The organism is Sphingopyxis sp. BSN-002 (assembly GCF_022024275.1).
Taxonomy (GTDB): domain Bacteria; phylum Pseudomonadota; class Alphaproteobacteria; order Sphingomonadales; family Sphingomonadaceae; genus Sphingopyxis.
Genome location: NZ_CP091804.1, coordinates 3,595,091 through 3,710,433, shown reverse-complemented (window position 1 = coordinate 3,710,433; position 115,343 = coordinate 3,595,091). Strand labels below are relative to the sequence as shown.

Genomic DNA, 115,343 nt, shown 5'->3' with positions numbered 1-115,343 from the left:
GCGGGCGCGGGCGAGATGGTGATCGACCTGGCGCTGCATCGTCGCCGCCTCGCGCCGGACCGTCCCGGCAAGCTCGCTGTCCGAACCCGCCGCGCTGTTCACCAGCACCGTCAGCGGCGTCTTCAGTGCATGCGCGAGGTTGCCGGCGTGCAGCCGCGCCTCCTCCGCCTGCTTCTCGTTATGCGCGAGCAGCGCATTCAGCTCGTCGACCATCGGCTGGACCTCCAGCGGCAACGGCGCGGTGATGCGGCGATGCTGCCCCCCGCGCATCGCGGCGATCGCGCGGCGGATCTGGCGCAGCGGCAGCAGGCCGTAGAAGGTCTGGAGCGCCGCGAGGATGATGAGCCCCAGCCCGAGCAGCCCGAGGCTGGGGATCAGGGTCGCGCGCACCGCTCCGATCTGAAGGTCGAGCGCCTCGCGCGACTGCGCGATCTGGAAGCGCCAGCTCGTCTTGCTGCCCGGCAGGATGACGTTGCGCTCGAGAACGCGCAGTTCCTCGTCGGGAAACTGGTTGCTGTTATAGGTGTGAAGCACATTGTCGATATGGGCGCGCGGGGGCTTCAGCGTGCGTTCCCACAGCGAGCGCGAGCGATAGGGCTCCTGCCCCCCGCCGCTGATCTGCCAATAGAGCCCGCTATAGGGTTCGAGGAAACGCTGGTCGCCGAGCGGCTCGATCAGCCGCACCTCGCCGTCGGGGCCGATCTCCGACGAACGGATCATCGCGATCAGCACATATTCGAGGCTCGAATCGAAGTTGCGCGTGATCGCGCCGGTCAGCACCCGGTCGAGCGCGAAGCCGCCGCCGATCAGCAGCACCGAAATCCACAGCGCCGCGATCGCGATCATGCGCCGCGTCAGCGACCCCGTGATGCGGCTTGTCAGCGCGACCGGTTTTGCCGGATCGGCCTCGACCACCGGGGCGACGTCCCCCTCCGCCATCGCTTATGCCGGGTCGTCGAGCTGGTACCCGAGACCGCGGATGGTGGTGATGATGTCGGCGCCCAGCTTCTTGCGGATGCGCGTCACGAACACCTCGATCGTGTTCGAATCGCGATCGAAATCCTGGTCGTAGATATGTTCGATCAGCTCGGTGCGCGACACGACCTTGCCCTTGTGATGGAGCAGGTACGACAGCAGTTTATACTCCTGCGCAGTGAGCTTCACCGGCTCGCCGTCGAGCGTGACGCGGCCCGAACGCGTGTCGAGCCGCACCTTGCCGGCGATGAGCTCGCTCGACGCATTGCCCGCGGCGCGGCGGATCAGCGCGCGGAGGCGTGCGATCAGCTCTTCGGTCTGGAACGGCTTGGCCAGATAGTCGTCGGCGCCCGCGTCGAGCCCGGCGACCTTGTCCGACCAGCTGTCGCGCGCGGTCAGGACGAGCACGGGAAAATTGCGCTTTTCCTTGCGCCAGCGGTCGAGCACGGTCAGCCCGTCGACCTCGGGAAGGCCGAGATCGAGAATCGCCGCGTCGTAATTTTCGCTCGACCCCAGAAAATGGCCGTCCTCGCCATCGGTCGCGAGATCGACGGCATAGCCGGCGCCTTCGAGCGTCGCCTTGAGCTGCGGGCCCAGCGTGGGTTCGTCCTCGACAATCAAAATCCGCATTCAGGCGCCTTTCCTCTGCGCGCCGGCACATCGGGCCGGTCGATGGGGCTGTGTATCAAGTCCGGACGTTCATCGCAAAATCTCGTTGCGACAAACGATCCGGAAGCTCGCGAATGTCAGGGTTTGCGACCGACGATGCGGCCGGTGCGGGCGTCGACATAGACGATGACGACCTGCGCCCCGTCCATGAATTTCAGCGCATAGAGCATGCGGTCGGAATCGAACTGCGGACCGCCAAGATAGGTCATGCCGCTGTACGGCGGCCGGGACTTCACTTCGGCGATCAACCGGTTGAGCGGGATCACCTGTCCCTGCGAAGCGGCCTCGCGCAGATTGTCCTGATCGCGATCGCCACGCGCGGCGGCGGGTGCGCCGGCGGCGAGAAGCGATGCGGAAGCCAATGTTATGGTCAGAATGCGAAACATGCCCACGGTCCTAGTGCGAACGCATTGAATAGGCGATGAATGACCCCGTCAGCCGATATTCGGCTGCCAGCGTCCGCTTTCGAAGGTGCTGCCGGGGGGAATGGTGGGCGCGACAGGGATTGAACCTGTGACCCCACCCGTGTGAAGGGTGTGCTCTACCGCTGAGCTACGCGCCCATTCCAAGGTCGACCGATGGCCGATGCGCCGAAAGCCGGACGGCCATAGCCGCTCGCGCCGGTAATGCAACGCCCATTTGCCGAATTTTCGCCCGCAGATGCAAATCGGGCCGCAGCTTGCGCCACGGCCCGAAATGTTTTCACCAGAAGGTGCCGGCCAACTTAGTTGACGGCGTCCTTGAGGGCCTTGCCGGCCTTGAACTTCGGCTGGTTCGACGCCGCGATGGTCATCGTTTCGCCGGTGCGCGGGTTGCGACCGGTCGAGGCCTTGCGCTTGCTGACAGCAAAGGTGCCGAAGCCGACGAGACGAACTTCGCCGCCCTTCTTCAGCGAGCCCGTGATCGCGTCGAAGACGGCTTCGACGGCCTTGCTCGCGTCACCCTTCGTCAGGCCGCTCGAGTCAGCGACGGCGGCGATCAGGTCTTGTTTGTTCATGCCTAAGGAACCCCTGCATTATGGTTGGATAAATGATTCATGGCCCGAAGCCATGGCGCGCCACTAACGATGTTTAGCCCTGCCTTGTCAAAGCAAAAAAGGGCGAAAACCGACCCAAAACGTCGATTTTGCGACGAATATAGGACGAAATGGCGTCCGGCACCGAAGACTCAGTGCCGAATCGCCGTTTCGGGGTCGCCGCCGGGCGCGATCGGGGGGGACGCGGCGAGTTCGTCGGCCTCGGTCCACTCGATCGGTTCGACCGGGCTGACAAGGGCAACGGCGAGCACTTCGTCGACGTGGCTGACCGGAATGATCTTCAGCGCCTTGGTGATGTTCGCCGGAATCTCGGCCAGATCCTTTTCATTTTCCTCGGGGATCAGCACCGTCGTGATGCCGCCGCGCAGCGCCGCGAGCAGCTTTTCCTTGAGCCCGCCGATCGCCAGCACGCGGCCGCGAAGGGTGACCTCGCCGGTCATCGCGACATCCTTGCGAACCGCAATACCGGTGAGGGTCGAAACCATCGCGGTGACCATGCCGACGCCCGCGGACGGACCGTCCTTCGGCACCGCGCCTTCGGGCAAGTGGATGTGGATGTCCTTGCGCGCGAACAGGCTGGGCTTGATGCCATAGGCCGGCGCACGCGCCTTTACGAACGACAGCGCGGCCTGCACCGACTCGGTCATGACTTCGCCAAGCTTGCCGGTCGTGCGGACCTGGCCCTTGCCCGACACGGTAACCGCTTCGATCGTCAGCAATTCGCCGCCGACTTCGGTCCAGGCGAGCCCCGTGACCGCGCCGACCTGATCCTCGCGGTCCGACACGCCGTGACGGAACTTCCGCACGCCCGCGAATTCCGAAAGATTGTCGGGGGTCACGACGACATTGGTCGCCTTGCCTTCGAGGATCTTGCGCAGCGCCTTGCGCGCCAGACGCGCGATCTCGCGCTCCAGCGTACGGACGCCCGCCTCGCGGGTGTAATAGCGGATCAGGTCGCGAAGCCCCTCTTCGGTCAACTCGAACTCGCCGGCTTTCAGCCCGTGCGCCTCGATCTGCTTTTCGATCAGATGGCGTTTCGCGATCTCGACCTTCTCGTCCTCGGTGTAACCTTCGAGCCGGATGATCTCCATGCGGTCGAGCAGCGGCTGCGGCAGATTGAGCGAGTTCGCCGTCGTCACGAACATGATGTCGCTAAGGTCGACGTCGACCTCCAGATAATGGTCCTGGAACTTCGCATTCTGTTCGGGATCGAGCACCTCGAGCAGTGCCGAGGCCGGATCGCCGCGGAAATCCTGACCCAGCTTGTCGATCTCGTCGAGCAGGAACAGCGGGTTCATCGTGCCGGCCTTCTTGAGGTTGGTCACGATCTTGCCCGGCAGCGAGCCGATATAGGTGCGGCGGTGGCCGCGGATTTCGGCCTCGTCGCGCACGCCGCCCAGCGACTGGCGCACGAATTCGCGGCCCGTGGCTTTCGCGATCGAACGGCCGAGCGAGGTCTTGCCGACGCCCGGAGGGCCGACGAGGCACAGGATCGGCCCCTTCAGCTTGTTGGTGCGCGCCTGCACGGCCAGATATTCGACGATCCGGTCCTTGACCTTCTCGAGCGCATAATGGTCGTCGTCGAGGACGGCCTGCGCCTTCGCGATATCCTTCTTCAGCTTCGACTTCTTGCCCCACGGCAGGCCGATCAGCGTGTCGAGATAGTTGCGGACGACGGTCGCCTCGGCCGACATCGGCGCCATCGCGCGGAGCTTCTTCAGCTCGGCGTTCGCCTTGGCCTTCGCCTCCTTCGACATTTTGAGGCCGTCGATCCTGAGCTGCAGCTCGGCAAGGTCGTCGCCGCCCTCGCCATTGTCGTTGCCCAGCTCGCGCTGGATCGCCTTCAGCTGCTCGTTCAGATAATATTCGCGCTGGCTCTTTTCCATCTGGCGCTTCACGCGGCCGCGGATCTTCTTCTCGACCTGCAGCACGCCGAGCTCGCCCTCCATGAAGGCGAACACCATTTCGAGCCGCTTGGCGGGCGCATCCTCGACGAGCAGCGTCTGCTTGTCCGAGACCTTGATGTTGAGATTGCCCGCAACCGAGTCGGCGAGGCGCGAGGCATCGTCGATCTGCGACAGCTGCACCGCGGTTTCGGCCGGCATCTTCTTGTTGAGCTTGGCATAGCTTTCGAACTGGTCGACGACCGAGCGCATCAGCGCCGCGGTGTCGACGCTGTCGTCGAGCGTGTCGGCGATCGGCTTCACCGTCGCCATCACCGCCTTGCCCTCGTCGACAAGGTTCGTCAGCTTCGCGCGTTCCTTGCCCTCGACCAGCACGCGAACGGTGCCGTCGGGCAGCTTCAGCAGTTGCAGGACGGTGGCGATCACGCCGACGTCATACAGGTCGTCGCGCTGCGGATCGTCCTCGCCCGGATCGAGCTGGGCGACGAGAAAGATTTCCTTGTCCGATTCCATCGCGGTTTCGAGCGCGGCGACGGAACGGTCGCGGCCGACGAACAGCGGCACGATCATATGCGGGAAAACAACGATGTCACGCAGCGGAAGCAGGGGATAAGATTGCGTCATTGGGACTCCTGAGCGGGCACCGACCGGCGCTCCGCCCTTCTTATAGGCATTTCATCGCTAATATGGCGTAACTTGCCGCGCATTCAATGACGCAGCGCTGAACGGGCAATCCGGCAAAGCGGGATCGCCGCGCTGTATCGTCATCGCGACGTTAGGGATCGGCGAACGGCCGGTCAGAACGGCAGCTTGAAACCCGGCGGCAGCGGCAGACCGCTGGTCATCTTGCCCATTTCCTCGTTGCTGGCGTGGTCGGCCTTTTCGCGGGCGTCGTTGAACGCCGCAGCGAGCAAATCTTCGAGCATCTGCTTGTCGGCCGGAACGATCAGGCTGTCGTCGATATGGATCGCCTTGATCCGGCCCTTGGCGGTCGCGGTGATCCTGACGAGCCCGCCGCCCGAAACGCCCTCGACCTCGACATTGTCGAGCTTCGCCTGCGCTTCCTGCATCTGGGCCTGCACCGTGGCAGCCGCTTCCTGCGCCGCCTTCATCATTTCTTCGATCGATTTCATGGATTTGGACCTATTTACTGTCGTCGGCAAATCTTGCCTCGGGGAAAGCCGCAAATGCTGCCTTTACGACCGGCAGTTCGCGAATGCGGGAATCATTGTCGGCGAGCTTCGCAGCGCGCATCTGGCCCAGACTCGGGCGACCTTCGCCCTCGCCCGCGCGAACCTGCCAGCGGCTGCCGGTCTGGTTGAGCAGCGCTTCGCCCAGCCGGCGCGCAAAATCGCCGTCAAGCGCTGGAACCGGCACATAGACGAGCAGGCCGGGTTCGAGCTCCAGAAGCTTGAGGTCATCATAAACTTGCCGCGCAAGCTGATGATTACCCGTGCTTTCGAGCAACTGATGGATCTGCGCGATCGTCAGCGCCGACGGCGCGACCTCGGCAACCGGTTCGGCCGCCGCGCTTTCCGATCCGCCCGGGGCCGGAGGCGCGGCGAGCGGCATCGTCGGCACGCCACCCGATTCGAGCAGTTTCGCGAGCTCGCCCGGATCGGGCAGCGATGCCGCATAAATCACGCGGAGCAGCAGCATTTCGAGATGCTCGAGCGGATTGTTCGCGCGGAGCACCTCGTCATGCCCCTTCAGGAGCAACTGCCATAACCGGTTGAGGGGCGCGAAACCCAGCTTCTGCGCCCACTCGCCGATCCGTTCGCGGTCGCTCGCGGCAAGCGCGGGGTCGTCGTGGCGCGACACCTTGGCGAGCGTCACCGCATGCGTCAGGTCCATCAGCCCGCGCACCATCGCGACGGGCTCGATCCCCAGGGCATATTGCGCGCGGGCCAAATCGATCGCGCCGCCGCTGTCGCCTTCGAGGATCGCCGCCATCAACTGGGTGATCGCGGTGCGATCCGACAAGCCGAGCATCGTGCGCACCTGATCGGCGCCGATCTTGCCGCCGCCATCGAGGTCGGCGTGCGCGATCGCCTGGTCGAGGATCGACAGCCCGTCGCGCACCGATCCCTCGGCGGCGTTGGCGATCAGCCAGATCGCCGGCGCCTCGGCCTCGACGCCTTCCTTCTGCAGTATCGCGCTGAAGTGCGCGAAGAGCATGTCGGGGGTGATACGGCGAAGGTCGAAGCGCTGGCAGCGCGACAGCACCGTCACCGGCACCTTGTTCACTTCGGTCGTCGCGAACAGGAATTTGACGTGCGGCGGCGGCTCTTCAAGCGTTTTCAGAAGCGCGTTGAAGGCATTACGCGACAACATGTGCACTTCGTCGATGATGTAGATCTTGTAGCGCGCCGAGACCGCGGCATAGCGCACCGCCTCGATAATCTCGCGCACATCGTCGACGCCGGTGTTCGATGCGGCGTCCATTTCGATCACGTCGATATGGCGCCCTTCGGTGATCGCGCGGCACGGCTCGCACACCCCGCACGGGTCGATCGTCGGCCCGCCCTGCCCGTCGGGACCGATGCAGTTGAGCGCCTTGGCGATCAGGCGCGCGGTCGACGTCTTGCCGACCCCGCGCACCCCGGTCATCAGAAAGGCGTGCGCCAGCCGGTCGCGGGCAATCGCATTGCCCAGCGTCTTCACCATCGCATCCTGCCCGATCAGTTCGGCAAAGGTTTGCGGGCGATATTTGCGGGCCAGGACGCGATAAGGCCCGCTCGACGGCTGCGGCGCCGTCTCGGGCAGGTCCATTCCCAGCATCGGGATATCGTCGTCGGCGGAATCGCTCATGGCCCCGTCTTAGGGGTGTGCCGCGGTCTTGTCGAAGGGGGAAATGGGTGGGAGCCGGAACGACCCGCAGCGAATTCGTTGCGGCTGCTTCCTTCCGGACCTGACCGGGTTGGCGAAGACTGCGTCCGCCCGACTCCCGCGGCGCATATGGCGGCGACGGCACCGAAATGCAAGCCGCGCGGTCAGTCGGGAAGATTCTCCGCAATCGCGCGCCCGACCTCGGCGAGCAGCGCATTGGCGGCATCGCCGGTCACGGTGGGCCGGTCGAGGAACGCCGCGAGCATATATTTGCTGCCGTCGGGCGCCTCGATGAACGCGACGTCGTTATAGGCGGTCCCGCAAGTCCCGGTCTTGTCGCCCGCGATCCACGCCGGCGGCAGCCCCGCCCGGATGCGCGCACGGCCGGTCTCGCTGTCGATCAGCCAGCCGCGCAGCTGGCGCCGATAGTCGGCGTTCAGATAGTCGCCATAGACCAGCATCGCGCCGCTCTTCGCCATCGCCGCGGGGCTGGTCGTGTCGCGCGGGTCGCCCGGAGCATTCTCGTTGAGGTCGGGCTCGTTGCGGTCGAGCCTTGTAACCACATCGCCCATCGCACGAACGCGCTGGGTGAAACTGGCCGGGCCACCGGTCGCCTTCAAAATCAGGTTGGCCGCGGCATTGTCGCTGACCTTGACGATCTGCTCGGCGGCGAAGCCGAGGCGCAGTTCGCCGGAGCCGACCTGCGTCTCGCTGTAAGGCGAATGCGGCAGCAGATCGGCTGCCGAGAGCGCAAGCGGCGTTCGCAGCGACGGCCCGCCATTCGCCGCGCCGCGCAAGACCTGCCCGGCGAGGAGCAGCTTGAAGGTCGAGCACATCGCGAAGCGCTGATCGCTGCGCTGCCCCAGCAACAGCCGCCCGGTCGTATCGGTCAGCGCGATGCCCATCCGCCCGCCCGACCGCCGCTCGATGTCGGCCAGCTGCTTGGCGAGAATGACCGAATCGCCCGTCGGCTCGCGGACGGGAGCGGACGAGGATGAGGCGCATGCTGCGAGCGCGAGCAGCGGCAGCATCGCGAGCATCCGCATCAGCGCGGCCCCTGCATGTTGCGGCTTTCGCTGGGGATATGGACAGTGAGTCCGTCGAGATCGTCGGTCAGCACGATCTGGCACGACAGGCGGCTCGTGCGACGCACGCCGGCCGCGAGATCGAGCATATCCTCCTCCATCTCGCTCGCGGGCGGCAGGCGGTCGAAATCCTCCTTCGCAACGATGACATGGCAGGTCGAACAGGCCATCTGCCCCTCGCACGTCCCCTCGAGCGGCATCAGATGCGCCTGCGCGATGTCGAGCAGGATGGAGCCCGACTCGGCTTCGGCCTCGGTGCGCCCCTTGCCGTCGGCGTGGATGAAGGTGACGCGCAATCAATTCACTCCCTGTAGCCGGGCCGCATCCTTGATCGCCTGCAGGCCCTCACGCAACGCCTCTTCGGTCGTATAGCGTCCCCAACCGAGACGGATCGAGGCGCGCGCGTCGGCTTCGCTGACACCCATCGCGCGCAGCACATGGCTGACCTTGCCCGACCCGCTGCCGCACGCGCTGCCCAGCGAGAAGGCGACATTGCGCGCGTCGGACATCAGGCGGAGCCCGTTCACGCCCTCGCGCCGGATATTGAGGTTGCCGTGATAACGTGGGTTCGCCGCGCCGTTGAGCGTCCATTCGGGGAGCGTATCCATTGCGAGCGACCAGAGCCGCTCGGCATGCTCCGCATCCTTGTCGAACCGCTCGGCCGCGAGCGCCGCCGCGGCGCCGAAACCCGCACAGAGCGCAGGCGAGACCGTGCCCGACCGCATCCCCTGCTCCTGCGCGCCGCCGTACATCAAAGGCTCGAGATCGACCCCGTCCCTCACCCACAGCGCGCCAATGCCCTTCGGCCCGTGAATCTTGTGCGCCGAAAGCGCGATCAAATCTGCCTCTTCGGGGATCGCGACGCGGCCATAGCCCTGCACCGCGTCGCAGAGCAGCAGGCTGTTCTTCGCGTGCGCGGTCGCCGCGAAATCGGCGACCGGCTGGATCGTCCCGACCTCGTTGTTCACCAGCATCGTCGCGACGATGCCGTTCTCGGGGATCGGCGCATCCCCGGGCGGCAGCGCCAGCCCCGCGCCGTCGACCGGCAGGATGGCCGCATTCAGCCGTTCGAGGCACTGCAGCGACGCCGCATGTTCGATGCTGAGCCCCGCGACACCGCCGGGCTTCGCCCTGGCGCCGCTGAACAACGCCCAGTTGAGCGCCTCCGTCGCGCCGGAGGTGAAGAACACCCTCCCGCCCCTTGGCAGCAGCGCCGCGACCCGATCGCGCGCGACTTCGACCGCCGCCGCAGCAGCGCGGCCCGCCTTGTGCGTGCTCGACGGGTTCGCAAACCCATCGCCTTCTCCCGGCCCTTCCAGCCAGCGCAGCATCGCCTCGCGCGCTTCGGGAGCGAGCGGCGTAGTGGCCTGATAGTCGAGGTAAATCATCCGCCGAGAGAGTCCTTGTTGCGAACGATTCGCAAAAGTTGCAAGTTGCTACCCGTTTTCTATATAGGCGCCATCTTCGCTCCGCCACCCCGCCAGCCGGCGATTCGGCCTTGAGCTCAAAAAGACAAGAGGTGCTCCCATGCCCGACGTGATTTTCCCCGGCCCCGAGGGCCGCATCGAAGGCCGTTTTTCGCCGCCGCCGCGCCCGCGCGCGCCGGTCGCGCTGATCCTGCACCCGCACCCGCAGGGTGGCGGCACGATGAACGACCGCATCACGCAGGCGATGTACAAGAGCTTCGTCGCGCGCGGCTTCGCCGTGCTGCGCTTCAACTTCCGCGGCGTCGGCCGCAGCCAGGGTACGTTCGACAACGGGATCGGCGAGCTGAGCGACGCCGCCTCGGCGCTCGACTGGGTCCAGTCGATCCATCCCGAGGCGCAGACCACGTGGGTCGCCGGCTTCAGCTTCGGTGCATGGATCGGCATGCAGCTGCTGATGCGCCGTCCGGAGATCCGCGGCTTCCTGTCGGTCGCGCCGCCGGCGAACATGTATGACTTCAGCTTCCTCGCGCCCTGCCCCTCGTCGGGCATCATCGTCGCGGGCGGTCAGGACGAGATCGTTCCGCCGGCCGCGATCCAGAAGCTGGTCGACAAGCTGCGGACGCAAAAGGGCATCACGATCCATCACGACGAGATCCCGCGCGCCAACCACTTCTTCGAGCATGAGCTCGACCAGTTGATGAAATCGCTCGATAACTATCTGGATATGCGGCTCGCGCCCGATTCGCCGATCCGCTGAGCCCGGCCTACTTCGTCGGGATCATCCAGATCGCCACATTGGCGAACAGCACCAGCGCCGCGACCAGCATCAGCAGCGCGCGGCGCCGGTCGCCGTGGCGGAAGACCATGAACGCGCCGCCGAGCAGCGCGAAGCCACCGAGCATGGCTATCGAAAGCAGAGTGTCGCCCATGGCGGCGCTCTACGGCGGCGCGTCCGGGCGGTCAAACCGCCATTGTTACAAATCGGGGTCGAAAAGCGCCGCCTCCCTGTGGCCAAGTGCAAACGCTTCGCCTAAAGGCCGCTCATCGATTCCCTTTCTCCAGCGGGAGCCGCACCGATGCGCATCGCGATAGCCTCTGACCACGCCGCATACGAGCTGAAGGCCGTGCTCGCCGACTGGCTGCGCGCCGAGGGGCACGAGGTCGCCGACCTCGGTACCAACGGCCCCGACAGCGTCGACTATCCTGACTATGGCTATCGTCTGGCCGAAGCGGTCGCGGACGGCAGCGCCGACAAGGGCGTCGCGCTCTGCGGGTCGGGCATCGGCATCTCGATCTCGGTCAACCGCAACCCGGCGTGCCGCTGCGCGCTCGTGTCCGAACCGCTGTCGGCGAAACTCTCGCGCGAGCATAATGACGCGAACGTCATCGCGCTCGGCGCGCGCCTGACCGGTATCGACATGGCGAAGGCGTGCATCGCCGCCTTCCTGACCACAGATTTCGCCGGCGACCGCCACGCGCGCCGCGTCGACAAACTATCCAACCCGCCGCAACTGGAGACCAGCCGATGACCACCGACACGCTCGACAAGCCCATCAAATCGGCCGGCTATTTCACCGATGGCGTAGGCACCACCGACCCCGCGGTCGCGGCGGCGATGAAGCATGAAATGGAGCGCGAACAGTATCAGATCGAGCTGATCGCCTCGGAAAACATCGTCTCGAAGGCGGTGCTGGAAGCACAGGGATCGGTCTTCACCAACAAATATGCCGAGGGCTATCCCGGCAAGCGCTATTATCAGGGCTGCGCCCCGTCGGACGAGGTCGAGCAGCTCGCGATCGACCGCGCCAAGAAGCTCTTCGACTGCGGCTTCGCCAACGTCCAGCCGCACTCGGGCGCACAGGCGAACGGCGCGGTGATGCTGGCGCTGACCAAGCCCGGCGCGACGATCCTCGGCATGAGCCTCGACGCCGGCGGCCACCTGACCCACGGCGCTCCGCCGGCGATGTCGGGCAAATGGTTCAACGCGGTGCAATATGGCGTCCGCGCCGACGATCATCTCGTCGATTTCGACCAGGTCGAGGCATTGGCGAAGGAGCATCGCCCCTCGCTGATCATCGCGGGTGGCTCGGCCTATCCGCGCACGCTCGACTTCGCGCGCTTCCGGGCGATCGCCGACGACGTCGGCGCGCTGCTGATGGTCGACATGGCGCATTTCGCGGGCCTCGTCGCCGGCGGCGCGCATCCCTCACCGATGGAGCATGCCCACGTCGTCACCACGACGACGCACAAGACGCTGCGCGGTCCGCGCGGCGGCATGATCCTGACCAATGACGAGGCGATCGCGAAGCGTATCAATTCGGCGGTCTTCCCCGGCCTGCAGGGCGGCCCGCTGATGCACGTCATCGCCGCGAAAGCGGTCGCCTTCGGCGAGGCGCTGCGTCCCGAATTCAAGGACTATGCCAAGGCGACGATCGCCAACGCGCAGGCGCTCGCCAACCGGCTGAAGGCACGCGGCGCCGACGTCGTCGCGGGCGGCACCGACACGCACCTCGCGCTGATCGACCTGCGTCCGCTCGGCATCACCGGCCGCGACGCCGACGAGGCGCTCGAACGCTCGGCGATCACCTGCAACAAGAATGGCGTGCCCTTCGACCCGCTGCCGCCGGTCAAGACCAGCGGCATCCGCGTCGGCTCGCCCGCCGGCACGACGCGCGGCTTCGGCATCGCCGAGTTCGAGGATATCGGCGATATGGTCGCCGACGTTCTGGAAGCGCTGCGCGACAAGGGCGAACATGGCGACGCCGATGTCGAGGCGAATGTCCGCGGCCGCGTGCGCGCGCTGTGCGAACGCTTCCCCATCTATCAGGGGTAAGGCGATGGCGCGGCAGCATCCCGAAGAGCCGACGCTGGTCGAGCTGACGATCGAAGAGATTAAGGCGATGGGCAAGCAGGGGGCAAAGCATCCCTCGACCAAGCCCGTCCTGATCGGCGGCGGACTCGGCGCCGCCGCGGGCCTGATCCTGCCCGTCGTGACATGGCCTGTCGGTCTGTTTGCGGGCGCCGCCATTGCGCTGATCAGCCGGGTGAAACGCTGACCGATGCGCTGCCCTTATTGCGGACATGAAGACAGCCAGGTGAAGGACAGTCGTCCGACCGAGGACGGCGCGGCGATTCGCCGCCGCCGCCAGTGCGAGGATTGCGGCGCGCGCTTCACCACGTTCGAGCGCATCCAGCTCCGCGAGGTCGCAGTATTGAAAGCCGGCGGCAATCGCGAACCCTTCGACCGCGAGAAGCTGATGCGCAGCGTCCAGATCGCGTGCCGCAAGCGCCCGATCGACGGCGCGCGGATCGAACGGCTCGTCTCGGGTATCCAGCGTCAGCTCGAAACCTCAGGCGACAATGAAGTGCAGGCGGCGCAGATCGGCGCGATGGTGATGGAGGCGCTGAAGGGCTTCGACAATGTCGCCTATATCCGCTTCGCCAGCGTCTATCGCGACTTTACCGAAGCCAAGGATTTCGAGGAATTCGCCTCTTCGATCACCGAGGCGGCGCGGCCCGGCAAATGACCGCGGCCGCCCCGCCCCCCGTTATCGTCCTCGTAAGGCCGCAACTTGCCGAGAATATCGGCAAGGCGGCGCGCGCGATGCTCAACTTCGGACTAACCGACCTTCGCCTTGTCGCGCCACGCGACGGCTGGCCGAACCCCGATGCGGGTCCGGCGGCGTCGGGCGCCGATATCGTGCTCGCGAAGGCCCAAGTCTTCGAGACACTCGCCGACGCGGTCGCCGACTGCCAGACCATCTATGCCACCACGGTGCGCAAGCGCGGCGTGACCAAGCCGGTGCTGACGCCCGAGGAAGCCGCAAGGGATGTGCATGCGACCGCCGGCCGCTCGGCCTATATCTTCGGGCCCGAGCGTTCGGGCCTTGAGACCGACGATGTGGCGCTGGCGCACAACATCGTCACCGTCCCGATCAATCCCGAATTCGGCTCGCTGAACCTCGCGCAGGCGGTCATCCTGCTCGCCTATGAATGGTCGAAGGGTCAGGCACTCGCCAGCCCGCCCGAGGTTCCGCTCGATCCGCCGGCCCCGCACGGCGAGCTTGAACAGCTGATCGAACATCTCAACCGCGACCTCGATACGGCGGGCTATTTCTTTCCGGTCGAGCGGACCGAGGCGACGCTGCGGACGATCCGCACCGCGCTCACCAAGACCGGCTGGTCGAGCAACGACATCCGCATGATGCACGGGATCATCACCATATTGGGGCGCACGCCGCGACCCCGCTAGCGGGGAATTGACAATCCGTTCGCGAAATGCTGCAACGCCGCATCTTAGCTCGGCAGCCCCCTCCCCTCCGGAAGGCGCCGATCTCCAGGAGTTTGATTTCGATGATGAGTTTGCTGCTTTCGCTCGCCCTCGCGGCGACCGGATCCGATACGGCTCAGCCTGCCAAGCCGGCGAAGCCCAAGAAGGTTTGCGAGAAGATCGAGATGTCGGGCAGCAATGTCCCGAAGCGCGTTTGCCGCACGGTCACCGAACAGCCGAAGCCGACGGACGAAGCCGCCCGCTCGGAATCGAAACCCGCCCCGACCGGCGCGACCAACTGACAACACCCTTCCCGGACCGCCGATCCCCGCCGCCCCGCAGCGGACGATCTGCCTCCGGCTTCCCCCAGGAGTGACCATGTTTAGCCTTGTCCTGACGCTCGCGCTCGCCGCAGCCGCGCCCGAGACTGCAACGCCCCCGGCCGCCGACAGCAATACGACCACCGCGGCTCCCGAGAAGGAAAAGCTGATCTGCCGGACGGTCCGTCCCTCGAACAGCCGCCTCGCCAAGCGCGAGTGCCGGACGCAAAAGGAATGGAACGAAGCCTCCGACAAGCTGGACGTGTATCGCGCCAAATAAGGCGCGTGCCCGCCTAGCGCGGATCGGCAAGACCGCGGATATCGTCCCATTGCCCATATTCATGGGCGATCGACTGCTCGACCAGGACGTCCCACACGGCACGCAGGCGCTGCGGGTCCAGACCCGCCGCTTCGGCTTCGCGCGCTACATTGTCGAGCACCTGCGCCTTGCGCGCCTCGTCGCGAACCGCGCCGCGGTCGGCCTTGATGCGCGCTGCGGCATCCATATAGCCAAAGCGGCGGACGAGCAGGGCGACGAGTTCGCGATCGACCTGATCGACCCCTGCACGGACGTCGATCATCGTTTCACAGGCTTCGGGTGATTTGGCGGAAGTCATGCGCGCCGCCTTTAGCGGCTTTTTCGCGGCTGTCGAGCCGCGCTCGGCCCTTGACTCGGCCGACGCACCCGTCTAACCGCGCGCCTTCGCAAATTGACCCCGCACCCCGGTGAAGCGGTGGTCGCGTACGGCCCAGCCCGTACGGTGCGACCCGGGAACCGCCGAAATCCTTCGGCACACAGCAAATTGGAGACGACATATGTCGAAGCGCCAGAGCGCCAAGTACAAACTCGACCGCCGGATGGGCGAAAACATCTGGGGTCGCCCGAAGAGCCCGGTCAACCGCCGCGAATACGGCCCCGGCCAGCACGGTCAGCGCCGCAAGGGCAAGATGTCGGACTTCGGCATCCAGCTCCGCGCGAAGCAGAAGCTGAAGGGCTATTACGGCGACATCACCGAGAAGCAGTTCAAGAAGAACTATTTCGAAGCGTCGCGCATGAAGGGCGACACCGGTCAGAACCTGATCGGCCTGCTCGAGCGTCGTCTCGACGCGGTCGTCTATCGCTCGAAGTTCACCCCGACCATCTTCTCGGCGCGCCAGCTCGTCAGCCACGGCCACGTCTATGTGAACGGCGTGAAGTGCAACGTCGCCAGCCGCCTCGTGAAGCCGGGCGACGAAATCACCCTCGGCAAGAAGGCGCAGGAAATGGCGCTGGTCGCCGAAGCGCAGAGCCTGCCCGAGCGTGACCTGCCCGAATATCTGGCCGTCGACGGCACCAAGACGACCTACGTCCGCGTTCCGACGCTCGACGAAGTGCCGTATCCGGTGAAGATGGAACCGAACCTCGTCGTCGAATTCTATTCGCGCTGATCGGGTTCCACCTGGAATTCAAAAGGGGCGGTCCGGCAACGGGCCGCCCCTTTTCGTTCCAGCTCAGTGCGGCAGGAAAGCGGAGATCTTGCGCAGCATGTCGGTGCGCGCCTCTCCGGTCTCCAGGCTGTGGGCCAGTTCGGGATATTCGACCAGGTCGGCGCGCTTGCCCTTGGCGTCGAGCGCGCGCTTCATCGTCCGCGACTGTTCGACGCGGACATTCTGGTCGAACGTACCGTGGAACATCAGGACGGGCGCGACGATGGCGGCGGCATTCTGTGCCGGCGATCCCTCCTTGATGTGCGGCCCGGTGCCGATGAAGCGCGCGTTGATCTCGCCCGCCCCGTCGTCGGTTTCCTCGCGCTTCAGCTGGTCGAGGTCGGTGACCGGGGCGATGGCAACGATCGCCTTGAACAGGTCGGGCGCCAGCACGCCCGACTGCAGCGCCGCATAGCCGCCGTACGACCAGCCGACGATCGACAGCTTCGCCGGGTCAGCACCCTGCGTCGACGTCAGCCACTTGCCCGCATCGGTGACGTCGCCGATCGCCGTCTTCCACGACTGGAAACCGTTCTTCTGGTACCAGGCGTCGCCATAACCCGACGAGCCGCGGAAGTTGGGCTGCAGCACGGCATAGCCGCTCTGCGCGAAATATTGCGCCATCCAGTCGAAGCCCCATTCGTCGCGCGCCGAGGGCCCGCCGTGCGGCATCACGATCGCCGGCAGGCCCTTTGCGTCGGCCCGTCCGGGCGGCAGCGTCAGATAGCCCGGAATCGTCGTGCCGTCGGCGGCGGGATAGGTGACGGGGCGTACCGGGGAGAGCGTCAGATCGGCCAGCGCATCGCGCTCGCCGAGCAGGGGCCGCAGTTCCTTCGCCGCCGGTGTGAACAGATAATATTGCCCCGGATCGGTATCCGAACTGGTCCGCACCAGATAGCGGCTCTCGTCCGCCGACGCGTCCGCGATCAGTATCTGCTTTCCGCCGAGCGCCTTTGACAGCGATGCGGTCATCTTGGCGACGGCGGGATCGGTCATCACCGAGACGCGCTTGTCGGTCGCATAGGAGACGCCGACGATGCGGCCGTTGCGGCCGATACGGATCACGTCGTCGACATCGACCTCGGGGTGCGCATAGATGGTGGTTACGGTCCCGCTGCCGTCGAGCGGCATCGCCACCACTGCCTTGCGCCCGTCGATCCGGTCGAGACCGAACACGCGGTCGGTCGCCGGGTCGATCGCGATCGGATCGAAACCCTTCTCGCTGGCGATGTCATAGTCGGACAGCGCCTTCCAGTTGCCGCCGCCCTTCGCCCGATAGGAATAGTGGATCGTCGGGCTCATCTGTCCGCTGTTCAGCCACGCGTGCGTCGCCATGACGCGGACCTGCCCGTGTCCGTCGGAAAGATAATAGATGGCATCGCGGTTCGGTGCCTCGACCCGCGAACTGGCGCCGCTGGTGGCATCGACGCGATCGACACCCAGCCCTTCGGCGCGCTGCGCGATAAAGGTGCCGGTGTTGTTCTCGGGCACATAGCTTCGCGTCATCAGCAACGAGCCATTGTCCGACGCCGACCAGTCGATCACGCTCCCGCCCCGGAAATCGGCATAGAGCGACCGTGCGCTGCGCCGGTTGCTCAGCAGCTTCATGTTGCCGCCCGCCGCATCGAGCGCGATGATGTTGGTCGCCCCCAATATTTCGCCCGCCTGCTTGTCGCGGTGATAGGTCTGGCACGCGAGGCGCGCATTCGTCACCCAGCCACACCAGCTCAGAAAGCCGTCGTCGCCGCTGCTCGACAGGATCTGCTTCGGCATCGCGCCTTCGGCCGTATCGACGACGAACAGGCGCCGCGTCAGCTTTTCGCCATTCTCGATATAGGCGATCCGCGTGCCGTCGGGCGACAGGCTGACATCGCGGATCGATTCCAGCGCGCCGAAACGCGCCGCATTGTCGACCGTGCCTTGCGCATGAGCGACAGGAACGGCCGACAAGGCCGTCGCCAGCGCCGCGATCGAAAGCGATCGGCGCACCCCCGTTTTGATAATCATCCTGACTCCCCCATTTCCGTTCCCATCGGCCCGGCCGCTTGATCCGGGCAGCATCCAACTCGTTCTGCCCGGCCGTCAGTGCGGCAGGAACTGGCTGATCCGCCCCAGCATCGCGATGCGCGTCTCGCTGTCCCACAGATTGTGCGCGAGACCCGGATATTCGATCAGCTCGACCTTCTTCCCCGCCGATGTCAGCGCGCCGCGCATGACACGGGCCTGGTCGATATCGACATTCTGGTCGAGCGTGCCGTGGAACATCAGCACCGGCGCCTTGATCGCGCCGGCGTTCTGCGCCGGCGACCCTTCGCGGACATGCGGCCCCGATCCGATGAAGTCGCGGGTGATCGCCCCGCTGATATAGCGGGCGCTCTCGTCCTTCAGCTTGCCGAGGTCGGTGACCGGCGCGATCGCGACGATCGACCGGAAAAGGTCGGGCGCGACGACGCCCGACTGCAGCGCCGCATAACCGCCGTACGACCAGCCGACGATCGACAGTTTCGCCGGATCGGCCCCTTCGGCAAGGATCCACCGCCCCGCATCGGTAACATCGCCGATCGCGGTCTTCCACGACTGGAAGCCGTTGTTCTGGTACCATTGATCGCCATAGCCCGACGATCCGCGATAATTGGGCTGCACGACGGCGAAGCCGGCCTGCGCGAAATATTGCGCCATCCAGTCAAAGCCCCATTCGTCGCGCGCCGACGGCCCGCCGTGCGGCATGACGATCGCCGGCAGGCCCTTCGCATCGCTGCGCCCGGGCGGCAGCGTCAGATAGCCCGGGATCATCGTGCCGTCGGACGCCGGATAGGTGATCGCCTTGACCGGCGAGAGCAACTGGTCCGCCAGCAAGGGGCGATCCTCGAGCAGCGGACGCAGCTGTTTCGCGGCGGGCGTATAGCGATAGTAACGTCCCGGATCGACGTCCGACCCGTTCCATACGAGCCAATGCGCCTCGTCCGCGGATGCGTCGATGAAATAGACCTCGCGCCCGCCCAGTGCACGCGACAGCGATTTCGCCATCGCCCCGACATTCGCATCGGTCGTCACCATCCTGCGGCGGTCGGTCGCATAGGTCGCGCCGACGACGCGCTGGTCGCGGCCGACCTGGACCAGCCCGTCAACGTCGACCTCGGGATGGCGATAAAGGGTTTCCCCCTTGCCGGTCCCGTCCAGATTCACGGCCATGACCGCCTGACGGCCGTCGATCTTGCCGAACCCGATCGCGCGATTGGTTGCGGCGTCGACAGCCCACGGATCGAATCCCTCGCGCGACAGGATGTCGAACGACGACAGCGACTGCCAGTCGCCGCCATTCGCGGGCCTGAACAGATAACGCACCGAACCGCTCAGATTGCCGGTCTGTCCTTCCATGGGCTGAACCCCCATGATGCGGACCTTGCCCTTGCCGTCGGTGATGAACTCTCGCGCGTCACGGCGCGGCTTTTCGACCGTCTTTGCCGATCCTTGCGTGACGTCCACCAGATCGACGCCCATGCCCTCGTCGTCCTTGGTGATCAGCGAGGCCGAATAGCGGTTGGCTTCGGGGACATAGCTGCGCATCACCAGCACGCTGTTGGCCGGCCCGGGCTGCCAGTCGATGATGCTGCCGCCGCGAAAATCGTAACTGAGCGCCTTGTCGCTGCGCCGCGTGCTCAATGTCTTCACATTGCCGCCCGTCGCATCCACCCCCAGCAGGGACGTGAATCCGAAAATGGTGTCGCCCAGCTTTTGCCGGCCGGCGATCTGGCAGACCAGACGCGCGTCGGTCGCCCACCGGCACCACCGCAGCGTTTCGGGGTCGCCGCTCGCGCGGAGGATGCGGCGCGGTGCGGCGCCATCGGCGATCTCGACGACGAACAGGTCGTTCGCCTGCCCCTTGTTCGGCGCGACAAAGGCGATGCGCTGCCCGTCCGGCGACAGGCTGACCTGCGTGATTCCATCGAGCGTCCCGAAACGCCGCGCCACCTCGTCGACTTGCGCCTGCGCTGACGTCGCGACCAGTCCGGCACCCAACAACCACAAAAAGCGACCCCGCATCCCCTATCCCCCTGTTATCCGGTCCCGTTCGTCCATTGCTAAATGGGTGCATCCCCATTTCCAAGGGTGAAGATGCACCGGAGTCGAGCGACGCTTGCACCCTCGGCGGCGGGCTGGCACAAGCCCGGTCGTCGCAAATGTAACTTTCCAAGGAAATTCCATGCTTCGCTTCCCCCGAACCGCCGCGGCTTTCGCGGTCCTCCTCACCGTTGCCGCGTGCAACGGCGCCGACAAGACGGCCGCGTCCGGCGCGACCCCGCTTCCCGACGTCCAGTTCCCCGAACTGTCGCTGAAAACGCTGCAGGACGTGACGAAGGAACTCTCGTCGGACGCCTATGAAGGCCGCGCGCCCGGCACCGCGGGCGAGGAAAAGACCGTCGCCTTTCTGATCAAGCAGTTTGAGGCGGCAGGGCTGAAGCCCGGCAACAACGGCAAGTGGACGCAGGACGTCCCGCTGGTCGAGATCACGCCGAAGAATGCCACGCCGCTGACCTTCACCGGCGGCAAGACGCCCGTGACGCTGCAATATGCGACCGACTATGTCGCGAACAGCTATCGCGTGGTACCCAGGACCGAGATCAAGGACAGCGACGTCGTCTTCGTCGGCTATGGCATCAACGCCCCCGAAAAGGGCTGGAACGACTATGCCGGGCTCGACGTGAAGGGGAAGACCGTGGTCGTCCTCGTCAACGATCCCGACTGGCAGACCAAGGAAAACAAGGGCGAATTCAACGGCCGCGCGATGACCTATTACGGCCGCTGGTCGTACAAATATGAAGAAGCGGCGCGTCAGGGCGCCGCCGCGGTGCTGATCGTCCACGACACCGAACCCGCCGCTTATGGCTGGAACGTCGTCGAAAGCAGCAACACCGGCGCCAACTACCTCGCCGAAAGCAAGGACGGCGGTGCCAAGGAAACCGCGGCGAACGGCTGGATCCAGCTCGGCAAGGCGAAGGAACTCTTCGCCAGCGCCGGACAGGATTTCGACAAGCTGCGCGCCGCGGCGGGCAAGAAGGGCTTCAAGCCCGTCGCGCTGACCGGCGTGAAGGCCTCGCTGAGCTTCGACAACGAGATTTCGAAGAAGATGTCGCACAACGTCATCGGCGTCCTGCCGGGCGCCAAGCGTCCCGACGAATATGTGCTCTACACCGGCCACTGGGATCACCTCGGCCGCTGCACGCCGGTGAACGGCGACGACATCTGCAACGGCGCCGTCGACAATGCGAGCGGCATCGCCGGTCTCGTCACCCTGGCGCAGGCGTATCAGAAGGCCGGAGCCCCCGATCGCAGCGTCGTCTTTCTCGCGGTCACCGCCGAGGAATCGGGTCTGCTCGGTTCGAAATTCTACGCCGAAAACCCGATCTTCCCGCTCGCGCAGACGGTCGGCGGCGTGAACATGGACTCGCTGAACCCGAACGGTCCGGCAAAGGACATCGTTGTCGTCGGCCGCGGCAAGTCGCAGCTTGACGCCTATCTGGAAAAGATCGCCAAGGCAGCGAACGTCACGATCGTCGACGAGCCGACCCCCGAAAAGGGCTTCTATTACCGGTCGGACCATTTCAGCTTCGCGAAGCTGGGCGTCCCCTTCTTCAACTTCGGCGCCGGCGAGGACCTCGTCGACGGCGGCAAGGAAGCCGGCAAGAAGGCGTCCGAGGATTATGAAAAGAACCGCTATCACGCGCCCGGCGACGAATATGACGCGATCAAGAACTGGGACGGCATGCTCGGCGACCTGAAGCTCTTCTATGCCGCCGGTCGCATGCTCGCATCGACCGACGCATGGCCGAACTGGAACGAAGGCGACGAGTTCCGCGCCGCGCGCGACAAGTCGCGCCCGGCAAAGTAAGCGGACCCGGCGCCCATGACGCTCAGAATGCCCGCAGAATGGGCGCCGCACGAAGCGGTGTGGATCGGCTTTCCGCACCTCGATGACGAATGGGCCGGGCAGATCGACGCTGCCCGGGCCGACGTTGCCGCGTTCGCGGGCGCCGTCCATGACGGCGGCCGCGGCGAAGAGGTGCGGCTGGTCGTCAACGACGAACGGCAGGCGGAGATCGCGGCGAAGCTGGTCGATCCCGGCGTCCGCATCCTCGTCCAGCCGCTCGGCGACATCTGGCTGCGCGACACCGGGCCGATCATCGCCGGCACCGCGTCGACCCGCCGCGCACGCAATTTCGAATTCAACTGGTGGGGCGAGAAGTTCGTCATGCCCGGCGATCAGGAAATCGGCGCGGCGCTGGCGGCCGGATCGGGCCTGCCCGTCGACGATCAGGACTGGGTGCTCGAAGGCGGCGCGATCGACGTCGACGGCACCGGGCTCTGCGTCACGACCGAGGAGTGCCTGCTCAATACCAACCGCAATCCGACGCTGACGCGCGAGGACATTGCGGTGCGGCTGCATCAGTCGCTCGGCATCGACCGGCTGCTGTGGCTCGGCGACGGGCTCGTCGGCGATCACACCGACGGCCATGTCGACAATCTCGCACGTTTCGTCGGCGAAGGGCGGCTCGCGCTGCCTTTCGCGGCGGGAGCGGACGACCCCAACGCGCATATCTATGCCGACGCCCGCGCGCGTACCGCGGCGTTCGGCGGGGTCGAGATCGTCGACCTCCCCTCACCCGGGTGCGTGGAAATCGACGGAGAGATCGCAGCCGCGAGCTATATGAATTTCTATATCGGCAACACGACCGTCGTCGTCCCGACCTATGGCGTCGCGAACGATCAGGCCGCCGTCGACACCCTCGCCTCACTCTTCCCCGGTCGCCGTGCGGTCGGCGTGCCCGCGCGCGGGATTCTCGCCGGCGGCGGCAGCTTCCATTGCTCGAGCCAGCAGATGCCGAAATGATGCGAAAGTTGAACCCCGCCGCCTGCATCGTCGCTGGCGTCGCCTTCTCGCTGATGCCGACATTTGCAATGGCCCAGAGATGGGAAACCAACGATGATTATCCTGACGCCGCCCGAAGAGTCGGAGCGCAGGGTGACGCCGAGTTCAGCGTTTTGGTGGGGACCGACGGCAAACCGAAGGAATGCCATGTCACCAAATCAGCGGGGCATCCGGCCCTTGATACGGCGACCTGCGACCTCATTATGAGGCGGGCTCGGTTCAATCCTGCAAAGGATGAATCCGGCAAGCCCAAGGAGTTCTACTACGCGAATCGCGTTCGTTGGCGTATGCCTGACTGAACCTGTTTGAGACCCACTGATATGACCCGCACCATCACCGTCGCCGCGCTGCAGCTTCGCCTGCCCGGTCCCGCTCAGCCCAATATCGAGGCCGTCTCCGCGCTCGTCGAGGAGGCCGCGGCGAAGGGTGCGCAAGTGATCCTGCCGCCCGAACTCTTCGAAGGCCCCTATTTCTGCCAAGTCGAGGATGAGGCGCTGTTCGCCTCCGCGCGCCCGACCGCCGAGCACCCCAGCGTCATCGCAATGCAGGCGCTTGCGGCCAAGCTGAAGGTCGCGATCCCGACGAGCTTTTTCGAGAAGGACGGGCCGCACTATTACAACACGCTGGCGATGATCGGTCCCGACGGGACGATCATGGGCACCTATCGCAAGAGCCACATCCCCGACGGCCCGGGCTATGAAGAGAAATATTATTTCCGCCCCGGCAACACCGGCTTCAAGGTCTGGGATATGTTCGGGACGCGGATCGGCGTCGGCGTCTGCTGGGACCAATGGTATCCCGAATGCGCGCGCGCAATGGCGCTGATGGGGGCCGAATTGCTCTTCTACCCGACCGCGATCGGCTCGGAGCCCTATGATGCGGATCTCGACACCAGCCGCATGTGGCGCCGCGCGATGCATGGTCACGCCGTGTCGAACTGCATGCCGGTGATCGCCGCGAACCGGATCGGGACCGAGGGCGACGCGAATTTCTATGGCCACAGCTTCATCACCGACGAGTGGGGCGACATGACGCAGGCTTTCGGCGCGACCGAAACCGGCGTGCTCGTCGAGACGATCGATCTCGACCGCGCCGCGAAACACCGCGCGGGCATGGGCTTCTTCCGCGACCGGCGGCCGCAGCTTTACGGGCGGCTCGTCGAGGACATCTGACGGCGCGTCAGGCGCCCGCAGCCTCGACGATCAACCGCGCGATCGCGTCGGGATGCGAAATCATCGACAAATGGCTCGCCTCGATCTCGATCGTCTTCGCTCCCATCCGCTTCGCCATGAAGCGCTCGAGATCGGGGTTGATCGTGCGGTCCTCACTCGACACCGCGTAGAAGCCGGGTTTCGACCGCCACGCCGCCTGCGTAACCTGCCCGCTCAACAACGCCCGCTGAAACGGCTGCTGCACGGCGTAAAGAAGCTGTGCCTTCGCCTCGGGCAGATCCCCCGCAAAGTCGCGCAGGAAGGCCGCTTCGGAAAGCCGCCCCTCGTCGCCGTCGTAGACTATCCCCGCTGTCGCCGGTGGCGTCGGATAGGTCGCTGCAAGCGCGGCATAATTCTCGTTCGCATCGGGTGCGCGCGCCGCAACATAGACGAGCGCCGAAACGCGGGGATGCACACCGGCCTGGGTCACGAGCATCCCGCCGAAGCTGTGTCCGACGAGGACCGTCGGCCCGTCCTGCCGGTCGAGCACGCGCACGGCGGCGGCGACGGACTCGTCGAGAGTCGTGAGCGGGTTCTGGACCGAAGTCGTATTGAAGCCCTGTGCCTGAAGCCGGCCGATCACTTCGCTCCAGCACGAGCCGTCGGCGAAAAGCCCGTGAACGAAGACGATGTTGCGTGCCCTGACCGCCGGCGGCGGGGCCGCGCGCGCCGCGCCGGCGAGAAGCGAAGCCGCAGCCCCCGCGGCGAGGGCAGCGGAAAAATCGCGGCGGTTCATCATGATCTCTCTCCCGGGCTGATGATGTCGGGAAAATAGGCCGCCCGGCGGGCGGTGCGAACCCACACCTTGGTTTGATTTGCTTTGGCGGCGAACGCGGGCAATAGCGGAGACATCAGCACCGCGGGGGAAGCGACATGGACATTCCGGACGACATCTTCACCGAGCCCGAGGACGTCGATCCCGAAACGCTCGCCAATCTCGGCCCGCTGCGCCGGCTCGCCGGAATCTGGGAGGGCGAGCGCGGGGTCGATATCAATCCCAAGGCCGACGGCCCCGAAACGCGCAAATATTACGAGCGCATCGAGATGCAGCCGATCGACCCGCAGGCAAACGGGCCGCAGCTTTTCTACGGCCTGCGCTATCACGTCCACATCAACACGCGCGAGGAAGACATCACCTTCCACGACCAGGTCGGTTACTGGCTCTATGAAGTCTCCACGGGTCTGATCCTGCAGACGCTCGCCATCCCGCGCGGCCAGATCGCCATCGCGGCGGGGCACGCCGAGCCCGATGCAAGGCGGCTGGTGGTAAAGGCCGAGCGCGGGCAGACCGAATATGGCATCTGCTCGACGACCTTCCTCGATCTCGCCTTTCGCACCGACAGCTACGAGCTGACGGTCGATTTCCACGACGACGGGTCGTGGAGCTATGTTTCGGATACGACCCTGATGGTGAAGGGCCGCGACGAGCCCTTCCTGCACCGCGACCGCAACAGGCTGGTGAAGATCGCCGAGCCCGACCTCAACCCGTGGGCGAAGATCGTCAAGGGCGCCGCCTGATCAGTTCTGGAAGCGGCGGATGCTCTCGAGGTCGGCGCGGTCGAGCGGCTGCGTCAGCCACAGCCCGCCGCGTCCCGCCTTCGACCAACGTACGATCGCCTTGCGGCGGATGCCGCTTGCAAGGATCAGGTCGACCTCCTTGCCGACTTCGAGATGCTCGGCATGGACGTAGCCGGCGCCGCTTTGCGACAGGTCGACGAGCTCGATCTTGCTCGTACCCTCTTCGGTCACGACCTGCGCCTCGGTATGCACGGGCAATCGCGGCTGGCGATAGCCGCTCGCGCGTTGTTCTGCGGCCAGCTGCTTCAGAACACCCGCAACGTCGACTTCCCGATCGAAAGCGACGCCGCAGCGACCACCCTCGGTCCAGACGACCTTTCCGCTGACCGAAACGGCATCCGAAAGCGCGATCTCCAACGCCTCGCCGATCGCGATCGGCACGTCGGCCGCCAGCATCATCCCGCGATCCGACATGTTGCGCACCCGCCACAAGCCGACGTCGCCGTCGCGCTTCACCTTTGCGATGCGCCATACGGTCCGATAGCGATCCGCGCCGCGGCGATCGCCGTCGGAACCCGCAACCGGCTCTGATACTGCACTGGATGCAAGTGGTTTCTTCATGCCATCCTCGCTCGGAATAGCGCCCGGGGTGCGTGAATAAGTCATCGCATATACTTCAAAACACGCGAATACTGCCAGTGGTTCATATATAAATTTCGCTTATTACTCAATACTGTTGCCGCTCTTGGTTAACACTTCTTCAACGCATTAACCCCGTCGCCGTAACCTGCATGCCTGTCGAATATGAATAAAATTCTCATTTTGCGTAATTTAACGGTGCCAAAACGGCAGGATTAAGTGCCGGCATGGTAAAGTGCCATAGTTGCGCGGTGCCCGGCCTGATGGACCAAAGCCCGCCCCTTGCGGCCCCGCCACGCATCTCCCATATCCGCGCCATGACCGACCCTCATGCGCATAGTGCCGCGCCCTGGCACGGAACCACCATCCTTTCCGCCCGCAGTGTCGACAAGGTCGTCGTGATCGGCGACGGCCAGGTCTCGATGGGCCAGACAGTAATGAAGCCCAACGCCAAGAAAGTCCGCCGCCTCCACGACGGCAGCGTCATCGGCGGGTTCGCCGGCGCGACCGCCGACGCCTTCACCCTCTTCGAACGCCTCGAAGCCAAGCTGGAGCGCCACAACGGCCAGCTGCTGCGCGCCGCAGTGGAGCTCGCCAAGGACTGGCGGACGGACAAATATCTCCGCAATCTGGAGGCGATGATGATCGTTGCCGACAAGGAGGTGACACTCGTGATCACCGGCAACGGGGATGTGCTCGAACCCAAGGGCGGCATCGCCGCGATCGGCTCGGGCGGCAACTTCGCCCTTTCGGCCGCGCGCGCGCTCGCCGACTATGAAAAGGATCCCGAGGTGCTGGCGCGCAAGGCGATGGAGGTCGCGGCCGACATCTGCGTCTATACGAACGACCAGTTCACGTCGGAGACCATCGACATCAAGGGCTAGACCATTATGGTTGCGGGGTGATTCAAACACTTCCCCGCCGCCATTTCGTTGCCGCTTCGGCGGCGCTGGCCCTGCCCGGCTGCGTCACCACGGCGGTGCGCACGCCCGCCGGCTGCCTCGCGCCGGTGAAGGTTTCGCCCGACCGCGTCATCCGCACGATCGCAGGTCTCCGCCCCTTCCGTCCCGGCGGCTTCGTCGTCCGCGCCGAAGCGCTCGGCACCAGGCGCCTCGTCCATAATTACGGCCACGGCGGATCGGGCGTCACGATGAGCTGGGGCACCTCGAAGCTGGCGGTCGACGTCGGCATCGCGGGCCATAGCGGCCCCGTCGCGGTAATCGGCGCCGGCATCGTCGGCCTTTCGACCGCGCGGCTCGTCCAGGAAGCCGGCTTTCCCGTCACCGTCTATGCCAAGGCCCTGCCGCCGGGCACCACGTCGAATATCGCGGGCGGCCAATTCCACCCTTTCCGCCTGTTCGACAAGGATGCAGTAACCCCCGAATGGCACCGGCAATATGCGGCGGCGCTCGATTATAGCTGGCGGCGCTTCCAGATCATGGTCGGCGAGGATTATGGCGTCCGCTGGCTCACCACCTATGCCGAGGGGACGCCGGACGAACCCGTCATCGGCACCTTCCCGCCCGCGGCGCGCGCGCTTCGCCCCGACGAGCATCCCTTTCCGGTCGACAGGCTCTGGCGCTACGACACGCTGTATGTCGAGACCGGACGCTACCTCCGCCAGATGATGCGCGACATCGAGGCGGCGGGCGGAAAAATCACGGTGCGCAGCTTCGCCGCCCCTGCCGAGATCGGGACGCTCCCCGAAACGCTGGTGTTCAATTGCACCGGCCTCGGCGCGCGCGAGCTGTTCGGCGACAACACGATGGTCCCGATCCGCGGCCAGCTCGCCATCCTGCTGCCGCAGCCCGAGGTGAATTACGCCTTCACCGGCAACGCCGGCTATATGTTCCCGCGCCCCGACGGCATCGTCATCGGGGGCACCGCCGAACGCAACCAGTGGGTGGCCGAACCCGACCCGGACCGCATCGCGCAGATCATCGAGTCCAACCGCACCGTCTATGCGGGTTTCCGTTGCCCGGCTTGACTTGCCCTGCGGCGCTCCCATCTAGTCGGCCAATGACAGTCTCTCTGCCGGAACTCTCCACCACATGAACAAAGACCTCACCCCGAAGGCGATCGTCGCCGCCCTCGACACGCATATCATCGGCCAGAATGCCGCGAAGCGGGCGGTCGCCGTCGCGCTCCGCAACCGCTGGCGCCGCCAGCAGCTCGCGCCCGACCTGCGCGATGAGGTCAGCCCCAAGAATATCCTGATGATCGGCCCCACCGGCTGCGGCAAGACCGAGATTTCGCGCCGCCTCGCCAAGCTCGCCGACGCCCCCTTCATCAAGGTCGAGGCGACGAAGTTCACCGAAGTCGGCTATGTCGGCCGCGACGTCGAACAGATCGCCCGCGACCTCGTCGAGGAAGCGGTGCGGCTTGAAAAGGAACGCCGCCGCGAGGCGGTGCGCGGCGCCGCCGAAGAGGCCGCGATGGAACGGCTGCTCGACGCGCTCACCGGTAAGGGCGCGAGCGAGGCGACCCGCGAAAGCTTCCGCCAGCGCTTCCGCGACGGCCATCTCGTCGACAGCGATGTCGAGATCGAGGTCAGCGACGCACCCTCGATGCCGTTCGAACTCCCCGGCCAGCCGGGTCAGGTCGGCATGATCAACCTGTCCGACATGCTCGGCAAGGCGCTCGGAAACGCACCGAAGAAGCGCCGCCGCATGAAGGCGATGGAGGCGTGGAAGCGCCTGCTCGAGGAGGAACAGGACAAGCGGCTCGACCAGGATGATGTCGCCCGCGTCGCGCTCGCCGATGCCGAGGCGAACGGCATCGTCTTCCTCGACGAGATCGACAAGATCGCGGTCAGCGACGTGCGCGGCGGCTCGGTAAGCCGCGAGGGCGTCCAGCGGGACCTGCTGCCGCTGATCGAGGGCACGACCGTCGCGACCAAATATGGACCGATGAAGACCGACCATATCCTCTTCATCGCCTCGGGCGCCTTTCACGTCGCAAAGCCCAGCGACCTGCTCCCCGAACTGCAGGGCCGCCTGCCGATCCGCGTCGAACTCGGCGCGCTGACCGAGGAGGATTTCGTCCGCATCCTCAGCGAGACGAAGGCGGGTCTTCCCGAACAATATGCCGCGCTGCTCGGCACCGAGGGCGTGACATTGAACTTCACCCCCGACGCGATCGCGCGCGTCGCGAAACTCGCGGCGGAAGTGAACGAGAAGGTCGAGAATATCGGCGCGCGCCGCCTCCAGACGATCATGGAGCGGCTGGTCGAGGAGATCAGCTTCACCGCAGAGGATGCGCCCGGAACGACGCTCGCCATCGACGCAGCCTATGTCGACAGACAGCTCGCCGACGTCGTGGGCGACACCGACCTCAGCAAATATGTGCTGTAGATCGTAAAGGCTGCCTTCGACCGATTGCTGACGATAGAGATGTGCACCCCGGCGAAAGCCGGGGCCCATGATTTCACCAGCGGACTGGGCCCCGGCTTTCGCCGGGGTTCACATGGAAAGCGTCCGCTCCCCAACCCGAAATCACCGCTCGGCGTTGGCCGGGGGCAATGTCAGAAAACGACCGATTGCGGACTTCTCTCGACAGCCTTTGCGGTCAACATTTCCATATTTTTGCCATCGCCGCAAAAAATGCCTTTTCGCCATCCTCGGGTAATGAGGTGGCGTAGCGATCATAGTATTCTACAAACGCCAGCGCCATCGTCTTCGTCCGATCTGTGCCTGCCTCCTTGCGAGGCATGCAGAATGGAGGGACATTGGCGTCCATTTCCGCCGATCGATTTGCACGCCAATAGTCAGCCTTTGAAGCGACCAAGCCGCAAAACAACGGATGGGAGGTACCGCCACTACCAAGCTTTGCGTTGTTACCGTAGGCAAGGCAAGATGCGCGCATATCGGACGCAGACAGCGAAGACGACACGTTAGGCTTGGCTTCGACATTCGCGGTCCAAAAGGCAGCGACCGTGAAAATCATCAATACTCTCATCTCGTCCTCCATTCGTCGCGCGGCCGACAAGATCAGCGCGTCAAAGCCTGATTCGCCTTTTTACAGTGCGAAACTCGCAGAAGTCGCTGCGACTAGGCGAACAAGCATGCCACGTCAGTCGTCGGCGGTGCACCACTGCGGCTCCCGCTCGATAGCCCAATGATACTCATGATCATCAACTTCGATTAGGCCGGACGGATCACGGTTTGCGCGCATTTATGAAAGCTAGCATGGCGGCGCCCTCTTTCCAGCCCATTTGCGCCGTTGGCGGCTGATCTGGATGCGATGGCAGCAAACGACCGATTGCGGACGTTATTCTCCCCTCCCGCTTGCGGGAGGGGTCGGGGGTGGGCAGCGACGTTGCGATCAACCCACCCCGCTGCGGCTAGCCAGCAAGCTGGCAAGCCTCACTGCCCCTCCCGCAAGCGGGAGGGGACACCAGCTCGCTCCTGCAACGTCCGCTCCCCACCCCGTTTCAGCCGCTCGACATCGACGCTTCCTATGTGGACAGGCAGCTCGCCGACGTCGTCGGTGATACCGACCTCAGCAAATATGTGCTGTAGATCGTAAAGCTGCCTTCGACCGGTTGCGGAGATCGGCTGGTTGCTGCAGCATAGTCGCTATGAAGCTCATCTGCGTGACCGCAAACCGTCACATCTTCGATGGTCAAACGAACGGAAAGCCGGTCAGGCTGAGGCTGACGTTCGAAGGCAATGTGGCGCTACGGCTTCAAGTCGCCGGGGATGGCGAACGGATGCTTGTAGACGATGGCCCGATCGATGAACCGTTCGACATGGATGAATACGGCGGAATGGATATCGCAGACGTAACGCGTTCCCTGTTTCCAACACTGGTCGGCCGCGAGATCGTCGATGCGGATTCGCTTGCAAGGAATGAACGCTGCGTTGGCTTGAGGCTCAACCAGACTGATGGCGAGCCGTTTTACTTCTGGGTCGATGGCGACGAGCTTGGTTGGGGCGACGAAGCTGCACTCGCCCGTCATAGTTGGGCACACGCCCCGGCTCCCATCGTGTCAGGACACATAACGCTCTAAAGTCTGCTCCCGATGCCAAAGCCTCTTCTACGCCCGAACCGGCTGGCAGGAATCACCGCTTTTCCAACGATCCCAAATCCGCATCTTTTCAGCCGGTCGTTTACCGAACTTCATTTGACTTTCGCGCATCGTCAATGCGATGAACGGGCGCGACACGGCCTGAGGGTTGCACAGGGCCGGCACGGAGAAAATAATGTCAGACGAGGAAGCCGCCCCGGAACAGGGTGAGTTGGCGATTACGCGTACCGGCGACAAGCTGCGGCTTGCGCGCGAAGCGGCGGGTCTGTCGCTCGCCGATGTCGCGACCCGCACACGCATCACCCAAAGGCACCTCGAAGCCATTGAAAAATCCGATTTTTCTGAACTCCCCGGCCGCACCTACGTGACCGGCTTCGCGCGCGCCTATGCGCGTGCCGTCGGCCTGCCCGAGACGGAAATCGGTGCCTCGGTGCGCCGCGAACTCGAAGAAGACGAATATGGCATGCGCCCCGCCTATGAGGCGTATGAGCCGACCGATCCGGCGCGCCTGCCGACCGCGCGGCTGACGTGGACGCTGGTGATCGTCGCGCTGATCCTCGTATCGGCCTATGGCGTATGGCGCTTCCTGTCGGTCGAGCCCGACGAGGCGCTCGTCGCTGCGCAGAACCAGGCCGCCGAGGCGTCCGAGGCGCCCGACGCCGCCGCACCGGCAGCGACCAAGGCGGGCACGGCGCCGGTCGCGACCAACGCCCCCGTCGTGCTGACCGGCCTGTCCGAGGTGTGGATCGGCTTCGACGATGCAAAGGGCAAGACCGAGAACTGGCGCACGCTCGACGCGGGCGAGACCTATCAGGTGCCCGCCGATTATATCGAGCAGTTCACGCTCCGCACCAGCATCCCGCAGGCGTTGAAAGTCACCGTCGGCGGACGCGACGTCGGCTCGATCGGCCCCGCCGATACGCTCGTGAAAGGCATTTCGCTGAAGCCCGCCGACCTCCTTGCGCGAGGCGGAACCAATGCCGGAGCCGTACCGGCCGCACCGGCGGCGACGCCCAAAACCGGGGGCTGAACACCCTCATCCCGACGGGCCGACGCGGCGGTGCGCCGAAATGGATTTGCGCACGCGCCGTTTGCAGCGTTATGAAGGCCCGTACAAAACTGGTTAATCTTCGGGGGCCTACCGGCAAATGATGAAGCAAGTGACTTTCATGGGCGCAGCCGCGATCGCCATCGCGGCCGCCGTACCCGCCCAGGCGCAGGACAATAATGTCACCAAGCGCGTCGACCGGCTCGAAAAGGAAATGCGCGCGGTCCAGCGACAGGTTTTCCCCGGCGGCGCACCCGCTTTCTTCGAAGGCGAGATCGCGCCCGACAACACGCCTGGCCAGCGTTCGACCGGTTCGACGCCGGTCGCCGATCTGACGGCGCGCGTCGATGCGCTCGAAAGCCAGCTCCAGACCCTGACCGGCCAGACCGAACAGAATGCCTTTCAGCTTCGCGAACTCGAAAAGCAGTTTGCCGCCTACAAGGTCGAGATGGAAAAACGCTTCGCCCCGGCAGCCGGAACCGAAGCGACCGTAACGCCAGCGAGCCTGCCTGTTGTACCGACGGTAAAGCCGGCGACGCCGACGCCGGCATCGACCGTGGCAGCCGCACCCGCCAAGAAGCCCGCGACGACGCCCGCGGCATCGACCAAACCCGATGCGGCCCGCCTTGCGCTGGTCAAGAAGATCGAAATTCCTTCGTCGGGAAACGAGACCAAGGACGCCTATGACTATGGCTATCGCCTGTGGGAAGCGAAGCTCTATCCCGAGGCGCAGGCGCAGTTGAAGACCGTCGTGTCGAAATGGCCGAACAGCAGCCAGGCGAGCTTTGCGCAGAACCTGCTCGGCCGCGCCTATCTCGACGAAGGCAAGCCCAGCCTTGCCGCGGTCGCCTTCTACAACAATTACAAGGATCGGCCGAGCGGCGCCCGCGCGCCGCACAGCCTGATGTATATGGGCGTCGCGCTCGACAAGCTCGGCCGCAAGGCCGACGCCTGCAAGGCGTTCCGCGAGCTCGAAGAAGTCTATGGGGACAAGGCCCCGCAGGATGTCCGGACCGATGCAGCCGCCGCAAAAGCAAAAGCAGGCTGTTGATACCGACGCCGTCGGGCGGCTCGGGCGCGACCTGGCCGCGCTTGCCGGGCCCGACTGGCATCGCCTCCATTATGGCGTCGCCGTGTCGGGCGGCCCGGACAGCATGGCGCTGCTCTGGCTGATGGCGACGTTGCTGCCCGGACAGGTCCGTGCGGCAACCGTCGATCACGGGCTTCGGCAAGGGTCGGACGATGAGGCCCGCATGGTTGCGGGCTTCTGCAGGCGCGAACTGATTCCGCATGCAACCCTCAATCCGCCCGCGCCGATCAGCGGGTCGCAACAGGCGGCCGCGCGCGCCGAGCGCTACCGGCTGCTCGAGGACTGGCGCAAGGGCAACGAACTCGCGCACGTCCTGACCGCGCATCACGCCGACGATCAGCTCGAAACGATCGTGATGCGGCTCAACCGGTCGAGCGGCGTCGGCGGGCTTGCTGCGATCCGCGCGCGGAACGGCGTGATCCTTCGCCCCCTGCTTCACTGGCGCCGCGACGCACTCGTCCGCATCGCGCTCGACGAGGATCTGCCGTTCGTCGACGATCCGTCGAACAGCGACAGCCGCTTCGACCGCGCGCGGCTGCGCCACGGGCTCCGGTCGCAGACCGTGCTCGATGTCGAGGCGGCGGCGCGGTCGGCAGACTGGCTGGCCGAGGCCGATGAAGCGATCGACTGGGCCGTCGAACGACTGATCGCGTCATGGCCCGACGCCTCCGATATCGCGGTCATCCGCGACGAAGGCTATCCGCCGGAAATTTTCCGCCGTGTGGTCACGCAGCGCCTGCGCGCCAACGACAGCCAGATTCGCGTGCGCGGAGCGTCGCTCGACGGCGTGATCGCGGCGATGAAGGGCGGACGCCGGGCAATGGTCGGCGCCTTGCTGATCGACGCCGTTCCCGGCCTTGAAGGCACGATCTGGCGCATTTCCGCCGCACCGCGCCGAAAAGCGGGAAAATAGGACAATCTGGCTCATTGTCATTTAACCCGATTGTCCTACATTATCGGGATTGAAGCGCGATATGCGCGAAGTTTGGAAAGTTTCCGATGCAGGACGACAAGGAACCGCAGGGCAACCCCTGGATGAAGAGCGTGATGATCTGGAGCGGCATCCTGCTTGCCATGCTCCTCGTCGCCTCGATGTTCGGCGGCGCTTCACAGCCCGCGGGCAATCCCCTCGCCTATTCCGAGTTCCGCCAGAAGGTGCAGGCCGGCGAGGTCAAGGATGTCGTGCTTTCCGAAGATCGTGTCACCGGGACGCTGGCGAACGGCGAGCGCTTCAGCGCGAACGTCGTCCGTGATCCCGAACTGCTGAAGCTGCTCAACGACAATGGCGTCAAATATGACGGCAAGGCGACCGAGACGGGCAATGTGTGGGTCTATCTGCTGATCCAGTCGCTGCCGTTCCTGCTGATACTCGGCATCGCCTTCTTCGTTTTCCGCCAGGTGCAGAAGAACAATGGCTCGGGCGCCATGGGCTTCGGCAAGTCGCGTGCGAAGATGCTCACCGAAAAGCAGGGCCGCGTCACCTTTGACGATGTCGCCGGCATCGACGAGGCCCGCGAGGAACTGCAGGAAATCGTGGAGTTCCTGAAGGATCCGAGCAAATTCTCGAAGCTCGGTGGCCAGATTCCGAAGGGCGCCCTGCTCATCGGCTCGCCCGGCACCGGCAAGACGCTGCTTGCCCGCGCGATCGCGGGTGAAGCCGGCGTTCCCTTCTTCACCATCTCGGGTTCGGATTTCGTCGAGATGTTCGTCGGCGTCGGCGCGAGCCGCGTCCGCGACATGTTCGAACAGGCAAAGCGCAACGCACCGTGCATCGTTTTCATCGACGAAATCGACGCGGTGGGTCGCCATCGCGGCGCCGGCCTCGGCAATGGCAACGACGAACGCGAACAGACGCTGAACCAGCTGCTGGTCGAGATGGACGGCTTCGAGGCCAATGAAGGCATCATCATCGTCGCCGCCACAAACCGCCCCGACGTGCTGGATCCGGCGCTCCTGCGCCCCGGCCGTTTCGACCGGCAGGTAACGGTGCCGCTGCCGGACATCGTCGGCCGTCAGAAAATCCTCGAAGTCCACACGCGCAAGAAGCCGCTGGCGCCCGATGTCGATATCCACACGCTGGCGCGCGGTACGCCGGGTTTCTCGGGCGCCGATCTTGCGAACCTGGCCAACGAGGCCGCCCTGCTCGCCGCGAGGCTCGGCAAGCGGCTGATCGCGATGTCGCAGTTCGAGGCGGCAAAGGACAAGGTGATGATGGGCACCGAGTGGAAATCGCTCGTCATGGACGACGATGAAAAGCGGATGACCGCCTATCACGAAGCGGGCCACGCGCTGGTAGCTTTCCACGAAAAGGCGTCCGATCCGATCCACAAGGCGACGATCATCCCGCGCGGCCGCGCGCTCGGCATGGTCGTGCGCCTTCCCGAGCGCGACAGCTATTCCTACCACCGCGACAAGATGTACGCGAACCTGTCGATTTCGGCCGGTGGCCGTGTGGCCGAAGAGATCATCTTCGGTTACGACAAGGTGTCGTCGGGCGCCTCGAGCGACATCCAGTATGCGACCAAGCTCGCCCGCTCGATGGTTACGCAGTGGGGCATGTCGGACGAACTCGGCCCCCTGCAGTACGAAGAGCAGCAGGGCGAAACGTTCCTCGGCTATTCGCAGACCCAGCGCCACAATATCTCGAACGAGACGGCCTTGATCATCGACAGCGAGATCAAGCGCCTGATCGCGCAGGCCAATGATCGCGCCCGGCAGATCCTGACCGATCACAACGACCAGCTGCACAGTCTGGCGGGAGCGTTGCTGGAGTATGAGACGCTGACCGGAGACGAGATCGTCAAGCTTCTCGAAGACGGCACGCCGCCCGAGCGCGATATGGATGACAAATCCCATATCCCTGCGGGTCAGGGTCATGCGGGAGGTCTTCCGCAGATCAAGCGCAAGCCGCGCCCGTTCGGCGATGCCAACCCGCAAGGCGTCTGATTCAGACCTTGTTCATTGATTTCACGCGATTTCGATCCGCATGACCTTTCGGGCAATGCGGATCGGATCGGCCTTGGCGGCGCTCAGCGCCGGCGCGATGCTGTGCGGAATGGCGCCCGGCGACATGAGCGTCGCGGCCTTCCTGCAGCGCGCAACGCTGCTTGAGCGGCTCGGGCCGCTCGCGATCGCGACCCCAGAGGCGCAATATCTGAAATCGGAAGTCGTCGCGGCAGGCAAACGCTACAAGGCACGCATCGATGCAGACCGCAAGGCCGGCCGGAAGACCACGAGTTGCCCGCCCGAGAGTGGCTCGCTGACTCCGGAACAGTGGCTGGCGCATCTGCGCACTTACCCCGCGGCATCGCGCAAATCGATCTCGGTCTATTCGGCATTCGACGGGCTGATGCGGAAGCGCTATCCCTGCCCGGCCTGAGTGCGGGCACGAAGGAGAAGGCAATGAAAAACGGGGTTCGCGGTATCGCATTGCTGGCATTCGCCCTGGCGCTCGGCGCCGCCCCGGCGCTTGCACAGGATGGCGGCAAGCTGACATCGAAAATCGAGCTTGAGAAGCTGACTCCGGCAGCCGGCGGCCAGCCGCCCGCGAAAACCTATGTCGCGCCCGATGTCGTCGTTCCGGGCGACCGGGTCCGTGTCACACTCGATTTTTCCAATGGCGGCACGGCGCCCGCAGTTGGCGTGGACATCGTCAATCCGGTCCCCGAAGCGCTGGTGTTCGATGGCACCGACGATAACCGGGACTTCTCCGTTTCGGTTGATGGCGGCAAGATGTTCGGTCCGCTCACCGGCCTGACGGTGCCGGTAGCCGGCGCAGCGCCGCGCGCGGCAACCGCTGCGGACGTCACGCATGTCCGCTGGAAATGGACCGACGCCGTTGCGCCCGGGCAGACCCGCACCGTCGCCTTCTTCGGCAGAGTGAAATGAACCGGGCGGGATTGCCGCGAGCATGACGATCTATTGCGATGAATCAGGCGGGCTCAACGCGGGAGCCATGACCTTCTCCGCCGTGATGATCACGCCCGACGGCGCCGCTGCCATCCACAAGCGCTTCCGCGCTGTCACCGGCCTGCGCGGCGAGCTCAAGGGTAGCCGGATCAGCCTCGTCGAGCGCGCCTATCTGCTCGAACTCTTCGACCGTGCCGGCGGCCGCGCCTGGGTCGCGGTGGCGAAGCGCGAGAGGCTGGCGCCCCCGGCCGACGGCAGCCCGCCCAGCGACCTCGCACTCTATGCGGCGCTGCTCGACCTTGCCGTCGGCAGCTGGCTTCCCGAAACAGGCGGTGTATGCACCGATGTCGTTATCGATGACGGTCGCTACGACCCCGTCGTTCTCGGCCACGTCCGCGAGACGATCCAGGCCGGGCTCGCCGGCTGGGGCCGCGCGTCGCTCGCCGACAGCCGCCGCTCCGACGGCGTCCAGATCGCTGACGTGATCGCAAACAGCCTGTTCAATATCGAGGTGGAGTCCCCGCGCGCGCATCGGATCGGCACGATCATCGAGCCCCTGCTGGCCTCTCGGGCGATCCGCATCGCCGAATTGACGCGCCTTCCCTGAATCAGAAAGGGCTGCGGTTTCCCGCAGCCCTGTAACCGATGCTAACAACCGATGCTGACGCGGCTTATTCGAAGTCGCTTCCGCCACCGGCCGGGCTGCGCGGCGGTGCAGCGGCAGTGAGGCGGAGCGCCTCGGCCGAGCGGGCAATCGAGCTGATTTCGTCGGGGGTGTCGTCATCGTCGACGACAACCTTCTGCAGCGAACCGACGAGCGCGTCCTTGAGATCGCCCGGACGGACCGTCTGTTCGGCGATCTCGCGCAGCGCGACGACGGGGTTCTTGTCGCGATCGCGGTCGATCGTCAGTTCCGAGCCGCCCGAGATTTCGCGGGCACGATGAGCCGAGACCAGAACCAGGTCGAAGCGGTTGGGAACTTTGTCGACGCAATCTTCGACGGTAACGCGGGCCATGTGAATTCCTTGATTTAGGAGAAGCCAGCCGGAGGCATGGCGGCAAGCGCTGCGCGCTAGCAACAGGCGCCGCCGATGTCAATCGAAACGCCTCTCCGCACTCGCCGGCCGGATCAGCCAGCCTCTGCCCTTGTGAGCGCCGTCACAGCGATGCGCGCCGGGGTGCCGCAAGCTGGCTACAGCGAGCACCGTCCCGTCACAAATCTGCAAAGAACGACTTTGCACCCCTGACGGGAAGTGTTAACGTTTTACGCATTGATAAAAATAAACAATTCAAGGTTAACTTAACTGTGGCGGGCAACTCTTCCATCGAAGTTACCAATGACGGTACTTCAGTCGCGACGTTCAACCTGAACGTCAACGGCAATTCGCTGCTTCTGAACACTTCGGATATCGTCGAAGCGATCCAGGCCATGCCGGTCTACCAGACCGAGGGCGCGGCCTATGCGACCTGGATCTGGATGATGGAAAACACCTATCACTGGGACCCCTACAGCGGCGACAACTGGCAGCATGCGCCCTATCTGTATCTCAACTCGATCGGCTTCGGCTATTGCGACGATGTCGCGCAAATCTATGCGTCGATCCTCACCGAAATGGGCTTCGACGCGCGCGTATGGTGGATCGAGGGCCATGTCGTCAGCGAGGTTTTCGACAACGGCAGCTGGAAGATATTCGATGTCGACCTGAGAACGGTCTATCTCGACGACCAGATGAACCCGCAGGGTTATGATTTCATTGTTAATTCCGGCGCGGATTTTGCCGGAAACTTTGCCGGTTCGCTATATTCGACAGTCACACCGGAATCCTGGTCTTTCGGTTCCGAAGTCATGGGCATGTACCAGACGACCGGGAACAATTTCAACACGCCACCCCCGCAGACGCCGGATTTCGGCGGTTCCGCGGCGCTCGTCCTGCCCGGCGGGGCATCGATCACGATCGAGGATGCCCCCGCGGGTTTCGTCGATTCAATATACGACACCGCCGTCCCGTCGCTCTCTCTGCTGACCGTCAGTTTCGGCGATCTCGACGGGTTCACCTTTGAGTATCCGCTGATCCCCGTTGCCATCACCGGATCGGGATCGGTCGTCATCGACGGCACATCCTACACCATCGGGTCGGCGGCACTGGATGCCCGCCTCGCCGACCGGAGCCGGCCGGTCTATGCCATCACGGTCGACAGCGACGGCGGCACCAACGAAATCGTCTACCTGCTGAACTCGAAGCGCTTCTCGCTTTCGTCGGATACCTCGGCAACGATCGAGGGAGGCAACGGAGACCTTGGCCTCGTCCTGCGTGGCGGCGACGGCGCGGATACGCTTCGCGATGCCCAGATCCTGCTGGGCGGCGACGGCAACGACTTTCTGAGCGCCGCCCCCGGCACCCCGGACCGCATGGCCGACGGCGTGATGGACGGCGGCAACGGCGACGACGTGATCGAGATTCGCGCCAGCACCAACGGCGTCGGCATCTGGGGAAATTCGGCCTTTCAGCTGTTGGGCGGCGCGGGAGACGACCGCTTCGTCCTCGCCGGCACGCAGATTTATGCCGGAAGCCAGAATGCCGCCCTGCTCGACGGTGGCGCGGGTTTCGACACGCTCGTCTGGAACGGCTCCTACAACCTGACCGATGGCGGTGCACAGAATGCTGCAGTTGGGCTTTTCGTCAACGAATTCACCCAAGGCATCAGGGTCAGCAACGTCGAGAAAATCGACCTCATATCGGCACGGGTAACGGGCCTGAACCTGAACTTCTCGGCAGCGGACGTCGCCGCGATTACCGCGGGAAGCGATTTTTCGCAGATGTCGCTGGGGCTTGGCCTCGCGGGCACCGGCAATGTCCTCTTGATCGACGCGGGCGACAATCAGGTCGATCTGACCGGATGGACGGTCGTGGGCCGGGCCACCGTCGGCGGTATCGAGTATGACATATCGCAGAATGGCTCGAGCTACATCGGCATCGCCGTGGTATCGGACCGGACTCTGGACGGAACGACCGGCGCCGAAACCCTCGCCGGCTTCGCGGGCGCCGACGTCATTACCGGGGGCGGCGGCGCAGACACCCTTACGGGGTTCTCCGGAAACGACACAATAACACAGGTCGCCGCGACCACCAACGCAGCCGCAGGAACGAAGATCGACGGCGGCGACGGCGACGACACGCTCCTTTTCGAGGGCAATCAGGCCTATACGCCGGACTATGTCACGATCGGCGGCGGCGACGGCGACGACATCATCCGCGCCGGAACAGGCGCCGGGCAATATGCCGGATCGATCCAGATCGATGGTGGAGCAGGCAACGACCGGATCACGGTCGGCCAGATAAAGGGCAGCTACGGCGGCAAAGGCTATATCGACGGCGGCGACGGAAACGACCTGATCGAGGTTCTCGATACGGGCAGCGGGGTCGGCATCTGGGCAGATTCGGTCTTCAAGCTGAACGGCGGCGCCGGCGACGACCGCTTCATCCTGGCGGGGACACAGGTTTCGACGCATCCGGCCTACACCCCCGAGGTGAACGGCGGTGCAGGCTTCGATACGCTCGTCTGGAACGGATCCTACAACCTGACCGCCGCGAAGCAGGGCCAGAATGCCGCGGTCGGGCTCTATGCCGGCCAGTATGCGCAGCAGGTGCAGGCCAGGAACATCGAAAAGATCGACCTCGCCAGCTCCGGTCTGTCGGGCCTGACCCTCCGCTTTACGGCCGGAGACGTCGCCTCGATCACTGCAGGCAGTGATTTTTCGCGATCGCAGCTGGGGCTCGGATTGTCTGGCTTCGGCAAGCTGCTGTTCGTCGACGCCGGCGACAATCTTGTCGACGTGACCGGCTGGGCGTTGCTCGGCGAAGTCCAGTTCGGCGGCACGAACTATCAGTTGCTGCAAAACGGCGCGAGCTATCTCGCGCTGGATACGGTCGCCAATCATATCATTGCCGAACGCACGGGAACGGCCGGATCAGAGGCGCTGGACACCGCATCGGCATCACTGAGCCTCGCCGACGGGGACCTTGCCTCGACGCTCGTCTCGTCGGTCTGGAGCAGCGGCTCCTCGATCCCTGCCGAAACCGCCGCCGCGCTCGCTGGTGCACTCGCGCTCGCGCGCTCCGGCGGAAGCGTCACCGCAAGTCTCGCGATTGCCGATCGCCTCGTCGACTTTCTCAGCGCGGGCGAAACGCTCGTCGTCACCTATAATGTGACCTCGACCGAGCCCGGCGGCGCGATCACGTCAAAGCCCGTTACCTTCACCTTTGTCGGCAGCAACGACGCGCCGCTCCTTGCGCCGGGCGTCCCGGACCTTGATGAAAGCGCAAATCGGCGACCGGGCGCGTTAGCGGGCGCGACGATCACCGCGCTTTACGCTGCAGGCAGCGACGTCAATCTTCTCGAAGGCCTCCCTTCACTCGCGACCCTCACAAACTATACCGCCAGTGGCTATAATTTTGTCGGGGGACGCGGGTGGTTCGCGGCGAACGGCATCGACATCGCGGCGCTTGCCGGCGGCACGATCGTCTTTGCCGACGGAACCACCGGCAAGATCGACCGGGCATCGAACGGCGCAATCCATTCGACCGAGTCCGCCTATATCTATTATCGGGCCTACGCGCCCGGAGAGGCCGCTCTCAGCGAACGTTTCGGCATCACGGGTTCCGACGAGCTGAACACGGCGTCGTTGTCGCTTACCCTCACCGACCATGACCTCGACGACACGCATACACTGGGGTCGAGTTTCGTCTCCGCGGTGTGGAGCGATGGAACGACCGTTCCTGCCGAGACGCTGGCCGCGCTCGCAAGCGCGCTTTCGCTTGTCCAGACCGGAGGATCGATCGACGCCGATTTCGCCCTCGAAGACCGCTTCGTCGATTTCCTCGGCGCCGGCGAGACGCTCACCATCACCTATAACGTCACGGTCACCGACCGCGCCGGAGCCAGAGCCTCGACGCCCGCGACCTTCACTTTTACCGGCAGCAACAACACGCCCGTGCTGACCGCCGACATGCCCGATCTGGGTGTCGGCACCAACGTCAAACCGGGGGGAGCGCCCAGCGGAGCGACGATCGTTGCACTTTACGCGCCCGGCAGCGGCGTCAACCTGCTCGAAGGGAAGCCGCCGCTGACCACAATCAGCGGCTATTACGCCGTTCAGCAACCAGGCTACACCGGCGCGTTCAATTTCCTGGGCGGCCAGAACTGGTTTACGGCAAACGGCATCGACATCGCAGCCCTTACGGGCGGTACGATCGTCTTTTCCGATGGCACCACAGGCAAGATCAACCAGGCATCGGACGGCGAGATTACACTCAACGAGCCCGCCTATATCTATTACCAATCCTTCGAAGCGGGCTCCGCGTGGCTGGAAGAGAGAGCCGGAACCAACGGATCTGCAGCGCTCGACACCGCCTCGGTTTCGCTGAGCTTCACGGATGGCGACGTACATGGCTCGCACACCGTCGGCTTCAGCCTTGCCTCTTCGGTCTGGAGTAGCGGTCTCGCGATTCCGGCAGAAACCGCTGCCGCGCTGGCCAACGCCCTCGCCCTGTCGCGCGATGGTGGATCGATCACCGCCAGTTTCGCGCTCGCCGATCGTATGGTCGATTTCCTTGGTGCAGGCGAAACCCTCACGATCACCTATGACGTGACCGTTACCGATCAGGGCGGCGCGAGCGCTTCGAAGCCTGTCACGTTCACCTTCACCGGGAGCAACGACGCTCCGGCCCTGACCACGGCCGTTCCCGATCTGAATGTCGCCGCCAATCTGAGGCCCGGGGTTGCGGCCGGGATGGCGGTTGCCGGGCTTTATGCCCCGGGCAGCAGCGTCAATCTGCTCGACGGCCTGCCGCCGCTGACCACGACCACCAACTATACTACCAGCGGGTATAATTTCGTTGGCGGGCGCGACTGGTTCGCCGCCAACGGGATCAGCATCGCCGCGCTGGCCGGCGGCACGATCGTTTTTGCCGACGGGACGACCGGAAAGATCGGCCGGGCGTCGAACGGTGCGGTCAACACGAGCGAGTCGGCCTATATCTACTATCAGGCCTATACGCCCGGTCAGGCCGCACTCGGCGAGCGCCCCGACACCGCGGACTCGAACGACCTCGACACTGCCTCCTTATCGCTGGCAATCACCGACAGGGATATCGGCGATACGCACAGCGTCGGCTCCAGCCTCGCCTCTTCCGTCTGGAGCGGCGGTTCGTCCGTTCCCGCCGAGACCGCCGCCGCACTGGCAACCGCCCTGTCGCTGGTGCGAAACGGCAATGCGATCACCGCAAACTTCGCGATCGCCGACCGCCTCGTCGACTTTCTCGGCGAAGGCGAGACGCTGACGATCACCTATAATGTCGCGGTCACCGACAGCGCCGGAGGCAGCACGTCGAAGCCGATCATCTTCACTGTCACCGGGCGCAACGATGCACCGATCCTTTCGGCCGATATGCCCGACCTGTCGGTCAGCACCAATGTGAAGCCCGGTGCAGCTGCAGGCGCGACGATCACCGCACTTTATGCCCCCGGCAGCAGCGTCAACCTGCTCGACGGGTTGCCCTCGCTGGTCACCCTCACCGGCTATAACCAGACGAGCGGCTATAATTTCGTCGGAGGACGCGACTGGTTCGCATCGAACGGTATCAGCATCGCCGCACTCGCCGGCGGCACGATCGTCTTCGCCGACGGCACGACCGGCCTGATCGGTCGCGCATCGAATGGCGCGGTCGGAAACCCGGCAGAGGCTGCCTATATCTATTATCAAGCCTATGAACCCGGTGCTGCCTGGCTCAAGGAACTTTCGAATACGACCGGTTCGCCGGAACTGGATACGGCATCGGTATCGCTGAGTTTTGCCGATCGCGATCTGGGCGGATCGCATACACTCGATTCCAGCCTGGCATCGATGGTGTGGAGCGGCGGATCGGCCATTCCCGCCGAGACGACCGCCGCACTGGCAAGCGCCCTGACGCTCGCCCGGAGCGGCGGGTCGATCAGCGCCAATTTTGCCCTCGCAGACCGTTTTGTCGATTTCCTCGGTGCCGGCGAAACTCTCGCCATCACATATAATGTTTCCGTCACCGACCAGAGCGGCGCCCGCTCCTCGAGGCCCGTAACCTTTACGTTTACGGGCGCAAGCGACGGAACCTCGTCATCGGCAATCGTCGTGCCGCAATCGGAAAAGGCCGCTCCCGCGTCCATGGCCGTGGCCGTGGCCGCGGAAAAGACCGCGCCAGCGTCTCCCGGCATCTCGCTTGCCCCGGATGCGGGGATCGCAGCGAGGGACAGCAGCGATGGCAATGCGGGGACGACGCAGGACATGCTGGCGCTGGTTTCGATCGACCAGCTCTACACCGCGATGGTCCATGACATGGCCTCGTTCGGAGTCGCGCCGGGCGTCGGCGACGTCGCGCTTTCCCGGCCTGATCCGGTAAAGCCGACCGACTTTTTCGCCTGACGGCCGGTCGTCGTGCTACCTCCCTTGCGGCCTTCGCAAAGACAGGCCTATGAGCAGGGGATGGCCGATGTCCCCGCTCCCGCCGGCAAGTCAGACGCGCTCAGGGCGGACGTGGCCGGTCATCGGTTCGAACTGATATTCGACGGGGCGCAGCGGCTTCAGCGGTTGCTGGCGCTGATCGGCGGCGCGATCCGCAGTGTCGACATGATCATGTATATTTTCGAGCACGACGCGGCAGGCAAAAGCGTGCTCGACGCAATGACCGCAGCCGCCCGTCGCGGTGTTCGCGTTCGTGCGGTGATCGACAGCTTCGGCTCGGGCGATGTTTCGGACAGCGTCTTCAAACCGCTGCGCGACGCTGGCGGCATCGTGATCTTCTTTTCGCGCCGCTGGCGGTCGAGTTATCTAGTTCGCAATCACCAGAAGCTGCTGCTGATCGACGACGAATATGCCGTGACCGGCGGCTTCAATATCGCCGATCCCTATCTCAGCGACCGGCGCACCCATTGCTGGTTCGATCTCGGGATCATCGTCCGCGGGCCGACCGTGGCGCGGATGGTCAGGTGGTTCGAGGAAATTTACGACTATACCGTCCATGACGACGGCAAGCTGCTGGTGCTTCGCCGGCTGATCCGCGAATGGCCCGTCGACGCCGGGCCGGTATCATGGCTGGTCGGGGGACCCACCCAGCGCCTTTCGCCCTGGGCTCGCGCGGTGCGAAGCGACCTCGAAGGGGCGCGGCAACTCGACATGGCGATGGCCTATTTCTCGCCGGGCCAGGGGATGCTCCGCCGCCTAGGCCGCGTCGCCCGCAGAGGCAGGGCGCGCTTCGTGATGGCGGCGAAATCCGACAATCCCGCGACGATCGGTGCGGCACGGCTGCTCTACGGCTATCTGTTGCGGCAAAAGGCGGCGATCTGGGAATATCAGCCGTGCCGGCTTCACATGAAGCTGATCATCATCGACGATGTCGTGTACGTGGGCACGGCCAATTTCGACATGCGCAGCCTGTTCGTGAACGTCGAGGTCATGCTGCGCGTCCATGACGCCGGTTTCGCACAACAGATGCGCGGCTTTCTCGATAGCCAGCGGCCCGATTGCGAAATCATTACGTCCGAAAGCCACAAGGCACGCGCCAACTGGTTGACGCGGTTGCGCTGGACGCTGTCGTGGTTCGTGGTGACGGTCGCGGACTATACGGTATCGCGCCGCCTGAACTTCGGTCTCGCCGAGATCGACCCCGAAACCGAAGTCTAGTCCTTCCAGCCCCAGAAAAGGAAGCAGGGCGGGACGTTCACCCATTCGAATGCATTGTCGATGCGACTGAAATGCGCGGCAAGGAAATCACGCGCGCGGGCGCGGAACTGATAGACGAGGAAGGCCCCGCCGGGGCGGAGAACGCGGTGCGTCGCCGCCGCGATTGCGGGGCCGACACCGGCGGGCAGCGTCGAGAAAGGCAGGCCCGAGAGCACATAATCGGCGTGCTCGAAACCGTGTGCCCGAACGATCTCCTCGACATCCGCGGCCGAACCGTGAACCGCGATGAAGCGGCTGTCGCGGATATCCTTGCGCAGATATTCGATGAAATCGGGATTGGTGTCGATCGCGATCAGCGTCGCATCGCCAGCCATATGCTCGAGCACGGGGCGACAGAAGGTACCGACTCCGGGACCATATTCGACAAACAGCTTCGTGTTCTTCCAGTCGACCGGGCGAAGCATGTGGCGGATCAGCGTCGGCGATGACGGCACGATCGACCCGACCATCACCGGATGCTTGATGAAGCCCTTCACGAACATGCCCCACGGGCCGAAAAAGCGCTTCAGCTTCTCGCGGGCCTTGCGGATCGGCGAGACGTTCGATTGGGCCTGTGCCCGCGGATTGGTCATGATGGCTTTCGCATTGTTGCGGTTGCACGAATGCGTGGCAAAATCGCGCCCTTCGCGCAAGAAAAGAGTCTGTCTTGACTCTGGACACAACCCCCTTCGCGTGTAGGGAGACGCGAAGCCTGCGGCAAACGGAAGCGAAAGGGAGACAGATGGCGACAACCTCGCGCTCGATTCCTGCCGATCGCATGGCCGTGCTGTTCGCTGTCATGCTCGTTGCTGCCGCCGGCAATACGGCTATGCAGTCGATCCTGCCCGCGATCGGTGCCAAACTCCATATTCCCGACGTCTGGGTCAGCCTCGCTTTCAGCTGGTCGGCGTTGCTCTGGGTGCTCACCGCGCCGCATTGGGCGCGTCAGTCGGACAAGCGCGGGCGCAAGGCGTTGATGGCGCTTGGCGTGATCGGCTTCCTGTCGTCAATGGCCCTTTGCGGGATCGTGCTGTGGGCGGGACTGACAGGCCTGATCGGAGCCGGCGTCACGTTTCTGGCCTTCGCTCTCTTCCGCAGCCTGTACGGCGGCCTCGGGTCCGCGGCCCCGCCTGCGGTGCAAGCCTATGTCGCGTCGCGCACCGACCCCGACGAACGGACACAGGCGCTGTCGCTCGTTTCATCCTCTTTTGGCATCGGAACCGTCCTCGGGCCAGCCGTCGCTCCCTATTTCATCCTCCCCGTCCTCGGCCTCGCAGGCCCGATGATCATATTCGCCGTCATCGGGTTGATCGTGCTGACGATGCTGCGCTGGCGCCTGCCGAACGACACCCCGCGCTTCGCCGCGCGCGGAGCCATCGCCTCCTATCCGCTGTCGGGCGGCCCGACCGAACCGACCGGCGAGGAAGAAAATGATCCCGACACGCCGCCGCAGGAGCCGCTCAGCTGGCGCGACGGCCGGGTCCGCCCTTGGCTGCTCGCCGGCTTCCTAGGTGGCCAGGCGCAAGCGATGATGCTGGGGGTTGTCGGCTTCCTGATCCTCGACCGGCTTCACCTGCGTCTCGATCCCGAAACAGGGGCCGATATCACCGGCACGGTGCTGATGTCGGGCGCGGTCGCAACGCTGCTGGCGCAGTGGGGCCTTATCCCGCTGTTCAAGATGAAGCCCGGCCCTACCGTGCTGTGGGGCGCGGCGCTGGGCGCCGCCGGAACGCTTATGACCGGCCTTGCGCAGGATCAGCATGCGATCACCATCGGCTTCGCCCTAGCCTCGCTCGGCTTCGGGCTGTTCCGTCCGGGTTTTACCGCGGGCGCCTCGCTGTCGGTCCCGCGCCGCGATCAGGGTGCGGTCGCCGGGATGACGGCGTCGATCAACGGATCGGCCTATATCATCTCGCCTGCGATCGGCGTGCTGCTCTATAACTGGCACCCGATGGTCGCCTACGGCCTGATGGCCGGCTTTTGCCTGTGGCTGGTGGCGTGGGGCTGGTCCGCGCTCAGGCAGGACCAGCCCGCAGCCTGATCATGCGGCCGGTTCGTCCGGATGCTTTTGTTCGCGGACGGGCTTCAGCGTCCCGGGAGCGAAAAAGCCGATCGGATTGACGCTCATCGCCTGCTGCTTGATCTCGCCCTGGATCTTTTCATAATCCTTTTCCATCGCCTCGGTCACCGAGGCGCGGGTATCCTTCAGCGCGGTTTCGAAATCCTCCATCGTCACCGTATCGCTGGCGATCGAGCGCTTGAGCGCCGCCAGACCGGCGCGCCGGGTCAAATCTTCCAGATCGGCGCCGGTGAAGCGATCGGTCTTGTCCGCCAGCGCCGCCAGATCGACATCCTTTGCCAGCGGCATCTTGCCGGTCTGGATTTCGAGAATGCGCTGACGCCCGCCCTTGTCGGGAACCGAAACATAAATCAGCTCGTCGAGCCGCCCCGGACGCAGCAGCGCCGGGTCGATCAGGTTCGGGCGGTTCGTTGCACCAATGACGACGACCGACTGCATCTCCTCGATCCCGTCCATCTCGGCGAGGATCGTGTTGACGACGCGTTCGGTCACCTGCGGCTCACCCGACGTCCCGCTGCCGCGAGCGGGCACCAGACTGTCGAGTTCGTCGATGAAGATGATCGTCGGCGCGACCGCCCTCGCCCGCGCGAACAGCCGCGCAATCTGCTGCTCGCTCTCACCGTACCATTTCGACAGCAGGTCGGACGATTTGATCGCGATGAAGTTCGCATCGGATTCACGCGCCGCCGCCTTCGCAAGTAAGGTCTTGCCGGTACCCGGCGGCCCATAGAGCAGGAAGCCCTTCGCTGCACGGATACCGAGCCGGCGGAACGCCTCGGGATGCTTCAGGGGCAGTTCGATGCCCTCGATCATCTTGTCGCGCGCCGCGTCGAGCCCGCCGATGTCGCTCCAGCGCGTTTTCGGCGCCTGCACCATTACCTCGCGCATTGCCGAAGGCTGGACGCGTTTCAGCGCATTGTTGAAGTCCTCGCGCGTGACGCGCAGTTCGTCGAGCACTTCGGGCGGAATCGTCCCTTCCTCAAGGTCGAGCTTCGGCATGATCCGCCGCACCGCCTCGATCGCCGCCTCTCGCGTCAATGCCGCCATGTCGGCGCCGACAAAGCCGAACGTCGTTCGCGCGAGCTCGTCGAGATCGACATCCTCGCCGAGCGGCATACCGCGCGTGTGGATGCCCAATATCTCACGGCGTCCCTTTTCGTCGGGAACACCGATCACGATCTCGCGGTCGAAGCGGCCGGGACGGCGCAGCGCCTCGTCGATCGCATCGGGACGATTGGTCGCAGCGATCACGACCAGATTGGTCCGCGGCTCCAGCCCGTCCATCAGCGTCAGGAGCTGCGCGACGATACGCTTCTCGGCTTCACCCTGCACCTGCCCGCGCTTCGGCGCGATCGAATCGATCTCGTCGATGAACAGGATCGAGGGCGCGGCCTTGGTCGCCTGTTCGAACACGTCGCGCAGCCGCTTTTCGGACTCACCATAGGCGCTGCCCATGATCTCGGGCCCGTTGATCAGGAAGAATTGCGCGTCGCTTTCGTTCGCCACAGCGCGTGCGAGGCGCGTCTTGCCCGTTCCCGGCGGGCCATGGAGCAGCACCCCGCGCGGCGGATCGACGCCGAGGCGCTGGAAGAGTTCGGGGTAGCGCAGCGGCAGCTCGACCATCTCACGCAACTGGTCGATGGTTTCGCCGAGCCCGCCGAGATCGTCATAGGTGACGTCGGTACGACGCGCGTCCTGCGGCTCCTGATATTCGGGGAGCAGCTCGACCTCTGTATTCTCGTCGATGAAGACGACGCCCTTGGGCGTGGCCGACACGACGAGCAGACGCAGTTCGGTAAGCGCATAAGCCGGCGCGTTCAGCATCTGGCGCAGTTGAGCGGGCATTTCGCCCGACGGCAATTGCTGCTGGCCCGTCGTAGCAACGGTGTCGCCCGCGACGAGCGGACGGCCGAAGAAATTGCGCTTCAACGCGTTCGCGGAACCTTGAAGCCGCAAATTCTGCTGCGCGGGGGCGAAAACGACGCGCGTTGCCGGGCGCGTCTCGACGCGGCTAAGGGACACCATGTCACCGGCGCCCGCGCCTGCATTGGCGCGTTGCAGGCCGTCGAGGCGGATGACCTCGAGCCCTTCGTCCTCGGCGTAGGGCGCGACGACGCGCGAGGCGGTCTCGCGCTTGCCGCTGATCTGGATCACATCGCCCTCGGTCACGCCGAGTTCGGCCATTGCCGAGCGCGGAATGCGGGCAATGCCGCCGCCGCTTTCCTCGGCGCGGGCGTTGGCCACCTGCAGTTTGACCTGTTTTTCTTTTACCGCTGCGTCGGCCAATGGGATTCTCCCGCAAAATCGTCAGAATGCGGAAGATAGGATGGTCGTTCCCGATTTTCGAGGCCTGTTAGCGACGCAATAAAGAAAGCAGCAAATACCGCACTGCACAAATTTTCTGGCATGTACCCAAGGGCCATGCCATCATAATTGCCGAGACGAACATGCCACGCCTTCCTCCCCTCAGCAGCATGGAGGCCTTTCTCGAGGTCGCCCGCCACGGCACCGTAAAGGCGGCCGCGAGCGAGCTCGGCCTGTCGATGCCGGCGCTGTCGCGGCGGATCCAGACGCTTGAACATGCCGTGGGAAGACCCCTGTTCAATCGCCACCATCACGGATTGAAGCTCACCGAAAGCGGGCGCGAATTGCAGGATCAGCTATCGCCGATCCTCGACGATCTGCGCAGTGTGCTCGGCCGCGTCGGCAGCCCCGACGCATCGCTCCGGCTTCATCTCAACGTCCTGCCGCTGTTCGCGCAGCAGCGCCTCTTTCCGCGCCTGCCCGAACTCAGGCAGGCGCACCCGGAGCTGCACATCGACATCGACACCATGTCGCATGCCGAGGCGCGCCTCGGCGAAGGAATCGACGTGGCGATCGCCCTCGCCCGCTCGATCGACCCGGCCCTCTATGCCGCGCGACTCGATCAGGATCAGGTGTTTCCCATCGCGGCGAAGACCCTGCGCGACGAAGGCCGGACGATCAGCGTCCCCGAGCAACTGCAGCGCCAGACCATCCTCGTTCACCGCGAGATGCCGGAGACCTTCTCCGAATGGAAAAAGGCGATCGGCATGCCCTATCTCGAGCCTGCGGGCGTCGACTATTTCGATTCGGGACCGCTGATGCTCGAAGCTGCGGCACAGGGAATCGGCGTCGCCTTCATGCATGGCCATCATTTCGACGACGCGCATGACCCGCGGCTGGTCCGGCTGTTCGATTTCGATGTCGACAGCCCGTACAGCTATTGGTTCGTATGCCGTCCGCGCGCGCTAAGACAGCCCGCGGTGAAGTTGTTCCACGACTGGTTGCTGGCGGCAAAGATATAAGGAAAATGGTGCTGCTGGACAGGATTGAACTGTCGACCTCGTCATTACCAATGACGCGCTCTACCACTGAGCTACAGCAGCAACCGTGATGCCCGCAAACGCATGTTCGCCGGGCAGGCGCGGCCTATGGCGGGACGTCCCTCGCCTGTCAAGGTGCGAGACTTGACGATACGCCGATTTCGCCGCATCGCGCCGCCGTGAGCAAGCAGCCCTCCCCCGCCGACCTCGAACGCGAACGCCGCCTCGCCGAAGCGCTGCGCGAGAATCTGCGCAAGCGCAAGGCGCAGGCGCGCGAGGCCAAGGCCGACGATCCGCCTAAAGGCTGACGGTCACGGTCACTGCGTCGCCCTCGACGATCCCTTCGGCCTTTCGCACGGCCGCCTTGACCGGGAGCAGCCAGCCGCCGCTTTCGCGGTGCGGAAAGACCGAGGTGCTCCAGCTCGTATCGCCGATCGTCGCGTGAACCTTTGCCGAACCGAACCCCTTGCGTCCGTCGAGCCATTGTCCGCCGATCGCCGCGAGGCGGATGCCATCAGCGGCCTCGCCCGCAATCGTCACGAAGAACCAGGCCGCAGGCGCGGTCGCCGACTGCCAGCGCCAGAGAGGGGTCGTAACGGTGAAATCTTCCAAACCTATCTGGCCCCGACTGCGCGAACAGGTACAGGAACATTGCAGATGTCGGCGCCGCCGGCGGGCTTGATAAAGAACGGATCGCGCCGGTTCTGCCGCGCGTCGGCATACCGCGCGAAGCTGTCGCTTTCGGTCGACAGAAATTCGAATCTCGGCTGCTCGGCAAAGGGCAGTTCCGCCGCCAGACGGATTTTCTCGATCCCGACGCGCTGTGCTTCCTCCTCGTAAAACCCGAGCGCGCCTGTACCGCGCGGCAGGCTCGACAAATATTCGATGCCGCTGATCACACGCCCGACAACGGCAATATTCCGGTCGAGGTGGCGCGGTGCATGGCCGATCACCGCATAGAGCTCGGCGCCCGTGCCCGTGTCCGGCGACATGTTGCGACCCACGCCGACCATCGCATAGCAATGAACCGGCCAGACCATGTCCTTTTTCCTCGCGACGGGCCATCCGTCCAGAAATCCGGCCTGGCTGCTATAGGCGTCCGTCGCGACCGGTGCCGAAAGCAACCTTCGCGTCGCGCCGCCCGAGCCGGGTTGACCATGATAGGCAATGCGGGACGTCTCGTACCCGCTCTCCGGAATCGTCGCCAATCCCTCGGGCAAGGCCTTCTTCTCCGTCGCATCACCCCATTGCGCGACATAATTGTCCTGTACGCGATTGACGCTCGTGCCGTCCCACCAATGCGCCGCGGCGAGCCTGCGGATGTTGCCGATCCAGCCCTGGCTGAACGGCGCCGGCATCAGCTGGATCACGACGCGGCGGGAGTTCCCCTTCGCATCGGGCGCCAAGTCCATGACGAGCAGGTCCGAGGGCGCGATGGACACCCAGTCGCCCGCGGGCGCCGCGGCGGCTATCTCACCTGGCGAGGGCACCGGCGCAGGTTCCTCGGCGTGGACGGGAAGGACGAGCGATGCCGCAGCCGCGGCCAGGAGCAGATGTTTCATGTCGCCTGTCTGCCACGCCCAATCGGCTTGCGAAAGCCCCGCCAAGCGATTAGGGCGCGCCTTCAATCCAGTGCATGCGGAGCGGTGGCCGAGTGGTCGAAGGCGCTCGCCTGGAAAGTGAGTATACGTCAAAAGCGTATCGAGGGTTCGAATCCCTCCCGCTCCGCCATAAACCCCGCGATCCGCGCTAGGGCCGGTACGGTATCGAATCCGGCGCGATTACCCCGACCTCGCGCGCATAGCGTTCCCACGCAGCGGCCAGTCTCTCACGCCGCCCGGGTTCGGTCAGCGACAGATCGCGGGTTTCGCCCGGATCGTGCGCAATATCGAACAGACGCCAGATGCCATCACCGATATCGGTCAGTTTCCAGTCGCCCTGCCGATAGGCGCGCGAGCCGAAGAGCTCGCTACCGACACCATCCTCCGCGCCGTAAACGCGCAATTCCGGGTCCCGAAGCCACGCCGCCCACGAACGACCCGTGATCGGGCGAACAGCGCGGCCGCCGACCCTGGTCGTTGCCGGGTCGACCTGCGCCAGGTCGAGCAGCGTCGGCGCGATATCGGCGACCGAAAGAAACTGGGACTCGGCACCGTCACGCCGCGGAATTCCCGCACCGCTGAGGAACGCAACCGTCCGCGTCCCGCCTTCGCTCTGATAGCCCTTGGTCAGCCATGACGGGGCCGTAGCGGCCTGCGCCCAGCCGGCGCCGTAGGTCACGTAGGAGGTTGCGGCCCCGCGGTTGGCGAAACTGTTGTCGGCGCCTTTCGTATAACGGCCGAGCATTTCGGCACCCGTCGTCCCGGCATCGAGCGCTTCGGCGCCGTTATCCGCCAGAAAGACGATCACCGTATTGTCGAGCTCGCCGGAGGCGCGAAGCGCGTCAATCACCCGGCCGACATTCTGGTCGAGGCGGTCGACCATGGCGGCATAGATTTCCATATTGCGTGCCGCGGTCCGCTGCTGGTCGGCGGTAAGCGAATCCCAGCTTCCGTCGCGATTGCGCGGCGTATGGGGAACAACATTGTCCGGCAGGATGCCAAGCGCTCGCTGACGGGCGAGCCGCTGCTCGCGCAGCGCGTCGAAGCCGGCGTCGTAGCGGCCCTTGTAGCGCGCGATGTCTCCGGCGGGTGCCTGAAGCGGCCAGTGCGGCGCTGTGAAGGCCAGATAGGCGAAGAAGGGCTTGCCGCCCCCTGCCCCTCTCTGTTCGCCGAGAAAGTCGATCAGGCGGCTGGCAAAATAGTCACTCGAATAGAAATCGGCGGGCAATCTCGCCAGCGGGCGCCCCTGTTCGGTATAGGTCGCCGTACTCCCGACGTCGGTGCCGAAATGATTGTGCCCGCCCTGCAACAGGGCGAAGCTGCGCTGGAAACCGCGGACATGCGGATCCTGCCCGGGCGTCAGGCCCAGATGCCACTTGCCCGAAAAGAGCGTGCGATACCCGCCTTCCGAGAGCCTTTCGGCAAGGGTCGCGACATCGCCGCGCAAATAGCCTTCATAGCCCGGCTGTCCCTGCTGGGTGGGCCGGATCATCTCTGCCATCGTACCGAGCCCGGCAAGGTGATTGTCGGTACCCGACAACAGCATCGAACGCGTCGGCGAACAGGTGGGCGCTGTATGGAAGCCTGCGAGGCGGATACCCGCCAGCGCGAGCCGGTCGAGATTCGGCGTACGTATCTCGCCCCCGAAAGCGCCGACATCCGAATATCCGAGGTCATCAGCCACGATGATCAGAAAGTTCGGCCGGCGCTCCTTCGCCTGTGCAGACGGAACCGCGATCAGCAGGGCAAGCAGCAGCGACACGAAACGCTTCATCGGGATATCCTTGTCATGGAAGGGCGGCGCGCCGCGGGCGAATGAAACCCGGGCGCGCCGCAGTCTGGACCGGCGCAGTCACAGGAAGGGAGGAGAGTCGGTAGCGCCGGCCTGTCTCGTCAGGCGGGCTCGTACTGAACCGCCCTTTCCTTGCGAACGGTGCGGCTCTGGCGGCCGTCGATCGCGACCGGGATTTCCCCGTGGATCGTCGCGCGACGCAGCGTACGACGCTGAAGTCCGAAGTCGGCGGTCGCACGGTGCTGGGTCGCCTGATTGTCCCAGATCGCGACGTCGCCTTCGCGCCAGCGCCAGCGCACGACGTTTTCGGGCTTGGTGATGTGGTCCTGCAGCGTCTGGAAGAGGCGCGCCGAATCCGTCGCGTTCAGGCCGACGAACTGCTTGACGAAATGACGGAGCAACAGGCTGCGCTGTCCGCTCACCGGATGGACGCGCACCACCGGATGCTCGGTCTCGTACACCGTCGAGGCAAAGACGTTGCGATGTTCCTTGATCCGCTTCGCGGCGCTTCCGGCATCGGGTGCCGACTGCAGGATCGACGCATAGTCATAGAGATTGGTGTGCGTTGCCCACAGATTGTTGACGAGCTGGCGCAGCACCTCCGGCAGCCCTTCGTATGCCGTTTCTCCATTGGCCCATTGCGTGTCGCCGCCCGCTTCGGGGATGGTGATCGCGCGCAGGATGGACGCCTTCGGATAGGCATCGACGAACGTCACGTCGGTATGCCAGCTCGACGCGGCATAGCCTTCCCTGCTGTCGAGCTCGAGCAGGTAGCGCGAGCCTTCGGCGACCGGCACCGTCGGATGCGCGACCGGATCGCCGAGCAGCGCGGCAAAACCCTCATGATCCTGATCAGTCAGATGCTGCTGGTCGCGGAAGAAGAGCACCTTGTGCCGTACCAGAGCCGCCTGGATCGCCTGCACCACCGGCGCGGGCAGGTCGCCGGACAGCTGGATGCCGCCCACGATGGCGCCGATCGTGCCGGTCACGGGCGTTATTTCGAGCGGGATATTCTTGTCGCGAGCATTGGCGTAGCTGTTGTGAAGGTCCGTCATGTCAGTCTCCTTTGGGGGTTGGGCGGCAGGCGTATCCGACGAGAACACGAACCGGCTTCCGGCCCGGGCTGTCGGCGAATTTCGGAAAGGCGGCGGCAAGCATCAGAGCTTCGTCCTGAGCGTCAGGCCGACGGTGCGCGGCTCGCCGATCAGCGCGGTGACGATGCCGGTCACCGCGGGCGAGAGGGTCTGGAAATAATCCTTGTCGAACAGGTTCCGCGCCCAGAGCGACAGGTCGAGCAGTCCGTCGTCGGTCCTGAAACCGATCCGCGCGTTGGCGATCCCATAGGCGGGGACGTCACCATATGCGCTGTTGCTGGACGAGGTGTTGAACGACGAGCGATGCGAATAGTCGGCGTGCAGATAGGCCGACAGATCGCGCCCGCCGAGATTGCCGAGCGGCGCCGACAGATCGCCGCCAAGGGTGTAGGTGAATTTCGGCACGCCGGGCAACTGCGCCCCGGTCAGATCCTGGATCGACCCGAGGTTGAGCCGCTCGGGTGCCTGCGGAGCATTGGGGTAATCGCTGTATGTCGTGTCGGCATAGGCGACGGAGGCATAGAAGCTCGCGCGCTCGGTTGGCGCGAAGCTGAGGTCGCCCTCGACGCCGCGTGAGCGCACGCCGGGGATATTCGCGATATACTGGCGAACATTGACGGTATTGGGGACCTGCTCGGTGATCGCGGTCTGATAGTCGCTGATCTCGGTCCAATAGCCGGCGAGGTTCAGTGTCACCTTGCGACCGAACCATTGCGACTTGATGCCGAGTTCATAGCTGTCGACCTTTTCGGGCGCGACATCCGGGTCGATGCCCGTCGGCAGGTTGGTGAGATTGAGCCCGCCCGACTTGTTGCCGCGCGAATAGGTCGCATAGGCCAGCGCATCGCCCGAGAACTGCCACGACAGCGTCGCGAGACCCGACAGGCTGTTATCGGTGAAACCCGTCGAATAGCTGGTGACCGGATTGAACTGCGTTCGCAGCAGCGCTGCGTTGGTGGCGATTGCGGCCGGCAAGGTCGAAAGGTCGACGCCTGCGACATGGAATTGATTGAAGGATCCGTCCTTCTTTTCATGCGTGAAACGAAGGCCGCCGGTCAGCGTCAGACGGTCGTTGATCTTCCAGTCCGCCTGACCGAAGAGTGCATAGCTGCGCGTGCGCGGATCGGATGTGGAATTCGCCTCGAACCCGTTGAGCGCGGCCTCCCACACGGCAAGCGGCAATGGCGATGCGGCCGGCCGATTCCACAGGCCCGCCGCCGACCCGAAAGCCGTGGCGCCCTTGCCGCGGATGATCTGCCAGAAATAATAGGCGCCGACGACATAGTCGATCGGACCATCCGTGTCCGACGCCAAGCGGATTTCCTGGCTGAACTGGCGCTGACGGTTCGCCTGCTGCGCCTTGACGATCACCGGCAACGATGTCGAATCGCCGTCGTTCGCAGGGTTCCAGTCCCACCAGCGATAGGCGGTGATCGATGTCAGCTTTGCCGCGCCGATATCCCAGTCGACCTGCCCCGAAACGCCATAACCGTCCATGTTCGACTGATAGTGGCTGTTCGCTTCGCCCCTCCGGGCAAAGGGATCGATCGCCGGAAAGACGTAGCCCGGAAAACGGGCCGCGCGCTCGGCAAAGCTGTTGGGAATGGCGGCCCCGTTATCGAAGGTGCCGAAATAGTTCGCGAAGACGTTGAGGACGTGATTCTGCTTCTGCCGCGAGAAGTCGCCGATGATCCTGACCTCGAGGTCCGCGCCCGGGGTGAAGAGCAATTGCCCGCGCACGCTCCAGTTCGAATAATCCTGCGCGCGCTCGTTCTGCGTCGTATTGTAGAGGAAACCCCGCCGTTCGGTTACCGAACCGCTGAGGCGGACGGCGAGCAGATCGTCGATCAGCCCGCCCGACGCCGAGGCGCGGAGCTGGTAATAGCCATAGTCGCCGACACTTGCCTCGCCGGAGAATTCGGGATCGAAGCCCGGTTTGCGCGACGTGATGTTGATAGCGCCCGACGTGGTGTTCTTGCCGAACAGCGTACCCTGCGGTCCGCGCAGCACCTCGATCTGCTGCAGGTCGACCAGGTCGAACTGCGTCTGCCCGACGCGGCCGTAATAGACATTGTCGATATAGAAGCCGACGCCGTTCTCGAGCCCGTCGTTGGTCAGCGCGACATTGCTGCCCAGACCGCGGATGTTGATATTGGTATTGCGCGGATTGAAGCTGAACACCTGCAGGCTGGGGACGATCTGCTGGATCTGGGTGAGCGTATAGTTTCCGGTCTTTTCGAGCGTCTCGGCCCCCACAACCGACAGGGCGATCGGTACGTCCTGCGCGCTTTCGTCACGCCGACGCGCCGATACGATGATTTCGGCGCCGTCATAGTCGCCGCCGGCGTCAGCCACCGCATCGGCGGTGTCGTCCCCGGCGGCCAGCGCGGGCGAGGCCGGAACCAGCAACGCGGCACCGAACAAGAGCTTCAGACGATGTTCGCGAGAGAATTTGATCATTATATCTTGTCCCCGGGCGGCAGCGCCGCCCCCTTCTTGATGTGATGAACGATGGCGCCGGGCGCCGGGCCGGATCGGGCAGCCGCCAGCTCCGCACCCCACAGCGCACGGGCGGCGCTGCGCAGGGACGCAGGGTAGCGAGCCAGATCCGACAGGTCGGATCGGGTCAGCAAAGGCATGAATCACCTGTCGCCGGCGCACCCACGCGCCGGACGCAAGGCCGCAAGCGTCTCGCGAGAGAAAGCAGGGCCGGAATGAATGAAGCGCCGGTGGAAGGCGCCCGTGTGCGGTCAGTCCGCTACACGGCGCGCGTCATCGGCCTCGATCAGGAACTGGTGCTACACATATGCATCGCAATACCCCTTCTGGGGGGAACGCAATGCCTGGCGCTGTCGCCCGAGCATCACGCGCTTTAGCCGTTGGTAACGCGGAGCAAGCTGCTTCCCGGTCAAAAGCCGCGGGTCGATGGAGGAGAGCCCGTCATCCGTTCCGACCAGTTCCGGATGACAATCTCAACTTAAAAGATTGATATTGGATTCGTCAATCCGCGAAGCCGGTATTTGCGACGAAGAAAATCTATCAGGCGACGAGCCGAGCGTTGAACCTCAGGGTGCCTCGATCAGCTTGAGACCCAGCGTCGCGGCGTTGGCGACCGCCTCTTCGCGGCTTCCCGCGCGGAGTTTGCGCATGATGTTCTTGAGATGCCACTTCACCGTCTCGGGCGCGAGTTGCAGCGACCGGGCGATCTCCTTGTTCGATTCCCCGGCATTGAGCGCGCTCAGTATCTCGATTTCCCGTTCGGTGAGGAAGGAGAACGCCTCGCCCGGCGCGGCGCCGGGTCCGCCCTCGAGCGCGGGGTTCCGCCGCGAGGGCTCGGCGAGCTTCAGCAAGGCGAGAAAGGAGCCCGACGAATAGGCCTCGCTGCAGAAATTCTGCACCGCGCGCACGCCGGTGACGTCAAGAACATCGACGATCGTCCGGAGGAAGCCGCTGCTCGCCGCGTGATTGAGGAAGCGAACGGTCTCGAGCTCGACCATCTTGTCGCAACGCCCGCTGAGCTGGGGCAGGATATTGAACAATGTCGCCGACGCGCGAAGCTCTGCATCGTCGGCGGCGGATGCCAGCAGCAGCAAATGATCTGCAACCATCGTCAGCCGCGGCCGGTCGCCGTTGGCAATCGCTTCATAGGCGCGCATTTCGGCCAGCAAGGCAAAGGTGCGTGCCTGCACCGACAGCGGATCGCGCACTGCCGCGACCTCTTCGCCGGTCGAGAGCACCGCCTCCGCATCGATTGTCGGCGGCAAGCGCAGCCGCGCACGCTCGACAATGCACATCGCCTTGAGCGGCATCCACCCGCGTTCGAAAGCGACAAGCTCGGCGCGATCAACCAGCGAAGCGGCCTTTCCGGGCAGCCCGGTCCCGGCTGCAACGCGAATGGCGACGAGATAGCAGGAGACGAGCGCGTCCTGGAACGGGCTCGCCTCGATCGGCGCCAGCGCCCGTTCCGCCAGTTCGGCAGCGGCGACCAGATCGTCGCGCTCGTAGCAGCAGCGCGCAAGCGCCGCGTCGATCAGAGCAGCCGCCAGCGTCCCGGTGCACACCGGACCCCCGTCGCGCAAAATGCGTTCGGCCTCGGCCAATTGCCCCTGCGCGCGCGCTAGCGCGGCACGGGTGCAGATCGCGAGCGCAAGCGGCAGGTCGAGCGGCCGTCGCCTGTCCTGCAGGCGCAACGGACGCACCACCTCGTGCACAAGTCCGAAGAGGCCGCGCTTGAGCGCACCCTGCGCGAGCATCGCACGAACCATTGCAACGGCCAGATCGGAAAGGCCGTCGGGTGCAGCGAGAATCTGGTCGCAGCTTTCGACCACACCGGTGAAATCGTCGCCGAAATAAGCGCGGTGGACCAGATCGATCGCCCGCGCCTCGGCGGCGCCGCCGCTCGCGGCGAGTGCGGCCAGCGCGTCCGCGCTATCCCGTCGCGCTGCGAGCACATCCAGCCAGGCGCGCGCCGCCGGAAGCCCCGGTGAGCGGGCGACGAGATCGGGCGGCAACGCGTCGAGCCAGGCCGCCAGCGGCGCCAGCTCGCCGCGTTCGATCATCGAAAGTGCGATCACCCCGACGAGCGTTGCCGCCGCATCGAAATCTCCGCCCGCGATCGCCTGGTCGATCGCCTCGGCGGGCATGTCCTGCGATGCCAGATATCGCGATGCTGCGCGGCTCAATTGCTTCGGCGCGTCCGGCTCGGCGTCGGCAAGGCCGCGCAGCAGCGCCATCCGGAAAGCGGGATGCAGCCGGAACCAGCCGGCCCGCCCTCCCGCCTGTCCCCCGGCGCGGTCCATGAACAGGCCCCGCGTCATCAGGGCTTCCACGGACTTGTCGGCGCCCTCGTCGCCGCTCAGCAGACGGGCAAGCTCGGCATTGAACGCCGGCGCAACCGCGACGCGCCGTACAAACGTCCGCTCGGCGGGCGAAAGCTCCGCAATCAGTGGCCCGAAATAATCGGCAACCCGCTCCGCCAGCGCGTCCGGCCCGTCGGCATGCTTCGCCAGACGAAGCCCGGCAGGCCAGCCCTCCATCAAGGCATCGATGGTCCCGCGCGGCCACCCCGAGATGCTCGCTGCCGCATCGCCTGCAATCGCCAGATCGCGCGCGCCGACCGCAAGCGCCATGCCTCGTCCCGCGGCATCGCCCGTCGCGACGGTAAAGCTCCCTCGTCCGGCCAGCACCAGCCGCAACCGTGACGGCGGCGGGGACAGCAACGCGTCGAGCGAAGCGATCACCTGCGCATCGGCCGGACGATCGGCATCGTCGACGATCAGCAGACACGGCCTGTCTTCGGGACCGGCTTCGCACGCCCGACGCACATCATCGCAAATCTCGCTGACCATGCCCTGACCGGCGCCGGCCCAGAAGGTCTGCCAGCCCGCGACGCGGGCTTCGGCGAAAAGCGCTGCGCACCAGGCCGATTTGCCATAGCCCGCCGGCGCGCGGACGAGTGCAATTTCGTGAGCGGACAGTTTTTCGAGCCAGAGGGCGGAATCGAGCCCGACAAGATCGGGCGGGAACCGCGGCGGCGTCGATTGCGAACGGACGGGCGCAACCACGCCATCCGGCGGTACCGCACGCAGATGCGGCTTCGCTTCGATCCTCGATCCCGGCTGGACGGTCATTCGCTGCCCCCCACTTTTTGATGCGCCAAGGCTATAGCCTTGCGGTTGCAGCGGCAAGCGGCCTTCCGTTCACCCCCCCATCGCTCCCCCCGCCACCTCGTCTGTCGCGCGAGGCCGGTGCGCCATAGCTTTCCTCTTACCGAAGGCCCCGCAAAGATATGGGCCGGCCGTGGGAGAGAAAGCATGACGAACCGAGCTTTTCTGGCAACCTGCCTGTCCACCACCATGCTGATGGGATGGAGCGGCGCCGCTTTCGCACAGGAGGCCGCGCCCACAGAGGAAACGGCCAGCGGCGGCATCGCCGAAATCGTCGTCACCGCGCAAAAGCGCGCACAGAATCTGCAGGACGTTCCGGTCGCAGTGTCCGCACTTGCCGGCGAGGAACTGGAATCGCGCGGGATCAGCGAAACGTCGGACCTGCAGGGCTTCGTCCCCAGTCTCCAGATCACCACGCCCTATGGCCGCACCCAGCCGAACTTCTCACTGCGCGGCGTATCGGTCGCGAACGAATTCTCGGCTTCGACGGCGTCTCCGGTCGGCGTCTACGTCGACGAAGTCTATCAGAGCTTCCGCGCCAGTCATGGCCAGCAGCTCTATGACCTCGAACGCGTCGAAGTGCTGCGTGGGCCGCAGGGCACGCTCTATGGCCGCAACACCACCGGCGGCGCGATCAGCTTCTTCAGCAACAAGCCCCAGCTCGGGGCGAGCACCGGCACGATTACGCTCGGCTATGGCAATTACGACACCAAGACCGCCGAGGGCGCACTTGAGGCGACGATCATCCCCGACAAGCTCGGCATCCGCTTTGCAGGTACCTTCGCGAAGGGTGACGGCTGGCAGTATAACCCGGTGCAGGATCGCCACGTCGGCACGACCAATTCCGTCGCGGGCCGCGTATCGCTACGCTGGAAGCCGTCGGATACGGTCGACATCAACCTGAAGGGCTATTTCGCACGCGACAATCCGCTGGCGCCGAACCCCTATGCGCTCGGCCAGCTGGCCGACGGGCGCGACGTTCTGGGGTATTCGCGCTTCGATCCGGCACAAAATGGGGGCCGCGCGCTGAACAAGAACGAGGTCGCCGCCGATACGGGCGGTCGCTATTTCACCTCGTCGAACGGTCTGGCGCTCAATATCGCCGTGGATCTCAGCGACACCCTCTCGCTGACGTCGATCACCGGCTATGACACCGGCAAGTATCGCAATTCGCCCTTCGACTGCGACGGCTCACCGAACAGCGTCTGCGCGCTGCGCTACAATTCGGTCAGTAAGAATTTCAACCAGGACCTGCGCCTGAACTACAAGGGCGACCGGCTCAATCTCGTCGCGGGCCTCTATTATGGTGTCGACAAGATCGACACGCGCAACGAGATCGACTTCTTCGGCGTGCTGAAACCGATCCTGCTGGGTGCGGGCGCTCCAAGCAGCTTCTTCAACGCACCGGTGTCGGCGCCGCAGGCGGCAGCGTTCGTTCCGGCTTTCGCGGTCAACCCGGCGCTCGATCCGACCAATCCGGCGAATTGCTCGGCGGTGCCCACGGGCAACCCTAACGGCTTCCTCGATGCCCGCTCGCTGATCGCGTTGCTGACCGACATTCAGGTCAACAATTCGGGCGGTGGCGGCTTCGGCGGCGCCATCTCGGCGGCTTGCCGTGCGGCCGGCGCCCCGCCCTTCGGTCCGATCAGCGGCGAACAGAAATACACGATCAAGCGTCCGTCAGCGGCGATCTATTTCGACGGCAGCTATGACATCACCGACGCGCTGACACTCAGCGTCGGCCTTCGCTATACGATGGACAAGGTCAAATATCTGAACGGCCGGACGGTGCTCTATGACCTCGGCGGAACGATCCGTGCCAGCACCATCCCCTACACCTTCCCCTATGACGCAAGCGCCCCGGCGCTCGAGCAGAAGGAAAAGGCGAACCGCCTGACCGGACGCGTCAACCTCAGCTACGACTTCGCCGACGATATGATGGCGTATCTGAACTACAGCCGCGGCTATCGCAGCGGCAGCTTCAACGGCCTTGCCTATCAGGGGACCAATCAGGTCTATTATATCCAACCCGAACAGATCAACGCGTATGAAGGCGGGCTGAAGATGCGCTTCTTCGACCGGCGCGTGCAGCTCAACCTCGCGACCTTCTATTACGACTACAAGAACCATCAGGTCACGCAGGTTATCGGCGCAACGACCTTCACCCGCAGCGCCAACGGCCGTCTCTATGGCGGCGAAGCCGAGCTGACGATCCAGGCGGCCGACAGCCTGCGCCTCGATGCCTCGATGAGCCTGCTGCGCAGCAAATATAAGGGCAATGTGATCGACCCGACCGATCCGTCGAGCCCGACGCGCAACGTCAATGGCAACCCCTTCCCGAACGCGCCGCGCACGACCTTCTCGGCCGGGTTCGACTGGGACGTCTTCAACAGCGGCGACAACAAGCTGACGCTGCGCGGCGACGCCGCCTACACGGGCAAATATTATTTCGACCCGTTCGGCGACTATGGCCAGACCCCGTGCGACCGCGCCGGCGCGCCCGGCAACGTCCGCCCCGCGGGGCCGGCAATCACCTGCGGAAATCCCGGATACTGGCTCGTCAACAGCCGCCTGACCTTCGAGCACGGCAACTACGCCGCAAGCCTGTGGGTCAAGAATCTGACCAACAAATATTACTACAGCTACGGGCTCAACATCGACATCTTCGGCCTCGATTATCTGAACCGCGGCACGCCGCGCACCTATGGCGTCGAGGTGACCGCCAAGTTCTGATCACCCCAAGGGGGCGGCGTCCCCTCCCTTGCCCGCCGCCCCCGACCCGCTCGAAAATATAGCCTTACAAGGAGCATCCCATGATGCGTTTCACCGGCAAGAGCGTGCTGATCACCGGCGCCGCGCGCGGTATCGGTCTCGCCGCCGCCCAGGAATTCGCCCGAGAGGGTGCGTCGGTCACGATCACCGACATCGATCTGGAAGAAGCCGAGGCAGCCGCCGCAGCGATCCGCGCCGAGGGCGGAAAAGCAGAAGCACGGCGGCAGGACGTTGCCGACGAGGCGGCATGGAAGGCGCTGATCGACGAGATCGTCGCCCGCGAAGGCAAGCTCGACATTCTCGTCAACAACGCCGGCATGGGCTTTCTGAAATCCGTCGTCGATACCGGTCTCGCCGAATGGCAGCGCCTGATGGCGGTCAATCTGGAAAGCGTCTTCCTCGGTGTCCGCGCCGGGATTGCGGCGATGCAGGACAAGGGCGGCGTGATCGTCAACGTCGCCTCGATCGCGGCGAACGTCGCCGAACCGCTCTTCCCCGCCTACAACGCCAGCAAGGCCGGCGTTGCGATGCTGACCAAGGCGGTCGCGGTCGATTGTGCTCGCAAGGGCTGGCCCGTGCGGATCAACTCGCTCCATCCCGGCTATTGCGAGACCAAGCTGGTCGCCGATGCTGTCGGCAGTCTGGGCGAGGCGGCTGCCGATTTTGCCACCGCTACCGTCGGCGCGATTCCGCTCGGCCGGATGGCGACGACGCGCGAGATTGCGCGTCCGCTCCTTTTCCTCGCCAGCGACGACGCCGCCTACATATGCGGCAGCGAGTTGATCGTCGACGGCGGCTACACCGCGGTCTGACCCGAAACCCTTCAGAACAGGACGACATTTCATGAGCAAGAAACCGGTCATCGTCTATGGCGCCTCAGGCTACACCGGCCGCCTCGTCTGCGAATATCTGCGCGAACTAGGCATTCCCTTCATCGCTGCGGGCCGCGACGCAAAGCGAGTGCAGGAGGTGATGGACAAGGTCCCCGGCATCGAGACCGCCGACTATGAGGTCGCCGAGGTCGAACATAGCGTCGAGGCGCTCACCAAGCTGTTCAAGGGCGCGAAAGTCGTCTGCAACATGGTCGGCCCGTTCATCAAATATGGCCCCGAGACCGTCGAGGCATGCCTTGCTGCGGGCGTGCATTATCTCGACACGACCGGCGAACAGGACTGGATGATGCTGGCGCAGGAGAAGTGGGGTGAAGGCTTCGCGAAGAAGGGCCTGCTGCTCTCGCCGTGTGTCGCGCATATGTACACGACCGGCGAGATTGCAGCGAACATCGCACTCGAAGCAGTGCCCGGGCTCGACACCCTCGACATGCTCGTGCTGTGGAAGGGTTTCCCGACCTATGCTTCGGTCCAGACGATCTTCACCATCCTGAAGGCCGACTGGTACTATCTTGAAAATAATAAATATGTTCAGTGGCCGACGCTGACGAAAACCGAATGCAATGTCCCCGGCCAACATGCGACCGCGCTGACCTTGCCGTGGGGCGGCACTTCGCACCCGCTCTGGTTCAAGGACGACCCGCGCGTGTCGACGGTCAAGGTCTATGGCGGCGTATTCGCACGCGAAGTCATGGACAATGTGGTCGAGATGACGAAGATGATCGATACCGACATCAAACCCCTGCCCTTCGCCGAACAGGAGGCCGCGCTGTCGAAAATGGCGGAGTCGGTTCAAGGCGACATGCCGCCGCGCGAAAATCCGCGGCTCAATACCAGCATCGATTCGGTTCACGCCTCCGGACCGCTCGGTCGCGCGCATGTGCTGATCCACGGCAATTGCAACTACAAGCAGACCGGCCTGATGCAGGCGTGGTGCGCCGCAAACCTGCTGCAACAGGCACCACGCCGGACCGGCTTCGCCTCGGCGTGCCAGGCGTTCGGGCATCGCGAGATCCTGGGTACGCTGCGCCAGTTCGGACTGGTGCTGAAGCCGATCGTCACGGTTCAAGACTGATGCGGCTCGTCGACTGGCTCGACAAGGGGGCGTCGCTGGGCGCCGATGCCCCCTGCCTGACGATGGCCGGCAAGAGTCTGTCGTATGGGGAGGTCCAGCGGCTCACGCATCGCGTCGCGCGGGGCTTGGGCGCCGCGGGGATCACGCCGGGCAAGCATGTCGCGATCCTTTCGGGCAATGACCCCGTCGCTTTTGCCATCGTCTTCGCCATATCGCGCGCCGGCGCGGTGTGGTGCCCGATCAACCCGCGCAACGAAGCCGCCGAGAATGCGTATATTCTCGACAACTTCGACTGCGCCGCGCTCTTCTTTCATTCGAAATTCGCGGAACTGGTCGACCAATTGCGCGAGCAGTTGCCCAAGCTCGAGCAGCTCGTCTGCCTCGATGCCGAGCAGCCGTTCGCGCCGTCGCTCGACCAGTGGCTGGCGGGTGCCGATGACGAAACCCCCTTCATCGCGGCACCCGTCAGCGACCTCGCGATGATCCCCGGGACCGGCGGCACGACGGGGCACCCCAAGGGCGTGATGCTGACAAATCGCAATCTCGAGGCGATGACCGCACTGACGCTGATGGGCTACCCGTTCGACGGGCGTCCGGTCTATCTGGCGATGGCGCCGCTGACGCATGCGGCGGGCGTGCTCGCCTTCCCTATCATGGCGCACGGCGGCGAGATCGTGATCATGCCCTATCCCGATATCGGCGAGTTTCTGGCGCTCGCCTCGCACCACCGCGCGACGCACACCTTCCTGCCGCCGACGCTCATCTACATGCTGCTCGATCATCCTGCGCTTCCCGCGACAGACCTCTCGGCGATGCAGTGCTTCTGGTACGGCGCCGCGCCGATCTCGCCCGCGCGGCTGGAGGAGGCGATCGACAAGCTCGGCCCGGTCATGGCGCAGCTTTTCGGCCAGACCGAAGCGCCGATGATGATCTCGATGATGGCGCCGAAGGATCACCTCAATCCCGACGGATCGGTCGCGCGGCATCGCCTGTCGTCGGCGGGCAAGCCGGGACCGCTCGTTCGCGTCGCGATCGTCGATACCGACGGCAACGAACTGCCGCAGGGCGAACGCGGCGAGATTGTCGTGCGCGGATCGCTGGTGATGGATGGCTATTACAAGAATCCCGCTGCGACCGCCGAAGCGACGCTGAATGGCTGGCACCGCACCGGCGACATCGGCTATCTCGACGCCGACAATTTCCTGTTCATCGTCGACCGCGCGAAGGACATGATCATCACCGGCGGCTTCAACGTCTATTCGGCCGAGGTCGAGGCGGCGCTGCTGTCGCATCCTGCGGTACAGGACGGCGCGGTGTTCGGACTTCCCGACGACAAATGGGGCGAGCGCGTCTGTGCCGTCGTCCAGCTTCGCGCCGGGCAGAGCGCCAACGCCGACGACATCATCGCGTACGTCAAGGCGGCGATCGGCAGTGTGAAGGCGCCGAAGGAACTCGAAATCTGGGACGATCTGCCGCGCTCGAAGGTCGGCAAGGTGCTGAAGAAGGATATCCGCGCGTCGAAGCTGGGCGCGGCCTAGACCGTCTCGGCGGCACGCGCCGCGGCGTATCCGGCCTTCATTCGCGCGAACATCATCACCTGGCTGGTCATGATGTCGAGCTGCATCGCGATGCCATCGTCGGTGAGCAGCCCGTCGGGATCGAAGAGCGGCTGGCTGCTGTTCGCGGTCACCGCCATCGGGGTCGGCCAGCCGCGCAGCGCGTGGGTGATCGAGCGCAGCGTCGCGAGCGTGCTTCCTGCCGCCTGCCAGCCCCCCGCAACCGCAACCAGCCCGACGGCGCGGCCGTCGAAATAGGGCTGCGTGTCGGACACAAGATCCTGCGCATAGTCGAGCGCATTCTTGACCACCCCCGACACGGTGCCGTGATAGGCGGGCGATGCAACGATGATCCCGTCGGCATCGCGCAGCGCTTCGGTCAGCGCCTGCGCCTTGTCGCAACGATCGGCGCGGTGCGGCGCATAAAGCGGCAGGTCGATCGCATCGCCCGCGAACAGCGACGTCTCCGCGCCTTCGGCCTCGCAGCGTGCGAGCGCGTGGCGAAGCAGGCGCTCGGCCGATCCGCCGGCGGTGGCGTTGCCGCCCAGCGCGACGATGCGCGGACGGTGCGCAGAAACGGGGCGATCGATCATCACATCCTCCTTAGTTGAAGGTGACCTGACTGCCGCCGCGCAGGAAGGCGATCGCGTTGCGGCGGAGATGGTTGGTGCCCGGATTGAGGATCGGTTCGGGCGAATATTGCGCCAGATAGACGCGGCGCATGTTCGGGGTCGAATTCGATCCGGTCGCGTGGAGCGCGAGGCTGGAGAAGGCAACGATGCTGCCCGCGGGAACCTCGAGCGTCACGCCCTCATTGTCGCCGGTATAGCCGACGAGGTCGTTGCTGCCCGGCTGGCGGATATGTGGAACGATGCCCTCGCGCGTTTCGGGCGCCTGCGAGAAGGGCATGATGCGGACGGTGCCGTTGGCGACCGTCGTGTCATCGAGCGTGCACCAGCAGGTGAGGTACGGCTTGTGATCGGCGGGGCCGCCATTGCCGACGACATAGCCCGAGTCCTGGTGCCAGCTGAACGGCATGCCTTCGCTGGCGCCCTTCACGACATATTGGTCGTAGAAGAAATAGGCGTCGTCGCCGAGCGTCGCACGGCAGACATCGGCCATCGTCTCGCTGAACAACATGTTGCGGAGGTCGGGCTGCTTGCGCTGGCATTCGCCGGCGAAGTAGCGCTTGCCCTTGTGGCTGATGCCGTCGACCTCGACGCCGAGGCCGTCGAGGCGGGCGTCCTCGCGCTCGATCACGCGGCCGCATTCCTCGCGCAGCAGATCAAGCAGCGGGCCTTCGAGGATGCGTTCGAACACGGCATAGCCCTCGGTCGCGAATTGTTCGCGCTGCGCCGAATAATCCATTTCGTCTCTCCCGGATTTATCCAATGCCGACTCGATACTCCCGAACCACCCATTGCATCCAATCGAATTGCATCCTTCGGTCATACGTCTATACTATGGCCTATGCGAATGAGACAGGTCGAGGCGTTTCGCGCCGTCATGATGAGCGGGGGCATCACCGCCGCCGCGTCGATGCTCAACATCAGCCAGCCGTCGGTGAGCCGGCTGATCGCCGACATGGAGCGTGCGGTGGGCTTTCGCCTGTTCGACCGGCGCGGCGCGCGCGTGCACCCGACCGCGCAGGCGCAGGCGCTGTATGAGGCGGTGCGGCGGAGCTATGCAGGTCTCGACCTGCTCGACCAGGCGGCGCGGCGTATCCGCGCGCATCCGGTCGGCACGGTGCGGATCGCGGCGCTGGCGGCGATCGCGATGGCGATCCTGCCCGCGGTGATCGCGCGCTTCCGCATCCTCTATCCCGACATCAAGATCACGGTGGAGTCGCTGGGTCAGCGCGCGATCGAGGAGCGCGTGTTCCTGGGGCAGGCCGATCTGGGGATCGGAGTCGATGCGCAGGGTCGCGAAGGCATCCGCTCGACCCTCCTCTCCCGCGCCGAATATGTCTGCATCCTGCCCGCCAACCACCCGCTCGCAGCGCGCGAGCATCTGGCGGTCGAAGATCTGGCGGGCGAGGAATTCATCGGACCGATGCACGAGGCTGACGCGCTGTGGAACGGCATTGACGCTGCCTTGGAGAAGTCGGGCATCCCGGTGTCACGGCGGCTGGAGACGCAGCACTCGCAAATCCTGTACGCGTTCGTCGAGGCGGGGCTCGGCGTGTCGATCGCCGAGCCGTTCAGCGCGCCGCTGTTCCACCGGCTGAACGTCGCGATTCGCCCGATCGCGCCGCCGGTCTACCTCGACTTCGCGCTGCTGGAGCCCGATATCGGCCCGACGCCGGAGATCGTCGCGTGGTTGAACGCCGATGTGGCGCGCGAGACCGAGGCGTGTCTGGCGCATGTGAAGCGGGTGGTTTCGTCGCGATAACCCAGAACGGACGGCCGATGCGTCAGCCCTTGCTGCGCATATGCTCCGAGACCCACCAGGCGACGAAGCTGGTGTAGGACGGCCAGAGGTTGAGGCCCGGCCGCGCGCTGGCGGTGGCGACGTCGGGATCACCCCACTCGTCGCGCTCGACCGCATAGATGCGGCCATCCTGCTTCCACCGGACATACCAGCTTCCCTGCGGGTCCAGATAGTCGGTCGGCTCCTCGCTGCCGGCGATGGCGATGAAATCGGGATGCATGCCGAAATCGTCGACGAAGAGCTGCGTCCAGTCGGCGAGTTTGACCGATGCGCCGTTCACAGGGTCACATAGGCAAATCGACGTGCGGTCGTTGAGGATGCGGTCGACGCGATAGCGCTGCATCAGATCGAGGCTTGCCGCGTCGTCCGTCCACCCGAGCGCCGTCAGCGCCCCGGCCACCTTGGTGCGTTCGCGGGCGGAGCGGTCCGCCGAAAAGGGCTCATCGTCATAGTCGGTCTGATCCGGAACATGGCGATCGATATAGCGCCGGGCCTCCTGCACATCGTCAATGATGCGGGTGGCGGCTTCGACCGCGGGCGCCGACGCGGTCATGACCCGAAGATAATTATCAGGCTGCTTCGTGGTCTGGGGCACGGAACCGACCACGTCGGTGTGGGGCCAGCTATGCCGGTAGCTCCCCTCCCAGCCGATCCGCTTGAGCACCGCCGCGAAGATATAGTCGATGATCAATTCATTGTCGTCATAGCCGTCGAGCAGCCCCGATGCGGGGCTCCGCCTCGCCCGCCCGGCGACCAGTTTTTCGTGCGCGGCAAACATCGCGTCGGTCGATTCGAAGCCGCCGGTCAGCGCCTTCACATAGAAGGAGAATTCGTCGAGCCTGTATTTGGGATGCCGCTTTCGGGTCCAGGCATCTGCTGCGGCCTGCCAGGCCACCGGATCGAAATCCCGCGTGCCGAGACAGTAGCTGAGCAACGCATCCTTGAACCATGGTTCGTAGCAATGCTCGAACGCCTCGTCGCGCACGAGGTCCGGGGCCTCGACACCGAGCAGGATGGCCGCACATTTGGCACATTCGATCCCCGGATAGGAAGGCCGCGGCAGGCCATATTCGGCGCAGGCGTCGACCAGCCGCTTATGCCGTTCCAACGTCTGGTGGAGATAGGGCCCGGCGCGCGCGACATCGCCCTGTCCCCAATAGAGATTGGCGATCTCGAAACATTCGCGCACCTGGCTCGATATATTCCATATCGCTCGGTCGGTGTGGCCTTCGCGCAATTGCTTTTCGACGAGCTGGAGGAAATTGCCGCCGTCATAGCCTTCGTTCGGCGCTTCCAGATGCGTGTGCCTCAGCTCGAGCAGATAGTCGATGCGGCTCATCTGCACGCGGTCGGCGCTGCGCGATTTGCCCTTCTTGCGGCGGAAGAGATTGAAAAGGCCCATGCGCGTTGGGTAATCCGCCGGTGAGACCGATGCAATCGGCCGTAAATGCCCCGACGACCGCCGACCCTTTGCGCTGCACCTGATCAAGCCATAGTATTTGGACATACTATGCCGACTTTTCTCGATTGGACTGATATGATTTTGGCGCGCATCCCTATGCGTGGCGGGTTGGCCCTTCAGCCGACCGGATGATTCTCGGCCGATTTCCGCGGCCGCGTCACAGTTCCAAAGCCCAGGCGGGCATATGATCCGCCGGGCGCGAGTGGGGAGGTTTCTCGATGACGACGACGAAGTTCAAGCTGGCTCTGGCGCTTTCGACGACGATGGCGATGGCCATGATCGCCGCCCCCGCCGCCGCGCAGGATACGCCGGCCGAAGCCGACGCGCCCTTCGCGACCACCGACATCATCGTCACCGCGCAGAAGCGCGAACAGAATCTGCAGGACGTACCGGTCGCGATCTCGGTCGTCTCGGGCGACCAGCTTGAGCGCGCGAACGTCAATTCAGCCGAGCAGCTGTTCCAGCGCGTCCCCACGCTGACCTTCCGCAAGGGCAACACCAACAAGGATTCGGCGCTGTCGATCCGCGGCGTCGGCACGATCAGCTTCTCGTCGGGCGTCGAGCCGTCGGTGTCGACCGTGATCGACGGCGTCGTCTATGCCCGCACCGGCCAGCAGACCTCGGATTTCCTCGATGTCGAGCGTATCGAGGTCCTGCGCGGTCCGCAGGGCAGCCTGTTCGGCAAGAATGCGAGCGCCGGCGTGATCAATATCGTATCGCGCGATCCCGGTAACCAGCTCGGCGGTTATATCGACGCCGCCTGGTACGAGGGGAATGAATATCGCATCCGGGGCAGCGTCGGCGGCCCGCTCAGCGACAGCGTCCGCGCTTCGGTCACCGGCTTCTGGTCGCAGTATGACGGCAACGCCCGCAACGTGTTCAACGGCCACAAGGTCAACGGCTATGAGCATTGGGGCGTTCGCGGCAAGCTGATCGCCGAACCGAGCGATGCGCTGAAGATCACGCTGATCGCCGATTATTCGAAGAACAGCGACAATGGCTATGCCGACAGCATCGGCACGGTCTTCTCGTCGGCATTCAACAATGCGGTGTTCATCCCCAGCCTTGCCCCGCTGACGCTCGACGGCAAGAACAAGGATATCGACAACGACCTCGATCCGTACACGAAGGACAAGAACAGCGGCGTGTCGGGGCAGTTCGACCTCGACCTCGGCGGCGCGACGCTCACATCGATCACCGCCTATCGCCACTGGTACAACTTCCAGGTCCGCGACGGCGATTTCCGTTCGGACGCCCCCAAATATGTGAACACCGGCACCGCTTCGGGCGACGTGCGTTCGCACGATCTTGGCGATCTGGCATTCGACCAGTTCACACAGGAGCTGCGCATCGCCTCGTCGAATCCGCAGTTCTTCGAATATGTTGCGGGCCTTTATTACTACCACACGAAAGAAGTCGACTATTTCAACCGCACCGTCACGGCCTGCACCGCATCGACGCTGCCGACCGTCGGCGGGCTGACCCCCTGCGCGGCGGGATCGTCGACCTATACGACGAACCAGGGCAACGCCGACTTCACGACGAAACTGACCAGCTATTCGGCCTTCGGCCAAGGCACGCTCAACTTCACCGACGCGTTCCGCGGGATCATCGGCCTGCGCTATACCGAGGACAAGGTCAGCTATGACTTCGCGCGCACCTCGACGCAGGCGACCGCCTTCACCGGGGTGAATCCGGCTTTCGCGTCGGCCGGCTCGATCAAGGACAATGGCTGGTCGGGCAACGCCGGCCTGCAGTATGACCTTAGCGACGACGTGGTCGGCTATGTCACCTACACCCGCGGCTACAAGGGTCCGGCGCTCAACATCTTCTTCAACATGCTGGCGCGCGATACCGGCCGCATCGACCCCGAAAAGTCGAACGCGTACGAAGCGGGCCTGAAGATGCGGCTGTTCGACCGCCGCCTGACGCTGAACCTCGCGACCTTCTATGCGAAGTACGACAATTATCAGGCGAACTTCCTCGACATCGTCGCAGGCCAGGTCGTCACGCGCCTGACCAACGCCGGTTCGGTGTCGACGCGCGGCATCGAAATGGACTTCAACGCTGCAATCACCGACGATTTCTCGCTGTCGGGCGGCTTCAACTACACCGACGCGCACATCAACAAGTTCATCTGCCCCGCGGGCGCCGCGGTGACCTGTGCCGATGCGATCAACGGCAAGCCGCTGCCCTTTGCGCCCAAATACAAGGGCACGGTGACGATGGACTGGCGCCTGCCGCTGGACGTCGGGTTCAACGTCGATCTGAACAGCTCGCTCGTTTACCAGAGCAAGACCAATTTCGACATCAACCAGAACCCGAACGCCTTCCAGAACGCCTATGCGATCTGGGACGCCGGGGTGCGGTTCAGCACGAAGGACGACAAGTACAGCCTGTCGCTGATCGTCAAGAACCTGACCGACAAGCAGTTCGTGATCCAGCGCATCCCGAACGGCACCAGCTTCATGCGCCAGATCACCCCCCGCGATGCCGAGCGCTATTTCGGAGTCACGGGCCGCGTGAACTTCTAACCCTCCTGCCCCCGCTGCGGTCGCTAACCAAGGCGGCGGGGGCTTTTCTTCCAAGAGGCCATCCGATGCTCGGGCTGATGCAGGACTGGCCGCTGACCGTCGACCGGATCATCGATCACGGCGCCGACTGGGACGGCGACCGGCCGGTCGTCGCGCGCGGCAACGACGGGACGATCGTCCGTAGCGACTATGCCGCAATCCGCGCGCGAGCCCGGAAATTGTCGGCCGCGCTGGCGAGCATCGACATCCGCCCCGGCGACCGCATCGCGACGATGGCGTGGAACAACATCCGCCACCTCGAAAGCTGGTTCGCGATCATGGGCATGGGTGCGGTGTGCCACACACTGAACCCGCGGCTGTTTGCCGACCAGCTTCGCTACATCATCGGCCATGCGGAAGACCGTGCGATCCTGGTCGATCCCTGTTTCCAGACTTTGCTCGCCGATATTCTCGCCGGGATGGCGTGGGACGGCATCGTCATTGTGCTGGGCGGCGAGCCGGAGGTCGACCGCGACGCCCTGCCCGGCGCGACATCGGTCGAAACGTTGATCGCGAGTGCGTCGGAAAGCGATGCCCGCTGGGGCGATTTCGACGAACGCGCGGCGTGCGCGCTTTGTTACACCAGCGGAACGACGGGCAATCCGAAGGGCGTGCTCTATTCGCACCGGTCGACCGTCATCCACATGCTGATGACGCTGCAGCCCGACGTGTTCGGGATCGGCATCGACGACGTCGCGATGCCGATCGTGCCGATGTACCACGCCAACGCGTGGGGGATGCCGCTGTCGACCGCCGCCATCGGGTGCAAGCTGGTGCTACCCGGCGCACAGCTCGACGGGGCGTCGCTGCACGAACTGATCGAGCGCGAGGGCGTGACCTTTTCGGCCGCGGTGCCGACGGTGTGGCAGGGACTGCTGCATCATCTCGACACGACCGGTGCAAAGCTGACGAGCCTGAAGCGCGTCATCATCGGCGGCGCGGCGCTGCCCGAAAGCCTGATCCGCCGGCTGCGCGAGCATGGCGTCGAGGCGGTGCAAGGCTGGGGCATGACCGAAACCTCGCCGATCGGCACGCATGGCAAGTTGACACCCGCGATCAAGGCTCTGCCCTTCGATACCCAGATACCGCAGCGATTGAAGCAGGGACGCCCGCCGTTCGGGATCGAACTCAAGATCGTCGACGATGCAGGCGCGCGGTTGCCGCACGACGGGGTGACGCCGGGACGCCTGCACGTGCGCGGGCCGACCGTCGCAGGCGCCTATATGGGCGGGACGGTCGGCGACATTCTCGACGCCGACGGCTTTTTCGATACCGGCGATGTCGCGACGATCGACGCGCACGGCTATATGGCGATCGTCGACCGCGCGAAGGATGTCATCAAGTCGGGCGGCGAATGGATCAGTTCGATCGAGATCGAGAATATCGCGAGCGGGCATCCGAAGGTCGCCCATTGCGCGGTGATCGGCGTGCCGCACCCGCGCTGGGACGAGCGGCCGTTGCTTATTGCCGAACTGCATCCCGGCGAGAGCGCGTGCGACGCGGATTTGCTGGGCACGCTGGAGGGCCGGATCGCCAAATGGTGGATGCCCGATGCGGTCGCCTTCATCGACGCGATGCCGCTCGGCGCGACGGGCAAGATCGACAAAAAGGCGTTGCGCGCGCGCTTCGCCGAACCCATCCATGACGATAGCGAAAGGATCCTCCCCCATGGCGCTTGACGCGCTCGACACCGGCTTTGCGTTCCGCCTCGGCGGGCAGGCGATCCTGATGCACAGCGACAGCGCGCCCTGCTTCTCGGTCGGGCGCGGCGTGCCGCATGTGCATTCGAAGCTGGGCCATTTCGATGTCGCGCAGGAGGTGATCGAGCGGATCGCGCTCCGGCATGTCGAGGCCGATGGCGATGTGCTGCGCTTTGCCGAGGCGGCGGGGAAGCCGTGGCTGCTCGAGGCGGTGGTTTCGGGTGACGGTGATGACGCGGCGATCGCATTGAAGGCGCTCGACGCGACGCTCAACCGGTTATGGCTGCGCGTGCCCGCCGATGCGGGCGAGCATGTGTGGGGCGGCGGCGAGCAATTCTCCTATTTCGATCTACGTGGGCGGCATTTCCCCTTGTGGTCGAGCGAGCCCGGGGTCGGACGCGACCCGTCGTCGGAGTTGTTCCGGCAGGTCGAGGTGCATCGCAAGGCCGGCGGCGGCAGCTATGCCCACACCAATTATCCGCAGCCGACGTTCGTCAGCTCGCGGCGCTATGCGCTGCATGTCGACAGCTTTGCCTATTCGGCGTTCGATTTCCGGAACGCCGACTATCACGAGGTCGAGGTGTGGGAGATTCCCGAGAAGATAGAGCTGTGGGCGCGGCCGCATTTCACCGAGCTGGTCACTGCGCTTTCGGACCGTTTCGGACGCCAGCCGCCGCTGCCAGAATGGTTGCTGAAGGGTGCGGTGATCGGCCTCAAAGATGGCGACAACAGCTTTGCGCGATTGAAGGCCTATGAGGAGGCCGGGGTCGCGGTGGCGGGGCTGTGGTGCGAGGATTGGGTAGGCCTCCGCATCACCAGCTTCGGCAACCGGCTGTTCTGGGACTGGCAGTGGAACGCCGAGCGCTATCCCGAACTGCCGGCGCGGATCGCCGAATTGCGCGAGCGCGGCATTCGCTTCCTCGGTTATGTGAACCCCTATCTGGCGGTCGATGGCCCGCTGTACGCGGAGGCGGCGGCGCAAGGATTCATGGTGATGCATCCCGACAAGGACGAGCCCTATGTCATCGACTTCGGGGAGTTCGATTGCGGGCATGTCGACTTCACCAACCCGGCAGCCGCGGCATGGTTCGCCGACACGATCATCGGCGAGAAGATGATCGATTTCGGCCTGTCGGGGTGGATGGCCGACTTTGGCGAATATCTGCCGGTCGACGTACGGCTCAAGAATGGCGAGAGCGGGATGACTGCGCACAACCGCTGGCCGGCGCTGTGGGGCGAGGTCAATGCGAAGGGCATCGCGCGGCGCGGCCAGACCGGCGAGATGATGGTGTTCATGCGATCGGGCGGGGCCGGGGTGCAGGGCCACTGCCCGATGCTGTGGGCGGGCGACCAGTCGGTCGACTTCAGCCGCCATGACGGGATCGGCACGGTAATCTGCGCCGCGCTGTCGGCGGGGATGCTGGGCAATGCGCATCATCATAGCGATTGCGGCGGTTACACCAGCCTGTTCGACACGACGCGCGACGCCGAGCTGGCGATGCGCTGGGCCGAGATGTCGGCGTTCACCTCGATGATCCGCACGCATGAGGGCAACCGGCCACGGCAGAATGTGCAATATGACGACAATCCCGAACTGCTCGCGCATTTTGCGAAGATGACGCGGATCTATGCCCATCTCGCGCCCTATATCCGGCGACTGTCGAAAGAGGCTTCGGAGACGGGATTGCCCGTACAGCGGCCGCTATTCCTGCATTTCGAGGATGATGCGAAGACTTACGCGATCCAGACGAGCTATTTGCTCGGCCCGGATTTGCTGGTGGCGCCGGTGATCGCGGCGGGGAAGAACGAGTGGACGACCTACCTGCCCGCTGGCGCCAACTGGGTACATGTCTGGTCGGGCAAGACCTATGCGGGCGGCGGCGACGTGACCGTCGCGGCGCCGTTCGGGCAACCGCCGGTGTTCTACCGCGCAGGATCGACCGATAGCGCGCTGTTTGACGCGATCGTCTCGGCCTGAGCGACGTCCTTCAGCACCGCAACGAAGGCGGCGACGAGCGCGCTACGGCTGCGGTTGCGAAGGAGATGGATCGCATCGCGGGTGACTTCCGACGGCGGCAGCGCGATCATCGCGAGACCGCTACGCGCCGCGAGCCGCTGGGGTACGACGGTGATCGCGCAGCCGCTGCGCGCCATGTCGAGGCAGGCGGCGGTGGAATCGAGCTCATAATCGGGGAACTGCCCCGCGGCGACGCGCGCGCGGAGCGCGCGGGGGAAATTGCTGCCCGGCGCGGGACGCGGGAGCGCCCAGGCGAAGTCGGCACTGTCGCCCTCGCCTTTCGCCAGCGGATGGTCGGGCGCGCAGACGAGCATCAGCGGCTCGGGCGGCAGCGGGATGCACAGAACCTCATCGGCATGGCCCGACGATGCGAATTTCGCCCGGTTGCAGACGACGAGGTCGAGGCGGCGGTCGACGAGCGTTTCGAGCAATTGTTCGGACGGGCCGCCGGTGACGGTGACGCGCACGCCCGGGTGCATTTCGGCAAAGCGTATGATCGCGTCGGTGAGCAGGGGTTGCAGCGGATAAGGGCCGCTGCCGACCGCGACGGTGCCGCCCGTCGGCTGGCCGAGCCCGCGCGCTTCCTGTTCGAGGTTGGCCGAGGCGGCGATGACGTCTCGCGCCGAGCGGATCAGCCGGTCGGCGTCGTTCGTCGGGCGGACATAATGGGTGGTGCGGTCGAAGAGCGTCGCACCCAGCTCCTCCTCGAGCTTCTGGATCGAACGCGTCAGCGCCGATTGGGTGAGGCTGAGTTCGTCGGCGGCGCGCGCGTAGCTGCCGAGGCGATAGAGCGTGTCAAAATGGCGGAGGCGGCGGAGGTTCATGGCGCGCACCATATCATTCCTGTTTTGCAATACCAATGCCGCTGTGATGCGCTTAGCGTGAACCCATGAGCAGCACCCAACTCGATGCCCGCGGGCGCGCGGAGGTCTTTGCCGAGCTGGAATCGCGGAGGTTCGACCTCGCCGTGATCGGCGGCGGGATCACCGGCGCCGGGATCGCACGCGATGCGGCGATGCGCGGGCTGTCGGTGGCGCTGGTCGAGGCGCGCGACTATGCGAGCGGGACGAGCAGCCGGTCGTCGAAGATGATCCACGGCGGGCTGCGCTATCTGGCACAGGGCGACATTGCGCTGGTCAAGGAGGCCGCGTCGGAGCGGCAGATATTGCGGCGGATCGCGCCGCATCTGACGACGCTCTCGCCCTTCCTGATCCCGACGACGAACATGGCGATGACCGCGAAGCTGCGGACGGGCCTGTGGACCTTCGAGAAATTGGGCAGCGTGCCCGAGGCCGAGAAGCATGAGGTGATCGGGCTGGCGGAGTTGCAGCGGCGCGAGCCCTTGATGCGCACCGACCGGCTGAATGGCGCCGTGCTGTACCCCGAATTCCTGACCGACGATGCGCGGCTGGTGCTTGCCAATATCCGCAGCGCGCAGGGAGCGGGCGCGGTGGTGGTCAATCATGCGGCGGCGTCGGAGCTGATCGACGGTGGATTGGTCGCGACCTCGATGCTCGACGATGGCTTGGGCGCGCGGATCAGAGCGAAACTGGTGGTCAACGCGGCGGGCCCATGGGTCGACAAGGTCCGCGGGCTGGAGGCAGGCGAAAGCGACACACGCATGTCGATGAGCCGCGGCATTCATCTGGTGCTGCCGCGCGATCGGTTGCCGATCAACGCGACGATCATCATCCGCGCGCCCGACAAGCGCAGCATCTTCGCGGTGCCGCGCGGCGCCTTCACCTATATCGGCACGACCGACGTGTTCCATGATGGTGCCGATTACTGGCCCGCGCCGACGCGCGAAGACATCGACTATCTGCTGCGCGCGACCGAGGCGGCGCTGAGCATCGACCCGATCCGCGACGCCGAGATCGTGTCGCTGTGGTCGGGGGTGCGGCCGCTGATCGCGCAGCCGGGGAAGAAAGCGAACGAGGTATCGCGCAAGGACGAGATCTGGACCTCGCCGGGCGGACTGGTCTCGATCGCAGGGGGCAAGCTCAGCGCCTATCGCGCGATGGCCGAGCGGGTGGTCGATCTGGTCGTCGAACGGCTGGGGCGGGCCGCCCTGCCCTGTTCGACTGCCGATGCCCCGCTGCCCGGCGGATCGCGCAGCCTGCGCGAGAGCCTGAGCCGCCTCGATCCGCGCGCTGCCGAGCGACTGGCGCGGCTGTACGGCGATGAGGCGAACGAGATCGTGATCGCGGGCGGCGACGTCGCCGCCGAGGCCGCGCGTGCGGTGACGCACGAGGGTGCCGCGACGCTGGAGGATTATTGGGTCTGCCGTAGCGCGCGGGCATGGTTCGACGAGGGTGCCGGCCTTGCAGCGCTCGCCCCCGCCGCCGAAGCGATGGGCGCGCTGCTCGGATGGGATGACGTCAAGACGGCGGCGCAGATCGCGCATTGCCGCAAGATCAATGATGAGAGCCGCAGGCTTTTGGGAGAGTAAGATGAGTTCGATTGCCGAAGCCCTTGCCGCCGCCATCGGTGCCGACCGCGTCGCGAGCGATGCCGATACGCTGAACGCCCGTCGTTACGACCAGTGGGCGGTCAAGCATCTGCGCGACTGGCGCGGCGAAGCGGTGCCCGCGCCGGGATGCGTCGTGCGGCCGCAGTCGGTCGAGGATGTGCAGAAGGTCGTGCGCCTCGCTGCCGAAAAGCGCGTGCCGCTGATCCCCTTTGGCCTTGGCAGCGGGGTGTGCGGCGGGATCGAGCCGACGCCGGATGCGATCCTGCTCGATATGAGCAGCATGAACCGCGTCCGCTATATCGACAGCGACGATCTGCTCGCGAGCTTCGATGCCGGGCTGAACGGCATGGAGGCCGAGGAAGCGGTCGCGGCGCACGGGCTGACGATCGGCCACTGGCCGCAGTCGATCGCCATCAGCAGCGTCGGCGGCTGGGTCGCGACGCGCGCGTCGGGACAGTTCTCTACGGCTTATGGCAATATCGAGGATATCATCCATTCGATCGAGGCGGTGCTGCCGAACGGCGAGCTGGTGACGCTGGGCAAGGCGGTGCGCGCGGCGGCGGGCCCCGATCTGCGTCACCTGCTGATGGGCGCCGAGGGGGTGATGGGGGTGATCACCGGGGTGACCTTTTCGCTGCGCGCCAAAGCGCCGCACCGCGATTACAGCATCTTCTATGCCGATGACATGCGCGCGGGGTTCGAGGCGCAACGGCAGATCGTCCGCGCCGACTGGCGCCCGCCGGTGATGCGCCAATATGACGGGCGCGAGGTGCGGCGGCTGTTCCGCGATTATGAGCGCGACGGCAAGGCGATGCTGCTGATGGTCCATGAGGGGCCGAAGGCGCGCGTCGATGCCGAGCTGGCGGCGATGCACGAGATTTGTGGGAGCGCCGGCCTCGAAGCGGGCGACCCGATGGCGGCGAAACAATGGATCGAAAAGCGCAACCATGTGCCGAGCTGGCGCGATATGTTCGAGCGCGGCTATGTCGCCGACACGGTCGAGATTTCGGGACGCTGGAGTGAGATCGGAGCGATCTATGACGACAGCATCGCGGCGCTCAACCAGGTCCCCGGCGTGATCAACGCATCCGCGCACAGCAGCCATGTCTATCGCTCGGGCATCAACCTCTATTTCAGCTTCGCCGCGACCTTCGAGGACAGCGCGAAAATGGAGCCCGCCTATTTCGCCGGCTGGCGCGCGATCATGGAAGCGACCGCGAAACATGGCGGCGGGGTCGCGCATCATCATGGCGCGGGGCGACTGCGGAAGCCGTATCTGCACCACGATCTCGGCGAGACCGGCGTTGCGTTGCTGCGGCGGGTGAAGCAGGCTCTCGATCCGGAGGGGATCATGAACCCGGGCAATCTGATACCCGATGCCTGAGCTGTTGCTCGCGCTCGACGCGGGCACGACGGGCGCCCGCGCCATGCTGGTCGATCCGGCGGGCATGGTGCTGGGCGTCGACAAGAGGCCGATCGCGAGCCGCTTCCCCGGCCCCGGGCTGGTCGAACAGGATGCCGCCGAGGTCTGGACCATCTGCCGCGCGGTGATCGACGGCGCGCTCGCCGCGGCGGGGCGGAGCATTGCCGACGTGGCGGCGATCGGGGCGACGACGCAGCGTGCGAGCATCGTCCTGTGGGACCGCGCGAGCGGCGAGCCCGTCGCGCCGATGCTGGTATGGAGCGACCTTCGCGGGATCGAGGAGTATAAGAAGCTGCGGGCGGCAGGGTTCATCAGCTGGCCGCAAGTGCCGTCGGCGAAGCTGCCCGCGGCGATCGCGCTATCGGGGCGCGATCCCCGCGACCTGCAATGGGGGACGCTCGACAGCTGGTTGACCTTCAAGCTGAGCGGCGCGCATGTCACCGATGCCTCGGCGGCCTGGCTGACGGGCTATTATGATTATGCGAACGGCAGCGGGTGGGATACAGCGCTGCTGGCACACCAGCGCCTCCCCGCAACGATGTTTCCGGCGCAGGCCGAAAGTTGGGGCGCGATTGCGGAGAGCGACCCGGCGGTGCTCGGCGCGCGCGTGCCGATCAACGCGCTGATCGCCGATCAGGAGGCTGCGATGGTCGCGCATGGCGCGCTGGAACGCGGCGACTGGAAGGCGACCTATGGCACGTCGGGCGTGCTGATGGCGGGAACCGGCGACATGCCCGAAACGATCCACAGCAGCATGCCGGCCGAGGCGCTGGCCGTTGCGGGCGGGAAACCGCGCTTCTGCGTCGAGGGGATGGTGATCACCACCGGGTCGATGATCGAATGGCTGTGCGGCGGGCTGGGACTGTTTGCCTCGCCCGCGGCGCTGGAGGCGGCGGCGGCTTCGGTCGCCGATGCGGGCAATGTCGTGGTGCGCCCATCGCTCGCGGGAATGGGCGCGCCGCACGGGCAGTTCGAGGCGCGCGGGCTGATCGCGGGGCTGAGCTTTGCTGACGGGCCGGGGCAAGTCGCGCGTGCGGCACTGCAGGGCATCGCGTTCCGCTTTCGCGAGATCGCCGAAGTGATCGCAGCGGCGCTGCCGGTGCCCGAGGCGCTGCCCGTCGCGGGCGGATTGTCGGCGAGCGATACGCTGATGCAGTTGCAGGCCGATGCGCTGCAGCGGCCGGTGCGGCGGCATGCGGTGCGCGAGGCGAGCGCCTATGGCGCGGCGCTGGCGGCCGGCATGGGCGCGGGGCTTTTCGGGACAAGCGATCTCAAGCGGCTGGCGCGATATGACGCGGAGTTTGTGCCGCAAGTATCGCGTGACGAGGCCGATGCCGCGTTTGTCCGCTGGCGGGATGCGGTGGCGCCGTGACGCGCTCAGGCGGTTCCGGCGACCTCGCTCCAAAGGCCCCGCACGATGTCGCGCATGCGCTGCGCCTCGTCCCAGCGGTTCGTCAGTTCGCTGCCGTCGGGCGCGGTGATCGCATAGGGCGGCGGCCCGAGTTCGCACATGAAGGTCAGCGCGTCACCTTCACGCGCCTGTTCGAGCCAGAGTTCGAAGCCGCGGCGCCACCAGGCGACATGCTGGTCGAGCCAGCCCCGATGCTGCGGCGCACCCAGCGCGACCTGCACCTGATGCGTCGTCGAGACGCGACCGTGGAAATTATGGCTGCCCTGCAGGATCGTCTCGATCGCGGCGAGCTGGTCGGGGCGCAGCGGCAGCTCCATCTCGCCCGCGACCGGATAGTGCGAGAGATCGGCAGTGAGCGGCAGGCCGGGGCGTTCCTCGAGCAATTGCAGCGTGAAGAGCAGGTCGTTGGTGAGGCGGCCGCGGTGCGTTTCGAACCAGACGGGGAGTGGCGCGTCCTTTGCTGCCGCGACGAGGCTGTCGATCAGGCGCAGCGCAGCGCGGAAATCGGCGGTCGGCCCGGCGATCTGGACGTTGAGGTGATGCGCGCCGAGGCGCTGCGCCTCGCCGATCCAGTGGGCCAGCTGGCCAGCGTCATGGACGAGCACCTGCCCCTCCCAAGCGAGGCCGAGCGGGTTCATCACGCGCGCGACGCCGTCGGTGCGCGCGGTGCGCGCGAGGTTGACACCGACACCGTCGAAGCCCGCGGCGACGACGTCTGCCAGCGCTTCGTCGAGGCGGTTTTCGATGTCGAAACCGGGGCATTTGTCGAGGCCCCAGACCGACTGGAGGACGAGCAATTCGGGCAAGGTCTTTCCTTTCAGACAACGCTGTCATATCGTGTCGGGATAGGGAGTCAATTGGCCTCGTTTGACCGTCTCCCCGGACGTGATCCGGGGCCTGCCTTTTTCTTCGGCGAAGACAAGGCGGGTCCCGGGTCAAGCCCGGGATGACAAGGCAAAAGAAAATCGAGAGAGGATGAGATGACAACCGAAGCCCCCACCCTGCCCGTCATAGCGCCCGTATCGAAGGCCTACCGCCGCTATGCGCTGACGGTGCTGCTGATCATCTATATCCTGAACTTCCTCGACCGGCAGATCGTCTCGATCCTCGCCGAGCCGATCAAGAATGAGCTGCACCTCGCCGACTGGCAGCTCGGGGTGATGACCGGCCTCGCCTTTGCGCTCTTCTATACGTTTCTTGGTATTCCGATCGCGCGCTATGCCGAAACCGGCGACCGGCCGCGGATCATCGCGGTGGCGGCAGGGTTGTGGAGCATCTTCACCATTGCGTGCGGCCATGCACAGAGTTTCGTTCAGCTCGTCGTCTGCCGCGTCGGCGTCGGGATCGGCGAAGCGGGGTGCACGCCGCCGGCGCATTCGCTGATCACCGACTATACGCCAAAGGAAAAGCGCGCCTCCGCCCTCGCCTTCTATTCGCTCGGTATCCCCTTGGGGGGGTTGCTCGGGCTGGCATTGGGCGGATTGATCGCGGACGCTTACGGCTGGCGCACCGCCTTCCTTCTCGCGGGCGCACCGGGCGTGCTGATGGCGATCGTTGCGTGGACTACGCTGAAGGAACCGCGACGGCGGATGCACCACGACCTTGCCGCGCTCAAGGCGGCGGGGCCCGACTTCGGCACCGCGATGGCCGAGATATGGGGCAAGAGGACCTTCTGGCTGATCGCCTTCGCCGCTGCGATCAAGGCGTTCATCGGCTATGGCGCAGCCGCCTTCCTTGCGCCCTTCTTTTTCCGCAACCATGCCGAAGAACTGACGGTGATTGCTGGCGATTTCGGATTGGGACTGACGGGCTTTCTCGGCGTCGCGCTCGGCATCGTACTCGGGCTGACGGGCGCGGTCGGAACATGGATGGGTGGGCAGCTCGCCGACAAATATGGCGCGCGCGATCTGCGGGCCTATGTCGCAATCCCGGCGGTTTCGACCTTCCTCGGCATCCCCTTCTACATCGCGGGGCTGCTGACAGATTCCGCGGTGTTCGCTTTGATCATGTTCGCCTTTCCGCCGGTGCTGAACACGCTCTGGTACGGGCCGGGTTTCGCCGCAGTGCAGGGGCTGGTGCGCCCGCAGACGCGTGCGACGGCATCGGCAGTATTGCTGTTCATCATCAACCTGCTCGGGCTGGGCCTCGGCCCGCTCGGGGTCGGCGCGGTCAGCGATTTCCTCTCGGGCCCGATGGGGCTAGGGTCGGCGGAGGGCGTGCGCTGGTCGCTGATGATCTTCATCAGCTTCGGTGCGCTCGCCTCGGCGCTGTTCTGGATGGCGCGCAAAACGATCCGTGAGGAGATGGTCAGTTGAGTATCGCCAGCATTGCCCTGCCCCGCATTTTCCGCATCGGCGGCGGCGCGTCGAAGCAACTGCCCGAAGTGCTGGCCTCGCTTGGGCTGTCGCGGCCGCTGATCGTCACCGATGGGTATCTGGTGAGCAGCGGGCGCGTGGCGGAACTGGTGGACGGGCTGCCCGCGGCGGGTATCTCCTCGCGCGTGTTCGCCGAAACGGTACCCGACCCGACGGTCGCCTCGGTCGATGCGGGCGTCGCGTTCCTCAAGGACGGCGATCATGACTGCGTCGTCGGTTTCGGCGGCGGCAGCCCGCTCGACAGCGCGAAAGCCATTGCACTGCTGGGTCTGCACGGCGGCGCGATGGCCGATTACAAGGCGCCGCACGTGCAGGACTCGCCGGGACTGCCGGTGATCGCGATCCCGACCACCGCGGGCACGGGTTCGGAGGCGACGCGCTTCACGATCATCACCGACGAGACGACCGACGAGAAGATGCTGTGCCCTGGGCTCGCCTATCTGCCGATCGCGGCGCTCGTCGATTACGAGCTGACCTTCACCAAGCCCAAAAGGCTGACCGCCGACACCGGGATCGACTCGCTGGTCCATGCGATCGAGGCCTATGTGTCGAAGCGCGCCAACCCGTTCAGCGACGGCATGGCGCTGCTCGCGATGCGGGCGCTGGCGCCCAACTTGCGGCGCGTGTGCAGCGACCCGATGGACGCCGCGGCGCGCGAGGCGATGATGCTGGGCGCGACGCAGGCGGGGATCGCTTTCTCGAACAGCTCGGTTGCGCTGGTGCACGGGATGAGCCGCCCGATCGGCGCGCATTTCCATGTGCCGCACGGGCTGTCGAACGCGATGCTGCTGCCCGCGGTGACCGCCTGGTCGGCACCCGCGGCGCTGCACCGCTATGGCGATTGCGCACGCGCGATGGGCGTGGCGGACGAGACCGAGGGCGATCAGTCGGCGGTGGCGCGGCTGCTCGACGAACTCGCGGCGCTCAACCGCGAGCTCGAGGTACCGGGTCCCGCGGCGTGGGGCATCGACGCAGCGCGCTGGGAGGGGCTGGTCCCGACCATGTGTGCGCAGGCGGCGGCGTCGGGATCGCCCGCGAACAACCCGCGCGTGCCGACTGCGGAAGAGATGGCGGAACTTTATGCCGCAGTTTGGGCGGGATAAGACTTTCGGTTAATCGACGGGCAAGCTCGACCCTGCTTTAGGGCGCTTGCCCCGTCCCTCTCTCCTACGTCTCAAACGCGGGGGGCGGGGTATCTCTTCACCCACCGTCATCCCCGACTTGATCCGGGATCCGCCTGTTCCTTCAAGAAAAAGGCAGCCCCTCCGGGTCAAGCCCCGGGTGACGAGCAGGCTCAGACCTCCAGCGGCCCGTGCTTCATCTTGGGCAGCACATGGCGCGCGAAGAGATCGGCTTCGGCAGCGTGCGGGTAGCCCGAGAGGATGAAGGCTTCGATGCCCATATCCTGGTAGCGGTTCAGCTTCGCGAGCACCTGGTCGGGGTCGCCGACGATCGCGGCGCCGCAGCCCGAGCGGGCGCGGCCGACGCCGGTCCACAGATTGTCCTCGACATAGCCGTCGTCGGAGGCAGCTTCGCGCAAGGCGACCTGCGCGTTGACGCCAAAGGACTGCGAATCGAGCGACTTGGCCTTGATCTCCGCGCCCTTGGCGGCGTCGAGTTTCGAGAGCAGGCGGTTGGCGGCAGTGCGCGCCTCGCTTTCGGTGTCGCGCACGATCATATGCGCGCGGTAGCCGAATTTGAGCGTGCGGCCGTAAGCGGCGGCGCGCGCGGTCATGTCGGCGATGATTTCCTTCACCACCTCTTCGCGGTCGGGCCACATCAGGAAGACGTCGCAGCCCTTTGCGGCAGCGTCGCGCGCGGCGGGCGACAGTCCTCCGAAGTAAAGCGGCGGCGCTTTGCCCGACACGGTGCCGACGCGCGCGGGCGCGACCTGCAGCTTCCAGAACTCGCCATCGTGGTCGAGCGCCTCGCCGTTGAGCAGGGTCTTGAGGATATGCATCGCCTCGACCGTGCGGCGGTAGCGCGGCTCGGAATCCATCGTCTCGCCCGGCATGTCCGACGAGATGATGTTGACCGTCAGGCGGCCGCCGAGAATCTGGTCGATCGTCGCGATCTGGCGCGCGAGCTGCGGCGGCCAGCTTTCGCCGATACGCACCGCCATCAGCAGGTGGATGTTCTTGACCATCGTCGCGATCGCCGCGGCGAAGGCGGTGGTGTCGATGCCGAGTGCGTAGCCCGACGGGAGCAGGATGTTGTCGAACCCGAGGGTGTCGGCCTGGACCACGATGTCGCGACAATGTTCCCAGCTCGATTTGAGCATCGGGTCTGGAACGCCCAGAAATTCATAGTCGTCGTCGCAGAGCGCCGAAAACCAGCTAACCTCGCACGAGCGGTCGGTCATGGCAGTTTCTCCCCCATCGATGTTTGCAGCACCGCGTACCATTCGGCGCGCGTCCAGCGCGGGGCGAAGGCCTGCGGAATTTCCCTGATGCGCTCGACGTTCTGCGTGCCGACAATCGGAATCGGGTGCGCGGGATGCGCCATCACCCAGCTGTAAGTCGCGGCGGCGCGCGAGACGCCATATTCGTCGGCCTTTGTGTCGAGCAGTCCGGCGACTGCGCGCGTGCGCTCGTCGGCCGGATCGCCGAGCCGGCCGCCGCCGAGCGGCGACCAGGCGAGGAAGCTCATTCCCTCGGCCATCGACTGGTCGAAGATGCCGTCGAAGAGCGGGTCCAGGTGCAGCGGCGAAAACTCGCTTTGATGGCTGACCACCGGAACGGGCAGGAATTTGGCGAGCGCCGCAGCCTGCGCGGGCGTGAAGTTCGAGACGCCGATCGCGCCGATCTTGCCCGCGCGGTGCGCATCCTCGAGCCCGCGCGCAATTTCCTGCGGGTGGGTGAGCAGGTCGGGACGGTGGATCTGCCACAGCTCGACATGGTCGGTACGCAGACGCTGCAGCGAGATGTCGATCGCCGAGGTGAGGTAAGCGGGACTGCTGTCGTAAGGCACGCCGAGGATGATCCCGCCCTTGGTCGCGAGGACCATCCTGTCGCGGAGCCCCGGGGCTTCGGCGAAGACATCGCCGAGGAGAGCCTCGGCCGAGCCGAAACCTCCCGGCGTGTCGCAGCCGTAGATGTCGGCGGTGTCGAACAGCGTGACGCCGGTTTCGAACGCGGCGTCGATGCGCGCGCGGGCGGTGGCGACGTCGGCACCGGCGAAGCGCCACATGCCCCAGGCGATGGGCGAAACCTCATGACCGGCGATGGTCACGTTGGCGGGAGCGGGAAGAAAATCTGACATCGCTGTCATATACTCCATAAGTCGGAACGAGTGAAGCGGCTTTCGCATGCGGTCGGGTCAGTGGGCCAATATCGGGCCGGCATCGTCATCCGGTTCCTCATCGACCGCGACGATGCGCGGCAGGATGAGGTGGATCGCGGCGAGCGCGACGAGATAGGTGACGGCGCAGACGAGCATCATCGGCAGATACCCCCTGCCCGTGTCGAGCGACCAGCCCGCGAACTCGATCATCGCCATGCCCGACAGATTGCCGGCGAAGGCGCCAATCCCGATTGCCGAGCCAACGATGCGCGCGGGGAAAACGTCGGTGGTGAGCCCGAAGAGATTGGTCGAAAAACCCTGATGCGCGAAGAGCGCGAGGCCGAGAATCATCGCCGCGACCCACGCGCTGTCGACACCGACGAGAAGCGGCACCGGTAGGATCAGCAGCGCATAGATAAGCATCGTGGTCTTGCGCGCGGCGTTCACGCTCCAGCCGCGGCGGCCCATCAGGTAGGACGGGAGATAACCGCCGGTGATGCCGCCGAGCGCGGCCATCAGATAGACGAACGCGACGGGCAGACCCAGCGTGCCCTGCGTCAGGCCGAAGACGCGGTGGAACAGGTCGGGCATGAAGAAGAGCAGGAACCACCAGACCTGATCGGTGAGCGCTTTCCCGAGGATGATCGCCCATTGACGGCGATCGCGGAGCAGGCTGGCCCACGCAATTTTCGGCGCGGCGGCATCGCGCGCGGCGTTGGGTTGCTCCGGAATGCGCACCATCAGCCACACGACGACCCAGACGAGCCCGAGGCCGCCGGCGATCAGGAAGGTCGCCTGCCAGCCCCACATCAGCGCCATCAACGGGATCAGCAAGGGCGTCAGGATCGCGCCGACATTCGGCGCAATGCCGCCGAGTCCGAGGACGAAACTTCGCTCCTTCGCATTGAAATAGGTCGCCGCAGTCTTCACCGCAGCGGGAGTGCCGATCGACTCCGCCGCACCAAGGAGGGCGCGCGAGGCGACGAAACCCGAGACGGTCGAGGCGAAGGCGTGCGCCATGCCCGCGAGGCTCCACACGCCGACGCCGATCGCGAAGCCCCAGCGCAGGCCGACCTTGTCGATGAACCAGCCGGTGCCGAGGAAGGCGAGCGCGGCGGCGAACTGGAAGGCCGAGGCCATGTGGCTGTAATCGCGGTCGGTCCAGTCGAATTCGAGCTGGAGCGTCGGCTTCAACAGCGCGAGGATCTGGCGGTCGACATAGTTGAGGACGATCGCGATGAAGACGAGCCCCACCACGAGCCAGCGGCGTTTATCGGCGATTTGCGCCAAGATCGTCTCTCCCCGAATCTATCTGTCGTGCAGATGAGATAACGTTGTCATATCGGAAAAGACAGACGTTTTTTCGCTATGTCGAAAATGGGGTGATGAAGGGAGGTTTAGCTCCGCGCTTCGAAAGCAGATTGTGCTTCTTGCGCCTTAGCACGCAGGCGTGGCCATAAATGATGACTGACGAATGCCGCGTCATCTCCCTTGGGTAGGTCCATAAACATCGCGTCAAGCAAGGCCTTCACCTCATCAATGACCTTGGCTTCGTTCACATCCAAAAGACTATAACCCACCGCACCTTCGTCAAAATCATTGTCGTCGAAAAAGAAATGAAAAATCTGATCGATGTCTGACACCAGGCCTTGCTCGCGCTCCTTGCGCCAAAGTTCTTCCGGATATTCAGCCGCCAACTCTTGGAGATACAGAATGAGCTCTTCTCGCTTGTCCGGATTGGCAAGAGAAACGTGCGGGAATGGCTGATTATCCGTCATGTTGCGAGGATAACTATGATCGGGATTAACCGCAACGTCGGCAACCGGTCCTTCTTCATCCCGGACTTGGTCCGGGATCCCGCTTTTTGACGCGTAGATTGCGTTCGATCTCAAGCGGGACCCCGGATCAAGTCCGGGGTGACGATAAAAGAGACGGCAGCTGCCGGTCGTTTTCAGCCTTTCGGCGCCGCCGTCGAACCGCGCACGACCAGTTTGTGCGGCAATTGCCGTCGCTCGATCGTCTCGCCAAATTCGAGCAGCAGGTCGGCGGCGGCGTAGCCGAGGTCGCGGATCGGTTGGTGGATCGTGGTCAGCGACGGCCAGACGACCTGCGCGAGGTCGGTGTCGTCGAAACCCGCGACCGAGAGCTGGTCCGGCACCGCAACGCCGAGCCGGTGCGCCGCGGCGAGGACGCCCGCGGCCATATCGTCGCTGCTCGCGAAGATCGCGGTCGGCGGCTGGTCGAGTGCGAGCAGCGCTTCGGCCGCGGCGGTCCCCGACTGGAAATCAAACTGCCCCGGAAAGACCAACGCGGCGTCGAAGCCTATCCCGGCGCGCTGGAGCGCCTGCCGGTATCCGGTCAGTCGCTGGCCGCTCGCGAAATAATTGCCATGCCCGGTGACGAAGCCGATGCGGCGATGGCCGAGCGAGATCAGGTACGCCGTCATGTCGTCGGCCGCCTGCACATTGTCGATGTAAACCGCTGAAGTCGCGGTCAGGTCGGTGCCCGGCTGGACGCGCACGACGGGAATCTTGCGGCGGAACAATTCGGCGAGCGCGGTGCCGACGTCGGTCACCGGCGGGGTCATGATGATGCCGTCGAGCTGCGCCTGGTCGATCAGCGCGCCGATATCGTCGACGAGACCGGGCGAATTGATGTCGCACGGCTGGACGATCATGCGAAAGTCGGCCTCGCGGCACCGCTGCCCGACCCCCGCCTGCATGTTGAAGATATAATAGGGGCTGGGGTTGTCGTGGATCAACCCGATCTGGAACGAGCGTTTCCCGGCGAGCGTGCGCGCCGCCTGGCTGGGGTGATAGTTGAGGCGTGCGACAGCTTCCTCGACCTTTTGCCGCATGTCGTCGCTGACATAGCGTTCCTTGTTGAGCACGCGCGACACGGTCTTGATCGACACGCCGGCGACGCGCGAGACATCCTTGATCGTCGCCCGGGTCATGCGCGCTCGCGCTCCGTCCCGGCGAGGGTAATCGACTTCACGGCTCCGCTCCCCTGCTGGCCATCATTGTCCTGCTTAGTCGCGTCGCGCGCCGTTCCGCAAGAGAAGCCTTGCGCGCCTCCCCTGCCCCGGATTATGACGCGCCACTATGACAACGCTGGACAGAGATGCCGGAACCTCGATGCGCCACGCGCACTGGAACAATCTGCCGAGCGGTGGCGACCTGTTCGGCGAGCTGCATCTGGCGCAGGTCAAGGCCGGAACCGCGCCGAAGGGCAGCCTGTTTCCGGGTCTGGCGGCCTGCGCGGCTGGATCGGCGGCGGCGGCATGGCTGTCCGACCATTATGGCTTTCCGATCATCCTGCTCGGCCTGCTCGTGGGGCTGTCGCTCAATTTCATCTCGGCGAACGAGGCGACGCACCGCGGACTCGACTTCGCGTCGCGTACCTTCCTGCGCTTCGGCATCGTCGTGCTGGGATTGCAGGTAACCTTTGCGCAGATCGCGGTGCTGGGGCCGGTACCATTCGGCGCGCTGCTCGTGGTGATGGCGCTGACGATGGGCGCCGGGTTACTCGGCGCGCGGTTCGCAGGACAATCGCCTTATGCGGGCTTGCTCGCGGGCGGCGCAACGGCGATCTGCGGCGCGAGCGCCGCGCTCGCGCTTTATGGGGTGATCGGCAAGCAGCGATTGTCGCAGGCCCAGTTCGCGCTGACGCTCGTGGGCATCTCGCTCGCCAGCGCGTTGGCTATGACGATCTACCCCCTGCTCGCGGGCGAGTTCGGATTGAATGACAAACAGGCCGGCTTCCTGATCGGCGCCTCGATCCATGATGTCGCGCAGGCGATCGGTGGCGGCTACGCCTTCTCCGATGCTGCTGGCGCGAGCGCGACGATCGTCAAACTCGCGCGCGTCGCCCTGCTCGCGCCGGTGGTGGCGCTGGTGAGCCTGATTCTGAAGCCCGAAGGCGGCGGCAGCACGCAAATCTGGCGCCGACTCGCCCTGCCGTGGTTCATCGTCGCCTTTCTGGCGGTCGTAACGCTGAACAGCGCCGTCGCGATCCCCGAAGCGGCGCGCGACTGGGCGCTCACCGGATCGAAGGCGCTGCTGCTTCTCGCGGTAACCGCGACCGCGATGCGCACGCGGCTCGACCTGCTGCTCGAGATGGGCTGGCGCGCGACGGTGCCGGTGATGCTGGCGACGCTGACCAGCTTCGGGATCGCACTGCTCTTCGCCGTAACGCTGATCTGATCGTCAGCGCTCGCGCCCGGCCTCGTCGAGCGCCTGGGTGACCGGCGACAGCAGATACTGGATGATCCGCCGGTCGCCGGTCCGGATCTCGGCCTGCACCGCCAATCCCGGACCGATCGGCAGGTCGCGCCCCCCGGCACGGATCGTGCGCTTGAGCAGGCGGATGCGCGTCGTATAGACGAGCCCCGGCTGGACGGTACGGCCGTTGCGGTCGCGCTGCTCGGCGGCGCCGGGTTCGCTCGTGTCGACCGCGTCGCGGCTGATGCTTTCGACGACGCCGGGGACGATGCCATAGTCGGTGAAGGGAAAGGCCTCCAGCTTCACGCGCACCTTCTGGCCCTCGCGGATGAAGCCGATATCCTTGTTCTGGATGCGCGCCTCGACAACCGGCGTCGCGTCGTCGGGGACGATGATCATCAGCGTTTGCGCAGGCTGAACGACGCCGCCAACCGTCGAGATCGCGAGTTGCTGGACGGTACCCGATACCGGTGCGCGCAGCTGCAGATAGGCGGCGCGGCGCTGCGACTTGGTGACCTCTTCGCGCGCAAGCCCTGTCTTCTCCTGACTCTCGGCAAGGTCGGTTGCCGCCGTCTTGCCGAAGCTCCCGCGCAACCGCGCAAGCTGCGCGTCGATATCGGCAATGGTCGCGCGCGCCTTTGTGGCGTTCGCCTGCTGCACGGCGATATTCTGGACATGCTCGATCTTCAGCTGCTCATATTCGAGCAATTTGATCTTCGAGAAATAGCCCTTTTCGGTGAGCTCGCGTCGCGCCTCGAGCTGTTGCTCGACGATCGGCAGCGTGTTCCTGAGCTTCGCCAGCTCGGCATTGACGCTCGCGAGCTCCGCGACCTTTTCGGCACGCTGCTGCGTCAGGCTCGCGCGTTCGCCTTCATATTCGGTGATCGCGGAGCGGACATATTGCGACTGGGTCGACGCGATGTCCGACGGCGTGCCCGAAGGCGCATCGAAGCGCGACGAACGGCCGTTCAGGTGCCCGAGCAGCGCAGCATTGCGTGCAGCATCGACTTCGGCGCCCATCAGGCTCTTGCTCGCCTGTTCGGCCTCGGCCCCCGCGAGCGTCGGGTCGAGTTCGACGAGCAGTTGACCCGCCTCGACATGCTGGCCGTTCGTGACGTGGATCGCGCGGACATAGCCGATCTCGATCGGCTGGATCTGTTTGACGTTGCCCGACGGGACCACCTTGCCGCTGGCGGTCGCGACGACGTCGACGCGGCCTACAATCGACCAGATCAGCGCGACGACGAACAGGCCGCAAAGCGAAAGCATCAGCCAGCGAAGGCCCGGGCTCGGTGGCTTTTCCATGATTTCGAGCGCCGCGGGCAGGAATTCATGATCGCTTCGCGGCTGCGCCTGCCGGTCAGCCTCGTCCTGTTGCCGCCAGCTTTCGCCGAGAATGGACAGGTGGCGGGCGACGCCCGGGAAACGGTCGCGCCAGCTCATTGCACGCCGCCCATCTGTTTCGCATGAAGCTGGGCATAGCGTCCGCCGGCGCGAAGCAGGTCGGCATGGGTGCCCGCCTCGGTTACCTCGCCCGCTTCCACGGTGATGATACGATGGCACTGACGGACGGCCGACAAGCGGTGCGCGATGATGATCACGGTCCGGCCGGTGGCGATCTTCGCGAGATTGTGCTGGATGATCTCTTCGCTCTCGGCATCGAGCGCGGAGGTCGCCTCGTCGAGAATCAGGATGCGCGGATCGTTGATCAGCGCGCGCGCGATTGCCATGCGCTGGCGCTGCCCGCCTGAGAGATTGCCGCCGCGCTCGTCGATCACCGTGTCATAACCGTGATTGAGTTCAAGGATGAAGTCGTGCGCGCCGGCGAGCTTCGCGGCCTCGATCACGGCCTCCATCGGCCGCGTCGGATCGCCGAGCGCGATATTCTCGCGCACTGTGCGGTTGAAGAGGATATTTTCCTGTAGCACCACCCCGACCTGGCGGCGAAGCCACGGCGGATCGACCAGCGCCAGATCGACCCCGTCGACGAGCACGCGCCCCTGCTCGGGCACGTAGAGCCGCTGGACGAGTTTGGTCAGCGTCGATTTGCCCGATCCCGACGGGCCGACGATGCCCAGCATTTCGCCCGCCGCGATGTCGAGGCTGACCCCGCGCAGCGCCTCGGGCGCATCGGGACGGTAACGGAAGCGGACCTTGTCGAAGCGGATCGCGCCCGCGATCGGCGGCAGGCTGGCGCGGTTCGGATTATGCTCGGGCTCGGCGGGCGCGTTCAGCACGTCGCCGAGCCGGTCGACCGAGATGCGCACCTGCTGGAAATCCTGCCACAATTGCGAGAGCCGCAGGATCGGCGCAGCGACCCGGCCCGACAGCATGTTGAACGCGACGAGCGCGCCAACCGTCAGGTCGCCCGCGATCACGGCCTTGGCGCCAAAGTAGAGGATCGCGACCGTCGTCAGTTTCGAGACGAGCTGGATCAGATGGCTGCCCCAGTTGGCGAGTTTCGCGACGTCGAAGCCGGTGTTCGTATAGCCGGCAAACAGCTTTTCCCAGCGGTCGCGCATCTGGGGTTCGACCGCCATCGCCTTCAGCGTGCCGATGCCCGTGACACTCTCGACGAGGAAAGCCTGATTCTCCGCACCGCGGCGGAATTTCTCCTCGAGCTTCGCACGCAGGCCCGACGAAATCAGCACCGATATCGCGACATAGAGCGGGATCGACAGCAGGACGATCATCGTCAGGAACGGCGAGTAGAAATACATTACGGCAAAGAATATGATCGTGAAGACGAGATCGATCACGACCGTAACCGCATTCGACGTCAGGAATTCGCGGATGCGTTCGAGTTCGCGCACGCGCGCGATGCTGTCGCCGACGCGGCGCGCCTCGAAATAGGAGAGCGGCAGGTTGAGCAGATGGCGGAACATCCGCGCCGACAATTCGCTGTCGACACGGTTCGTCGTGTGCGCGAACAGCCAGTTGCGCAAACCCGACATCAGCGTTTCGAAGATCAGGACCGCCGCCAGCCCGAAAGCGAGCACATCGAGCGTCGTCATCGACTGGTGGACGAGCACCTTGTCGATCACGAGCTGGAAAAAGATCGGCGAAACGAGCCCCATCAGCTGAAGGAAGAAGGACGCGATCAATACATCGCGCAGCGGCCCGCGATAGCGGACGAGCGCCGGGATAAACCACGAAATGTCGAACGGACGCGTGTCGCCGACCATCCTTTCGCGGCTCGTCATCAGCAGCAGGCGCCCCGACGCACGCGCGCGCATCTCCTCATCGGTCCATATCTCGGGCCGCGCGCCGCCGCCGCGCTGGACGAGAAAGCGTGAAGCCGCCCCCGTATCCTCGACCTTGAGCAACAGGACGACCTCCCCGTCGAGCGCCTCCGCGAGCGCAGGCAACGGCATCTTCGGAAAGTCGGAGACGCTGGCATCGCGAATGCGCGCAGTCAGATCCAGCCGCTTGGCGACGCGTCCGAGATCTTCGAGCCCGAACGGATCGTCACCGCGCCCACGCTCGTGGACGATCTGCCCCGGATCGGCGGGGACGCCCAGAAATCTTGCGAGGAGGAGAAAACAGGCGAGCGATGGGTCCACCGCCGGCCCGTTTGCGGGATCGCCGTCACGCGAAGGCGAAAGCGGTGGCTCGGTGGCATCTTGCATGAGGCGGGAACGTCCCTGAAACTTCTGTTTTTGCGGCTTCGACCGGTTTCAGGCTCAATTCAATAGACGCCCCCTCCCCTGCCGCAAGGCCTAACATCCTCGGCAAGGATGCAGAAACGAGGATTTCGGGCCTGACATCGTCTTCCGGAGTTCCCGTCGGCGGCGAACATCCGCCGCGATCGCCGGACTGTCGCGGTCAGGAAATCGCCCGTTCGATCGCCTCGATCAGGCCGTCAGGGTCGATCGGCTTGGCCAGGAAAGCCGACGCCCCTCCGCGGAGCGCCTGCTGGCGCACGGCGTCGGTCGGATAGGCCGTCATCATGATCAGCGGCACGCCCCATCCCCGCCGCGCCAGTTCGGCCTGCAGATCGAGACCGGTCAATCCCGGCATGTGAAGGTCGGTAACGATGCAGGCGAGTTCGCCTTCTGAGGCCGAAGCCAGCATCTCTTCCGCGCCCGCATAGCAACGCACATTCATCGCCGCGGAGCGCAGCAGGCTGTCGAGGCTGCCCCGGACGTCGGGGTCGTCATCGACAATGGCTATGACCGGCAAAGCAAACACGAAACCCGGAACTCCAGCGAAACCGCACGGCAAGGGCCGCCGCTTGTTGCATCATGCGGCGCTGCGAGCGATTTCGCTATCATACTCAGATATTAAAGCGGTGGATGGTCTCGTCCCGGATACCCAGCAGCTCGGCCATGCGGACGAGATCCGCCAGCGATTGGGCCGCCATCTTGCGCATGACGTTGCCGCGATGGATCTTCACCGTGATTTCGGACAAGTCGAGCCGCGCCGCGACCTGCTTGTTCATAAGCCCGGTGACGACGAGCCCCATGACCTCCGCCTCGCGCGCCGTCAGCGTCGCATAATGCCGGGCGAGTTCGGCGTTTCCGGCGGCGGCGGCCAGTTGCGCCTCGCTTTTGGCAATCGCGCTGCCCACCGCATCGAGCATCTGTTCATCGCTGAAAGGCTTGGGAAGAAAATCGACCGCGCCGGCCTTCATCCCGCGCACCGTCATCGGGATGTCGCCGTGACCGGTGATGAGAATCACCGGAATCTCCCTGCCTTCCGCCACCAACCACTCCTGAAAATCGAGCCCGCTCTCGCCCTGCAACCGGACGTCGAGCACGAGGCAGGATGCGGTATCCGAAGCAGCGACCGCCCGGAAATCACCGGTCGTCGCATGCAATGCGACGTCGTAGCCGGCCGAGCGCAGCAGGCTGCCGAGCGCGCCGCGCACGCCGGGATCGTCGTCGATCACATGAACCAGCTGGCCACCCGTCATGACAAAACCCCCTCCTCATCCGCGACCGGCAGGCGAAACCGGAAGGTCGCGCCATGATCGGGATTGTTCGACGCCGACAAGGCACCGCCATGCTGCTCGATGATCGAACGGCATATCGAAAGACCCATGCCGAGCCCGGTCGCCTTGGTCGTGAAAAAGGGAACGAACAGGCTTTCGGGATCATTCGCGATGCCCGTACCGCAATCGCGCACCGCCACGATTACGCCGTCCCCGTCCCGCCGGGCCTCGATGGACAACTCGCGCTGTTCGAGCGCGATGTCCGCCATCGCCTGTTCGGCGTTCAGCATCAGGTTCATCAACACCTGCTGAATCTGCACACGGTCGCCCGCAACCGCTGGCAGGTCCGCGGGAACGGTGACGCGTATCGCAACCCCGTGGGTCTGAAGATCGCGGCGAAGCAAGGCGACGGTCTCGTCGATCAGCCGCACCAGCGCAACCAGACTCCGTTCGGGGTCGGCCTTGCGCGCCATGTCGCGTATCCGCGCGATCACGTCCGCGGCGCGCGTTCCGTTGGCGGCAATCTGATCGAGGCAGTCGGCGACTTCGGGCGCCTCGGGCGCTTCGCGCGCGAGCCATCGCCGGCCCGATTTCGCATAGGTGACGACCGCCGACAGCGGCTGGTTCACCTCGTGCGCGATCGAGGCCGCGAGCTGGCCGAGCGTCGTGATGCGGGACATATGGGTAAGCTCGGTCTGCGATTGCGCGAGACGCGCTTGCGCGCGGTTCCGTTCGGTCACGTCGAGCGCCATCACCAGCACGCGTTTCCAGCCATCGGCGCCCGGGGGCAGCGTGACGCGCAGCACGACGTCGATCACCTCGCCGGAGGCCGAGAGGAACTGGGTTTCCTCCTCGATCGCGGCATCGCCGCGGGCGAGCGCCTCGACGATATGACCGAGCGTCGCTTCGGCGGCAGGCGTATGATGCGCGACGATCGTCCCGCCGACGAGCGCGCCGCGATCGGCATGGCCGAACAATCGCGCGGCAGCATCGTTGGCATCGCGGATCGTCGCCGAGCGCGCGATGCGGTCGATCACCCCGGCATCGAGTTTCTCGCCCCGCAGCGAAACGGCGTGCGCCTCCGACCAGTCGCCTTCCCATATCGGCAGACCGGCCGCGTTGAAGATGGTGCGATAGCGCTCCTCGGACCTGCGATGCTCTTCGGCCGCCGCCTGATTGCGGACGCAAAGCCAGGTGGTTATGCCGATCGCCGTCAGGCTGACGCCCAGCCGCATCGCCGCAGAATCGAGGGGTTCGCCCCAATGGCTGATATAATAGCCGGCGCAAGCGAGAAGGACCGAAGTTCCGCCGGCAGCCAGAATGAGCCCCCGGTCGTGCCCGCGCGATACGAGCAGCACGATGATCGTATACAGAACGGCGACCGCGCCCTGCAGCGGTGTGAGGATATCGAGCGCAAAGATGGCGAGCGCCAGCAGCAGCGCTCCGGCGCCATAACGGCGTCTGGCCAGCCGCCGGCTATCGGCATCTCCGTGCATCATCGCCTCCCGCAGGCGTCCGGGAGCCCATCGCCGGAACGGCGGCAGGCTGGACGAGCCGGCGCTTAATCGCAACAGCGAAGCCATGGCAATCAACCGGACCTGCACGGGGCGGCGGGCATCGGGGCATCCTTTCCGCTCGTCATCGAAGCCATGGCCACTGATTCCGGAAAGCGCAGCGCCGCGCCATCATACGCAAGTTTAGCCCTCGAAAAGACTGACCCGAAACCTGCGTATAATGGTGATACAAGGTGCGTGTGCGATGTTCCGTCGACCGGACGGACATCCGCCCCGTCCCTGCAGGAGGAATCTCATGGCTTATGTGACCACATCCGACGGCACCGAAATCTATTACAAGGACTGGGGCCCCAAGGATGCCCAGCCAATCGTCTTCCATCATGGCTGGCCGCTGTCGTCCGACGACTGGGACAACCAGATGCTCTTCTTCCTCGCGAACGGCTATCGCGTCGTGGCGCACGACCGCCGCGGCCACGGCCGCTCCTCGCAGACCGACATCGGCCACGACATGGATCATTATGCATCCGATGCGTCGGCGGTGGCCGAGCATCTGGACCTCCGCAATGCCGTGCACATCGGTCACTCGACCGGCGGCGGACAGGTCGCGCGCTATGTCGCGCAATATGGCGAGCCGCAGGGCCGTGTCGCCAAGGCGGTGCTGGTCAGCGCGATCCCGCCGCTGATGCTGCGGACCGAGGCCAATCCCGACGGCACGCCGATCGAAGTGTTCGACGGTTTCCGCCAGGCACTCGCCGCCGATCGCGCCGGCTTCTTCCTCGATGTCGCATCGGGCCCCTTCTACGGCTTCAACCGCCCCGGGGCGAAGACGTCCGAAGCGATCGTCCGCAACTGGTGGCGTCAGGGGATGATGGGCAGCGCGCTGGCGCATTATGAAGGCATCAAGGCCTTTTCCGAGACCGACCAGACCGAGGATCTGAAGGCGATCAGCGTGCCGACGCTCATCCTGCACGGCGACGACGATCAGGTCGTCCCCTATGCCGACGCCGCGCTGCTGCAGGAAAAGCTGCTGCAGAATGCCACGCTCAAAATCTATCCCGGCTTTCCGCACGGCATGCTGACGACGCACGCCGATGTCATCAACCCCGACCTGCTGGCCTTTATCAGGAGCTGATGGCGCTCCGCCGGGCGAGGCCGGTCGCACCAACTATGCGATGGCCTTCGCCCGGCAGTTGAGGCACAACCCCTGCGATGCTGCTATCCGGGGGATCAAGTCGGTCAGAGCGGGGCCTTCCGTCCGCGGCCAGGCCCCGCTGACCCGTGGAGGATGACGACCGCGATCTGGTGCGGGCAGCGGCGGCCGGCGATCGCGACGCTTTCGCCGCGTTGCTGCGAGGCCATTATGATCGCATCCACGGCCTCGCGTGGCAGATGACCGGTTCGCGCGCGGACGCCGACGATATCGCGCAGGATGTCTGCTGCATCCTCGCCGAACGGCTGGGCGATTTTCGCGGCGAAGCCAAATTCACCACCTGGCTGTGCAGCATCGTCTTTAACGCGTGTCGCGATTTCCGGCGGAAACATTCTGCATTTGCGCGGTTTGCCGGCAAGCTGAGCGTGATGGCCGGGCTGACGCGCGGCCCCGACGGGCGCGATCTTTATGACAGCTTCTGGATCGAAAGCGCGGTCGCGCGTCTGAAACCCGATTTGCGCGATACCGTGATCCTCGTCGCGGGACAGCAGCTGACGCATGGCGAGGCCGCGCAAATCCTGGGAATCGCCGAGGCAACGGTATCGTGGCGGATGCATGAAGCCCGGCGCCAGATCGCGCCGAAATCTGCGCCCGGCGACTAGATCCGCACCATAATCGAAATTTTTTTCGGGAACCGCCAAGGATTTCCTGCGCCGACGCATCGAAGGGACATGCGGGCGATCATGCGCCGCTGTTGTCAGGGAGAATCTCCATGTCCCGTTTTCATCTGATGCTTACCGCTGGCCTGTCCATTTCGCTCGTCACCGCCTGCTCGCCGACCGGCCAGCACGACGTCGCCTCGCCGGCCGCCGAACCCGCGATCGCGCCTCCGGTCGACGAGGCAAAGGCCGCTGGAGAAATCGTCGTCACGGCACAGAAGCGGTCCGAATATGTCCAGGATACGCCTGTCGCCGTCACCGTCGTCTCGGCCGAAAGGATTGCCCGCCGCGCGGCCTCCCCGCCGCCGCCCGCACCGCCGCCCCCGCCCGCACCCCCGCCGCCTGCAACAAGCAATGTCGTCGTGACGGGGACGCTGATCGGCAACGCCGCGCCGCGCGATACCGCGATGCCCTATTACCGCGACGCCGGCCGCGACAAATTCACCGCGACCGACCAGAATCCGTTCAAGGTGGCGCAGGCGGAACCCGTGTCGACCTTTTCGATCGATGTCGACACCGCTTCCTATTCCTTCGTTCGCGCGTCGCTGAACCGCAATGTCCTGCCGCAGCCCGCGGCGGTGCGGACAGAAGAACTCGTCAATTATTTCCCCTATGATTATGCCGCGCCGCAGAGCGCCGAGCGTCCGTTCAGCAGCAATGTCGCGGTGTTTCCGAGCCCGTGGACCGAAGGCCGCAAGCTCGTGCGGATCGGCATCAAGGGTTATGCCATCGGACAGGCCACGCGTCCGCGCGCGAATATCGTCTTCCTGATCGACACCTCGGGATCGATGAACGCCCCCAACAAGCTGCCGCTGGTCAAGCAATCGCTCGCGATGCTGCTCGACCAGCTCGGCGACGGCGACCGGGTCTCGATCGTCACCTATGCCGGCAACGCCGGCACCGCGCTCGAACCGACGCCAGCCAGCGAGAAGGGCAAGATCATGGCGGTGCTCGATCAGCTGGGGGCCGGCGGCAGCACCGCGGGCGCCGAAGGCATCCGGCAGGCCTATGCGCTCGCCGAGCGCAACCTCGACCCGCGCGGGGTCAATCGGGTGATCCTGGCGACCGACGGCGACTTCAACGTCGGCATCACCGACCAGAACGAGCTCAAGGGCTATATCGAACGCCAGCGCGGCAAGGGCATCTTCCTGTCGGTGCTGGGCTTCGGCATGGGCAATTACAACGATGCGCTGATGCAGACGCTCGCGCAGAACGGCAATGGTGCCGCAGCCTATATCGACACGCTGAGCGAAGCGCGAAAGACCTTGGTCGACGAAGCGACGTCGACGCTGTTCCCGATCGCCAAGGACGTGAAGATCCAGGTCGAGTTCAACCCCGCAACCGTCGCCGAATATCGCCTCGTCGGATACGAGACGCGCATGCTTCAGCGCGAGGATTTCGAAAACGATAAGGTCGATGCCGGCGATGTCGGGTCGGGGCAGACGGTCACGGCAATCTATGAGATCACGCCGGTCGGCGGGCCGCGCGCGATCGGCGACCTGCGCTATGCCGCGCCGGCGCCGCGTGGCCCGACGACGGCTCGCGCCGGCGAATACGGCTTTGTGAAGATCCGCTACAAGCTGCCGAAATCGGACACCAGCCAGCTGATCTCGACCCCGATCAACCGGACGGTCGAATATGCCCGTTTCGAGGATGCACCGCAGGACGCCCGCTTCGCCGCGGGGGTCGCAGCCTTTGCCGAATTGCTGCGCGGCGGCAAATATAACGGGCCGATGACCTATGACGACGTCCTGCGGATCGTCAGCGGTGCGCGCGGCCGCGACGACTTCGGCTATCGCACCGAACTCGTCCAGTTGGTTCGCGCGGCAAAGAGCGCGGGCGCGATGGCGCAGCTGGGCCGGTGACGACCACGAAAACAACGAACGGCGGCGCTTCATCGCAAGCGTCGCCGCATCGGCCAAGGCCATTTGCACGCCGATATTCGAGACATTCGACCGCCGCCGTTTTCCGCGTATAAGACACGGCAATGCCAACGCGTCCCTTCCCTGTTTCAGACTGCCGCGATGCCACCGACGCGCGCCATCGCAGGGGCCATGCGACGGGCATGACGTGTCGATGACGGGCGACGACGAGCTGAGGGCATTGCTGCCCGAACCGCCGCCGCCTGCGCCGAAACCGCGCGAGGCGGCCATCGAGGCGGCCCTGGCGCGTTTCGACGGGGACCCTGTACCTGCCCGAAAGCCGCGGCCCCAGGCAGCCTCGTGGTGGAGCAAGCTGCAACGCCCGCAGGCCGGTCTGTTCGCGGGCGCTGTATTGGTCGCCGTCATCGCCCTGCCCTTTGCCTGGCGAACCCCCGATCTGATGATTGCGCCAGCCAGCGTCGAGCCGCAGCCCCCACCTGTCGCCGGCGACCGCCCGACGCGCGCCTCGTCCGACGACGCCCCGGCAGCGCAGGCGCCTGCAGTCGCCAACCCCGCGGCGGAGGCGCCTGTGGCGACGGCTGCTCCGGCAAGCCCCGCGCCCGGGGCGGACCCGACGCTCTATGCGAATGCGCCGGCCGCCAAGGCAACCGGCATCATACAGACGCTTCCTCCACCACCGCCCCCCCCACCACCGCCACCACCGCCGCCGCCGGCGGCAATGCGGGCGGCCGAGGCGGCCCCGATCGTGGTCACCGGGCAAAAGCGCAACCAAGTCGTGCAGGACGCACCGGTTGCCGTGACGGTGGTCACCTCGGAATCCGTCTCGCGTGACGAGGGGCGCGATGTGGTCGTTGCCGGCACGCTCATTTCGCGAAGCAGACAGGTCGGACGCGGCGACTGGAACGCCTGTACCGTGAACGACCCGAGCCGGAAGCTGGCGCGATGCGAGAAGCTGGCAGGCGGGGCCGCCAGGGCGGTTCGCGGCAAAGCCGACGCCCAGCTTTCGGAGGGACTCAAGCAGGCCTGGGCGGGCAATACGGACGAAGCCATTGCCGCCTTCGATGCCGCGATCGCCATCGCTCCCGACCTGTCGATCGCCTATCTCAATCGCGGGCTCGCCCATGACCGTCAGGGGGACAGCGAGGCCGCGATTGCCGACCTCGACCACGCCGTACGGCTGTCGCCCAAATCGGCGCGTGCCTATTATAATCGCAGCGTGCTGCTGAGAAAATATGGCGACCGCAAGGGGGCTGCCGCCGACGAGCAGCAGGCGATCAATCTCGATCCGCGCTATCAGGCGATCTTGCGCTAGCTGTCCGGAAAAGATGGTGCGTTGGTAGCGGAGGAGGGACTCGAACCCCCGACACGCGGATTATGATTCCGCTGCTCTAACCTGCTGAGCTACTCCGCCCCGAAAGGCCGCCGCTTGGGCGAGCAGCGCCTATAGGCATGGCTTTGCCCCCGGTCAATATCATCTGCGTGACGCATGAAATTTGCGTGCGAATGCCCGCTCCCATGGTCCGCCGCGATAATGATGTGCGGCGAGCCCCACAATCGCGAGCGCACGGGACCGGAACCCGGCCGACAACTCGGCCACCAGCGCTTTCGCTTCGGCAGCGGTCACCTTGTTCTGGACCGTGATGTGAAGCCGCGGCGTTCCCCGATCCTGCGCAGTGAGCATGCCGTGGAAATGATCGGCAATGCGTGCGCGAACGCCGAGCAATGCGGGGCTGTCGACCCGGAAGGCGGTGCCGCCACCAAGCGAGTAGACCTCGCTGACCCTCGCCGCCGGCGCCGGCGTGTCGGCAGAAATTGCACGCACCAGCCTGTCAAGCTCGTCGAGGCACGACGGCGGAAGCTGATGGAAGAGCGTGATATGCGCGGCGAGATGATTGCGGTCGGGCGGGAAATGCGCGGCGCGGAGGGCGTCGAAGAAGCGCTGGTCTGCCGCACCCATCGTTCCGGTAAGGATGATGGGCGCGGCGCCAGTGTCCCGGGAGGGAGGGGGGAAGGCCCGGGTCACCATGCGCGAGAGGGGATGGACGAAGCCGTTGCGGGGAGCTTGCCGTCGTCCATGGGACACCCTGTCTCGTTGAAAACGGTTATGGCGCCGATCTGGTTTGCGATCCAATCGATTAATTGGCTCACTATGATCGGCCTCGACGATGACTTCATGAAATCCGGAGCTTAGAGGCTGTTCCAGAAAGCATGAAGTGCCGCCGCAACCTCCGCCGGACGCTCGGCGATCGCCCAATGCCCAGCCCCCTCGATCACGGTAAGCGGAGTCGCGGTGCGCTTTGCGAAGCGCTGCGCGACCGACAATTCGACATAGGGATCGCCCTCGCCCCAGACGAGCGCGCCATTCGCGGGGAGCTTGCCGATGTCGCGCGCCCAGTCATGCTCGAAACTGAGGCCCTTGGCAGAACGATACAGCTTCAGGATCGCGCGGCGCTTGTCCTTGCTGGCCCATTGCAGGGCTTCCTCGGCGGCGATGTCAGCGGGCATACCCTGCTCGGCCAGCCCCTTGGCGAGCGCATCGGGCTTGCTAAGCCACATGAAGATTTCGCCGAGGACCGGCGTGTTCCAGATGCGCGCGATGCGATGGCCGCGATAGTCGGGGTCGATGACGGCGTTCGACACCGCCCAGCTGCGGAACAGATCGGGGCGCAGCATCGCGGCGCGCTGTGCAATCAGAGCGCCCCAGTCGTGGCCGACGATGTCGATCGGGCCGTGCTCTGCGGCCAGCACCTCGGCCTCTCCTACCGCCCAGTCGGCATAGGCTTCCTTGGTCGCAGGAAACCCGGTGGGAAGCGGCGCGGTAAAGGCCGGCAGCGCGGGTACGGCGACCGGCGTGTCGCCGAGATCGAGCGCAGCGATCAGCGGCCGCCAGATCGCCGGGCTGTCGGGGACTCCATGAAGGAAAAGCTTGGCAGTCACGAGACGGCTCCTTCGGGCAGGCGGATGACCCAGCTGCGATCGGTCGGCTCGATCCGCCCTTCCCGATAACCGCCGGCGAGAAGCGCCGTATTCGCATCGGCACGGACGAGCGTCATGTAATTCCATTGTCCGCCAAGGTCATAGTCGAGGCGCGATCCGGTTCCGCTGGCGACGTCGAAAATCTCGGGTGCGATTCCGCCTGCCGCGACAAGAACGCGGTTGCCCGGAAGCAGCAGCAACCCGTCGGCAATCTTGAACCGCGGATCGGCCAGATTGCCGGCAGGAACGAAGCGACCCGTCGCGACGTCGAACCGCTCGACCGAGCGCAGCTTGCCGCCATAGTCGCGAATGTCGGATCCGCCGACGATCAGCACATCGCCGTTCGCAAGCCGGACGGCACCGTGCTTGTACCGGCCTTGCGCAAGGGCACCGGTCGCCGAGAAACGATCCGACGAGGGATCGAAAATTTCCGCGCTCGCCAAGGCGCGTCGCGGCTCGCGATCCGGACGCCCGCCACCTGCCACAAGCACGCGGCCGTCGGCCAGAAGCGTCCCGGTCGCGCCGCTGCGGGCCGTGCCGAGCGACGAGACCGGGGTCATCGTCCCCGATGCCGGATTGAAGATTTCCGCGCTGGCAAGCACGTCGGCACCATCATATCCGCCAGCGACGAGAATGCGGCCGTCCGCCAGCGCAATCACGGTCGGCGCGTTCCGCGGGTTCGCCATCGCCGGTCCGGACACCGACCGGCCGGTATCGGGATCGAATATCTCGGTCGTGGCACTCACCCGGCCATCGACCCACCCGCCCAGAACGAGGACGCGCCCGTCGCCCAAGGCGACGGCGGAAGGCTGGATGCGAGGCGCAAGCAGATGCCCGATTTCGACGACAGCCATGGTGCGCGCGTCGATGATATCGACCGTCGCGCTCGCGGGCCCCGCCTCGCAACCCACCCGCACGCAGCCGCCGATCGCAAGCAGTTTTCCGTTGCCTGCGGCGACCAATTGGTGGGTTGCCCGCGGCGAGCCCAGCCCGGTGCCCTGTTCGATGTGCACGTCGGCGGCACTCACCGCCGCCCCGCCGCCGCCCATGCAGGCAGCGAGCGCCAGAGTCATCGTGAAAAGCCCCGGAATGCCGCGCATGCTCACCCTCCCCTACAGATCCCGCTACCGCGTCAGAAGCCGATAGATCCCGTCCATTTTCCCCCGATCGGATCGCCGAAGACATCCTCCGCCGGCTGAAAGCGCCACGCGCCCGAAATATGCCGGCAGAGCACCGCATCGATTTCGGTATCCCCCGACGACATGTCGGCATAGCAACGCGTCGCCTTGCCGCTGCTGTCGTACTCGACGCGGAGCCATGGCGCCCTGATCAGCGACGACATGAGAATCATCCCGTCGAGCGCATGCGGCGGAAGCGGCGGCGACTCCAGCACGCCCGGCACGGCCCGCTGCCTGCGCGGTTCACGCGTATCAAGCGGATCGAACCGGACCACCGGTGCAAGGTCCTCGGACGGCAACGGGACGCGGATATGGCTGCGCTTGCCCTCCCATACGAACTGCAGGGGGATGACATCGGTGGTCGAGCCGGGTGTCATCCGCGGCCACCGGAACGGCAGGTCGCGCGCCGTCGAGCAGGCAAATGCGTCGAGGTCGGCCCTGCCGGACGGCTGGAGGATATCGCATTTCGTCACCCCGTCTGCGGCATTGACGGTCACGTCGATCGTCGTGGGCCGCTGCGCCGGGCCGCCACGGGGCATTGCGGCCGAGAGACGGGGAAAGGCGGCGACATAGGTTCGCCCGAAATAGGCAAGGCGCGGCCATTGCTGCCTGTCGGGCCTATATTGCGGAGGCGCGGGTACCGACGGCAACGGTAACCGCGGATCGGGCACCACCGTCCCTGCGATGACCTTGAAGGTTGCGTCCCAGGCGACCGGTTTGCCGACTTCGACATACCGCCGCTCGAACCGCGGGCTCTTTGTCAGTGCGGCACAGATTCTGCTGCCCTGATCGGCAGCGAGATCGGACCGGACGATTTCGCATCCGTTCACTCCGCCATCGACATCGACCGACAGGATGAGGTGCGTTTCGCTCCGGAAATCCCGGCTGCGTTGCTCGGTCGTCAGAATATCGAGCGGCAACCAGTCTTCGCCGATTTCATACATCCATACGCGCGCCGCGGCGATCGCGTCGGGCTCGCGCACGACCGGCCCCTCCACGCCGCGCATATAGATATAGGATCGCGGCGCTGGGACCGGATCGGCAGCCGCGCTCGCGCCCGGCGCAAAACCCATCGACAGGAATATTGCGGCGAGCCGCCCGAAGAGGGCGGCCCGGGTCATTCCATTTCTCCGCGGTCGCGGCGAAGCTGGTACCATTTCTGGACGTTGGCATTGTGCTCGCTGAGCGTGCGCGCAAAGACGTGACCGCCATCCCCTTTGGCGACGAAGAACAGATAATCGTTCGCCTCGGGATCGAGAACCGCGGCGATCGACGCCTTGCCCGGATTGGCGATCGGCCCCTTCGGCAGACCGACCATGCTGTAGGTGTTGTAATCGTTCACCGCCACAATCTCGGACCGCAGGATGCGACGGCCGAGTGGCTTGCCCTTGGTGATCGGATAGATGATCGTCGGGTCGGCCTGAAGCCTCATGCCCACCGCAAGACGGTTGGTATAGACGCCCGCGACCGTGCGGCGTTCGGACGGTACGCCGGTTTCCTTCTCGACGATCGAGGCGAGCGTGATCGCTTCGTTGCGGTCCTTTGCTGCCGAGCGCGGGCTGCGCTTCGCCCAGAGCTCGTCGAACGCCCGGTTCATCGCCGTCTGCATGCGCTTCACTACGGCCGCGCGCGTTTCGCCCGTGGTAAAGGCATAGCTGTCGGGCAGGATGCTACCCTCGGCAGGCACCGGAATCTCGCCCTTCAGCCGGGGTTCGGCCATCAGTCGCTCCCACACCATGATCGAGGGCATGCCCTGCGGGATCATGATCAGGCGCTGGATCGTCTTGCCCGACTGGAGAAGGCTCAGGATTTCTCCCGCACCCATCCCCTTTGCGACCTTGTACTCGCCGGGCTTGATCGGATCGTCACCGCCGAAAAGGCGAGCATGGTTGCGAAAGCTCGACGCAGACGAGATCGCGCCCGCCTTTTCGAGAATCTCGCCGGCCTTGGCGATGCTCGATCCGGGCGGGATGACGACGACCGTATCGCGCGGCGCGCCGCCCGAACAGGCGGTGAGCGCAAGCGCCATCAGGGCTGCAAGCAGCCAGCGCATGGCGATCAGTCTTCGACCGCTTTGACGATCAGGCTGGCGTTCGTGCCGCCAAAGCCGAAGCTGTTATTGAGCGCCGCCTTGACCTTGCGCTTCTTCGCGACCTTGGGGACGAGGTCGGCGCCTTCGGTGCCTTCGTCCGGATTGTCGAGGTTGAGCGTCGGGGGAACGACCTGATCGCGGATCGCGAGGATGCAGAAGATCGTCTCGACCGCACCCGCGCCGCCCAGCAAGTGGCCGATCGCCGACTTGGTCGAGCTCATCGATACGTTCGACATCGCGTCGCCGAACAGGCGCTTCACCGCACCGAGTTCGATCGTGTCGGCCATCGTCGAGGTGCCGTGCGCGTTGATATAGTCGATGTCGGCGGGGGTCATGCCCGCCTTCTTCAGCGCCGCGCTCATCGAACGGAAGGCGCCGTCCATCTCGGGGTCGGGCGCGGTGACGTGATAGGCGTCGCCCGACAGGCCGTATCCGACGACTTCGGCATAGATCTTGGCGCCGCGCGCCTTGGCGTGCTCATATTCCTCGAGCACGACGACGCCCGCGCCCTCGCCCATCACGAAGCCGTCGCGGTCCTTATCATAGGGACGGCTCGCCTGTTCGGGGCGGTCGTTATAGCTCATGTTGAGTGCGCGCGCCTGCGCGAAGCCGGCGATGCCGATCGGACAGATCGTCGCTTCGGCGCCACCTGCGAGCATGATGTCGGCGTCGTCGTCGCGGATCATCCGCGCGGCATCGCCGATCGAGTGTGCGCCGGTCGAACAGGCGGTGACGACGGCGTGATTGGGACCCTTGAGGCCGTATTTGATGCTGACCTGACCCGAAATCAGGTTGATCAGGCGGCCGTGGACGAAGTGCGGCGAGACGCGGCCCGGTCCCTTTTCGGCGAGCAGCAGACTCTCGCTCTCGATGCCGGGCAGACCGCCGATACCCGATCCGATCGAGCAGCCGGCACGCACCTTCTGCTCTTCGGTGAGATCGGTGAGGCCGGCGTCTTCGAGGGCCTGTCCGGCGGCGTCGATGCCGAAGATGATGAAAGGATCGACCTGACGCTGGACCTTGTGGTCGACGCGCTTGCCGGGGTCGAAGCCATATTCATGGTCGGGGCCCTTGACCTCGCATGCGATCGTGCATTTCTGGTCCGACGCGTCGAAATGGGTGATCGGGCCCGCGCCCGACTTGCCGGCGATCAGATTCTTCCAGGTGGTTTCCACATCGCCGCCCAGCGGCGTCACCAAACCCAAACCCGTCACCACAACCCGGCGCATATGCATTCCTTTCGTCGGCCCTGCCCCCGCAGGCGTCCGTATATTCAAAATCGCGATCCCAAGAAAAAAGCTTCCCGGTCACAGGGCGTGAAGCTCTGGACCGGGAAGCCGGAAACGCGTGGGCGGCGTCGCCGCCGCGTCCGGCTATGCCGGACGGGGCCGATTAGCCCTTGTTCGCTTCGATATAGTCGATCGCATCCTTGACGGTGGCGATCTTTTCCGCCGCATCGTCGGGGATTTCGACGCCGAATTCTTCTTCGAACGCCATCACCAGTTCGACGATGTCGAGGCTGTCGGCGCCCAGATCGTCGATGAAGCTCGCTTCTTCGGTGACCTTGTCGGCTTCGACGCCGAGATGCTCGACGACGATCTTTTTAACCTTTTCAGCCGAATCGCTCATGCACAATTCCTTTTTTTCTGACTATGGCGTGAATGTTGGGATTTGCCCTAGTGCCCAGCGGCAGGGCTGGCAAGAGGTCTGGCACCGGTCGGTCGACGAAGCGCCCTGTCGATCAGCGCTTCCTCCGCGCTGCTATAGGCCGAACGCTCCCCTTTCTGTCCCTCCGGTACCTGCGTCGTGAAATAGGCAATGCCGTCGCCCGCTTCAAGATCGAACCACAAACCAGATCGCAAACCATAGGCGTCGCCCGAATGGCCGAACCGCAACCGCCCGTCGCCGAACAGGTCGTCGCGGCAGGCCGGATCGGCCAATGCCGGCCCGCCGGTGCTGTGCATTGCAATGCCATATTCGCAGAAGAACCCGCCTGCCCCCTCCCCGCTCGCGGGATGGACTGCGGTCATCGTCCGGAGTCGGGCAAGGCTTTCGGGCTTCAGAAACCCTTCACCGTTGCGCAGCAACAGGACACCGATGCGCGCCAGCCCGTTGGCCGAAATGCGAAGACCACCCTGCGGACTGAAGCCCGCGCCATGGCGCGCGAGGCGATAGCGCGCGAGGTCGCAGCTGCCGTCCGTTGCCGGAACCACCGGGCAATCCGGCCGCTTGCCGCCAAGATCGTCGCGCTGGACGGTACCGTCGGCGCCACGGAGCACGACGGCCCGCGCCACCGCCCCATCACTGCAGGTCGGCCAGTTGAAGCAGGCGTCGAGGCCGAGCGGCTGGAAGACGAGGTGCGACATCGCCTGATCGAACCGCTCACCGGTCGCCCCCTCGATCGCCGCCGCTACCACCGGCAGATTCAGATTGGCGTAAGCGAAATCGCCGCCGGGCGGACGGGCATTGTCCCATGCTGCGGGCTTGGAAAGCTCCGTCTCGAGGTCCGCATCTAGCGGCAACGCATAGTCGATATTGTCGGTCAGCCCGGACCGGTGGCCGAGGAGCGCCGCGAGCGTGACGGGCCGGTCGGGCCACGCCGGATGTCGGAGCCGCCAGCCCAGATATTCCGACACGTCGCGATCGAGGTCGAGTTTCCCTGCCTCGACGAGTCGCATCACGCCGAGCGCGACGACGAGCTTTGAAACGGAAGCGACGCGCACCGGGTCGTCGGCCGTTGCCACCCGGCCGCGTGCAGGATCGGCCAGCCCTTCGGAAACACGTGTCTCGACGGCCCCGTCGCGATCGAAGCGAACCGCGACCGCCGCGGGAGGCGGTGCAGCCGAAACGAGAAGGATCAGTGCGGAAGCGAACGACATGCTGCGAACCTCGCCGCAGCTACGAGGCAGGTCAAGGGGTCGGCGCCGCCACGATGCCCGTCTCGCGAAGCGCGGCCGACGATCGCTGGATCACGATCGGGGTGATGATGAACTGTTGCAGCACCTTTTCGGGCGGCGCGTCAGCCGGCTGCTTCGTATAGGCCAGCAACCGTGCCCAGAGCGCGCGCGCCTGCGGCAGATGCCCCTGCCGCGCGAGTACGATCGCGCGAACCATCAGGAATTGCGGCTCGCGCGTACTCGTCGAGGGAACACGATCGAGTATCGCCATCGCCGCATCCTGATCGCCGCCCTGCGAACGGATAAAGGCGAGCGTCACGGCAGGCACGCCGGGATAGGACGAATCGAGATCGAGCGAGCGCTGCAACAGCATCGCGCCCTCGTCGGGCTGGTTGCAGGCAAGCTTGAACAGGCCAAGGAAGCCCGCAAGGTCGGGATCATAGGGGTTGAGACGCAATGCCGCCTCACCCATCGCGACGCCGCCGGCGCAATTGCCCGCGTAGAAATTGGCGCGCGCCATCGCGAACTGCCCCGCCGAAGTCCCCGATCCGTTTTCATAGGCGCGCTCGGCCAGCGAGCGCGCTTCGGCGTAAGCGGCAACGCCCGCGGGCGTCCCCCGCGCGGGTTGCCAGTCGCCGAACCGCAGCAGCGACAAGGCGTTGAGGGCGACCGGATCATGCGGATTGCGATCGAGCGTCGCGCGGAGGCACGCATCGATCTGCTTTGCGCTGCCGGTGGTGCGCATCTGGCGCATCCGGTTGAACTGGGCCAGACAGGCGAAGCCGGGAGCGAAATTGTCGGGCTGGCGCTGAAGCTGGTCGCGCACGATGACGCCATAATCGCCGGCAATCTGCGCGATCGCCGTGTCGACCGCTTCGAAGCCCGGCATCTGGTCGCCCTCCAGATGGAACTGCTGCGACCAGATTGTCCGCTGGTCGGCAACGCGGTTGAGCACGAGCGTGACCTCCGCCATCTGCCCTTCCAGCCGGCGCACGATCGACACGTCGAGGCGATAGTCGGCCCGGTCCGCCGCCGGGGTGTTCGCAGGCGCACGCGCGCTGCGCAGGTCGACAAGGTCGAAACGCCGCAGCCCGTCGCGAAGGCGGCCATCGAGGCCGCGCGCAAGCGCACGCGACGGGGGCGTATCCCCTGCGAGCGGCGCGCTGACCTCGAGCAAGGGAATTTCGACGGGCGCCTTGTTGAACAGCCGGTCCCAGTCGTTCGCCAGCCACCAGCCGCCGATACCGATCAGGGCCGCAAGAATCAGGCCGGCCGCCCATGCCCCCGCGCCCGGCTTGGCCAGCGTTGCAACAGGCACAGTCTGACGCGATGACGTCACGTTGCCTGCGGGCGATAGGGTCACGGGTTCGACAGGCGCATCTCCCGTCACCTCTGTTGCGGTGCGACCCGGGGGTGACGTCCGGTGCTGGACGACAATCTCGTAGCTGCCTTGCGGCACGCGAAGCCGGTGCACCCACGGCGTCTCGGCATAATAACGGTCGAGCAGGGTGCGGAGCCGTCCGACCATGACGCGCGGATAGCTGTCGACGGCGGGGTCGAAGTCGGCGCTACGGCCCAGCGCTTCGGTCGCGATCGCATAGGCCTTGGGCGCACTGCGTCCGCCGCGCAGCCGGTGTTCGACGAGGAACTGCAACAGGCGCGACAAGACCGGCGAGCGCGTGAACAGCGGCGACGCCAGAAGCCGGTCGAACTCTTCCGATATGATCCGGTCGGTTTCGCCCGTGTCCGGTATGTCGTTCGCTTTAGTGCGGTCCATGCAACCCTCAAATGCCCTCTGGCGTGGCGGGGCGGTAGATACGCCAATCGACAGGCTCGACCAGCCGCTTTTACTACCATGTAACGGTAACAGGAGGCCGCAGCCTTATAGCAAATTCGAATCCCGCCGCCAAATATGGGGAAAATCAGGGCCAAATGGTTAAGAAACCCTTCCCGTTCGGCTACACCCCGCGACGTGACCCCTTGTAACTGTCCTCTTTCCGAACAGCGTGGGAAAGTCTCACCGTCGCGACGTGCCCTGCGCCGTCGTGGTCCGGGCTGGGCATCCGCCTGGGTTGGACAAATGAGGTCGACAGACCGACGGGTGCGAGCTGGTCCCTGGCACCTTTCGATCCATCTGCCGCCCTCATAAACAGTGACTTCGCCGGACGGGGCTGTAGCCCCACCTACTCCCCGTCCGGCAAGTCCGCCTTCCCCGTTTTTCCTATGCCGCCGGCCCGATACGGAAGGCGCACAGCTTGTTGCCGTCCGGATCGCGAAAATAGCCCGCGTAAAAAGCCTGCTCGCCTTCATCCCCGCGCACGCCGGGCGCGCCTTCGCAGCTGCCGCCAAGCTCAAGCGCCTTGGCGTGAAGCGCATCGACCTTTGCCCGTTCGTCGACGACGATCGCAGCCATATGCCCGTTGCCGCGATCGGTTGGCTGGCCGTCATAGGGGCGCGTCACGGCAATGCCCGGCTGCCCCCAGCCGAGCCCGTACAGGGTAAAGCCGTTCGCTTCGGTATCCGACATGCGCATCAGTTCGGTTGCGCCGATGGTGGCAAGCAGCGACGAATAAAATTCGCGCGCGCGGCCGATGTCGTCGGTTCCCATCGTGATATATCCGAGCATGTTTCTTCCTTCCTTCCAAAAAAAGAAAGGGCG

Annotated in this window: 99 protein-coding genes, 4 tRNA genes and 1 other RNA gene (1 of these 104 cut by a window edge); 49 read left to right on the top strand and 55 right to left on the bottom strand. The window is 65.1% G+C overall.

The window, feature by feature from the left end; translation table 11 throughout:
* The 12 genes from L7H23_RS18350 to L7H23_RS18295 form a co-directional block, all read right to left on the bottom strand.
* Positions 1–846: the 5' portion of a HAMP domain-containing sensor histidine kinase gene (locus L7H23_RS18350; RefSeq protein WP_345790430.1), read on the bottom strand. The gene continues 459 nt to the left of window position 1, outside the view; 846 of the gene's 1,305 nt are visible here — the first part of the coding sequence; it begins with the start codon at positions 844–846; its stop codon lies off the left edge, out of view.
* 96 nt (positions 847–942) lie between these two features.
* Positions 943–1,605 (bottom strand): response regulator transcription factor, encoded by a 663-nt coding sequence (locus L7H23_RS18345; protein ID WP_237837298.1) that lies wholly within the window; start codon positions 1,603–1,605, stop codon positions 943–945.
* Positions 1,606–1,721: 116 nt separating this feature from the next.
* Positions 1,722–2,030 carry a hypothetical protein gene (locus L7H23_RS18340; protein WP_237837297.1) on the bottom strand — a complete coding sequence of 103 codons (309 nt, stop codon included), beginning with the start codon at positions 2,028–2,030 and terminating at the stop codon, positions 1,722–1,724.
* Positions 2,031–2,131: 101 nt separating this feature from the next.
* A tRNA-Val gene (locus L7H23_RS18335) sits at positions 2,132–2,206 on the bottom strand.
* 162 nt (positions 2,207–2,368) lie between these two features.
* Complete coding sequence (locus L7H23_RS18330; RefSeq protein WP_037510426.1) at positions 2,369–2,641, bottom strand: HU family DNA-binding protein; 273 nt, start codon at positions 2,639–2,641, stop codon at positions 2,369–2,371.
* Positions 2,642–2,811: 170 nt separating this feature from the next.
* Positions 2,812–5,208 (bottom strand): endopeptidase La, encoded by a 2,397-nt coding sequence (lon, locus tag L7H23_RS18325; protein WP_237837296.1) that lies wholly within the window; start codon positions 5,206–5,208, stop codon positions 2,812–2,814.
* A gap of 173 nt (positions 5,209–5,381) precedes the next feature.
* Positions 5,382–5,717: a YbaB/EbfC family nucleoid-associated protein gene (locus L7H23_RS18320; RefSeq protein ID WP_237837295.1), complete on the bottom strand. Its 336-nt coding sequence runs from the start codon at positions 5,715–5,717 to the stop codon at positions 5,382–5,384.
* 10 nt (positions 5,718–5,727) lie between these two features.
* Positions 5,728–7,356, bottom strand: a complete 1,629-nt coding sequence (locus L7H23_RS18315; protein WP_237839291.1) for a DNA polymerase III subunit gamma/tau — start codon at positions 7,354–7,356, stop codon at positions 5,728–5,730.
* 82 nt (positions 7,357–7,438) lie between these two features.
* An RNA gene (ffs, locus tag L7H23_RS18310) (signal recognition particle sRNA small type) lies at positions 7,439–7,536 on the bottom strand.
* 41 nt (positions 7,537–7,577) lie between these two features.
* Positions 7,578–8,459, bottom strand: a complete 882-nt coding sequence (bla, locus tag L7H23_RS18305; protein WP_237837294.1) for a class A beta-lactamase — start codon at positions 8,457–8,459, stop codon at positions 7,578–7,580.
* On the bottom strand, positions 8,459–8,794 hold the full coding sequence (locus L7H23_RS18300; protein WP_237837293.1) for a 2Fe-2S iron-sulfur cluster-binding protein: 336 nt from the start codon (positions 8,792–8,794) through the stop codon (positions 8,459–8,461). The genes bla and L7H23_RS18300 overlap by 1 nt, the downstream gene beginning before the upstream one ends.
* Positions 8,795–9,886, bottom strand: coding sequence for an aminotransferase class V-fold PLP-dependent enzyme (locus L7H23_RS18295; RefSeq protein ID WP_237837292.1), 1,092 nt, complete (start codon positions 9,884–9,886; stop codon positions 8,795–8,797).
* Between the two features lie 139 nt (positions 9,887–10,025).
* Between L7H23_RS18295 and L7H23_RS18290 the strand changes: the two genes are divergently transcribed.
* Positions 10,026–10,682 carry an alpha/beta hydrolase gene (locus L7H23_RS18290; RefSeq protein WP_058453864.1) on the top strand — a complete coding sequence of 219 codons (657 nt, stop codon included), beginning with the start codon at positions 10,026–10,028 and terminating at the stop codon, positions 10,680–10,682.
* A 7-nt stretch (positions 10,683–10,689) separates the two neighbouring features.
* On the opposite strand, the gene L7H23_RS18285 is transcribed toward L7H23_RS18290, so the two are convergent.
* On the bottom strand, positions 10,690–10,854 hold the full coding sequence (locus L7H23_RS18285) for a hypothetical protein (protein ID WP_237837291.1): 165 nt from the start codon (positions 10,852–10,854) through the stop codon (positions 10,690–10,692).
* A 147-nt stretch (positions 10,855–11,001) separates the two neighbouring features.
* On the opposite strand from L7H23_RS18285, the gene rpiB reads away from it, so the two are divergent.
* From rpiB to L7H23_RS18250, 7 genes are all read left to right on the top strand, one after another.
* Positions 11,002–11,454 carry a ribose 5-phosphate isomerase B gene (rpiB, locus tag L7H23_RS18280; RefSeq protein ID WP_237837290.1) on the top strand — a complete coding sequence of 151 codons (453 nt, stop codon included), beginning with the start codon at positions 11,002–11,004 and terminating at the stop codon, positions 11,452–11,454.
* Positions 11,451–12,758, top strand: coding sequence for a serine hydroxymethyltransferase (gene glyA, locus L7H23_RS18275; RefSeq protein WP_237837289.1), 1,308 nt, complete (start codon positions 11,451–11,453; stop codon positions 12,756–12,758). The genes rpiB and glyA overlap by 4 nt, the downstream gene beginning before the upstream one ends.
* A 4-nt stretch (positions 12,759–12,762) precedes the next feature.
* Positions 12,763–12,981, top strand: coding sequence for a hypothetical protein (locus tag L7H23_RS18270; RefSeq protein ID WP_237837288.1), 219 nt, complete (start codon positions 12,763–12,765; stop codon positions 12,979–12,981).
* Between the two features lie 3 nt (positions 12,982–12,984).
* Positions 12,985–13,452, top strand: coding sequence for a transcriptional regulator NrdR (gene nrdR, locus L7H23_RS18265; RefSeq protein WP_237837287.1), 468 nt, complete (start codon positions 12,985–12,987; stop codon positions 13,450–13,452).
* A complete protein-coding gene (locus L7H23_RS18260) occupies positions 13,449–14,177 on the top strand; it encodes an RNA methyltransferase (RefSeq protein ID WP_237837286.1) in 729 nt (242 codons plus the stop codon). The genes nrdR and L7H23_RS18260 overlap by 4 nt, the downstream gene beginning before the upstream one ends.
* A 101-nt stretch (positions 14,178–14,278) precedes the next feature.
* Entirely contained in the window at positions 14,279–14,497 is a 219-nt protein-coding gene (locus L7H23_RS18255; protein WP_237837285.1) for a hypothetical protein, read from the top strand.
* A gap of 76 nt (positions 14,498–14,573) precedes the next feature.
* On the top strand, positions 14,574–14,795 hold the full coding sequence (locus L7H23_RS18250; protein ID WP_237837284.1) for a hypothetical protein: 222 nt from the start codon (positions 14,574–14,576) through the stop codon (positions 14,793–14,795).
* 13 nt (positions 14,796–14,808) lie between these two features.
* On the opposite strand, the gene L7H23_RS18245 is transcribed toward L7H23_RS18250, so the two are convergent.
* Positions 14,809–15,132, bottom strand: coding sequence for a chorismate mutase (locus tag L7H23_RS18245; protein WP_237837283.1), 324 nt, complete (start codon positions 15,130–15,132; stop codon positions 14,809–14,811).
* A 199-nt stretch (positions 15,133–15,331) separates the two neighbouring features.
* On the opposite strand from L7H23_RS18245, the gene rpsD reads away from it, so the two are divergent.
* Complete coding sequence (gene rpsD, locus L7H23_RS18240; RefSeq protein ID WP_058803739.1) at positions 15,332–15,943, top strand: 30S ribosomal protein S4; 612 nt, start codon at positions 15,332–15,334, stop codon at positions 15,941–15,943.
* 63 nt (positions 15,944–16,006) lie between these two features.
* Here rpsD and L7H23_RS18235 read toward each other — a convergent pair whose 3' ends face one another.
* Positions 16,007–17,989, bottom strand: a complete 1,983-nt coding sequence (locus tag L7H23_RS18235) for a S9 family peptidase (RefSeq protein WP_237837282.1) — start codon at positions 17,987–17,989, stop codon at positions 16,007–16,009.
* 75 nt (positions 17,990–18,064) lie between these two features.
* Positions 18,065–20,026 (bottom strand): alpha/beta fold hydrolase, encoded by a 1,962-nt coding sequence (locus L7H23_RS18230; protein ID WP_237837281.1) that lies wholly within the window; start codon positions 20,024–20,026, stop codon positions 18,065–18,067.
* A gap of 160 nt (positions 20,027–20,186) precedes the next feature.
* Here L7H23_RS18230 and L7H23_RS18225 point away from each other — a divergent pair, with 160 nt between their 5' ends.
* From L7H23_RS18225 to aguB, 4 genes are read left to right on the top strand one after another with little or no spacing between them, the layout of a single operon-like run.
* Entirely contained in the window at positions 20,187–21,872 is a 1,686-nt protein-coding gene (locus tag L7H23_RS18225; RefSeq protein ID WP_237837280.1) for a M28 family metallopeptidase, read from the top strand.
* 15 nt (positions 21,873–21,887) lie between these two features.
* On the top strand, positions 21,888–22,871 hold the full coding sequence (locus L7H23_RS18220) for an agmatine deiminase family protein (protein WP_237837279.1): 984 nt from the start codon (positions 21,888–21,890) through the stop codon (positions 22,869–22,871).
* A gap of 8 nt (positions 22,872–22,879) precedes the next feature.
* Positions 22,880–23,209 (top strand): energy transducer TonB, encoded by a 330-nt coding sequence (locus tag L7H23_RS18215; protein WP_237837278.1) that lies wholly within the window; start codon positions 22,880–22,882, stop codon positions 23,207–23,209.
* A gap of 21 nt (positions 23,210–23,230) precedes the next feature.
* Complete coding sequence (gene aguB, locus L7H23_RS18210) at positions 23,231–24,082, top strand: N-carbamoylputrescine amidase (RefSeq protein WP_237837277.1); 852 nt, start codon at positions 23,231–23,233, stop codon at positions 24,080–24,082.
* Between the two features lie 7 nt (positions 24,083–24,089).
* Here aguB and L7H23_RS18205 read toward each other — a convergent pair whose 3' ends face one another.
* A complete protein-coding gene (locus tag L7H23_RS18205) occupies positions 24,090–24,860 on the bottom strand; it encodes an alpha/beta hydrolase (RefSeq protein WP_237837276.1) in 771 nt (256 codons plus the stop codon).
* Between the two features lie 134 nt (positions 24,861–24,994).
* On the opposite strand from L7H23_RS18205, the gene L7H23_RS18200 reads away from it, so the two are divergent.
* Positions 24,995–25,639, top strand: a complete 645-nt coding sequence (locus L7H23_RS18200) for a heme-binding beta-barrel domain-containing protein (protein ID WP_237837275.1) — start codon at positions 24,995–24,997, stop codon at positions 25,637–25,639.
* Here the strand turns inward: L7H23_RS18200 and L7H23_RS18195 are convergent, their stop codons facing one another.
* On the bottom strand, positions 25,640–26,260 hold the full coding sequence (locus tag L7H23_RS18195) for a PilZ domain-containing protein (protein WP_237837274.1): 621 nt from the start codon (positions 26,258–26,260) through the stop codon (positions 25,640–25,642).
* Between the two features lie 335 nt (positions 26,261–26,595).
* Here L7H23_RS18195 and hslV point away from each other — a divergent pair, with 335 nt between their 5' ends.
* The 3 genes from hslV (at position 26,596) to hslU (ending at position 29,631) form a co-directional block, all read left to right on the top strand.
* Positions 26,596–27,162 (top strand): ATP-dependent protease subunit HslV, encoded by a 567-nt coding sequence (hslV, locus tag L7H23_RS18190; RefSeq protein ID WP_237837273.1) that lies wholly within the window; start codon positions 26,596–26,598, stop codon positions 27,160–27,162.
* Positions 27,163–27,179: 17 nt separating this feature from the next.
* Positions 27,180–28,265 carry an FAD-dependent oxidoreductase gene (locus tag L7H23_RS18185; RefSeq protein WP_237837272.1) on the top strand — a complete coding sequence of 362 codons (1,086 nt, stop codon included), beginning with the start codon at positions 27,180–27,182 and terminating at the stop codon, positions 28,263–28,265.
* Between the two features lie 64 nt (positions 28,266–28,329).
* On the top strand, positions 28,330–29,631 hold the full coding sequence (hslU, locus tag L7H23_RS18180) for an ATP-dependent protease ATPase subunit HslU (protein ID WP_237837271.1): 1,302 nt from the start codon (positions 28,330–28,332) through the stop codon (positions 29,629–29,631).
* Between the two features lie 214 nt (positions 29,632–29,845).
* Here the strand turns inward: hslU and L7H23_RS18175 are convergent, their stop codons facing one another.
* Entirely contained in the window at positions 29,846–30,235 is a 390-nt protein-coding gene (locus L7H23_RS18175) for a hypothetical protein (protein ID WP_237837270.1), read from the bottom strand.
* Between the two features lie 622 nt (positions 30,236–30,857).
* Between L7H23_RS18175 and L7H23_RS18170 the strand changes: the two genes are divergently transcribed.
* The 8 genes from L7H23_RS18170 to L7H23_RS18135 all read left to right on the top strand — a co-directional run bounded on the left by L7H23_RS18170 (position 30,858) and on the right by L7H23_RS18135 (position 37,961).
* Positions 30,858–31,289: a hypothetical protein gene (locus L7H23_RS18170; protein ID WP_237837269.1), complete on the top strand. Its 432-nt coding sequence runs from the start codon at positions 30,858–30,860 to the stop codon at positions 31,287–31,289.
* Between the two features lie 193 nt (positions 31,290–31,482).
* Positions 31,483–32,337, top strand: coding sequence for a helix-turn-helix domain-containing protein (locus L7H23_RS18165; protein ID WP_237837268.1), 855 nt, complete (start codon positions 31,483–31,485; stop codon positions 32,335–32,337).
* Positions 32,338–32,455: 118 nt separating this feature from the next.
* Positions 32,456–33,406 carry a tetratricopeptide repeat protein gene (locus L7H23_RS18160; protein ID WP_237837267.1) on the top strand — a complete coding sequence of 317 codons (951 nt, stop codon included), beginning with the start codon at positions 32,456–32,458 and terminating at the stop codon, positions 33,404–33,406.
* The gene (gene tilS / locus L7H23_RS18155; RefSeq protein WP_237837266.1) at positions 33,360–34,358 is read left to right on the top strand and encodes a tRNA lysidine(34) synthetase TilS; all 999 of its coding nucleotides are present in this window, start codon (positions 33,360–33,362) and stop codon (positions 34,356–34,358) included. Before L7H23_RS18160 ends, tilS begins: the two co-directional genes overlap by 47 nt.
* Positions 34,359–34,444: 86 nt before the next feature.
* Positions 34,445–36,391, top strand: a complete 1,947-nt coding sequence (ftsH, locus tag L7H23_RS18150; RefSeq protein ID WP_275671214.1) for an ATP-dependent zinc metalloprotease FtsH — start codon at positions 34,445–34,447, stop codon at positions 36,389–36,391.
* Between the two features lie 40 nt (positions 36,392–36,431).
* A complete protein-coding gene (locus L7H23_RS18145; RefSeq protein WP_237837265.1) occupies positions 36,432–36,824 on the top strand; it encodes a hypothetical protein in 393 nt (130 codons plus the stop codon).
* Between the two features lie 23 nt (positions 36,825–36,847).
* Positions 36,848–37,333 (top strand): hypothetical protein, encoded by a 486-nt coding sequence (locus L7H23_RS18140; protein WP_237837264.1) that lies wholly within the window; start codon positions 36,848–36,850, stop codon positions 37,331–37,333.
* A gap of 22 nt (positions 37,334–37,355) precedes the next feature.
* Positions 37,356–37,961 (top strand): DUF3800 domain-containing protein, encoded by a 606-nt coding sequence (locus L7H23_RS18135; protein WP_345790412.1) that lies wholly within the window; start codon positions 37,356–37,358, stop codon positions 37,959–37,961.
* 64 nt (positions 37,962–38,025) lie between these two features.
* Here L7H23_RS18135 and rpoZ read toward each other — a convergent pair whose 3' ends face one another.
* Positions 38,026–38,370: a DNA-directed RNA polymerase subunit omega gene (gene rpoZ, locus L7H23_RS18130; protein WP_237837262.1), complete on the bottom strand. Its 345-nt coding sequence runs from the start codon at positions 38,368–38,370 to the stop codon at positions 38,026–38,028.
* 290 nt (positions 38,371–38,660) lie between these two features.
* Between rpoZ and L7H23_RS18125 the strand changes: the two genes are divergently transcribed.
* Together L7H23_RS18125 and L7H23_RS18120 are read left to right on the top strand one after the other, a co-directional pair.
* Positions 38,661–44,810, top strand: a complete 6,150-nt coding sequence (locus L7H23_RS18125; protein WP_237837261.1) for a hypothetical protein — start codon at positions 38,661–38,663, stop codon at positions 44,808–44,810.
* Positions 44,811–44,870: 60 nt separating this feature from the next.
* On the top strand, positions 44,871–46,067 hold the full coding sequence (locus L7H23_RS18120; protein WP_237837260.1) for a phosphatidylserine/phosphatidylglycerophosphate/cardiolipin synthase family protein: 1,197 nt from the start codon (positions 44,871–44,873) through the stop codon (positions 46,065–46,067).
* Here the strand turns inward: L7H23_RS18120 and L7H23_RS18115 are convergent.
* Positions 46,064–46,699 (bottom strand): methyltransferase domain-containing protein, encoded by a 636-nt coding sequence (locus tag L7H23_RS18115; protein ID WP_237837259.1) that lies wholly within the window; start codon positions 46,697–46,699, stop codon positions 46,064–46,066. The two genes, L7H23_RS18120 and L7H23_RS18115, sit on opposite strands and share 4 nt — an antisense overlap.
* Positions 46,700–46,848: 149 nt before the next feature.
* Here L7H23_RS18115 and L7H23_RS18110 point away from each other — a divergent pair, with 149 nt between their 5' ends.
* Positions 46,849–48,147, top strand: a complete 1,299-nt coding sequence (locus tag L7H23_RS18110; protein ID WP_237837258.1) for an MFS transporter — start codon at positions 46,849–46,851, stop codon at positions 48,145–48,147.
* On the opposite strand, the gene L7H23_RS18105 is transcribed toward L7H23_RS18110, so the two are convergent.
* Complete coding sequence (locus L7H23_RS18105; protein WP_237837257.1) at positions 48,148–50,472, bottom strand: CDC48 family AAA ATPase; 2,325 nt, start codon at positions 50,470–50,472, stop codon at positions 48,148–48,150.
* A 161-nt stretch (positions 50,473–50,633) separates the two neighbouring features.
* On the opposite strand from L7H23_RS18105, the gene L7H23_RS18100 reads away from it, so the two are divergent.
* Entirely contained in the window at positions 50,634–51,512 is an 879-nt protein-coding gene (locus tag L7H23_RS18100; RefSeq protein ID WP_237837256.1) for a LysR substrate-binding domain-containing protein, read from the top strand.
* 6 nt (positions 51,513–51,518) lie between these two features.
* On the opposite strand, the gene L7H23_RS18095 is transcribed toward L7H23_RS18100, so the two are convergent.
* A tRNA-Thr gene (locus tag L7H23_RS18095) sits at positions 51,519–51,593 on the bottom strand.
* A gap of 116 nt (positions 51,594–51,709) precedes the next feature.
* Here L7H23_RS18095 and L7H23_RS18565 point away from each other — a divergent pair.
* On the top strand, positions 51,710–51,838 hold the full coding sequence (locus L7H23_RS18565) for a hypothetical protein (protein ID WP_275671213.1): 129 nt from the start codon (positions 51,710–51,712) through the stop codon (positions 51,836–51,838).
* Here L7H23_RS18565 and L7H23_RS18090 read toward each other — a convergent pair.
* Together L7H23_RS18090 and L7H23_RS18085 are read right to left on the bottom strand one after the other, a co-directional pair.
* Entirely contained in the window at positions 51,828–52,142 is a 315-nt protein-coding gene (locus L7H23_RS18090) for a DUF1905 domain-containing protein (protein ID WP_237837255.1), read from the bottom strand. The two genes, L7H23_RS18565 and L7H23_RS18090, sit on opposite strands and share 11 nt — an antisense overlap.
* 2 nt (positions 52,143–52,144) lie before the next feature.
* Entirely contained in the window at positions 52,145–53,092 is a 948-nt protein-coding gene (locus L7H23_RS18085) for a peptidylprolyl isomerase (RefSeq protein ID WP_237837254.1), read from the bottom strand.
* Between the two features lie 78 nt (positions 53,093–53,170).
* Here L7H23_RS18085 and L7H23_RS18080 point away from each other — a divergent pair.
* Positions 53,171–53,261: transfer RNA gene (locus tag L7H23_RS18080), tRNA-Ser, on the top strand.
* 18 nt (positions 53,262–53,279) lie between these two features.
* On the opposite strand, the gene L7H23_RS18075 is transcribed toward L7H23_RS18080, so the two are convergent.
* From L7H23_RS18075 to L7H23_RS18060, 4 genes are all read right to left on the bottom strand, one after another.
* Positions 53,280–54,905, bottom strand: a complete 1,626-nt coding sequence (locus L7H23_RS18075; protein WP_237837253.1) for an arylsulfatase — start codon at positions 54,903–54,905, stop codon at positions 53,280–53,282.
* Positions 54,906–55,024: 119 nt separating this feature from the next.
* Positions 55,025–55,978, bottom strand: a complete 954-nt coding sequence (locus tag L7H23_RS18070; RefSeq protein WP_237837252.1) for a TauD/TfdA family dioxygenase — start codon at positions 55,976–55,978, stop codon at positions 55,025–55,027.
* A 102-nt stretch (positions 55,979–56,080) separates the two neighbouring features.
* Positions 56,081–58,477, bottom strand: coding sequence for a TonB-dependent receptor (locus L7H23_RS18065; RefSeq protein ID WP_237837251.1), 2,397 nt, complete (start codon positions 58,475–58,477; stop codon positions 56,081–56,083).
* A gap of 605 nt (positions 58,478–59,082) precedes the next feature.
* Positions 59,083–61,647 (bottom strand): LuxR C-terminal-related transcriptional regulator, encoded by a 2,565-nt coding sequence (locus L7H23_RS18060; RefSeq protein WP_237837250.1) that lies wholly within the window; start codon positions 61,645–61,647, stop codon positions 59,083–59,085.
* A gap of 183 nt (positions 61,648–61,830) precedes the next feature.
* On the opposite strand from L7H23_RS18060, the gene L7H23_RS18055 reads away from it, so the two are divergent.
* From L7H23_RS18055 to L7H23_RS18040, 4 genes are all read left to right on the top strand, one after another.
* A complete protein-coding gene (locus L7H23_RS18055; protein ID WP_237837249.1) occupies positions 61,831–64,416 on the top strand; it encodes a TonB-dependent receptor in 2,586 nt (861 codons plus the stop codon).
* Positions 64,417–64,496: 80 nt separating this feature from the next.
* Positions 64,497–65,267, top strand: a complete 771-nt coding sequence (locus L7H23_RS18050; RefSeq protein ID WP_237837248.1) for a glucose 1-dehydrogenase — start codon at positions 64,497–64,499, stop codon at positions 65,265–65,267.
* A 31-nt stretch (positions 65,268–65,298) separates the two neighbouring features.
* Positions 65,299–66,420 carry a DUF5938 domain-containing protein gene (locus L7H23_RS18045; protein WP_237837247.1) on the top strand — a complete coding sequence of 374 codons (1,122 nt, stop codon included), beginning with the start codon at positions 65,299–65,301 and terminating at the stop codon, positions 66,418–66,420.
* Positions 66,420–67,958 (top strand): long-chain fatty acid--CoA ligase, encoded by a 1,539-nt coding sequence (locus L7H23_RS18040; protein WP_237837246.1) that lies wholly within the window; start codon positions 66,420–66,422, stop codon positions 67,956–67,958. The genes L7H23_RS18045 and L7H23_RS18040 overlap by 1 nt, the downstream gene beginning before the upstream one ends.
* On the opposite strand, the gene L7H23_RS18035 is transcribed toward L7H23_RS18040, so the two are convergent.
* A complete protein-coding gene (locus L7H23_RS18035; protein WP_237837245.1) occupies positions 67,955–68,569 on the bottom strand; it encodes an NAD(P)H-dependent oxidoreductase in 615 nt (204 codons plus the stop codon). The two genes, L7H23_RS18040 and L7H23_RS18035, sit on opposite strands and share 4 nt — an antisense overlap.
* Positions 68,570–68,579: 10 nt before the next feature.
* The gene (locus tag L7H23_RS18030; protein ID WP_237837244.1) at positions 68,580–69,344 is read right to left on the bottom strand and encodes a phytanoyl-CoA dioxygenase family protein; all 765 of its coding nucleotides are present in this window, start codon (positions 69,342–69,344) and stop codon (positions 68,580–68,582) included.
* A 108-nt stretch (positions 69,345–69,452) separates the two neighbouring features.
* Here L7H23_RS18030 and L7H23_RS18025 point away from each other — a divergent pair, with 108 nt between their 5' ends.
* Positions 69,453–70,367, top strand: coding sequence for a LysR substrate-binding domain-containing protein (locus L7H23_RS18025; protein ID WP_237837243.1), 915 nt, complete (start codon positions 69,453–69,455; stop codon positions 70,365–70,367).
* A gap of 22 nt (positions 70,368–70,389) precedes the next feature.
* Here L7H23_RS18025 and L7H23_RS18020 read toward each other — a convergent pair whose 3' ends face one another.
* Positions 70,390–71,808, bottom strand: coding sequence for a hypothetical protein (locus tag L7H23_RS18020; RefSeq protein ID WP_237837242.1), 1,419 nt, complete (start codon positions 71,806–71,808; stop codon positions 70,390–70,392).
* A 278-nt stretch (positions 71,809–72,086) separates the two neighbouring features.
* Here L7H23_RS18020 and L7H23_RS18015 point away from each other — a divergent pair, with 278 nt between their 5' ends.
* The 3 genes from L7H23_RS18015 to L7H23_RS18005 all read left to right on the top strand — a co-directional run bounded on the left by L7H23_RS18015 (position 72,087) and on the right by L7H23_RS18005 (position 78,119).
* On the top strand, positions 72,087–74,402 hold the full coding sequence (locus L7H23_RS18015; RefSeq protein WP_237837241.1) for a TonB-dependent receptor: 2,316 nt from the start codon (positions 72,087–72,089) through the stop codon (positions 74,400–74,402).
* 65 nt (positions 74,403–74,467) lie between these two features.
* On the top strand, positions 74,468–76,120 hold the full coding sequence (locus L7H23_RS18010) for a long-chain-fatty-acid--CoA ligase (RefSeq protein WP_237837240.1): 1,653 nt from the start codon (positions 74,468–74,470) through the stop codon (positions 76,118–76,120).
* Positions 76,110–78,119 carry an alpha-glucosidase gene (locus tag L7H23_RS18005; RefSeq protein ID WP_237837239.1) on the top strand — a complete coding sequence of 670 codons (2,010 nt, stop codon included), beginning with the start codon at positions 76,110–76,112 and terminating at the stop codon, positions 78,117–78,119. Before L7H23_RS18010 ends, L7H23_RS18005 begins: the two co-directional genes overlap by 11 nt.
* On the opposite strand, the gene L7H23_RS18000 is transcribed toward L7H23_RS18005, so the two are convergent.
* Positions 78,065–78,982: a LysR family transcriptional regulator gene (locus L7H23_RS18000; protein ID WP_237837238.1), complete on the bottom strand. Its 918-nt coding sequence runs from the start codon at positions 78,980–78,982 to the stop codon at positions 78,065–78,067. The genes L7H23_RS18005 and L7H23_RS18000 overlap by 55 nt on opposite strands.
* Before the next feature lie 65 nt (positions 78,983–79,047).
* On the opposite strand from L7H23_RS18000, the gene L7H23_RS17995 reads away from it, so the two are divergent.
* Genes L7H23_RS17995 through L7H23_RS17985 form a run of 3 tightly spaced genes read left to right on the top strand, consistent with a single transcriptional unit; the run spans position 79,048 to position 83,423 of the window.
* A complete protein-coding gene (locus tag L7H23_RS17995; RefSeq protein ID WP_237837237.1) occupies positions 79,048–80,607 on the top strand; it encodes a glycerol-3-phosphate dehydrogenase/oxidase in 1,560 nt (519 codons plus the stop codon).
* Position 80,608: 1 nt separating this feature from the next.
* The gene (locus L7H23_RS17990) at positions 80,609–82,012 is read left to right on the top strand and encodes an FAD-binding oxidoreductase (RefSeq protein WP_237837236.1); all 1,404 of its coding nucleotides are present in this window, start codon (positions 80,609–80,611) and stop codon (positions 82,010–82,012) included.
* A complete protein-coding gene (locus L7H23_RS17985; protein WP_237837235.1) occupies positions 82,005–83,423 on the top strand; it encodes an FGGY family carbohydrate kinase in 1,419 nt (472 codons plus the stop codon). Before L7H23_RS17990 ends, L7H23_RS17985 begins: the two co-directional genes overlap by 8 nt.
* A gap of 5 nt (positions 83,424–83,428) precedes the next feature.
* Here L7H23_RS17985 and L7H23_RS17980 read toward each other — a convergent pair whose 3' ends face one another.
* A complete protein-coding gene (locus L7H23_RS17980; RefSeq protein WP_237837234.1) occupies positions 83,429–84,268 on the bottom strand; it encodes a hypothetical protein in 840 nt (279 codons plus the stop codon).
* Positions 84,269–84,442: 174 nt separating this feature from the next.
* Between L7H23_RS17980 and L7H23_RS17975 the strand changes: the two genes are divergently transcribed.
* Together L7H23_RS17975 and L7H23_RS17970 are read left to right on the top strand one after the other, a co-directional pair.
* Positions 84,443–85,777 (top strand): MFS transporter, encoded by a 1,335-nt coding sequence (locus tag L7H23_RS17975; protein ID WP_237837233.1) that lies wholly within the window; start codon positions 84,443–84,445, stop codon positions 85,775–85,777.
* A complete protein-coding gene (locus tag L7H23_RS17970; RefSeq protein WP_237837232.1) occupies positions 85,774–86,940 on the top strand; it encodes an iron-containing alcohol dehydrogenase in 1,167 nt (388 codons plus the stop codon). The genes L7H23_RS17975 and L7H23_RS17970 overlap by 4 nt, the downstream gene beginning before the upstream one ends.
* Positions 86,941–87,131: 191 nt before the next feature.
* Here L7H23_RS17970 and L7H23_RS17965 read toward each other — a convergent pair whose 3' ends face one another.
* The 5 genes from L7H23_RS17965 to L7H23_RS17945 all read right to left on the bottom strand — a co-directional run bounded on the left by L7H23_RS17965 (position 87,132) and on the right by L7H23_RS17945 (position 92,075).
* Positions 87,132–88,199 (bottom strand): LLM class flavin-dependent oxidoreductase, encoded by a 1,068-nt coding sequence (locus L7H23_RS17965; RefSeq protein WP_237837231.1) that lies wholly within the window; start codon positions 88,197–88,199, stop codon positions 87,132–87,134.
* Complete coding sequence (locus L7H23_RS17960; RefSeq protein ID WP_237837230.1) at positions 88,196–89,098, bottom strand: aldo/keto reductase; 903 nt, start codon at positions 89,096–89,098, stop codon at positions 88,196–88,198. Before L7H23_RS17960 ends, L7H23_RS17965 begins: the two co-directional genes overlap by 4 nt.
* A 57-nt stretch (positions 89,099–89,155) precedes the next feature.
* The gene (locus L7H23_RS17955; protein WP_237837229.1) at positions 89,156–90,409 is read right to left on the bottom strand and encodes an MFS transporter; all 1,254 of its coding nucleotides are present in this window, start codon (positions 90,407–90,409) and stop codon (positions 89,156–89,158) included.
* Between the two features lie 107 nt (positions 90,410–90,516).
* The gene (locus tag L7H23_RS17950; protein ID WP_237837228.1) at positions 90,517–90,897 is read right to left on the bottom strand and encodes a hypothetical protein; all 381 of its coding nucleotides are present in this window, start codon (positions 90,895–90,897) and stop codon (positions 90,517–90,519) included.
* A gap of 173 nt (positions 90,898–91,070) precedes the next feature.
* The gene (locus L7H23_RS17945; RefSeq protein ID WP_093511885.1) at positions 91,071–92,075 is read right to left on the bottom strand and encodes a LacI family DNA-binding transcriptional regulator; all 1,005 of its coding nucleotides are present in this window, start codon (positions 92,073–92,075) and stop codon (positions 91,071–91,073) included.
* A 148-nt stretch (positions 92,076–92,223) separates the two neighbouring features.
* On the opposite strand from L7H23_RS17945, the gene L7H23_RS17940 reads away from it, so the two are divergent.
* Positions 92,224–93,324 (top strand): putative sulfate exporter family transporter, encoded by a 1,101-nt coding sequence (locus L7H23_RS17940; RefSeq protein WP_237837227.1) that lies wholly within the window; start codon positions 92,224–92,226, stop codon positions 93,322–93,324.
* 3 nt (positions 93,325–93,327) lie between these two features.
* Here L7H23_RS17940 and L7H23_RS17935 read toward each other — a convergent pair whose 3' ends face one another.
* From L7H23_RS17935 to L7H23_RS17915, 5 genes are all read right to left on the bottom strand, one after another.
* Positions 93,328–94,785: an HlyD family type I secretion periplasmic adaptor subunit gene (locus L7H23_RS17935; RefSeq protein WP_237837226.1), complete on the bottom strand. Its 1,458-nt coding sequence runs from the start codon at positions 94,783–94,785 to the stop codon at positions 93,328–93,330.
* A complete protein-coding gene (locus L7H23_RS17930; protein ID WP_237837225.1) occupies positions 94,782–96,905 on the bottom strand; it encodes a type I secretion system permease/ATPase in 2,124 nt (707 codons plus the stop codon). The genes L7H23_RS17935 and L7H23_RS17930 overlap by 4 nt, the downstream gene beginning before the upstream one ends.
* A 262-nt stretch (positions 96,906–97,167) precedes the next feature.
* Positions 97,168–97,533 (bottom strand): response regulator, encoded by a 366-nt coding sequence (locus L7H23_RS17925; protein ID WP_237837224.1) that lies wholly within the window; start codon positions 97,531–97,533, stop codon positions 97,168–97,170.
* Positions 97,534–97,618: 85 nt separating this feature from the next.
* Positions 97,619–98,233 carry a response regulator gene (locus L7H23_RS17920; protein ID WP_345790411.1) on the bottom strand — a complete coding sequence of 205 codons (615 nt, stop codon included), beginning with the start codon at positions 98,231–98,233 and terminating at the stop codon, positions 97,619–97,621.
* A gap of 20 nt (positions 98,234–98,253) precedes the next feature.
* Positions 98,254–99,774, bottom strand: a complete 1,521-nt coding sequence (locus L7H23_RS17915) for an ATP-binding protein (RefSeq protein WP_237837222.1) — start codon at positions 99,772–99,774, stop codon at positions 98,254–98,256.
* Between the two features lie 310 nt (positions 99,775–100,084).
* Between L7H23_RS17915 and L7H23_RS17910 the strand changes: the two genes are divergently transcribed.
* From L7H23_RS17910 to L7H23_RS17895, 4 genes are all read left to right on the top strand, one after another.
* Positions 100,085–100,921 carry an alpha/beta hydrolase gene (locus L7H23_RS17910; protein ID WP_237837221.1) on the top strand — a complete coding sequence of 279 codons (837 nt, stop codon included), beginning with the start codon at positions 100,085–100,087 and terminating at the stop codon, positions 100,919–100,921.
* Between the two features lie 146 nt (positions 100,922–101,067).
* The gene (locus tag L7H23_RS17905) at positions 101,068–101,601 is read left to right on the top strand and encodes a sigma-70 family RNA polymerase sigma factor (RefSeq protein WP_237837220.1); all 534 of its coding nucleotides are present in this window, start codon (positions 101,068–101,070) and stop codon (positions 101,599–101,601) included.
* A gap of 110 nt (positions 101,602–101,711) precedes the next feature.
* Positions 101,712–103,523 carry a VWA domain-containing protein gene (locus L7H23_RS17900; RefSeq protein WP_237837219.1) on the top strand — a complete coding sequence of 604 codons (1,812 nt, stop codon included), beginning with the start codon at positions 101,712–101,714 and terminating at the stop codon, positions 103,521–103,523.
* A gap of 211 nt (positions 103,524–103,734) precedes the next feature.
* Complete coding sequence (locus L7H23_RS17895) at positions 103,735–104,853, top strand: tetratricopeptide repeat protein (RefSeq protein WP_237837218.1); 1,119 nt, start codon at positions 103,735–103,737, stop codon at positions 104,851–104,853.
* Between the two features lie 22 nt (positions 104,854–104,875).
* Here L7H23_RS17895 and L7H23_RS17890 read toward each other — a convergent pair.
* The 11 genes from L7H23_RS17890 to L7H23_RS17840 form a co-directional block, all read right to left on the bottom strand.
* Positions 104,876–104,952, bottom strand: a tRNA-Met gene (locus L7H23_RS17890).
* A 60-nt stretch (positions 104,953–105,012) separates the two neighbouring features.
* Positions 105,013–105,498 (bottom strand): 2'-5' RNA ligase family protein, encoded by a 486-nt coding sequence (locus tag L7H23_RS17885; protein WP_237837217.1) that lies wholly within the window; start codon positions 105,496–105,498, stop codon positions 105,013–105,015.
* A 230-nt stretch (positions 105,499–105,728) separates the two neighbouring features.
* Entirely contained in the window at positions 105,729–106,478 is a 750-nt protein-coding gene (locus tag L7H23_RS17880; RefSeq protein ID WP_237837216.1) for an alpha/beta hydrolase, read from the bottom strand.
* Positions 106,475–107,617 (bottom strand): kelch repeat-containing protein, encoded by a 1,143-nt coding sequence (locus tag L7H23_RS17875; protein WP_237837215.1) that lies wholly within the window; start codon positions 107,615–107,617, stop codon positions 106,475–106,477. The genes L7H23_RS17880 and L7H23_RS17875 overlap by 4 nt, the downstream gene beginning before the upstream one ends.
* Before the next feature lie 32 nt (positions 107,618–107,649).
* A complete protein-coding gene (locus L7H23_RS17870) occupies positions 107,650–108,816 on the bottom strand; it encodes a hypothetical protein (RefSeq protein ID WP_237837214.1) in 1,167 nt (388 codons plus the stop codon).
* Positions 108,813–109,748, bottom strand: coding sequence for an endolytic transglycosylase MltG (mltG, locus tag L7H23_RS17865; protein WP_237837213.1), 936 nt, complete (start codon positions 109,746–109,748; stop codon positions 108,813–108,815). Before mltG ends, L7H23_RS17870 begins: the two co-directional genes overlap by 4 nt.
* A 5-nt stretch (positions 109,749–109,753) precedes the next feature.
* Positions 109,754–111,016 (bottom strand): beta-ketoacyl-ACP synthase II, encoded by a 1,263-nt coding sequence (gene fabF, locus L7H23_RS17860; RefSeq protein WP_237837212.1) that lies wholly within the window; start codon positions 111,014–111,016, stop codon positions 109,754–109,756.
* 163 nt (positions 111,017–111,179) lie between these two features.
* Positions 111,180–111,416, bottom strand: a complete 237-nt coding sequence (locus L7H23_RS17855; RefSeq protein WP_003039428.1) for an acyl carrier protein — start codon at positions 111,414–111,416, stop codon at positions 111,180–111,182.
* 47 nt (positions 111,417–111,463) lie between these two features.
* Positions 111,464–112,666 carry a serine hydrolase domain-containing protein gene (locus tag L7H23_RS17850; RefSeq protein ID WP_237837211.1) on the bottom strand — a complete coding sequence of 401 codons (1,203 nt, stop codon included), beginning with the start codon at positions 112,664–112,666 and terminating at the stop codon, positions 111,464–111,466.
* A 31-nt stretch (positions 112,667–112,697) separates the two neighbouring features.
* Positions 112,698–114,461 carry a tetratricopeptide repeat protein gene (locus tag L7H23_RS17845; protein WP_237837210.1) on the bottom strand — a complete coding sequence of 588 codons (1,764 nt, stop codon included), beginning with the start codon at positions 114,459–114,461 and terminating at the stop codon, positions 112,698–112,700.
* A gap of 444 nt (positions 114,462–114,905) precedes the next feature.
* Positions 114,906–115,310, bottom strand: a complete 405-nt coding sequence (locus tag L7H23_RS17840; RefSeq protein ID WP_237837209.1) for a VOC family protein — start codon at positions 115,308–115,310, stop codon at positions 114,906–114,908.
* Positions 115,311–115,343: the final 33 nt, after the last annotated feature.

Coding starts and splice junctions, on each gene's coding strand:
- L7H23_RS17845 (WP_237837210.1), bottom strand. CDS start 114,461: ATGGACCGCACTAAAGCGAACGACATACCGGACACGGGCGAAACCGAC.
- L7H23_RS18055 (WP_237837249.1), top strand. CDS start 61,831: ATGACGAACCGAGCTTTTCTGGCAACCTGCCTGTCCACCACCATGCTG.
- L7H23_RS18165 (WP_237837268.1), top strand. CDS start 31,483: ATGTCAGACGAGGAAGCCGCCCCGGAACAGGGTGAGTTGGCGATTACG.
- L7H23_RS18005 (WP_237837239.1), top strand. CDS start 76,110: ATGGCGCTTGACGCGCTCGACACCGGCTTTGCGTTCCGCCTCGGCGGG.
- L7H23_RS18175 (WP_237837270.1), bottom strand. CDS start 30,235: ATGAGAGTATTGATGATTTTCACGGTCGCTGCCTTTTGGACCGCGAAT.
- L7H23_RS18140 (WP_237837264.1), top strand. CDS start 36,848: ATGAAAAACGGGGTTCGCGGTATCGCATTGCTGGCATTCGCCCTGGCG.
- L7H23_RS18255 (WP_237837285.1), top strand. CDS start 14,279: ATGATGAGTTTGCTGCTTTCGCTCGCCCTCGCGGCGACCGGATCCGAT.
- L7H23_RS17875 (WP_237837215.1), bottom strand. CDS start 107,617: ATGCGCGGCATTCCGGGGCTTTTCACGATGACTCTGGCGCTCGCTGCC.
- L7H23_RS18160 (WP_237837267.1), top strand. CDS start 32,456: ATGATGAAGCAAGTGACTTTCATGGGCGCAGCCGCGATCGCCATCGCG.
- L7H23_RS17840 (WP_237837209.1), bottom strand. CDS start 115,310: ATGCTCGGATATATCACGATGGGAACCGACGACATCGGCCGCGCGCGC.
- L7H23_RS18345 (WP_237837298.1), bottom strand. CDS start 1,605: ATGCGGATTTTGATTGTCGAGGACGAACCCACGCTGGGCCCGCAGCTC.
- glyA (WP_237837289.1), top strand. CDS start 11,451: ATGACCACCGACACGCTCGACAAGCCCATCAAATCGGCCGGCTATTTC.
- L7H23_RS18290 (WP_058453864.1), top strand. CDS start 10,026: ATGCCCGACGTGATTTTCCCCGGCCCCGAGGGCCGCATCGAAGGCCGT.
- L7H23_RS18230 (WP_237837281.1), bottom strand. CDS start 20,026: ATGCGGGGTCGCTTTTTGTGGTTGTTGGGTGCCGGACTGGTCGCGACG.
- L7H23_RS18260 (WP_237837286.1), top strand. CDS start 13,449: ATGACCGCGGCCGCCCCGCCCCCCGTTATCGTCCTCGTAAGGCCGCAA.
- L7H23_RS18015 (WP_237837241.1), top strand. CDS start 72,087: ATGACGACGACGAAGTTCAAGCTGGCTCTGGCGCTTTCGACGACGATG.
- bla (WP_237837294.1), bottom strand. CDS start 8,459: ATGCGGATGCTCGCGATGCTGCCGCTGCTCGCGCTCGCAGCATGCGCC.
- mltG (WP_237837213.1), bottom strand. CDS start 109,748: ATGCGCTGGCTGCTTGCAGCCCTGATGGCGCTTGCGCTCACCGCCTGT.
- L7H23_RS18340 (WP_237837297.1), bottom strand. CDS start 2,030: ATGTTTCGCATTCTGACCATAACATTGGCTTCCGCATCGCTTCTCGCC.
- rpsD (WP_058803739.1), top strand. CDS start 15,332: ATGTCGAAGCGCCAGAGCGCCAAGTACAAACTCGACCGCCGGATGGGC.
- L7H23_RS17945 (WP_093511885.1), bottom strand. CDS start 92,075: ATGACCCGGGCGACGATCAAGGATGTCTCGCGCGTCGCCGGCGTGTCG.
- L7H23_RS18145 (WP_237837265.1), top strand. CDS start 36,432: ATGACCTTTCGGGCAATGCGGATCGGATCGGCCTTGGCGGCGCTCAGC.
- L7H23_RS18270 (WP_237837288.1), top strand. CDS start 12,763: ATGGCGCGGCAGCATCCCGAAGAGCCGACGCTGGTCGAGCTGACGATC.
- L7H23_RS18020 (WP_237837242.1), bottom strand. CDS start 71,808: ATGGGCCTTTTCAATCTCTTCCGCCGCAAGAAGGGCAAATCGCGCAGC.
- aguB (WP_237837277.1), top strand. CDS start 23,231: ATGACCCGCACCATCACCGTCGCCGCGCTGCAGCTTCGCCTGCCCGGT.
- tilS (WP_237837266.1), top strand. CDS start 33,360: ATGTCCGGACCGATGCAGCCGCCGCAAAAGCAAAAGCAGGCTGTTGAT.
- L7H23_RS18225 (WP_237837280.1), top strand. CDS start 20,187: ATGCTTCGCTTCCCCCGAACCGCCGCGGCTTTCGCGGTCCTCCTCACC.
- L7H23_RS18060 (WP_237837250.1), bottom strand. CDS start 61,647: ATGACCGTCCAGCCGGGATCGAGGATCGAAGCGAAGCCGCATCTGCGT.
- L7H23_RS18110 (WP_237837258.1), top strand. CDS start 46,849: ATGGCGACAACCTCGCGCTCGATTCCTGCCGATCGCATGGCCGTGCTG.
- rpoZ (WP_237837262.1), bottom strand. CDS start 38,370: ATGGCCCGCGTTACCGTCGAAGATTGCGTCGACAAAGTTCCCAACCGC.
- L7H23_RS17850 (WP_237837211.1), bottom strand. CDS start 112,666: ATGTCGTTCGCTTCCGCACTGATCCTTCTCGTTTCGGCTGCACCGCCT.
- L7H23_RS17915 (WP_237837222.1), bottom strand. CDS start 99,774: ATGATGCACGGAGATGCCGATAGCCGGCGGCTGGCCAGACGCCGTTAT.
- L7H23_RS18200 (WP_237837275.1), top strand. CDS start 24,995: ATGGACATTCCGGACGACATCTTCACCGAGCCCGAGGACGTCGATCCC.
- L7H23_RS18250 (WP_237837284.1), top strand. CDS start 14,574: ATGTTTAGCCTTGTCCTGACGCTCGCGCTCGCCGCAGCCGCGCCCGAG.
- L7H23_RS18040 (WP_237837246.1), top strand. CDS start 66,420: ATGCGGCTCGTCGACTGGCTCGACAAGGGGGCGTCGCTGGGCGCCGAT.
- L7H23_RS18030 (WP_237837244.1), bottom strand. CDS start 69,344: ATGGATTATTCGGCGCAGCGCGAACAATTCGCGACCGAGGGCTATGCC.
- L7H23_RS17885 (WP_237837217.1), bottom strand. CDS start 105,498: ATGGGTGCGGCAGACCAGCGCTTCTTCGACGCCCTCCGCGCCGCGCAT.
- L7H23_RS18195 (WP_237837274.1), bottom strand. CDS start 26,260: ATGAAGAAACCACTTGCATCCAGTGCAGTATCAGAGCCGGTTGCGGGT.
- L7H23_RS18010 (WP_237837240.1), top strand. CDS start 74,468: ATGCTCGGGCTGATGCAGGACTGGCCGCTGACCGTCGACCGGATCATC.
- L7H23_RS18050 (WP_237837248.1), top strand. CDS start 64,497: ATGATGCGTTTCACCGGCAAGAGCGTGCTGATCACCGGCGCCGCGCGC.
- rpiB (WP_237837290.1), top strand. CDS start 11,002: ATGCGCATCGCGATAGCCTCTGACCACGCCGCATACGAGCTGAAGGCC.
- L7H23_RS18045 (WP_237837247.1), top strand. CDS start 65,299: ATGAGCAAGAAACCGGTCATCGTCTATGGCGCCTCAGGCTACACCGGC.
- L7H23_RS18170 (WP_237837269.1), top strand. CDS start 30,858: ATGAAGCTCATCTGCGTGACCGCAAACCGTCACATCTTCGATGGTCAA.
- L7H23_RS18120 (WP_237837260.1), top strand. CDS start 44,871: ATGGCCGATGTCCCCGCTCCCGCCGGCAAGTCAGACGCGCTCAGGGCG.
- hslU (WP_237837271.1), top strand. CDS start 28,330: ATGAACAAAGACCTCACCCCGAAGGCGATCGTCGCCGCCCTCGACACG.
- L7H23_RS17900 (WP_237837219.1), top strand. CDS start 101,712: ATGTCCCGTTTTCATCTGATGCTTACCGCTGGCCTGTCCATTTCGCTC.
- L7H23_RS17960 (WP_237837230.1), bottom strand. CDS start 89,098: ATGTCAGATTTTCTTCCCGCTCCCGCCAACGTGACCATCGCCGGTCAT.
- L7H23_RS18000 (WP_237837238.1), bottom strand. CDS start 78,982: ATGAACCTCCGCCGCCTCCGCCATTTTGACACGCTCTATCGCCTCGGC.
- nrdR (WP_237837287.1), top strand. CDS start 12,985: ATGCGCTGCCCTTATTGCGGACATGAAGACAGCCAGGTGAAGGACAGT.
- L7H23_RS17940 (WP_237837227.1), top strand. CDS start 92,224: ATGACAACGCTGGACAGAGATGCCGGAACCTCGATGCGCCACGCGCAC.
- L7H23_RS18115 (WP_237837259.1), bottom strand. CDS start 46,699: ATGACCAATCCGCGGGCACAGGCCCAATCGAACGTCTCGCCGATCCGC.
- fabF (WP_237837212.1), bottom strand. CDS start 111,016: ATGCGCCGGGTTGTGGTGACGGGTTTGGGTTTGGTGACGCCGCTGGGC.
- lon (WP_237837296.1), bottom strand. CDS start 5,208: ATGACGCAATCTTATCCCCTGCTTCCGCTGCGTGACATCGTTGTTTTC.
- ftsH (WP_275671214.1), top strand. CDS start 34,445: ATGCAGGACGACAAGGAACCGCAGGGCAACCCCTGGATGAAGAGCGTG.
- L7H23_RS18075 (WP_237837253.1), bottom strand. CDS start 54,905: ATGAAGCGTTTCGTGTCGCTGCTGCTTGCCCTGCTGATCGCGGTTCCG.
- L7H23_RS18070 (WP_237837252.1), bottom strand. CDS start 55,978: ATGACGGACCTTCACAACAGCTACGCCAATGCTCGCGACAAGAATATC.
- L7H23_RS18065 (WP_237837251.1), bottom strand. CDS start 58,477: ATGATCAAATTCTCTCGCGAACATCGTCTGAAGCTCTTGTTCGGTGCC.
- L7H23_RS17990 (WP_237837236.1), top strand. CDS start 80,609: ATGAGTTCGATTGCCGAAGCCCTTGCCGCCGCCATCGGTGCCGACCGC.
- L7H23_RS17985 (WP_237837235.1), top strand. CDS start 82,005: ATGCCTGAGCTGTTGCTCGCGCTCGACGCGGGCACGACGGGCGCCCGC.
- L7H23_RS18245 (WP_237837283.1), bottom strand. CDS start 15,132: ATGACTTCCGCCAAATCACCCGAAGCCTGTGAAACGATGATCGACGTC.
- L7H23_RS17910 (WP_237837221.1), top strand. CDS start 100,085: ATGGCTTATGTGACCACATCCGACGGCACCGAAATCTATTACAAGGAC.
- L7H23_RS18035 (WP_237837245.1), bottom strand. CDS start 68,569: ATGATCGATCGCCCCGTTTCTGCGCACCGTCCGCGCATCGTCGCGCTG.
- L7H23_RS18285 (WP_237837291.1), bottom strand. CDS start 10,854: ATGGGCGACACTCTGCTTTCGATAGCCATGCTCGGTGGCTTCGCGCTG.
- L7H23_RS18330 (WP_037510426.1), bottom strand. CDS start 2,641: ATGAACAAACAAGACCTGATCGCCGCCGTCGCTGACTCGAGCGGCCTG.
- L7H23_RS17950 (WP_237837228.1), bottom strand. CDS start 90,897: ATGACGGATAATCAGCCATTCCCGCACGTTTCTCTTGCCAATCCGGAC.
- L7H23_RS17895 (WP_237837218.1), top strand. CDS start 103,735: ATGACGGGCGACGACGAGCTGAGGGCATTGCTGCCCGAACCGCCGCCG.
- L7H23_RS18220 (WP_237837279.1), top strand. CDS start 21,888: ATGACGCTCAGAATGCCCGCAGAATGGGCGCCGCACGAAGCGGTGTGG.
- hslV (WP_237837273.1), top strand. CDS start 26,596: ATGACCGACCCTCATGCGCATAGTGCCGCGCCCTGGCACGGAACCACC.
- L7H23_RS18205 (WP_237837276.1), bottom strand. CDS start 24,860: ATGATGAACCGCCGCGATTTTTCCGCTGCCCTCGCCGCGGGGGCTGCG.
- L7H23_RS18025 (WP_237837243.1), top strand. CDS start 69,453: ATGAGACAGGTCGAGGCGTTTCGCGCCGTCATGATGAGCGGGGGCATC.
- L7H23_RS18235 (WP_237837282.1), bottom strand. CDS start 17,989: ATGATTATCAAAACGGGGGTGCGCCGATCGCTTTCGATCGCGGCGCTG.
- L7H23_RS17935 (WP_237837226.1), bottom strand. CDS start 94,785: ATGAGCTGGCGCGACCGTTTCCCGGGCGTCGCCCGCCACCTGTCCATT.
- L7H23_RS17995 (WP_237837237.1), top strand. CDS start 79,048: ATGAGCAGCACCCAACTCGATGCCCGCGGGCGCGCGGAGGTCTTTGCC.
- L7H23_RS18085 (WP_237837254.1), bottom strand. CDS start 53,092: ATGAAACATCTGCTCCTGGCCGCGGCTGCGGCATCGCTCGTCCTTCCC.
- L7H23_RS17855 (WP_003039428.1), bottom strand. CDS start 111,416: ATGAGCGATTCGGCTGAAAAGGTTAAAAAGATCGTCGTCGAGCATCTC.
- L7H23_RS17965 (WP_237837231.1), bottom strand. CDS start 88,199: ATGACCGACCGCTCGTGCGAGGTTAGCTGGTTTTCGGCGCTCTGCGAC.
- L7H23_RS17975 (WP_237837233.1), top strand. CDS start 84,443: ATGACAACCGAAGCCCCCACCCTGCCCGTCATAGCGCCCGTATCGAAG.
- L7H23_RS18320 (WP_237837295.1), bottom strand. CDS start 5,717: ATGAAATCGATCGAAGAAATGATGAAGGCGGCGCAGGAAGCGGCTGCC.
- L7H23_RS18295 (WP_237837292.1), bottom strand. CDS start 9,886: ATGATTTACCTCGACTATCAGGCCACTACGCCGCTCGCTCCCGAAGCG.
- L7H23_RS18315 (WP_237839291.1), bottom strand. CDS start 7,356: ATGGACCTGCCCGAGACGGCGCCGCAGCCGTCGAGCGGGCCTTATCGC.
- L7H23_RS17870 (WP_237837214.1), bottom strand. CDS start 108,816: ATGACCCGGGCCGCCCTCTTCGGGCGGCTCGCCGCAATATTCCTGTCG.
- L7H23_RS18135 (WP_345790412.1), top strand. CDS start 37,356: ATGACGATCTATTGCGATGAATCAGGCGGGCTCAACGCGGGAGCCATG.
- L7H23_RS18100 (WP_237837256.1), top strand. CDS start 50,634: ATGCCACGCCTTCCTCCCCTCAGCAGCATGGAGGCCTTTCTCGAGGTC.